This is a genomic window from Caniella muris, assembly GCF_943193035.1.
In the GTDB taxonomy this organism is placed as follows: domain Bacteria; phylum Actinomycetota; class Coriobacteriia; order Coriobacteriales; family Atopobiaceae; genus Granulimonas; species Granulimonas faecalis.
The window spans coordinates 116,917-232,259 of sequence record NZ_CALPCK010000001.1 but is presented as its reverse complement, the minus strand read 5'-3'; the positions used below and the strand labels follow the sequence as shown (position 1 = coordinate 232,259).

The following is a 115,343-nucleotide window of genomic DNA, read 5'->3' as shown; positions in this document are numbered from 1 at the left end:
CGGCTGCGCCCCGACGCCGTGCGCATGCAGGCGGAGGGCGCCGGTCAGCCCCGGCTCGGGGAGACGACCGCCGCCGTGGGGACGGACCCCGCCGTGGCCCAACGGGTCCTGGACGGCTTCCTCGCCGCCACGGCCCCCATGGCCTCCGGGCGCGGCCTGCCCCGCTACGTGCACTCCCCGCGGCACCTCGTGAGCCTCGTGGCGTCCATGGTGGACGAGCCCGACATGGCGGAGGCCCTGCACCGCTACCTCCGCGGCGGCTTCACCTGGGGGCCGGCCGTGGGCACCCACAACAGCGACCCGGCCATCGCCCGGGCTGAGGAGCTCGCCACGGCCGCCGCCGGCGAGTGCGAGCACGCGCGCCAGTTCATCCGGTTCTCGCGCCTGTCCACGGGGGAGTACCTGGCCGTCTACCGCCCCAAGGCGGACGTCGTGCCCCTCGTGGCCGGGCACTTCCGCCGCCGCATGGGCACCGAGCGGTTCTGCATCGTCGACCCGGCCCACGGCTCGGCCGTACTGCACGAGGCCGGCCGCCTCGCCCTCGTGCGCCTCGACGGCGAGGCGGCGCGCGAGGCGTGCCTCAGGCTGGACGACACCCACCGCGAGGAGGCCTACGTCCGCGCCCTCTGGAAGGGCTTCTACGACGCCGTGTCGCTGCCCGGCCGGGGCAGGGACCAGCGCGGCTACGACCTCCGCGTGCACCTCATGCCCAAGCGCCTCTGGCAGGGGCTGCCGGAGCTCGACCCGTCCGTCGACACCGCCTGGACGTTCGTCCCGGAGGCCTACCGGGACGGCGGCACAGAAAGGGAGGGCCTGCCCCCGTCGGACAGACCCTCCCCCACGCACAGGCTGCGGCCCGCTCAGCCCAGCAGCGGCCCGGCCACCAGGAACACGAGCCAGGCCACCACCCAGGCCACCGCCAGCTGGAACACCACCGCGAACAGGGCGTAGCGCGACGAGCCGCTCTCGCTCCTGATGGTGGCGATCGTGGCGATGCAGGGCACGTAGAGCAGGCAGAACGTCATGAACGCCAGGGCGTTGGCCGGGCCGAACCCGATGCCCAGCAGGGCGTCGTGGAGGGCCGCCGTGCCCACGGCCGTGCCGCTCACGCCGAACAGCACGGAGAGGCTGGAGACCACGACCTCCTTGGCGGAGATGCCGGCGAGGAGCGCCGCGGCGAGGCGCCAGTCGCCGGAGCCGAAGGGCGCCAGCGCGGGCGCGATGGCGCGGCCGACGACGGCGGCGAACGACCCGTCCACGTTCTCGCCCACGTAGCCCGTGGCCCCGAAGTTCAGGAGCACCCACATGATCACGGACGCCGCGAAGATGACGGTGCCTGCGCGCTCCAGGTAGTCGAGAACCTTGTCCTTCACGTACACCCACACGGTGTAGGCGTCCGGCATCTTGTACTCGGGGAGCTCGATGAGGAGCATGCCGCCCTCGTCGTCGGTGGCGTGGTCCACGACCTTGAGCACCAGCAGCACGAGGAGCGCCACGACGATGCCGAGCACGTACATGGAGAAGGCAGCGAGGCCGGCCCACTGCCCGAAGAACATGCCGCTCAGCAGCACGTAGATGGGGAGCCTCGCCGAGCAGCTCATGAACGGCGTGACGAGCATGACCCGGCGCCGGTCGCGCATGCTCTCAAGGGTGCGCGAGCTCATGATGGCCGGCACGGTGCAGCCGAAGCCCAGGATCATGGGGATGAACGCGCGGCCGGAGAGCCCGAGGGCGCCCATGATGCCGTCCATGACGTAGGCCACGCGGCTCATGTAGCCGGAGTCCTCGAGGAACGCCAGGGCGCAGAAGAGGATGAAGATGTTGGGCAGGAACGTGAGCACGGTGCCCACGCCGGAGATGGCGCCGTCGCACACGAGGCTCACCACCGCCTCGGAGGCGCCGAGGGCCGCGAGGCCGTCGGCCACCCAGCCGTTGAAGAGGTCGAGCCACGTCTGGAAGACGTCCTTCACGGCGTCGCCGAGGACGAACGTGAGCCCGAACACCGCGGCCATGATGAGGAGGAAGACGGGGATGGACCACACCCGGCTCGTCAGGACGCGGTCGGCGCGGTCCGTCGCCTCGGCGCGGCGCTCGCGGTTGAACACGCACTCGGCCACCACGCCGCTGATGAAGTCGTAGCGCTCGGCGATGAAGCGCTCCTCGAGGTCCTCGTCGAGCTCGGGGACGTCCATGGGGTAGTCGCGCCGCACGGCGACGTCGCCCTCCAGGAGCTTCGTCGCATACCAGCGGGGGTTCGCGACGTCGGGGTAGCGCCCCTCGAAGGCCGCCTGCACGGCGTCGATGCGCCACTCGAGGTCGCGGGAGTAGACCATGACGTTCTCGGCGTGCTTCTCGGCCATGCCGTCGTCCACGGGGTGGAAGTGCTGGATGGGGTCGTGGGCCACGCCGCGGTGGTGGTAGGCCGCGTGGAGGAGCGGCTGCAGGCCCTCGCGCCTGCGGGCGCTCACGGGGATGACGGGTGCGCCCAGGGTCTCCGAGAGGCGGTGGACGTCGATCTCCATGCCGCGCTTGGCCACGACATCCATCATGTTGAGGGCCACGACCACGGGCTTTCCGAGGGCGAGGAGCTGCAGGGTGAGGTAGAGGGAGCGCTCGAGGGACGAGGCGTCCACGACGTCGATGATGACGTCCGCGTCGCCGGAGAGCACGTAGTTGCGGGCGACCTCCTCCTCCATGGTGTAGCTCGTGAGGGAGTAGGTGCCCGGGAGGTCCACGAGACGCACCTCGTAGCCCTCGAACCGGGCCGAGCCCTCCTTGCCCTCCACGGTGACGCCGGGCCAGTTGGCGGTCTTGAGGTTGGAGCCCGTGTAGGCGTTGAAGAGCGTGGTCTTACCGCAGTTGGGGTTGCCCACGAAGGCGATGGTCATGCCCGGGTGGCCCACCTCGGGGCCGGGATCGGACTCCACCGGCTCGTAGGTGAAGTGCTCCTCGAAGGCGTTCATCGGCCCTCTCCCCCCTCGAAGCCGCTCTCCCCCGCGGAGACGGAGTCCATGCCGGGCGCGCCGATGGCGCAGCTCGCGGCGGTGGCCACGAAACGCCGCTCGGAGACGAGGCCGTCGGCGGGGGCGCCGGCCGCAGGCTCCACGAGGATGCCGCCGCTGATGGAGCGGCCCATGGCCCAGCGAGTCTCGCGCACCCGCACGATCACGGTGCCGCGGCTCTTGTTGTTGAGGACGGTCACCTGGGTGCCGCAGGTCATGCCCACGGACTCGAGCCGGCGCGCCGTGGCCTCGGGGAGGCCGTCGAAGGAGACGAGGCGGTAGGTGCGCCCGACCTCCGCCTGTGAAAGTGCGATGGGCGCCCCGTGGGCGCGCCCCTCATCCGTGGAAGTCACGTCTCAAAACCTCACTGTCGCCCTGTATGTCGCACTATCTGTGCCCGGAGCCGCAGAAAAGTATGCGGCGGGAAACAAAAACCGGGCGCCCCGCGGGGCGCCCGGTCGAAGGCGTCATGCCCGGAGCCCGTCCTAGAGCTCGATGGAGGAACCCTGGATAGGGAACGGCTTGGCGAAGTGGCACGCGCAGTGGTGGCCGGGCGCCACCTCGCGCATCTCGGGCTTCTCCCGGGAGCAGACCTCCTGGGCGATGGGGCAGCGCGTGTGGAAGCGGCAGCCGCTCGGCGGGTCGATGGGGCTGGGCGGGTCGCCGGCGAGGATGATGCGCTCGCGGCTGCGCTGCACGTCCGGGTCGGGCACGGGCACGGCCGACAGGAGCGCCTGGGTGTAGGGGTGGTACGGCTCGGCGTAGAGCGTGCGCCAGTCAGACCACTCCATGAGGTTGCCGAGGTACATGACGGCCACGCGGTCGGAGATGTGCTGCACCACCGAGAGGTCGTGGGCGATGAAGAGGTAGGCGGTGCCGTACTCCTTCTGGAGGTCGCCCAGCAGGTTGAGCACCTGGGCCTGGATGGAGACGTCCAGGGCCGAGACCGGCTCGTCGCAGATGATGAGCTTGGGGTGCAGGGCGAAGGCGCGGGCGATGCCCACGCGCTGGCGCTGGCCGCCGGAGAACTCGTGGGGGTAGCGGTTGATGTGCTCGGGGTTCAGGCCCACGATGTCGAGGAGCTGGCGGACGTAGTCGATGCGCTCCTCGTTGCTGTCCATCTCGTTGTGGATGGCCAGCGGCTCGCTCACGATCTCGCCGATGGTCATGCGGGGGTTCAGGGACGCGTAGGGGTCCTGGAAGATGTACTGCATGTCGTGGCGGACGGCCTTGAGCTGCTTCTTGTGCATCGAGGCGACGTCCTTGCCGTCGAAGATCACGCGGCCGTCCGTGGGGTGGGTGAGGCGCATGATGCAGCGGCCGGTGGTGGACTTGCCGCAGCCCGACTCGCCCACGAGGCCGAAGGTCTCGCCGGGGAAGATGTCGAAGCTCACGTCCTGCACGGCCGAGACCTTCTTGGCCATGCGGCTGGCGAAGACCCCGGAGTCGACGGGGAACTCCTTGGTCAGGTGCTGAACGGAGAGCAGGGGCTCCTTCTTGTCTGCCATGGCTTAGGCCTCGCTTCCGTCGACGTTCTTGGCCCCGTCAGCCACGTCGGCGCTGCGGGAGTTCTTGGGCGAGTTCTTGGCGACGAACTCGGGGTCGTTGCAGTAGTGGCACCGCGCGTAGTGGCCCGACGGCGTGGTGTACAGGGGCGGCCTCTCGGTGCGGCAGAGGTCGGTGGCGTAGGGGCACCGCGGCGAGAAGGAGCAGCCCTTGGGCACGTTCACCAGCGAGGGCGGGTTGCCCTTGATGGGCGTGAGCGGCTTCTTCTCGTCGGTCACCTGCTCGGGGATGGACCGCATGAGACCCCAGGTGTAGGGGTGGATCGGCGAGTAGAAGATCTCGTCGGCGGTGCCGAACTCCACGGGGCGGCCGGCGTACATGACCATGATCTTGTCGGCGATGTCCGCCACGACGCCGAGGTCGTGGGTGATCATGATGATGGCGTTGCCGTTCTGCTCCTGCATCTTCTGCATGAGCTCGATGATCTGGGCCTGGATGGTGACGTCCAGGGCCGTCGTGGGCTCGTCGGCGATGAGGATGTCGGGGTCGCAGGCCAGCGCCATGGCGATCATGGCGCGCTGGCGCATGCCGCCGGAGAACTGGTGCGGGTAGTCCTTCACGCGCTGCTCGGCGTTGGGGATGCCCACCATCTCGAGGAGCTCGGTGGCCCGGTCGAGGGCCTGCTTCTTGGAGTAGCCGCGGTGGATCCTCAGGCCCTCCCCCAGCTGGCGCCCGATGGTGTAGACGGGGTTGAGCGAGGTCATGGGGTCCTGGAAGATCATGGCGATGTCGTTGCCGCGGATGGACTGCATCTCCTGCTCGGTCATCTCGAGCAGGGAGCGCCCGCGGTAGCGCACGTCGCCGCCCTCGATGCGTCCCGGGGGCATGTCGATGAGGCCCATGATGGTCATGGCGGTCACCGACTTGCCGGAACCGGACTCGCCCACCACGCCGAGGGTCTCGCCGCGGTCGAGGGTGTAGGTCACGCCGTCGACGGCCTTGACCACGCCGTCCTGGGTGTGGAAGTACATCTTGAGGTCGTCCACCTCGAGAAGATGGGAGCCCTCGGGGATGGGGGCCGTCTTGAGGTCCTTGACGGACTCGTTCTGCTTCTTGGCCATGGGTCTTTACGCATCCTTCATCTTGACGTCGAGGGCATCGCGCAGGCCGTCGCCCAGCAGGGTGAAGGCGAGCACGGTGGACAGGATCGCGATACCGGGCATGAGCATGAGCCAGGGCTCGGTGGCGAGGTAGGTCTGCCCGTCCTGGATCATGGAGCCCCACGAGGGGTTGGGCGGGGTGACGCCCATGCCGAGGAAGCTCAGGGCGCTCTCGGTGAGGATGGCGCCGCCGATGTTCATCGTGGCGTAGACCACGATGGAGGCCACGGAGTTGGGGAAGATGTGGCGGGCGACGATACGCAGGTCGGAGGCGCCCATGGAGCGGGCCGCGTCGACGTAGTCGTTCTCCTTGACCGAGAGGATGGCGCTCCTGAACACGCGGGCGATGGAGGGCCACCCGAGGACGCCGATGGCGATGAAGACGTTCTGGATGCCCTGGCCGAGCACCGCCAGCATGGCGATGACGAAGAGCGTGTAGGGGAAGGCCAGGAAGATGTCGGCCAGACGCATGATGATGGTGTCCCAGATGCCGCCGTAGTAGGCGGCGAGGGCGCCCATGATGAGGCCGAGCACCGTGGAGATGGCCGTGGCCAGAAGACCCACCATCAGCGACACGCGGGCGCCGTAGATCACGCGGCAGAGCACGTCACGGCCGAGGGAGTCGGTGCCGAAGGGGTGCTCCGGCGACGGCGGGAGCCTCGCGAGGTCGGCCATCTGGGACGAGTCGATGGCGATGGGGGAACCGAGCGTCTGGGGGACCCAGAGGTCGGCCGTGATCGCCACGAGGGCGATGAAGACGATCCAGACGGCGCCGATGACGGCGAGCTTGTTCTTGCGCAGGCGCCCGAAGGCGTCGCCCCAAAGCGTGCGGGCGGAGTTGTCGTTGTCCACCTCGTCGACCACGGCGTTGTAGGCGCCGCGGAAGTCGCGGTGGTGCTCCGCCTCGGAGTCATCGTGGTCGAGGGAGACCCGCTCGCCGGCGGCCTGGGCGTTCTCCTCGTGGACCTCGTAGGCCCTGTCGGTCTCTTCTCTGAGCTCCTTGGCGGCCTCGCGGTCGAGGTCCGCCCCATGCTGCTTCTTCTCCATGGGTCTACCCCTCCCCTAGCCTTGGTCCTTGGGCGCGCCGTACCTGATCCTGGGATCGAGGAAGGCGTAGCTCACGTCGACGACGAGGTTGATCACCATCACCACGACGATGATGATCGTGACGCCGCCCATGACGATGGGCCAGTCGCGCTGGGTGATGGCACGGTAGATCTCATAGCCCACGCCGGGCCAATTGAACACCGTCTCGGTGAGGATGGCGCCGGAGAGCATGGCGCCGAAGTCGATACCGATGTAGGTGACCACGGGGATCAGGGCGTTCTTGAGGGCGTGGTGCAGGATGACCTGGCGCCGGGAGAGGCCCTTGGCCTTGGCGGTGCGGATGTAGTCCTGGTTCATGACCTCGAGGAGCTGGGAACGCATGATGCGGGCGGCGTAGGCCGTGGACACGGCCGCCAGGGTGATGCCGGGCAGGATGTAGTGCACCCAGCTCTCGAACTCGGAGTTGGGGCCGCCGGCACCGGAGATGGGCAGGTAGAAGCCCCCTCCCGTGGCGTTCTTGAGCACCACGCCGAAGAAGAGCTGCAGGAGCATGCCGAGCCAGAAGGCGGGCATGGCCACGAGGACGGCCGTGACCAGGGTCACGAGCACGTCCCAGAACGAGTAGCGTTTGATGGCCGATATGAGGCCGGCGCCGATGCCCACCACCGCCTCGATGATGATGCCCACCAAGGCGAGCTTCACGGTGTAGGGGTACTTGTCGGCGAAGATCTGGGTCACAGGGAGCTTGCGGCTGTAGGAGTTGCCGAGGTCGCCGTGGAGCAGGCCGTTGATGTAGTAGCCGTACTGCTTCCAGAGGGGCGTGGGGATGGTGTTTCCATCCGCGTCGTACAGGGGCTTGCCTTCGGAATCCGTCTCGATGAGATGGTTCGCGATGCGCAGCTGCAGCTCAGTCTCCGGGTTGAGAGCCTTGTCGCCGGCGATCAGCTTGATCGGGTCGCCGGGGACGATGTTTTCCATGGCGAACAGGATGATCGTGACGCCGATGAAAACCGGGATGAACTGCAGGAGACGTTTCAGGATGTACTTGACCATACTCGGTGTCTCCTGTGTCCTGGGCCGATACGAAGCCCTGCTTTTCCGGTTATTTTGGCTAAAACAGGGCCTTGGGCAAGTATAGCCGCCTAATGCAAATCTAAGCCCCTCCTATGCACCCTACTACCTACTGGAAACAGTTTCGAAGCAATCCACGGCGCGTTTTGCGCCCAGGGGACCCATCTGACCCGCACCTTGCCAACGAAACGAACAAAACAAGGCACCGGGCCTGAAAGACCCGGTGCCTCGTTATGCAATCAGTGCGGCGGTATATCCACCGGGGCGGCCGTCTGGCCTAGCCCTCCATCTCCGCGGCGCGGAGCTTGATCTTCTTGGAGGGGTCGACGTAGGCGCTCTTGACCTTGTCGGAACCCACGTAGGTGTGCTTGTAGAAGAAGATCGGGATCACCGGGAAGTCCTCGGAGATCGTCTTGTTGACGGCCTGGAGGGCGGCGATGCGCTCGTCGTCGTCGGTGGTCTGACGGGCCTTGTCGAGGGCCTCGTCGACGGCGGGGTTGGAATACAGGGAGCGGTTGTCGCCGTTGCCGGTGTAGAACAGCGGGTAGAGGAAGTTGTCCATGATGGGGTAGTCGGCGATCCAGCCGAGGCGGCCCATCTGGTAGTCGCCGTTCTGGTAACGGTCGAGGATGGCGGCCCACTCGCCCTGGTCGAGCTGGGCGTCGATGCCCACGGCGGCGAGGTCGGCCTGGATGGCCTCCATGATGTCGCCGTGGTTGCCGTCGCCGTTGAAGGAGAGCTGCACGCTCACGCCGCGGCTACCGTTGGCGTCGGCGGGATAGTACTGGTCGAGCATCTTGACGGCGGCGTCCTTGTCGTAGTGCGAGTACTCCCAGACGTCGTCCTCGTAGCCGGCGATTCCGGGCGGGACGATGTTGGCGGCCGGGGTGCGGGTGCCGGAGAAGACGGTGTCGCAGATGGCCTGGCGGTTGATGGCCAGGGAGATGGCCTTGCGCAGGTTGGGGTCCTTGAGCACCGGGTCGGTGTTGTTCACCGTGATGTAGTAGACGGAGGCCTCGTCGCCCAGGAGCATCTGCTTGCCCGGGGTGATGGTGTAGCCGTCCTCGGAGACGCCGTAGGTGTCCTGGGCGCTCTTGATCTGGGCGGTGGGGACGTCGCAGAAGTCGTAGTTACCGGCCTGGAACTCCTTGTAGGCGGTCTCCATGTCCTTCTGGATGTTGAACTGCACCGCGGCGATGGAGGGCTTGTCGCCCACGTAGTCCTCGAAGCGCTTGACGTTGATGTACTGGCCGTCCTCCCACTTGCCGTCCATCATGAAGGGGCCGTTGCCGATGGGGGCGCGGAAGAAGGTGTCGAAGTCCTCGAGGGCCACGGCGGGCACGGGGCCGAGGGCCGGGTGGCTGGCCACGTAGGGGAAGTCGGCGTAGGGCACCGCGAGCTTGACCACGAGGGTCTTCTCGTCGGGGCAGGTGACGCCGGTGAGCTCGTCGGTCTCGCCGGCCACGAGGGCGTCGTAACCGTCCACCATGGAGATGTGGTAGTTGACGGCCGAGGGGGACGACTCGTTGGTCTTGGGGTCGACCAGGCGGGTCCAGGCGCGCTTGAAGGACTCGGCGTCCACGGGGTCGCCGTTGTGGAACTTGGCGCCCTCCACGAGGGTGAAGGTGAACTCGGTGGCGTCGTCGTTGGCCTTCCAGGAGGCGGCGGCGCTGGGGACGAGCTCGCCCTTCTCGTAGTCGTAGTCGGTCAGGCTGTCGAAGATCTGATAGCAGACCTGCGTGCCCTCGGACTCCTGGCAGTTGTAGGGATCGATGGAGACGGGGTTGTTGATGTAGACCTTGGCGGTGGCACCGGTGCCCTCGGCCTCGGCAGTGGGGGCGTCGTCGGCCTTCTTGCAGGCCGCGAGCGCCAGAAGCGCGGACGCGGCAGCGGACCCCTTGAGGAACGTGCGGCGGCCGATCTTCACCTGCTCACTCATATGCTCTCTCCTTCTGTCTCTTGGCCATGCCCTCGGCACGGCCAGCAATCGCCGGAGGTTACGGACCTCCATGGAGCGTCTGCATGGGACAGAAGTATTTCTCAAAGTTTCCTGATATGCAAGGAAAACGGCGGATTGCCTTCATTGATTTTATGGATTGTAACGTTTCCGAAATCCAAGGCGGTGCGGACGGGTGTAAAGAGGGTGCCTTGTTTTCCCATGTAGGGACGGCGGTGGGCACCCAATGGCGCGACCGGGCCCCTCCCCTCCCCACGGGAAGGCCCCCGGCGCACCGGGTCGGGTGCGCCGGGGGCCTATGCAGGAACCACGGTCTTTTATGATGGCGCCGCCGTCTGCGTCAGGCCTGCAGCTCCCAGGTGGCGGCGGAGGACTGCTCGATGGGCGAGAGGTACGCGTGGGAGATGCGGCTGGAGCCCACCTTGGCGAACTTGTAGTAGAAGAGCGGGACCATGGGCACGTCGTCGCCGGCGATCTTGTTGGCCTCCTGCAGCAGCTGGTAGCGGCGGTCGTCGTCCTTGGTGGCACGGGCCTCCATGATCAGGTCGTCCACCTGCTGGTTTGAGTAGCCGGAGAGGTTGTCGGCGTTGCCGGTGTAGAGCAGCGAGTACAGGAAGTTGTCGATGGAGGGGTACTCGGCCACCCAGCCGTTGCGGCCCATCTGGAAGTCGCCGGACTGCAGCTTGGTGAGGTAGCTGGCCCACTCGAGGGTGCTCTGCTCCACGTCGATGCCCACCTGGTTGAGGTTGCCCTGCACGGCCTCCATGATCTCCTTGTGGGAGCCGTCGACGTTGTACATGAGGGTCACCTTGACCCCGCGGCTGCCGCTGGCGTCCTTGGGGTAGTACTGGTCGAGGATGGCCGTGGCCTGGTCGGGGTCGTACTTGCACCAGGCCCACTGCCCCTCCTCGTAGCCGCGGCACGGGGGCGGGCAGAGGTTGGTGGCCGGAAGGCGCGTGCCCTGGAGCACGGAGTCGCAGATGGTCTGACGGTCGATGGCCAGGGAGATGGCGCGGCGCAGGTTGACGTCGGCCATGGCGGGGTCCTTGAGGTTGAGCACAAGGTAGTACGTGGAGGGCTGGTCGCCGTCCAGGCACTGCTTGCCCGGGGTGATGGTGTAGCCGTCCTCGGAGACGCCGTACTGCTCGTGGGCGCCCTTCACCTGGGCCGTGGGGATGTCGCAGATGTCGACGTTGCCGGCCTGGAACTCGCGGTACCCCGTCTCGACGTCCTTCTGGATGTTGAACGTGAGCTGCCCGATCTTGGGCTTGTCGCCGTTCTTGTAATCCTCGTAGGTCTTGAGGTTGATGTACTGGCCGTCCTCCCACTGGCCGTCCATGGTGTAGGGGCCGTTGCCGATGGGCGCCCGGAAGAAGGTCTGGAAGTCGTCGAGGGCGGCCTTGGGCACGGGGGCCGTGGGCATGATGGACGTGATCATGGGGAAGTCCATGAAGGGCTCGGAGAGCTCCACCTGCAGGGTGTACTGGTCGGGGCAGGAGACGCCGGCGAGCTCGTCGGCCTTGCCGGAGACGACGTCCTCGTAGCCCTTGACCAGCTTGAGGTAGTAGCTCACGACCGACGGCGAGTCGCTCGTCTTGGGGCTGCAGAGACGGTTCCAGGCGCGCTTGAAGGCCTCGGCGTCCACGGTCTCGCCGTTGTGGAAGGTGTTGCCCTCCTTGACCTTGAAGGTCCACACGGTGCCGTCGTCGTTGCTGCTCCACGACTCGCCGGCGCAGGGCACGAGCTCCTGCTTGTCGAAGTCGTAGGTGCACATGGGGTCGAACAGCTGGCGGGCCACCATGCAGCCGGCCACGTCCTGCGCGTTGAAGGGGTCGATCGAGGGCGGGTTGGTGATGAAGTAGGAGAGCTTGCCGCCGCCCTCCCCCGCCGAGGCGCCGTCGCTCTTCTTGCAGCCGGAGAGCGCGACGAGGCCGGAGGCCAGCGCGCAGCCCGTGAGGAAGGTGCGTCTCGTCACGCCGCTCGTACCTGCGATGCCATTCATAGATCTCCCTTTGGTCCAGCGCGGGCGCCGTCGGCCCGCTCGGCCGGCTGGCGCCGGCGTGCAGTGGTCCGGGGGTTTATACGTCAAACGGCACGGGTTATACAGTCGTCGGCGGAAGGCACCGATGCTTCACGCATCCACATATACAAAAGGACCGCCGTCCCACGGAGGGGGCGGCGGTCCCGGAACGCGCGTGGCCGAAGGGCCTAGTAGCCCAGGCTCCCCTGGGGGAACGTGAGCATGAAGATCAGGAGGGTGGCCGCGAAGACGCAGCAGCTGATCACCGTGAGGCGGTCGAGGTTCTTCTCCCAGACGCCGGAGCCGGCGTTGGAGTTGTACATCGAGCTGGCGATCATGTCGGAGACGCCGGTCCCCTTGCCCGAGTGCATGAGCACGAGGACGATGGACGCGACGGCCGACAGGGCCCAGACGACGATGAGGGCGATGTTCAAGGGACCCACGGGGACTCCTCCTTGCACGACCCGGCCCCGCACGGGGCGGGGCCGGGCAGACGGTTTGAGATCACAGCCCATAAGGCTACCACAGCGTCGCGGGGGACGCCACGGTTCCCTACTCCTTCACGAGCACGCGGCCCGTCATCTCCTCGGGACGGTCGATGCCCATCATCGCGAGGATGGTGGGGGCGATGTCGGAGAGGCGGCCGTCCTCGACGCCGGACAGGCTGGCGTCGGGGTCGACGACGATCAGGGGCACGCGGTTGGTGGTGTGGGCCGTGAAGGGCTTGCGCTCGCCGGTGGAGGAGACGTCGTACATGTGGTCGGCGTTTCCGTGGTCGGCGGTGATGAGCGCGAATCCGCCCTTGGCCAGGATCTCGGGGACGATGCGGGAGAGGCCGTCGTCCACGGCCTCGCAGGCCGCGGTGGCGGCCTGGACGACGCCGGTGTGGCCCACCATGTCGCAGTTGGCGTAGTTGACCACGTAGAGGTCGGCGGCGTCCTCGCGGATGGACCTTGCGAGGCGCTCGGTGACCTCCGGCTCGCTCATCTCGGGCTTGAGGTCGTAGGTGGCGACCTTGGGGCTCGGGACGAGCACGCGGGTCTCCCCCTCCTTGGGCTCCTCCACGCCGCCGTTGAGGAAGAACGTCACATGGGCGTACTTCTCGGTCTCGGCGGTGTGGAGCTGCTTGAGGCCGTTGTCGGCGATGACGTCGGCCAGGACGTGGGCCGGCACCGTCTTGGGGAAGGCGACCTCGACGTCGAGCTCGGGGTCGTACTCGGTCATGGTGACGAAGCACGAGAGCGCGGGGGTGGAGCGACGCTCGAAGCCGTCGAAGGCGGCGTCGGTGAGCGCGCGGGTCATCTCGCGGGCGCGGTCCGGGCGGAAGTTGAAGAAGATGAACGCGTCGCCGTCGTGGGTGCCGAGGGCCGCGCCCTCGACCACCATGGGGTCGGCGAACTCGTCGCCGCGCGGGTCCTTCTCGTAGAACGCGCGCAGGCCCTCGGCGGCGCTGGCCACCTCGACGCCCTCGGCGCCGACGATGGCGTCGTAGGCGCGCTCGACGCGCTCCCAGCGGTTGTCGCGGTCCATGCCCCAGTAGCGGCCGGAGACCGTGGCGATCTTGACGTCGGCGCCGGTGGCCTCGGAGACCTTGGCGCAGAAGGCCTGGAGCGACTCCATGAAGCCGGCCCCGGACTGGGGGTCGACGTCGCGACCGTCGGTGAAGGCGTCGATGCGCACGCGCTGGACGCCGCGCTTGGCGGCCGTGGACACGACGGCCTCGGCGTGCTCCATGGAGGAGTGCACGCCGCCGTCGGAGACGAGGCCCATGACGTGCAGCACGGAGCCCCGCTCCTTCACGGCGTCCATGGCGTCGGCGAGCACCGGGTTCTCCTCGATGGAGCCGTCGCGCACCGCGTTGTTGATGCGCGAGAGCTCCTGGAAGACGATGCGGCCGGCACCGATGTTGAGGTGGCCCACCTCGGAGTTGCCCATCTGGCCGTCGGGCAGCCCCACGTCCTCGCCGGACGCACCCAGGGTGGTGTGGGGGTAGGTGGCGAGGAGCGACTGGATGTAGGGCAGCTTGGCTTGGCTCACGGCGTTCTCGGGGCCGGTGGGCGCGAGGCCGAAGCCGTCCATGATGACGAGGAGGGCGGGTTTCTTTCCCTTGTTGGAACTCATTACTCAGCAGCCCTCTCGACCATGGCGGCGAAGTCGGCCGCGACGAGCGAGGCACCGCCCACGAGGGCGCCGTCGACGTCCTCCTCGGCGAGGAAGCCGGCGACGTTGCCGGGCTTGGCGGAGCCGCCGTAGAGCACGCGGATCTGGGAGGCGATGTCGGCGCCGAAGATGTCGACGAGGGCGGCGCGGATGGCGCCGCAGACCTCCTGGGCGTCCTCGGGCGTGGCGGTCTTGCCGGTGCCGATGGCCCAGATGGGCTCGTAGGCCACGACGAGCTGGTCGCCGCTCTCGAGCTGGACGCCGTCGAAGTCGGCGCGGATCTGGCCCACGACGAAGTCGACCTGGTTGCCGGCCTCGCGGACCTCGAGGGACTCGCCGCAGCAGGAGATGGGCACGATGCCCGCGGCCAGCAGCGCCTTGACCTTGAGGTTGATGTCGCCGTCGGTCTCGCCGAAGTAGTCGCGGCGCTCGGAGTGGCCCACGATGCAGTGGGTGCAGCCGACGCTCTTGAGCATGTCGCAGGAGAGCTCGCCGGTGAAGGCGCCGGAGGCCTCCCAGTAGACGTTCTGGGCACCGAGGCCAAAGGGGGCGCGGTCGAACTCGATGACGCCGGAGACGCCCTTGAGGTCGGTGGCCGGCGGGCAGACGACGACCTCGACGCCGTGGGTGTCGTGGCCGAGCTCGTTGGCCAGGTCCTGGGCCAGCTGCACTCCCTCGGTGTAGTTCTTGTTCATCTTCCAGTTGCCCGCGATGAGGCGGGTGCGCGTGTTGTTAGGCATCGAGAAGGGCCTCCACTCCGGGAAGGGCCTTGCCCTCGACGAGCTCCATGGAGGCACCGCCGCCGGTGGAGATCCAGCTCATCTTGTCGGCAAGGTCGAACTTGTTGACAGCCGCGACGGAGTCACCGCCGCCGATGATCGAGGTGCAGTCCTCGTTGGCGGCCACGGCCTCGGCCACGGCCTTGGTGCCGTCGGAGAACTGGTCGAACTCGAAGACGCCCATGGGGCCGTTCCAGAAGACGGTCTTGGCGCCGGCGATGGCGTCGGCGTAGAGCTGGGCGGTCTCGGGGCCGATGTCCATGCCCATCATGTCGTCGGGGATGGCGTTGGACTTGACGACGACGCCCACGGCGTCGGGGCCGAAGTGGTCGGCGACCACGTTGTCCACGGGGAGGAGCAGCTTGACGCCGTTCTTCTCGGCCTTCTCCATCATCTCGCGGGCGCGGTCCACCCAGTCGGGCTCCTGAAGGGAGGTGCCCACGGTGTAGCCCTTGGCGAGGAAGAAGGTGTAGGCCATGCCGCCGCCGATGATCAGGGTGTCGACGGAGTCGAGCAGGTGGTCGAGCACGCCGATCTTGGAGGACACCTTGGAGCCGCCGACGATGGCGACGAAGGGGCGCTCGGGGGCCTCGAAGATGTTGGTGAGGGTGTCGACCTCCTTCTCGAGCAGGAAGCCGGCCACGGCGGGCAGCTTGGCGGCGGGGCCGACCACGGAGCCCTGGGCGCGGTGGGCGGTGCCGAAGGCGTCGAGCACGAAGATGTCGCCGAGGGCGGCGAGCTTCTCGGCGATCTCGGGGTCGTTCTTCTTCTCGCGCTTGTCGAAGCGGACGTTCTCGAGCACGACGACCTGGCCGGGCTCCATGGCGGCCACGGCGTCGGCGGCCTCCTGGCCGTAGGTGTCGGGCACGAAGGTCACGTCGAGGCCGGTGAGCTCGGCGAGCTTCTCGGCGGCGGGCTTGAGGGAGAGCTCGGGCTCCACGCCGTCGCCCTTGGGGCGGCCGAGGTGGCTCATGAGCACGACCTTGGCGCCGTGGTCGACGAGGTACTGGATGGTGGGGATGGCGGCCTTGATGCGGGTGTCGTCGGTGACGACGCCGTCGGCCAGCGGCACGTTGAAGTCGACGCGCATGAGGACGCGCTTGCCGTCGACGTCGACGTCCTTGACGGTCTTCTTGGTGAACGCCATGGGACTCCTCCTTATCGGTTTGCAATGGAAGGGGCGCGGACTGGGCTTCGGGCCTCGTCCGCGCCCCTGGCTGACGCTATGGGCGCCTCACGGCCGCGAGACGCTGGGAAGGTGACGCCTTAGGCGACGAACTTCTCGAAGTACTTGATGGTGCGGACCATCTGGGAGGTGTAGGAGTTCTCGTTGTCGTACCAAGAGACCACCTGCACGAGGTACTGGCCGTCGCCGAGATCCTGGACCATGGTCTGGGTGGCGTCGAAGAGGGAGCCGTAGGTCATGCCCACGATGTCGGTGGAGACGATCTGGTCCTCGTTGTAGCCGAAGGTCTCGGGGTCGGACGCGGCCTTCATGGCGGCGTTGATGGAGTCGACGGTGACCTCCTTGTCGGACTCGACCACGGCGAACAGGAGGGTGGTGGAGCCGGTGGGCACGGGCACGCGCTGGGCGGCACCGATGAGCTTGCCGTTGAGCTCGGGGATCACCAGGCCGATGGCCTTGGCGGCACCGGTGGAGTTGGGGACGATGTTGACGGCGCCGGCGCGGCTGCGGCGCTTGTCGCCCTTGCGCTGGGGGCCGTCGAGGATCATCTGGTCGCCGGTGTAGGCGTGGATGGTGGCCATGATGCCGCTCTTGATGGGGGCGTAGTCGTTCAGGGCCTTGGCCATCGGGGCGAGGCAGTTGGTGGTGCAGGAGGCGGCGGAGATGATGTCGTCGTCCGCGGTCAGGATGTCATGGTTGACGTTGTAGACGATGGTGGGGAGGTCGTTGCCCGCGGGAGCGGAGATGACGACCTTCTTGGCGCCGGCGTCGATGTGGGCCTGGGCCTTGGCCTTGGAGGTGTAGAAGCCGGTGCACTCGAGGACGACGTCGACGTCGAGCTCGCCCCACGGCAGGTTGTGGGCGTCGGCCTCCTTGTAGATCTTGATGGTCTTGCCGTCGACGGTGATGGAGTCCTCGCCGGCCTCGACCTTGTGGTCGCGGGCGTAGTTGCCCTGGGTCGAGTCGTACTTGAGCAGGTAGGCCAGCATGTCGGGGCTGGTGAGATCGTTGATCGCGACGATCTCGGAGCCCTCGTGGCCGAACATCTGACGGAAGGCCAGACGGCCGATGCGACCGAAACCGTTAATCGCAACCTTGACTGCCATGCGCTTCTCCTTTCGCGGCCCCTCCCGGACCGAGCCTCTCGGCCGGGTCGTGGGCCATGACTTGAACCACTGCGTGCATAGTAACCCGTTTGGGCCACGCCGGGCCCGAGAACCCACAAATGACTCTGAATCTGCAGTTAGGGCCCATGATTGTCTACGGGCGAGTGGACAACTTTGAATTACGGGCAGGGAGGCAGCAAGAATATTTGTTGTAGTTTATCCATCCTCGCCGGATCGGCCGGCCCCTCCCCCGCCGTCGCGCCACTCGGCGTCGAGGGCCTCGAGCCGGAGCACCCGGTGGTAGAGGGCCGACTTGGAGAGCGGCGGGTAGGCGCGGCGGCCGAGCTCCGCCAGGGGGAGGTCCGGGTACTCCCGGCGGAGGTCGCAGAAGGCCCGCAGGGCCGGGGGCAGCCCGTCGAGGCCAGGCCCGGCCTCCACGCGGTCTATGAGCGCGAGCTGCTCGGCGGCGGCCCCGGAGGCGCGGCGCGCGTTGGCCATCTCCGCGTTGACGGACCGGTTGACGTCGTTCTTGACGGACTTCATGCGCCGCACGTTGGAGACGGCCCGGGCCGTGCGCGCGGCGCCCACCACGAGGAGGAACCGGACGATGTCGTCGAAGCTCTTGATGTAGATGGCGAACGCGCCGCGGCGGCGGTTGAGCCGGGCCTGGACGCCGGCGTCGCGGCAGACGGAGACGAGGGCCTCGGCGAGGGCCTCGCCGGTGACGGCCATCTCGAGATGGAAGTCGCCGCGGGGGTCGGCGATGAAGCCGCCGGCCATGAAGGCGCCGCGGAGGAAGGCCGCGCGCCGCTCCGGCGTGGAGACCACCTGCCCGGGGACGCCCGAGGCGAGCCCGCGGCCGGGGACGAGCACCCCGAGCTCCACGAGGGCGTCCTCGAGGCCGGGCTGGTCGCGCATCTCGATGAGGTAGTTGCGGGTCTTGTGCAGGACGGAGCGGCGCACGGTGAGCTGCGTGTCGAGCTCGAACACCTTGTGGGAGAGGCGGATGACGGTGCGCGCCACGGCCCCCGTCTCGGTGGTCACGCGCACGGCGTAGGCGCCCGAGCCGTAGAAGGAGAGGGTGCCGCAGACCCGCACCAGGGCGGAGAGCTCCGAGACGTCTGCCTCGGGGCCGCCCTCGACGCGGGAGAGCTCGTCCTTGACCTCGGCGGTGAACGACATGGTCAGCCCCGCTGGGCGCGGTGGAGGTCGCGGTGGGACACCGTGACGCGGTAGCCCTCGGCCTCCAGGTGCGCGGCCGTCGCCTCGGCCAGGGCCACGGAGCGGTGCTGGCCGCCGGAGCACCCGACGCCGATGGAGAGCGAGCTCTTGCCCTCGGCGACGTAACCGGGCATGACGCAGTCGAGCAGCCGCTCCCACGCCCCCAGGAACGCCTTGGTCTGCGGGTGCCCGAGCACGAAGGAGCGCACCTGCTCGTCCTTGCCCGTGAGCCGGCGCATGGCCGGGTCCCAGTAGGGGTTGGGCAGGAAGCGGACGTCGATCATGAGGTCGGCCTCCTCGGGCATGCCGTACTTGAACCCGAAGGAGAAGACGTGGACCTCCATGAGCTGCTGGTCGGTGAGCTCGGAGAAGAGCCCCTGGAGGCGGCGGCGCAGCTCGATGGGGCGCAGGTTGGAGGTGTCGATGACGTAGTCCGCGCGGTGCAGCACGTCCTCGAGCTGGGTGCGTTCGCGGGCGATGGCGGCGAGGTTGCTCTCCCCCTCCTTGGCGATGGGGTTGCGGCGGCGCGAGAGCGCGTAGCGGCGGCGCAGCACCTCGTCGGAGCTGTCGAGGAAGATGAGGGCCGAGGAGAGCTCGTGGTCGGCGAGCTCGGCGAGGGAGTCCTGGAGCTCGTCGAAGAGCCCCTGGCTGCGGAGGTCGCAGACCACGGCCAGGTGGCGCCCCACGCCGGAGTCGATGCCCACGACGCGGGAGAGCGGCAGCAGCAGCGAGGGCGGCAGGTTGTCGATGACGTAGTAGCCCAGGTCCTCGAACGTGTGCATGGCCTCGGTGCGCCCGGCACCGCTCATGCCCGTGATGACGACGACGTCGGGGACGTCCTCGGTCCTCTCCATGTGAGCTCCTCTCGGCGGGTTCGGGTGCAAGTATGACAGGTGCCGGGCCGGCGCCGGGCCGTCAGGGGACACGGCCCCCTGCCGCGGGAGGGGCGGGGGGGGCGGTCACCCGTCGGCGGACCCCCTGCCCGCCGCGCGGGTGCGGTCGAGCTCCTCATCCCACGAGCGGAGGGTCCCGTAGACGTCCGCCGCCACCCGCGCGGGGATGCCGGGGACGGCCTCGATCTCCTCCAGGGTGGCCTTCCGCAGCCTCCTCATGGACCCGAAGGCCTTGAGCAGCGCCCTCTTTCGTCCCTCCCCCACCCCGGGGACCTCGTCGAGGACCGAGGCCGTCATGGCCTTGCCGCGGAGCTCGCGGTGGTAGGCGATGGCGAACCGGTGCGCCTCGTCGCGGACGCGCTTGACGAGGTAGAGCGACGGCGAGCCGCTGGGGAGCACCACGGGGGCGTCGTCCCAGGGCACGAAGAGCTCCTCGTCCGACTTGGCGAGGCCCGCCACCGGGATGTCGAGCCCGAGGGCCTCGAGCTGGCCCATGGCCGCCGTGAGCTGGGGCTTGCCGCCGTCGAGGATGAGGAGGTCCGGCTTGGACCCGAACCTGCCGTCGGCCATGCGCTCCGGCGCGTAGCGGCGCCCCAGGACCTCGGCCATGGACGCGAAGTCGTTGGCCTCCTCCAGGGGCGTGCGCACCTTGAAGCGGCGGTACTGCGACTTGTCGGGCCGGCCGTTGGTGAACACCACCATGGACGCCACCGTGTGGCGGCCGTGGATGGTGGAGATGTCGAAGCACTCGATGCGCAGGGGCGCCTCGGGGAGGGCCAGGGCGCTCTCGAGCTCGAGGAGGGCGCGGTTGGCGCGGTCGTCCTCGTAGCCCGTGCGCATCTTGTGGCGCATGAGGGCGTGGCGGGCGTTGGCCGACGCCATCTCCAGCAGCTGCGCCCGCTCGCCGCGCCGGGGCACATGGAGGTGCACCCGGTGGCCGCGTCGCTCCCCCAGCCACGACTCGAGGGCCTCGGAGTCGTCCGGCAGCGCAGGCACCTCGATGGCCGGCGGCACCTCGTCGGTGCGCCCGTAGTAACGCTTGAGGAAGCCCGAGAGCAGCTCCTCCTCGCCGACGTCCATGCCCTTGTCGAGGATGAGCTCCGCGCTCCTGACCATGCGGCCCTCGCGCACGACGAACACGCACACGCCGGCGATGGTCTCCTCGCGCCAGAGGCCCACGAGGTCGGCGTCCACCGGCTTGCGGAAGACGACCTTCTGGTCGTTGTCGAGGCGGCCCACGAGGTCGAGCCGGCGCTTGTAGCGGGCGGCCTTCTCGAAGTCCAGGTCGCGGGCGGCGGCGTCCATCTCGGCGCGGAGCGCCTCCTTGAGGGCGGTGCGGCGCCCCTCGAGGAACCCCTCCACGGTGCGCACGTTCTCGCGGTACTCCTCGGGCGAGACCGCGCCCACGCACACGCCGGGGCCGCGGCCCACGTGGTGGTCGAAGCAGGGGCGCCCCGACTCGGCGAGCTCCATGGGCAGGAGGTCGGCCCGCTCCGGGTGGGCGTCGGCGAGGCGCTTGACGCGCTTCCACTCGGCGCAGGTGCCGATGCAGAGGGGGCAGAGCTTGCGGACCGTGTCGATGGCCTCCCGGGCGGCGCGGGCATCGGTGTAGGGGCCGAAGTAGCGGGTGCGGGGGCGGTGCCTCTCCCGGGTGTACTTGATGGCCGGGTAGAGGTCGCCCTCGGTGACGGCGATGAAGGGGTAGCTCTTGTCGTCCATGAGGGCGACGTTGTAGGGCGGGTGGTACTGCTGGATCAGGTTGATCTCGAGGACCAGGGCCTCGTGCTCGGAGCCCACCACCAGGTAGTCGAAGGAGGCCACCTGGGGCATCATGAGCGCGATCATGGCACGCTCGTCGTCGCCGTTCACGTACTGCCGCATGCGGGCGCGCAGGTTCTTGGCCTTCCCCACGTAGAGCACGCGGCCCGAGGCGTCCTTCCACAGGTAGCAGCCCGGGTCCGTGGGGACCCGGGACACCTGCTCTTGGAGGGAGGGCGGGTTAGTCGGCATCGGCCTGCTTCCCGCCGGTCTTCCAGACGTACTTGTCGAACTTCCGGATCTGGTGGTAGTAGGTGACCGCCGACCAGAACCGGTGCGCCGGGGTGTCGGGGCGGTAGAAGAGCGGGAAGCTCGCGAGGCCGGAGCGGTAGCGCGCCAGCACGCGGTCCTTGAGCGCGCCGTCGGGCAGCGTCCTCTTGACGACGTACGGGGGCACGCAGGCATAGAGGAACGGGTCCCTCGCCTCCACGCGCTCGGGCACGAGGCCGCAGACGAAGTGCTCGACGATGGGGGCCACGAAGTTGACGCCGCCGAGGGTCACGTAGAAGGAGTTGCGGCCCGGGCGCGTGTTGACCTCGAAGAACCGGTAGGAGCCGTCGCGCTCGTCGTACTTGACGTCGAAGTTCGCGTAGCCCTCGTAGCCCACGTGGGCCAGGAACCGCCTGGCGTCCTCCACGGCCTTCTCGGGCCAGGCGTCGACGATGCACACCGGGTTGCCGATGGCCGAGGGGGCGTGGTCCTGGAGCACCACCTGGCCGGCGCACGAGACGCGGACGTCGCCGCCCGCGGTGCAGAACATGGTGATGGTGCGCAGGGCGTCGTCGCCGCCGGGGACGAAGTCCTGGACGACGAGCTCGCGGTCGTAGCAGGACGCCTTGAGGGCCTCGAAGATGCCGGCGAGCTCCTCGGGGGTCTCCACCTCGAAGATCTTCTTCTTGCCGGGGAACTCGGCGTAGTGGTAGCGGGCCGAGTTGGACGGCTTGGCGATGACGGGGTAGGTGAAGGCCTCGACGTCGATGGCGGCGTTCGGGTCGGAGCAGTCGAACGTCCAGGTGCGGGGGTAGTCGATGGAGAGCTCGTCGCAGATGGCGTAGAAGCGCTCCTTCTGGGTGATGTCGTCCAGCAGGTCGAAGTCGATGTAGGGCACGTGGAACCACGGGGAGAGCTCGTCCTTGTGCTGGGAGAGGATGCGGGCGTACCAGTCGCCGGACCCCAGCAGCAGGCCCACCTTGCCCTCGGCCGCAAGGGAGCGCCCGAGGTCCTGGAGGTAGCCCACGAGGACGTCCTCCCGGTCGATGCCGTCGACCACGCGGTAGTCGCAGAAGCGGCTCGTGGAGAGGTTCTTGACCTCGGCGGAGGCGAGCACGACGGAGGTGAGCCCGTAGGCCTCGTTCAGGCAGCGGACGTAGGAGTAGCCCAGGATGTCGCCGCCGAGGACCACGGGGGCGAGACGGCTGGGGACCTCCTCGGGGGCGAGGAGGGGTGCCGTGGGGGCGTTTTCCATGCGATGGCTCCAAAGGACGGGGCGCCGGGCGCCCGGTGGGTTGTCCGGAAGATGATACGACGGCGGGCCCCCGGGGGCCCGCCGTCGACGGTTACTCCATGGTGCTGCCGCGGGGGCAGGTGGCTAGAGGCCGATGGGGCCCGCGGAGGTATAGGCCTTGCGGCCCGAGAGGCTGTCGAGCACCACCCGGGTGCCGTTGGCGTGGATGATCTGGTCGTTGCCGATGTAGAGGCCCACGTGGTTGCCCGAGGCGGACCCGGAGACGCCGCCGATCCAGAACACGAGGTCGCCGGGCTGGAGGTTGGCCCGCGAGACGCTGCGGGACATGCCGCACTGGCCGGAGGCGGAGTGCGGGATGTTGATGCCGGCCGCGGCGTAGCAGTACTTGGTGAAGCCGGAGCAGTCGAGGGCGCTGCCGGGGCTGTAGGCGCCGTAGACGTAGGGCACGCCCAGCTGGGAGTAGGCGGCGTTGACGATGGCGGAGCGGGCGCTCGCGGACGAGGCGGACCCGCCCGAGGACCCGGAGCCGGCGGAGGAGGACCCGCCGCCCGACGGGGCGCTGGGGGCCGGGACGCTGGCGCGCTCGGCGGCCTCGCGGGCCGCGGCCTCGGCGGCGGCGCGCGCGGCCTCGGCCTCCCGGCGCTGGCGCTCGAGCTCGGCCTGGCGCTCCTCCTCGATCTTCTGCTTCACCTGCTCGTCGAGGTCGTCGACGTAGGCCTTCTGCTGGGCCTGGCGCTGCTCGAGCTCGGCCTTCTGGCTCTCCTGCTGGGCCTTGAGCTGCTCCTGCTGGGACTGCAGGTCCACGAGCTCCTGCTCCTGGCGCTCGAGCTCGGCCTTGGCGCTGTTCACCGCGGCGATGGCCTCGGAGTCGCTCTGGCTGATCTTGTCGGCGTAGTAGACGTTGTTGACGAAGTCCTCGAACGTGGCGGAGTTCACCAGCAGCGAGAGGAACGAGACGCCGCCCGTCTTGTAGTCGCTGGAGACGCGCTCGGCGAGCTGGGCGCGGTCGGCCTCGAGCTCCTTGGTGCGGGCGTCGATGTCGGCGCGCACCGAGGAGATCTTCTCCTCGGTCTGCTGGAGCTCGTAGATGGTGTCGTTGAGGGACTCGCCGGCGCTCGCGACCTGCGCACCGAGGTCGTCGAGGGTCTTCTTGGCCTCGTCGAGCTGGGTCTGGAGCTCGGCCGAGGTGACCGCCAGGGCCTGGGTGGGCGCCGCCACGGCAGGCGCGGCCAGGGCCACGGCGAGGGCGCAGGCGATGGTGGTAACGCGTCGCTTGAAGGTCATGGGCCTTCCCGTCCACCGGGCACGGGCCCGGTTATCGGTTATGGAAGCGCGGAGGGACGGAAACTGTCCCCCCGCTTCAGTCTTTACACAGCAAAGTATACAAACGCGCCGATGCAGAATCCACACCATACCCGTTCCGGGGACACATTATCCATCGCTACCGGCAGGCACGGGGAGGGGCCGCCGGGCGCCAGAGCGCACCGACGGCCCCTCCCACCTGCATGGGCGCCCCTACCTGACGGCGTCCACGTACCAGCTCGTGATGGAGGTCGGATGGGTGATGGCCGTGCCAACGACCACGCACCAGGCGCCGGCCTCGACGGCGTCGGCGGCGTCCTGCGGGCAGTGGACGCTCCCCTCGCAGACCACGGGGCGGCCCGGGAACTCGGCCACCGCCTGGCGGATGAGGTCCAGGTCGGGGCCCTGGCCGGCCGCCTGGTCGATGGCGGCGCCGGGATGCGAGAGCGTGGTGGAGCAGAGGTCGCACCCGGCGGCGAAGCCACGGCGCACGTCCTCGATGGAGGAGCAGTCCGCCATAACGAGGACCTCCTCCTTCTTGAGCTCGGCGACGGTCTCCTCGAAGGTGCGGCCGTCGGGGCGCGGGCGGTCGGTGGCGTCGAGGGCCACGATGTCGGCGCCGGCCATGGCGCAGGCCCGGGCGTGGCGCAGGGTGGGCGTGATGAAGACGCCGTCGTGGCCCTCCTTCCAGAGGCCGATGACCGGGACCTCCACGCGCCCCTTGATGGCGGAGATGTCGGAGAGGCCCTGGCAGCGGATGGCGCAGGCGCCGCCGAGCTCGCAGGCCCGAGAGATCTGGGCCATGGTCTCGGGGTGGCGCATGGGCTCGCCGGGGTAGGCCTGGACCGAGGCGACGAGGCCGCCGCGGAGCGAGTCGATGAGGTTTTGGGCTGTCATCGCACGATTGCCTTTCTCCCGCCGCAGGCGGGGATCGCGGCTAGGAGAGGTCGCCGTAGCCGTCCTTCACGAAGTGCTCGGCCGCGCCGATGAGCGGCGCGTCGTCGCCGAGGAGGCCCCGCTCGACGGGGAGGTCGCGGACCGGGGCCATGGCGCGGTCGGCGTAGCCGGAGGCGAGGGCGTCGTGCCAGACGGGGCCGCACTGGACCACGGAGCCCGACAGGATGATCGCCTCGGGGTCGATGAGGTTGGCGGACGAGGCGAGGACGCCGCCCAGGGCGCGGCCGCTGCGGGTCTCGGCCGCCACGGCGGCCTCGTCGCCCTCCTCGGCGGCCCGGGAGATGTAGGCGCCCCCCACGGGGTTGCCCTCCGGGTCGGTGTCGGTGCCGGAGAGGCGCACGTACTCCCCCACAATGGCCGGGCCGGCGGCCACGGACTCGAGGTGCCCCACGGCGCCGCAGGTGCACTCGATGCCGGCGGCCTCCTCGCAGGCCATGTGGCCCACGTTGCCGGCCATGTCGTGGGCCCCCAGGGACAGGACGCCCCCGTCCACGATGGCGCCGGAGATGCCGGTGCCCACGGCCACCACGAGCACGGACTCGTAGCCGCGGCCACCGCCCCAGCGGGCCTCGCCGAGGGCGTGGGCGTGGACGTCGTTCAGGACCCTGCAGGGCAGGCCGCAGGCCTCCTCGACGGCCGTGCCGAGCGGGGTGCCCGACCAGCCGGGCATCATCTCGTTGGCGTAGGTGATGTCGCCCGTGCGCGGGTCGACGACGCCGCCGGTGGAGATGCCGACCCCTGCCACGGGACGCGGCGAGCGGGCGACGGCGCCCTCGACGGCCGCGATCACGTCGGCCAGCACGGCCTTCCCCCCGCGCAGCGGGTTGGTGGGGACGCGCTCGACCGACTCGACGACCGGCACCCCCTCCCCCGTGAAGGTCACGAGGCCGCATGCGATCTTGGTACCGCCGATGTCGACGGCGACGACGGTGGTCGGCTCCATGGTCTCTCCCCTCTCTGCGGGCTAGAGCAGGTCGCAGGTAGCCAGGACCTGACGGATGGCCTCGACGTTCTCGCCCTCGAGCTCGGCGACGGGCTCGGGCATGTGGTTGCTGGAGAAGACGCCCATCTCGCGCAGGGCCGTCTTGAACGCGCCCACGCCGGCGCCGTAGCCGCCCACGCCCGTGGTCACCTGGGTGATCAGCATGAGGTCGGCGAGGTAGTCCTGCAGCTCGCGCACGCGGGCCCAGTCGCCGGCCTCGGCGGCGCGCCACATCTCCACGTAGGGCTCGGGGGCGATGTTGGCGAGGCCGGGCACGGAGCCGTCGGCGCCGCCGAGGTAGGCACCGTCGACCACGACCTCGTGGCCGGTCAGCAGCGTCAGCGGGTGGCCGATGCGGTCGTTCTCGCGGATGAGGAAGCGGAAGGAGACGTCGTCGCCCGAGGAGTCCTTGACGCCGGCGAGGGTGCCCTCGGCGCCGAGCTCGGCGAGCAGGCGCCAGTCGAGCTTCGTCTGCACGCAGACGGGGATGTCGTAGGCGAACAGAGGCACGTCGACGGCCTCGTGGATGGCGCGGAAGTGCCGGGCCACCACGCCGGGGCCCGGGATGGCGTAGAACGGGGCCGTGGCCACGATGGCGTCGACGCCGAGCTCGGCCATGGAGCGGGCGTGGGCGATGACGGCGTCGGTCTGCATGTCGATGCAGCCGGCGATCACGGGCACGCGGCCGTTGTTGATGCGCATGCCCTCGCGCACCACCTCGAGGCGCGTCTCCTCGTCGAAGAAGGCGACCTGCCCCGACGAGCCCAGGAAGAAGAGGCCGTCGATGCCGGCGTCGATCATGCGGTTGAGGTGCCGCTCGAAGGCCTCGTGGTCGATGGAGCCGTCGTCGAGCTGGGGGACGACGACGGGAGGGACGACGCCGCGGATCTTGAAGTCTGAGCTCATGGGAAACAGGGGTCCTTTCATGGTCTGGCTGTCTATGGAAGGGCCCGGCGGTGCGCCGGGCCCTCGGTGCCTATCGGCCTGCCTCAGGAAGCTTTCCCAAGATTGGGGTGGAGCAACGAGGGGGCCGCGCCGAGCAGGAGCTTGGTGTAGGGGTCCTGGGGGTGCTCGAAGATCTGCTTGGCGGGGCCGTGCTCCACCACGGTGCCGCCGTTCATGACGCAGATCTCGTCGGAGATGTAGCGCACGGTCTGGATGTCGTGGCTGATGAACACCATGGCCAGGCCGAGCTGCTCCTTGAGGTCGGTGAGCAGGTTGAGGATCTGGGCGCGCACGGAGACGTCCAGGGCGCTCGTGGGCTCGTCGGCGATGATGCAGTCGGGGCCGATGGACAGGGCGCGGGCGATGGCCACGCGCTGGCGCTGGCCGCCGGAGAGCTGGCCGGGCAGGGCGTCGAGGGCGCTCGACGGCAGGCCGACGAGGCCTATGAGCTCCTGGATGCGCTCCTCGCGCTCCTCGGGGGTGCCCACCTTGTGCACGAGCATCGGGTCGAGGAGCTGGTCGTGGACGCTCATGCGGGCGTTGAGGGCCGTGGCGGGGTCCTGGAAGACCACGGAGAGCACGGAGCCGATGTGCTTGCGGTCCTCCGCGGTGCGCTTGGTCACGTCCTTGCCCTTGAAGAAGACCTTGCCCGAGGTGGGCGGCTGGAGGCCGCACATGACGTTGGCCGTGGTGGACTTGCCGCAGCCGGACTCGCCCACGATGCCCAGGGTCTTGCCGGGCATGACGCGCATGGTGACGCCCTTGACGGCGTGCACGAGGTTGGGGTGGAGCAGGGAGCCGGTGCGGGTCTTGAAGGTGACCTTCACATCATCGAGGAAGATGATGGGCGTGACGCCGTCGACGGTGCCGTCGTTCACGGCGGGGTTCTGGGTCTCGCTCATGGCTTTATGCATCTCCCTTCGGGGTGCTGGGGGTGTTGACGACGGAGGTCAGGCCGGCGGCGGCGAGGTCCTTGTCGGGGAGCTCGGCCACGTAGTGCTCGGTGCCGGGGATCTTCTTGAGGACCGGGCGGACGTCGAGGCCCACCGTGGGGTGGCTCGAGCGCGGCGCGAAGCGGTCGCCGTCGTTGAAGTCCTTGGGGCTCGGGACCACGCCGGGCACCTGGTGGAGCCTGCCGGAGCCGCCCTCGATGGAGAGCACGGCGCCGAGGAGGCCGCGGGTGTACTCGTGGGTGGGGTGCATGAGCAGCTCGATGGTGGGCGCCTGCTCCACGACCTGGCCGGCGTACATGACGGTGATGTAGTTGGCCACCTCGGCCACGAGGGCGAGGTCGTGGGACACGAAGATCATGGCGAAGCCGAGCTTGGCCTGCAGGTCGTTGAGGAGCTTGATGACCTGCTTCTGGACGGTGACGTCGAGGGCCGTGGTGGGCTCGTCGGCGATGATCACCTTGGGGTCGCGGGTGAGGGCCATGGCGATGAGGACGCGCTGGCGCTGACCGCCGGAGAGCTCGTGGGGGTAGCTCTCGAGGGTACGGGCCGGGTCGAGGCCCACGAGCTCGAGGAGCTCCTCGGCGGAGCGGGTGCCGCCGCGGTCCGTGAGCTGCTTCATCTGGTTCTTGATGAGCATGGACGGGTTGAGGGCGGAGAGGGCGTCCTGGTAGATCATGGCGATGTCGTGGCCGCGAAGGGCGTTGCGCTCGGCGTCGTCCATCTCGAGCAGGTTCTTGCCCTGGTAGAGGATCTCGCCGGAGATCTGGGCGCGGGAGTCGATGAGACCCATGATCGTGAGGGCGGTGATGGACTTGCCGCAGCCGGACTCTCCCACGAGGCCCATGGTCTGGCCGGGGCGCACAGCGTAGTTCACGTGGTCGACCACGTTGACGTCGCCGTGGCGCGGGAACTTGATGCAGAGGTCCTTGACCTCGAGCACCGGCTGCACGTCGTAGTCGGGCTTGTGGCGGTCGTCGCGCCCGGCCTCGACGGCGGCGAGGGCTGTGAGGGACCTGTCGAGGGAGGCGGCCTGCTGCTTGTAGGCCTCGACCGGGTCGAACAGGAGGCGGTCCTGCTTGCGGGCGTGCTTGCCGTCGTCCTCGATGGGGGCGTTGGGCGCCGCCACCATGGCGTCGGTGATGCCCTCGGAGAAGATGTTGAGGCAGAGGACCGTGATCATGATGGCCAGGCCGGGGAAGAGCGCCTGCCACCAGCGGCCGGCCAGGACGCCGGAGCGGGCGTCGGACAGGATGTTGCCCCAGGTGGGCGTGGGCTCCTGGATGCCGGCGGAGATGAAGGACAGCGAGGCCTCGAGGATGATGGCGTCGGCCACGAGCACGATGACGTACACGAGGATGGGCGCGATGCAGTTGCGCATGACGTGCTTGACGAGGATCCAGGGGGCCTTGGCGCCCGAGACCACGACGGCGCGGACGTAGTCCTCACCGTACTCGGCCACCACGTTGGCGCGGACGATACGGGTCACCTGCGGGATGTAGATGAAGCCGATGGCCAGCACGATGGAGGGCACGGAATTGCCGAAGACCGACACGAAGACGGCGGCCAGGGCGATGCCGGGGAAGCTCATCACCACGTCCATGACGCGCATGATGACCTCGGAGATCCACTTGCGGCTCACGGCGGCCACGGAACCGATGATGCAGCCGCCAACGAGGGCGAGGAGGGTGGCTCCGAAGCCGATGGCCAGGGAGTAGCGGGCGCCGAACATCATGCGGGAGAGGATGTCGCGGCCCTTCTCGTCGGTGCCGAAGAGGAACTCGCCGTTGGGGGCCTGGCGGGCCTTGAAGATCTCGAAGGGGCTGTGGGGCGCCAGGAAGTTGGCGCAGATAGCCACGAGGGCCACGAGGACGAGCACCACGATGGAGATGCGGGAGCCGATGCTCATGGCGTGCCAGCGGCGGGAGATGCCGCTGCGGCGCTTGACGGTCTCAGCCACGTTACACGCTCCTGATTCGGGGGTTGATAAGGATGTAGAGCATGTCCACCACGATGTTGATCACGATGAACGCGAGGGCTACCACGAGGGTCACGCCCTGGACGAGCGTGGGGTAGTTGGACGTGACGCCGTCGAGGATGGCCATGCCCATGCCGGGCAGGTTGAAGATGACCTCGATGACCACGGCGCCGCCCATGAGGTAGCCGATGCGCAGGCCGAGGACGGTGACCGGCGTGATCATGGCGTTGCGAAGCACGTTCTTGACGATGACCTCGCCGCGGGGGACGCCGGCGCCCACGGCGGTGCGCACGTAGTCGCGGTCGAGCTCCTCAGCCATGGAGGTGCGGATGACGCGGGTGAGCTGGCCGGCGAGGGGCACCGCCAGGGCGATGGCCGGCAGGATCATGCGCATCCACCAGCCGCCGGTGAGGAACGCCGGCAGGGCGCCGGAGGCCGGGAAGATCTTGAGGTTGAAGGAGAACACCAGGATCAGCAGGACGGCGAGCCAGAAGGACGGCGTGGCGATGCAGGCGATCGACAGTATTCGGATGACCTGGTCCGGCCACTTGTCCCGGTACACGGCGGCAACCACACCGAGGATGAACGCGACGATGACGCCGATGATGAGGCCGAGGAAGGTGAGCTGCATGGTCACCGGGAAGGCCTTCATCACGCGGTCGGCCACGGAGGCGCTGTTGACGCCGTACTCGCCGAGGCTGCCCTGGAACATGCCCCCGAGGAAGTCGCCGTACTGCACGATCCACGGCTGGTCGAGGCCGTGCTTCTCGCGGTACATCTGGACGGCCTCCTGGGTGGCGCCCTCGCCGAGGGCACCGTAGGCCGGGTCAATCGGGGAGAACGACATGACGAAGAACACCAGGAAGGTGACGCCCAGGACCATGATGGGCAGGGCGATGAGCCTTCGTCCTATCAACCGGATGAGGTTGTTCACGTTGCGTCTCTCCTTTCACAATAGAAACGGGTTGCCTATGTGCACAAATGGGGCGCGGGAAGGCGATGGTGCGGTGCCTCCCCGCGCCCGTCCCGGATCGCTCCGGGGTTGGAACCTTGAAGGAGCTTACTTGGCCTTGCAGCCCACGAAGTCGATGCCCGTGCAGCCGATGGCCTGGAAGCCGTCGATCTTGTCAGCCCAGACGCCGGTGGGGGTGACGCGGTGGAGCAGCGGGTACAGGGGCACCTGCTCGGCCAGGAGGTCGAAGCACTGGTTCCAGGTGTCCTGCTGGGCGTCGCCGGTCTCGGTGACGGCCTTGGCCATGAGGGTCTGGAGCTCGGTGCACTTCTCCATGCCCTGCCAGCCGTAGCGGGACTGGGTCCAGATGCCGTCGCCGTAGAACCAGCTCATGAGCAGGTCGGGGTCGTTGCCGAAGACCGAGGGGTCGCCGGAGGCGAGCACCACGTCGTAGGGGCACACGCCGGAGGCGTCGGGCGTGGCCTGGTTGGCGTAGAGGTCGGAGCTCTTCTGGGAGTTGAGCTCGACCTCGAGGCCGGCGGCGATGAGGTCCTGCTGGATCTGGGCGGCGATCTCGGTGATCCAGGCGGTGTCGGTGGTCTGGAGGGTCAGCTTGGTGCCGGTGGCGCCGGCCTCCTCGAGGAGGCTCTTGGCCTTGTCGACGTCGTAGGTGTAGACCGTGGAGGCCTTGTGGTAGCCGGGGAAGTTCTCGGGCAGGTAGCAGGTGGCCGGCTGGGCGAGGCCGTCGAGGGCGTTCTCGATGAGCTTCTCGACGTCGACGGCGTAGAAGAAGGCCTGGCGCACGCGGACGTCGTCGAACGGCTTCTTCTTGAGGTTGAACATGAAGAAGGGCAGGTTGAAGCCCTGGACCTTGTCGACGGTGATGCCCTGGCCCTCGAAGTTGGAGATCTGGTCGGCCGGCACGGCCTCGCAGACCATGGTGGTGCCCTCGGTCATGGCCGTGACGCGCGGGTCGTTGTCGACGAGGACGGAGAACTCCACCGGGTTGCTGGCCGGCTTGGGGCCGTTGTAGTTCTCGTTGACGGAGAGCTTGATGGACTGCTCGGTGGACTCGTCGTACTTCCAGGGGCCGGTGCCCACGGGGAGCTTGGTGAGCTCGTCCTTGGACATGGAGGCCGGGCAGATCTTGATGATGCAGAGACGCTTCTTCATGATCTCGGGGTCGAAGGCGTTCTTGAGCTTGAAGGTGACGCCGGTGTCGCCGTCGGCCTCGACGGCGTCGATGAAGGTGAGCATGGGCTCGTAGATGTTGCCCTTGTACTCCTCGTCGATGCCCGCGGCGCGCTGCCAGGACTTGATGACGTCGTCGGGGGTGACGGCGGTGCCGTCGGAGAACTTGGCGCCCTCGCGGAACTGCACCTTGTACTCGGTGTCGGAGACCTTCTCGATGTCCTCGGAGGCGGCCAGGGCGGCGAAGGCCTCCATCTTGGCGTAGTCGAACTCGAAGAAGCCCTCGGCCACGCACCAGTTGGCGGCCATGCCGGTGGCGCTGGAGGTGGACAGCGGGTCGAGGTTGCCCTGGTTCTGGTAGGCGAGGCCCGCGGTCAGGGTGGCGTCGGCGCCGCCGGAGCCGGAGCCGGAGTCGGACGACGCGTCGTCGCCACCGCCGCCGCAGCCGGCAAGGCCGAGGCCCGCGGCGACCGCGGCGGTGCCGCCGAGGCCGAGGAAGGTGCGACGCGACATGCCCTTGTCAAACATTGCGTATCTCCTGTCTTCTCTGGCGGTATCCCGCCCTTTTTAAGCCGGTTTTCATGATAGGTCGGGTGCGATTCCGCGCTCTCACGGCTGATATTATTGTCGGCGAACGGCCTCGCACGGCCGGGAAGGCACGTCCAAGCCATAGGCGGAATAAAACATGCCTACTCGCCCACGGGGACCTGTCGGGCGCAGGAAACCGCACCGTATCGCCCGTTGGGAGGCTGTCCCCCGCTTTTGCGGTGAAATCTATCTACCGATGTAGATGCATAAGAAGTACGACCTGTCAATGCCGATTCCGGGACCGGGGGGAGCCATGCTCGCCGACCTTCATACGCACACAAGCCGATCCGACGGCACCTGCGACGCCGCCGCCATGGCGGCCGCGGCGCGGGCCGCGGGCGTCGACGTCCTGGCCGTGACCGACCACCTCACGCTGCCGGCGGCCATGGACCCGGCATGCGCGTGCTCCGTCGCCGAGGCCGACCTCCCCGCCCTCGCGGCCGAGGTCGCCGCGGCGGCGGAGGGCTCCCCGGTGGAGGTGCTCCTGGGCTTCGAGTGCGACTGGTACCCGGGGTGCGAGGAAAACGTTGCGCGCTGGTCCCGCGGCGCGGCGCTGCTCCTGGGCTCTGTGCACTGGATAGGCCCCCAGGAGGGCGGCGCCTGGGTCGACGACCCGGACGACCTGCACGTCTGGGAGGAGCTGGGCCCCGACGAGGTCTGGCGCCGCTACGCGGACGCCTGGTGCGCCGCGTGCGAGAGCCCGGCGGGGTTCGACGTCATGGCCCACCCGGACCTGCCGTTCCGCTTTGCGAACGAGGGGCTGGCCCCCACCATGGACCTCTCGGCGACCTTCTCGGCCATGGCCGAGTGCGCCCACGACACCGGGCGGCGCGTCGAGGTCTCCACGGCGGGCCTCCGCAAGGGTGTGGGCGCGTTCTACCCGTGCGGCGCGCTGCTCGACGAGTTCGTGCGCGCCGGGGTGCCGGTGACCTTTGGCAGCGACGCCCACCGGGCCGGGGACGTGGCCTGGGGCCTCGCCCGCGCCCACGCCTACGCCTGGGGGCACGGCGTGCGGGCCCAGGAGGTGCCGGGCAGGGACGGCTGGCGGAGCGTCCCGCTGTAGGGGCGCCGCGGGGTCGGCCCGGGGCCGGGTCCCGGGCGCCTCTGAGGCGGCTACCTGAAGCGCGCCGCCAACTCCCCCGCCAACTCCTCGAGCGAGACGCCCTGGCGCTCCAGGCAGACCATGAGGTGGTAGACGAGGTCGGCCGCCTCGTAGCGGACGTGGTCGTGGTCGCGGTCCTTGGACGCCAGCGCCACCTCCACCGCCTCCTCGCACACCTTCTTGAGCACGCGGTCCTCGGGGCCCTTGAGCAGGCGCACGGTGTAGGAGGCCTCCGGGTCGGCGTCCCAGCGGCCCGCGATGGTGGCGGCGAGCTCCTCGAGCACGGGGCCGACGGGCCTCGGCTCCACGTTGGCGGTCCTCTCCCCCATGGCTAGGCCTCCTCGAAGTCGACGGCGGCCGTGGGCGAGAGCTCCCGGAAGAAGCAGGAGCGGTTGCCGGTATGGCAGGCGGGGCCGGGCGAGTCCACCTCCACGAGGAGGGTGTCGCCGTCGCAATCCACCAGGATGCGCCGCACGGTCTGCACGTTGCCGCTCGTGGCCCCCTTGTTCCAGAGCTCCCGGCGGGAGCGCGACCAGAACCACGTGGTCCCGGTCTCGCGGGTGAGCTCGAGGGAGCGCTCGTTCATCCACGCCACCATGAGCACCTCTCCGGTGCCGGCCTGCTGCACGACGGCGGGCACGAGCCCGTTCCCGTCGAGGCGCACGGTGGCCTCGTCGATCTCCACGACGCCGTCGGCGCCGCCCTGGGCACGGTCCATGGGGTCTCCTCCCCTACGCGTGTTCGTTCCGAGAAGCATAGCGCCGCACGGCGCGCGGCCGCGGCCTAGAAGTCCAGCCGCACCGGGATGCCCTGACTCGCCATGTACTCCTTGACCTGCCTCACCGAGAAGGTCCCAAAGTGGAAGACGCTCGCCGCGAGCACGGCGTCGGCCTCCCCCTCGAGGACGCCCTCGGCGAAGTGCTCGAGGCTCCCCACGCCGCCCGAGGCGATGACGGGGATGGGCACGGCGCGGGCCACGGCGCGGGTGAGGGCGAGGTCGAAGCCCTCCTTGGTGCCGTCGCGGTCCATGGAGGTGAGCAGGATCTCGCCGGCGCCGCGGCGGGCGGCCTCCTCGCACCAGGCCACGGCGTCGATGCCCGTGGCGGTGCGCCCGCCGGCGGTGTAGACCTCCCAGCGGTTGGGGCCCGTGGCGCGGGCGTCCACGGCACACACCACGGCCTGGCTGCCGAAGGCCGCCGCGGCGGCCGAGATGAGCGACGGGTCGCGCACGGCGGCCGAGTTGACCGAGACCTTGTCGGCGCCCGCGGCCACCATGGCGCGCATGCCCGCGAGGTCGCGGAAGCCGCCGCCCACGGTGTAGGGGATGCCCAGGCGCCGGCTGGCGTCGGAGGCCATGCCCACGGTGGTGGCGCGGTCGTCGCTCGTGGCGCAGATGTCGAGGAACACGACCTCGTCGGCGCCCGCGGCGTCGTAGGCGGAGGCGAGCTCCACCGGGTCGCCGGCGTCGCGCAGGGACACGAAGTTCACGCCCTTGACCACCCGGCCGTCCTTGACGTCGAGGCACGGGATCACGCGTTTGGCGAGCATGGTCACTCCCCTCCCGCCGCGGCGAGCGCCTCGGCGAGGTCGAGGGTCCCCTCGTAGAGGGCCCGCCCGCAGACGACCCCCTCGACGACGCCGTCGCCGAGGGCCGCGAGCCTCCGGACGTCCTCCACGGTGGTCACGCCGCCCGAGGCCGTGACGGGGAACCCGCAGGCGGCCGCGACGGCGCGGTAGGCCTCCGGGTCAACGCCCGTCTGCATGCCGTCGCGGGAGACGTCGGTGTACACGAGGTGCGAGAAACCCATCCCGATCACGGAGGCCAGGAGGGCCTCCAGGGACACGGGGGCCTCGTCGCGCCAGCCGTCCACGCGCACGGCGCCGCCCTTGGCCGCGACGTCGGCCGCCACGGCGTCGCCGAAGCGCGCCGCGGCCTCGGCCGCGAAGCCCGGGTCGCGCACCAGCGGCGTGCCGATGGACACGCGGGAGACGCCGGCGTCCAGGAGGCGCTCGACGTCGGCGAGGCTGCGCACGCCGCCGCCGGCGTCCACGCGCACGGGGACCCGCTCGCAGACGGCGCGGATGGCGTCCATGTTGGCGGCGCAGGCCCCCTCGTCCTCGCCGAAGGCGCGGGAGAGGTCCACCATGTGGACCCACCCGGCGCCCGCGGCGGCGAAGGCCTCGGCCTGGGCCACGGGGTCGGAGGAGTACACGTCCATCTCGCTGCGGACGCCCTGGCGCAGGCGCACCACGTCGCCCGCGACGAGGTCGATGGCGGGGTAGACGATCATAGGGGCAGACCCCCCTTCACGAGGGCGACGAAGTTCTCGAGGATGGGACGGCCGGCGCCGGAGCTTTTCTCGGGGTGGAACTGGCAGCCGAAGACGTTGCCCTTCCAGACCACCGAGGGGAAGCTCCGCGCGTAGTGGGTCTTGGCGCACACCACGTCGGGGTCGCAGCCGCCGTCCAGGGCGTAGGAGTGGGTGAAGTACATGTGCGACCCCTCCCCCACGCCGGCGAGCAGGGGGCAGGCGCGGCCGAGGGGCGTGAGGTCGAGCTCGTCCCACCCCACGTGGGGCACCTTGAGGCGCGAGGACTCCAGGCGCGTGCACCCCCCGGGAAGGAAGCCCAGGCCCGGCCGCCAGCCCTCGCCGCCCTCGCGGCCGCGGGTGCAGAACAGCTGCATGCCGAGGCAGATGCCAAGGATGGGAACGCCGCGGGCGCGGGCGCGGACCACGGCCTCGGCCTGGCCGGAGGCCTCCATGTACCCCATGGCGTCGGCGAAGGCGCCCACGCCGGGGATGACGAGGCCGTCGGAGGCGGCGGCGAGGTCGGGGTCGTCGCTCACCACGACGTCGGCGCCGGCGCGGTCGAGGGCGCGGGCCACGCTCATGAGGTTGCCCTTGTGGTAGTCGAGCACGCAGACGGCCATCAGAGGGTCCCCTTGGTGGAGGGCACCCCGGTCACGCGGGGGTCGGGCTCGCAGGCGAAGCGCAGGGCCCGGCCGGCGGCCTTGAAGGCGGCCTCCACGATGTGGTGGCCGTTCTCGCCGGCGAGCTCGCGCATGTGGAGCGTGGCCCCGGCGTCGCGGGCCAGGCCGGCGAAGAACTCGTGGGCCAGCTGCGAGTCGAAGGTGCCTATGGAGGGCACGGGGACCGGGACGTCCCAGAAGAGCTCGCCTCGGCCCGAGAGGTCCACGCAGGCCAGGACCAGCGCCTCGTCCATGGGCACGACGCACTGGGAGAACCGGGCGACCCCGGCCTTGCCACCCAGGGCCTCGCGCAGGCACGCACCGATCACGATGCCGGTGTCCTCCACGGTGTGGTGGGCGTCCACGTCGAGGTCGCCCACGCAGCGCACCGTGAGGTCGAAGAGCCCGTGACGCCCGAAGGCGTCGAGCATGTGGTCGAAGAAGCCCACCCCGGTGCGGACGTCCACGACGCCGGTGCCGTCGAGGTCGAGGGTGACGGCGATGTCGGTCTCGCCGGTGGTGCGGGTGACGGTGGCTCGTCTCATGGTTCCCCCTAGGAGCTGGAAGGGACGGGTCTGAGGATCCGGCGCAGGGCGTCGAGGACGGCGTCGTCCTCCGCGGGCGTGCCCACGGTGACGCGCAGGCAGTCCTCGAGGCCCGGCGCGGAGGAGAGGTCGCGCACGAGGATGGAGAAGTCCCGGGCGAGGCGCTGCCGCACGGCGTGGGCGTCCGGCACGCGCACGAGCACGAAGTTGGCCTCGGAATCCCATACGCGCAGGCCGAGGGCGCGCAGGCCCCCCGTGAGGCGGGCGCGCTCGGCCACGACGTCGGCCACCGCGGCCAGGGCGAGGTCGCGCCCCTCCACTACGGCCGTGGCGGCGGCCTGGGACAGCACGTTCACGGTGTAGGGCTGGCGCACGGCGGCGAAGACGTCCACAAGCTCCGGGGAGGCCAGGAGGTAGCCCACGCGGGCGCCGGCCATGGCGAAGGCCTTGGACAGCGTGTGGAGCACGCAGAGGTTGGGGTGGCGGTCGAGCAGCGCCGCCGCGCTCCCCATGGACGGCGCGAACTCGCCGTAGGCCTCGTCCACCAGCACGACGCCGGGGCAGGCCTCGCAGAGGGCCTCCACGCGGTCCGGGGCCACGGTGTTGCCCGTGGGGTTGTTGGGGGTGGTCAGCACGGCGACGTCCGCCGTGCGGGCGGCGGCGAGGACCTCGTCCCAGGCGGGCTCGAACGTCTCGGGGTCGCGCGGCACGGCCACGACCGTGGAGCCCACGAGCCTTCCGTAGATGTCGTAGACCGAGAAGGTGGGCGGCATGTCCAGCACGGTGCGGCCGGGTCCCCCGAAGGCCAGCAGCAGGTCGAAGATCAGCTCGTCCCCGCCGTTGCCCACCACCACCTGGGAGCGGTCGACGCCGTGCCACGCCGCGAGGGCGTCGCGCAGGCCGTTGGCCATGGGGTCGGGGTAGCGGTTGAGGGGCGTCGCCGCCAGGGCCTCGCGCACGGCCCGCTCGAGCGCCGGGGGGCGCGGCCAGGTGCTCTCGTTGGCCGAGAGGTTGACCCGGCACTCCACGAACCCGGGATCGTAGGGCTCGAGGTCCGCCACCTCCGGGCGCACGAGGGCGCGGGCCCGCTCGGAGAGGCCCACGTCACTCACCGCCCGTCTCGAAGTCGAGCTCCGGCCGGCCGGGCTCCGAGAGGGGCTCGGGCCACGCGGCCGCGGCGGCGTCCTCGCAGAGCTCCTCCCACGGGGTCCCAAGGCCGCGCTCGCGCAGGCGGCGGCGCATGCCCACGGAGAGCGCGTGGGCCCAGAGACCCTCGGCCTGGGCCAGGGTCTGGGTGGCGTCGGCGTCGACCTCCATGCCGGCCGGCGAGTAGCAGACCACGCTCGAGGAGGTGGTGAAGTCGTCCACGGAGAGCGGGTTAGAGAAGGCGGCCGTGCCCCCGGTGGGCAGCGTGTGGTTGGGGCCCGCCACGTAGTCGCCCAGGGGCTCCGAGCTCCAGTGGCCGGCAAAGATGGCGCCGGCGCTGCGGATGGAGCCGAGGAGCGCGACGGCGTCGGCCACGCAGAGCTCCAGGTGCTCCGGGGCGATGCGGTTCACGGCGGCCACGGCCGCGTCCATCGTGTCGCAGAGCACGACGACGCCCTGGCCGTCGAGGGAGGCGCGGGTGACGTCCGCGCGGGGAGACTGGGCGCAGAGCAGGTCGAGGGCCCCCTCCACGGCGTCGGCCAGGGCGGCGGAGGTCGTGACGAGGTAGCTCGCGGCCAGGGGGTCGTGCTCGGCCTGGGCCATGAGGTCGGCGGCCACCACGGCGGGGTTGGCCGTGTCGTCGGCCAGCACGCACACCTCCGACGGGCCCGCGATCATGTCGATGCCCACGTCGCCCGAGACGCGGCGCTTGGCGGCGGCGACGAAGGCGTTGCCGGGGCCGCAGACCTTGTCGACGCGGGGGATGGTCTTGGTGCCGTAGGCGAGGGCGGCCACGGCCTGGGCGCCGCCCACGGCGTAGACCTCGTCGACGCCCGCCACGGCCGCGGCCGCCAGGGTGTAGGCGGAGAGCGAGCCGTCGCGCTGGGGCGGGGTGACCATGACCACCCTCCCCACGCCTGCCACCTTGGCGGGGACGGCGTTCATGAGCACGGTGGAGGGGTACTGGGCGCGGCCGCCGGGCACGTATATGCCCACGGAGGCCAGAGGCGACACCTTGACACCCAGGAGGGTCCCGTCGGGCTTGGTCGTGAACCACGACTGGCGCACCTCGCGGCGGTGGAAGTCCTCGATCTGGCCGTGGGCCCTCTCGAGGGCGGCGAGGAACCGCGGGTCCACCTGGGAGAGGGAGGCGGCCACGACGTCGTCGGGCACGCGGAAGGAGCGCGGGGCCGCACCGTCGAACTCGAGGCAGAAGCCGCGCACGGCCTCGTCGCCGCCGTCCCGCACCGCGTCGACGATGGCCTCGGCGGCCGCCACAGCGTCGGCGGGCAGCGCCCCGGAGCGGTGGAGGTCGTCGTTCGTGAGGGTGGCGCCACCCTCGAGCGTGATCCTTCTCATGGGGGTCAGCCTTTCTCGACGGCGTCCCGGAGCCTCGCCCCGAGCGCCCTGATCCTTGCGTCGCTGCGGAAGGCCGCCGGCCCCGCGAAGAAGCGGGCCGAGCAGTCCATGACGTCGTCGGCCACCACCACGAGGTCGTTCTCGCGCAGGGTGGTGCCGGTGGCGGTGATGTCCACGATGCGGTCGGCCATGCCCACGATGGGCCCGAGCTCGATGTTGCCGTGGAGCGCGAGGATGTCCACGGGGCAGCCGATGGAGTCGAAGTACGCCTGGGTGACGCGGGGGTACTTGGTGGCCACCCGGTAGGAGCCGCGGCGGGCGAAGGCGGCGTCGGCGGCCCCCGCGGAGCCCGCGGGCTCGGCCACGACGAAGCGGCAGGCGCCGAAGCGCAGGTCCTCCAGCTGCACGAGGTCGAGGTCGGCCTCGAACAGGGAGTCGGTGCCGCACACGCCGCAGTCGGCGCCTCCCCAGGCCACGAAGGCGGGGGCGTCGGTGGCGCGCACGATCACGTACTCCACATCGCCGGCGGTCACGACGAGGCGGCGGCCGGGCTCGCGTAGGTCGTCCACGGGCAGGCCCACGGCCTCGAGGAGGTCCACGCAGGGCCCGAAGAGCGATCCCTTGGGCACGGCGATGCGAAGCGGGCGGTCGTCTCCCCCGCCGTCGCGGACGTCGAGGGCGCCCTGGAGGCGCTCGAGGGACAGGGCGAATCCGCAGGCGCCCACAGCCGGCACGTCCAGGTTGGCCAGCACGGCGTCGTAGCGGCCGCCGGAGGCCACGCTCGAGGAGAACCCGGGGGCGAAGGCCTTGAACACGAGGCCCGTGTAGTAGTCGAACGAGTTGACGATGGAGAAGTCGAAGGCCAGGGGCACCGGCCCGGATGCCACGGCCCCGGCCAGGGCGCGGAGCTCCGCCGTGCCGCGGTCGGCCTCGGCCACGCCGGCGGCGGCGAGCAGGGCGTCCACGGCGTCGAGCGCCTCGACCCCGCCCATGGAGCGCGGCAGCCCGCGGAGCGCCGCCGCGGCGGCGTCGGGAACGTCCAAAGAGGCCACGAAGGCGTCGAGGCCCACGAGGTCGGAGGAGTGCACGAGGGCCAGGATCCTGTCGGCCTCGGCGCGGGAGACGTCGGCGGCGCCGATGGCCGCGGCGAGGGGGCGCACCGAGCCGCACACGACTGTGCAGCCCGAGAGGCCCACGGCCCCGAGGGTCTCCATGAGGATGCCCACGACCTCCGCCTCGGCCTCGCCGTCGGGGGCGCCCACGAGCTCCACGCCCAGCTGGGTGAACTGGCGCGCCTCGCCGGAGAGGCTGCGCTGCTCGCGCACCACGGGGGCGGCGTAGCGCAGGCGCGCCGGGAGGTCGCCCTCCCCCATCCGCCCGGCCACGAGCCGGGCGATGGGCAGCGTGAGGTCGGGGCGCAGCATGAGGAGCCGGTCGTCGGCGTCGATGAGCTGGAACGGCACGCCGCGGATGCGGCCGGCCCGCTCGAGGACCTCGCGGCTCTCGAGCAGGGGCGTCTCCACGGGAAGATAGCCGTGGTCGGAGAAGACGCGCCTCACGGCGTCGGCCAGGGCCTCGCGGGCCAGGGCCTCCTCGGGCAGGATGTCGCGGAAACCGCGCGGGGTGCCGTGGATCATCGGCGCCTCCTCATGAACGGGGTCACGGGTGCTTTAGCAGAGTAAAGCACTTTACCCTAGTAAAGTCAACGGGGAGGGGCGGCGGCCCCTCCCCGCACCGGGCGGGAAACGGCCTCAGCCACCCAGGTAGGCCTTGCGCACGCGGTCGTCGTGGGCGAGGTCGGCTGCGTCACCGGCCATGGACACCTTGCCGGTCTCGAGCACGTAGGCGCGGTCGGCGATGGAGAGGGCCTTGGCGGCGTTCTGCTCCACCAGAAGGACGGTGGTCCCCGCCTCGTGGAGGTCCTTGACGATGTCGAAGATCTCGTCCACAAGGATGGGGGCCAGGCCCATGGACGGCTCGTCGAGCATGAGCAGGGAGGGCCGGCTCATCATGGCCCTGCCCATGGCGAGCATCTGCTGCTCGCCGCCGGACAGGGTGCCCGCGCTCTGCCCCTCGCGCTCCTTGAGGCGCGGGAAGCGGTCGAAGACCGTGGTGATGGTCTCCCGGGCCTCGGCGTCGCTGCGGGTGAAGGCCCCCATCTCGAGGTTCTCGCGCACCGACATGTTGAGGAACACGCGCCTGCCCTCGGGGCAGAGGGCCATGCCGCGGCCCACGGTGTGATGGGCCGGGATGCGGGAGAGCTCCTCGCCCTTGAACTCGATGGTGCCGGAGCGCGGGGTGAGCAGGCCCGCGACGGTGTTGAGCGTGGTGGTCTTGCCCGCGCCGTTGGCGCCGATGAGCGTGACGATCTCGCCCTCCTCGACCTCGAAGGAGACGTCCTTGATGGCGTGGATGTTGCCGTAGTACACGTTGAGGTCGGTGACCTTGAGCAGCGCCATGGCCCTACGCCTCCTTCGCGGACGTGCCGAGGTACGCCTCGATGACCTGGGGGTCGCCCTGGATCTGGTCGGGGGTGCCCTTGGCGATGATGCGGCCGAAGTTGAGCACGGCGATGCCCTCGCAGATGCCCATGACCAGGTCCATGTCGTGCTCGATGAGCAGGACGGCGATCTGGAACCGGTCGCGGATCTTTGCGATGTTCTCCATGAGCTCGGCGGTCTCGCTGGGGTTCATGCCGGCGGCGGGCTCGTCGAGGAGCAGCAGCTTGGGCCCCGTGGCGAGGGCGCGCACGATCTCCAGGCGGCGCTGGGCGCCGTAGGGCAGGTTGCCGGCCTGCACGTGGGCGAGGTCGGCCATGCCGAAGACGTCGAGCAGCTCGAGGGAGCGGTCGTGGAACTCCTTCTCGCTCACCCAGTAGCGCGGCAGGCGGAAGATGCCGCTCCACATGCCGCACCGGATGGCGTTGTGGAGGCCGATGGTGACGTTCTCCTCCACCGTGAGGCTCGAGAACAGGCGGATGTTCTGGAACGTGCGGGCGATGCCCATCTGGCTCACCCGGGCCGTGCTCATGCCGGCGGTGTCGTGGCCGTCGAGCAGGATGGTCCCCCGGGTGGGCTGGTAGACCTTGGTGAGCAGGTTGAAGACCGTGGTCTTGCCGGCGCCGTTGGGGCCGATGAGGCCGGCGATCTCTGTCTTGCCCACGATGAGGTTGAAGTCCTCCACGGCGTGGAGGCCGCCGAAGTCGATGCCCAGGTGGCGGCACTCGAGCACCGGCGTGGCGTGGACGTCGCGCTCGGGAACGATGCCATCGGAGGGCAGCGGCACCATGCGGGTGCCCCTCCTGGGGGCGGGGGGCGCCTTGACGGGCGCGTCGTCGCCCTTGGCCCGGGCGGCCTGGACCCGGTACGAGCCCTGGGCGGCGCGCGCCTCGAGGTCCTTGTTGGATCGCTTGTCGGTGTCAGCCACGGCTGTCGCCTCCCGTCGAGACCATGTCGGGGTCCTCGAGGGCCTCCTTGTCGGAGAGCCAGGGGACCTTGCGTTTGACGGCGTCCATGAAGCGCTGGACGGCGCCGATGTTGGGCAGCACCATCACGCAGATGAGCACGACGGCGTAGATGAGCATGCGGTAGTCGGCCATGAAGCGCAGGAACTCGGGCAGGATCGTGAGGATGGCCGCCGCGACGATGGAGCCGCGGACGTTGCCGATGCCGCCGAGGACCACGTACACCAGGATGAGGATGGACGTGTTGTAGTCGAAGCGGCCGGCCACCACGCTCGAGAAGTTCATGGCGTAGAGCGTGCCCGCCATGCCGGCCAGGGCGGCCGCCACGACGAAGGCCATGAGGCGGTACTTGGTCACGTTGATGCCCACGGACTCGGCGGCGATGCGGTTGTCGCGCACGGCCATGATGGCGCGGCCGGAGCGGCTGCGCACGAGGTTGAGCACCACGAACAGCGTGACGAGGACCAGGATGAAGCCGGCCACGAACGTGGAGAGCTTGTCGATGCCCACGGCGCCCTGGGGGCCGTTGATGATGACGACGCCGTGGTCCATGCCGAGGTCGGCCACGGACGTGAGCGACACGTGCAGGCCGGCGGCGTCGCGGCCCACGTAGAGGTTGTTCACGATGTTCTTGATGATCTCGCCGAAGGCCAGGGTCACGATGGCCAGGTAGTCGCCGGAGAGCCGCATGACGGGCACGCCCACGACGAAACCGGCGAGGGCGCCGAAGCAGCCGCCGGTGGCCACGGAGACCAGGAGCCGCAGGGCGTCGTTGGGGATGACGTCGCCCAGCAGCGAGGCCATGACGACGCCGGTGAAGGCGCCCACGCTCATGAAGCCCGCGTGGCCGAGGGAGAGCTCGCCGGAGATGCCCACCACGAGGTTGAGCGACACGGCGGCGCAGATGTAGACGCAGATGGGGACGAGCTGGCCCTGGAGGGCGCTCGTGATGGAGCCCGTGGCGATCATGCCCTGGATGACGAGGAAGGCTATGACCACGAGGGCGTAGGTGCCGAAGGCCCCGCGCACGGCCTCGGAGAGCCGGGCGCCGAAGGTGGGGGCCTGGGCGGTTGCGGGTGCGTTGTTTGCCATGGCCGCCTCCTAGACCTTCTCGGGAACGTACTTGCCGAGCAGGCCGGAGGGCTTGATCAGCAGGACGATGATGAGCACCGCGAAGACCACGGCGTCGGACAGCTGGGTGGAGATGTAGGCCTTGGCGAAGGTCTCGATGATGCCGAGGAGCAGGCCGCCGAGCACGGCACCAGGGATGGAGCCGATGCCGCCGAAGACGGCCGCCGTGAAGGCCTTGATGCCGGGCATGGCGCCCGTGGTGGGTTGGAGCACCGGGTAGGAGCTGCAGAGCAGCACGCCGGCCACCGCGGCCAGGCCGGAGCCGATGGCGAAGGTGGTGGAGATGGTGCTGTCCACGTTGATGCCCATGAGGCGGGCGGCGCCCGGGTCCTCGGAGCACGCCCTCATGGCCTTGCCCATCTTGGTCTTGGTGGTGAAGAGCCCCAGGGCCACCATGATGACGACGGAGCACACGATGGTGACGATGGTCTCCGCCGAGACGGTGAGCTGCCCGTCGAAGAGCACGACCTGCGGCCACCCGGCCACCACGGAGGTGAAGACGCGGGGGTTGGAGCCCCAGATGAGCAGCGCGAGGTTCTGGAGCAGGTACGACACGCCGATGGCGGTGATGAGCACCGTGAGGCTCGGCGACTGCCGCAGCGGCTTGTAGGCCACGCGCTCGATGGCCATGCCCAGCAGCGTGCAGGCCAGCACGGCGAAGAGCACGGCGACGAGCGGGTTGAGGCCGAGGGTGTTGAGCATGATGAAGGCCACGTAGCCGCCCACCATGATGACGTCGCCATGGGCGAAGTTGAGCATCTTGGCGATGCCGTAGACCATGGTGTAGCCGAGGGCGATGATCGCGTAGACGCTGCCCAGGCTGACGCCGTTGATCAGGTTGGTCAGGAACTCCAAGGGTCCTCCCCTCCCGGTCGAGATTGACAGGCTCCCCGTGTCACAGGGCGGGGGTCACCTGAATATAGGTGACCCCCGCCCGTCACGGCACCCTTGTTACGCGGCACTTACATTGGGGCGCAGCAGGGACTACTCCATGCCCACGTACTGGCCGCCCTGGATGACCATGCCCTTGGGCTCCTTGGAGACCTCGCCGGTGTCGGACCAGGCCATGGTGTCGCCGGTGAGGCCGCTGAAGGTGAAGTCACCGGAGGTGAAGACCTCGACGAGCTTGTCGCAGACGTCGGAGGCGCTCATGTCGGGGGTGCACCCGCCCTTCTCGAGGGCGGCCTGGAGGGCGTAGACGCAGTCGTAGGCGTCGGCGGCGAACTGGTTGGGCACCTCGCCGGTCTTGTCCTTGTAGGCGGCGACGAATGCCTTGGTCCTGTCGTCGTCGGCGTCGGCGTTGAAGGGGGTGAGCAGCATGACGCCCTCGGCCAGGGAGGTGTCGAAGCCCTCCATGGCCAGGATGCCGTCCATGCCGTCGACGCCGAAGAACTTGGGGGCGTAGCCCATGTCGTTGGCCTGCTTGAGGATGATGGAAGCGGGGGTGTAGTAAACGGGGAGGAAGAGGATGTCGGCGCCGGCGTTCTTGCAGTTGTTGAGCTGCGTGGAGAAGTCGGTGGCGCTGTCGGCGGTGAAGGCCTCGTTGGCCACCACCTCGAGGTTCACCTGCTTGGCCTCGGTGAGGAACTTCTGGTCAATGCCGGTGGAGTAGGCGTCGGAGCTGTCGTAGATGATGCCCACTTTGGTGCCGAGCTTCTGCTCGGAGATGTACTTGGCCGACGCGGTGCCCTGGTTGGGGTCGGTGAAGCACATCTGGAAGACGTTAGGGCGGCGGGCCGTGGTGGTGTTGCCCTGGGCGTCGGGCTGGCCGCCGATGACGTCGGTGGAGGAGGCCGACGGGGTGAGCACGAAGATGTTGTCGTTGCTGGCCTCCTCGGCCACGGCGATGCAGGGGGCCGTGGTGGTGGTGCCCACGAGCATCTGCATGCCCCAGTCCTTGAGGGTGTTGAAGGCGTTGACGGACTTCTCGGCGTTGTGCTCGTCGTCCTCGAACTTGAGGTCGAACTTGAACTGGGAGTCGGTGCCGTCGATCTCGGCCACGGCGATCTCGGCGGCGTTCTTGCAGGCGTTGCCGTAGATGGCGGCGCCGCCGGTGAGCGGGCCGATACCGCCCATCATGAACTTGCCGCCGTCGGAGCCGGCGCCCGAGCCGCTGCCGTCGCCCGACCCGCCGGAGGCGGAGTTGCCGCACCCGGTGAGGGCCACCGCGCCGGCGGCACCGGCCACACCCATGGCCTGGACGAACCCACGACGCGAGACGTTGGAGAACTTCATGGTTATCCCCCTTGCGTAGTGCGAGAGCCGACGGCGTCGAGAACCACGTCGCATCGGCGAACGCGCTGATACCTTGGACAGATGGTAGCGAACGGCCCATGAGCGGTCGGCTCGTTAGCAGAATGCAAAACCAGCTGAAACAAGGTTTTCACTTTGGAGGCCGCGGCGGCCTAGGCGGCCCTGCGCGAGGCCACCCTGCCCACCATGGACCGGAGGAAGGACGCCTCGGGGAGGCGCAGCGCCATGGCGCCGCCGAAGGTGACCGCGAGGGCCGGCAGGCCCGCCGCCACGCAGACCAGGAGGCCCTTGGCGAGGCCCGGGCCGCCGAGGCCGACGGGGCCGGTGAGCGCCCACACCAGGAGGGCCCCCGCGGCACCGCCGGCGAGGCCCAGGGCCAGGGAGCGCACGGCACAAGCGAGGATGCCCTTGAAGCCGATGGGGCCGAGCTCGCGGCGCAGCTGGACGAAGGTGACCACGTCGACGGCGACGAAGAAGAAGAGCGACGAGAGGCCGGGCACCATGTAGCCCCAGACCGGGGTGAGGGCGAGGCAGAAGACCACCTGGACCACACCGGCCACGACGTTGGCCACGGCGAACAGGCGCATGCGGCGCCAGGAGGAGCACACCTTCTGCAGGTAGGTGCAGACCCCGTAGAACGGCAGCGAGAGGGCCAGGGCCGAGAGGTAGCCGGCGATCATGGACGTTTCCTCGGCCGTGAACGAGCCGGCGTTGAGGAGCTGGGAGAGCTGGGGCGAGAACACCACGAGCAGGACGGCCATGGGCACGAGGAAGAACAGGATGCGCGAGCACCCCGAGGAGATGCCGGAGACGAAGCCGGGGATGTCCCGGGCGGCATAGGCGTGGGAGAGCTCGGTGAACATGGCCGTGGTGACCGGCACCGCCAGGATGGCGTAGGGCAGCGTGTACCAGAGCCTGGCGTAGTAGGCCACGGCGGCGCCGGACGACGTGGCGGAGAGCACGCAGCTCGTCTGCACCGAGACGGTGGCGAAGCTCACCACCATGACCACGAGGGAGGGCACGCCGATGGAGAGGGTCTCCCGGAGGGCGGGGTCGTGCAGGTCGACGGAGAGGCGCAGGCGTATGCCGTGGCGCCTCAGGCTGGGCATCTGCATGAGCACCTGCACCGCCACGCCGAGGGGGTTGCCCACGGCCAGGGCCAGCACGGCGGCCGTGGGGTCGGTGCCCACGAGCAGGGCGTAGGCGGCGAAGCTCGCGGTGCAGATGATGTTGTTGAAGACCGGGGCCGCCGTGGACCAGAAGTAGTCGCGCTCGGCGTTGAGGACGCCCGAGAACACCGAGGAGAGGCCGTAGAGCACCACCTCCACCACGAAGAAGCGGAAGAAGTAGGTGGCGAGCCCGTGGTCGAAGTCCTCGGTGGCGCCGAAGGACTGGGTGAGCACCACCTGGGACGCGAACACGAAGCCCAGCAGGGCCACCGCCCCCATGACCACGAGCACGATGGTCACGAGGTTAGAGGTGTAGGCGCTCGCCCGCTCGCGGCCCCCCTCCTCCTTGACCGAGAGGTAGACCGGCAGGAAGGCGGTGACGAGCATGCCGCCCATGACGAGCTCGTAGAGCTGGTTGGGCAGGTTGTTGGCCACGGTGTAGCAGCTGGCGAGCATGGCGCCGCCGATGGCGGCGCCCTGGCCCCAGGTGCGGAGGAACCCCGTGATGCGGCTGAGGATGACGAGCAGGCTCATCATGGCGGCGCTGCGGCCCACGGAGGCCTCGACGTCGGCGGGCGCCGCGGCGCGGGCCTCCCCCGCCCCGGCGGCCAGCGGGTCGTCGTCGAAGGAGGCCACCGGCAGCACCTCCCCCGGCTCCACCCCCACGAGGGGCGGCTCGTCGGCCAGGACGTCGGCGTCCCGGGTGAGGTCCACGGAACCGGTGTCGCCGGGGCCCAGCCCGTGGCGGCGGCAGGCCCTGCCGTGGAGGCCGCCCTCCTCGAGGGCCTCCATGAAGGCGGCCGTGGTGTCGGGGGCGGGCGCCGTGCGCCGCAGGTGGCCCGGCGCCTTGGGGCGGTGGGGCCGGGGCAGGAAGGGCGAGGCCGCCGGCGCCGAGGGCGCCGCGGGGATGAAGGCGTCGGCCTCGAGGGGGTCGGGGACGTCGGAGGCGATGCGGCGCGAGCGGTCGGCCCGCTCGGCGCGGGGGTCGGGCGTGGGGGCGGTCGCCTGGGTCTTGCGCGAGGCCTCCAGGGCGGCGACGAACATCATGGTCGAGCCCGGATCGGTCCCGGGGCCCGGGTCGGCGCGCCTCTCTGGCCGCGGGCCGGGGGCCGCCATGTGCCTCGGGCGACGTTCCGCCATCTCAGTTCCCCTCACGCGTGATGTCGGCCAGGTGCGCCCCCGTGAAGGCCACGAGGTCGGCGGGGTCGAGCACGAGCTGCAGCCCCAGGCGGCCGCCCGACACCGCGACGGAGTCGAAGAGCGTGGCCGCCTCATCGATGATAGTGGGGAACGGCCTCCTCATGCCCACAGGGGAGCACCCTCCACGAACATAGCCCGTGAGACGCTCGATGGAGGCCACCGGCACGAGCTCGAGGCGCTTGACGCCCGCGGCCGCCGCGGCCTTCTTGAGGTCCACCTCGCACGACACCGGCACGCAGCAGACCACGTGGCCGCCGGACGGCTCCTCGCAGACCAGCGTCTTGAAGCAGGCGTCGGGGTCCTCCCCCAGCGCCGCGGCCACGGAGTCGCCCAGGTGCCTGCCGGGGACTCCGTCGCCGTGCTCGTACTCGCGGGCCTCGTAGGCGATGCCCGCGGAGTCCAGCTCGCGCATGGCGTTGGTCTTGGTCGGCCCCTTGTCGCGCCGTGCCATGGTGGCGCCCCCCTCCCCGAGATCACACAAGGCACTCCGGAGGGTACCCCTAACGGGACGCCTCCAACGAGGCGGCCTCCCCCGCCTCGAAGAGGCGGGTGCGCTCGAGCACGGGGGCGAGGAAGCGCCCGGTGACGCTCGCCGGGTTCTGCGCGACCTCCTCGGGGGCGCCCTGGGCCACCACCGTGCCGCCGCCGTCGCCGCCGTCGGGGCCGAGGTCGATGATGCGGTCGGCCACCTTGATGACGTCGAGGTTGTGCTCGATCACGAGCACCGTGTTGCCGGCGTCCACGAGGCGCTGCAGGACGTCGAGGAGCTGGCGGACGTCCTCGAACGAGAGGCCCGTGGTGGGCTCGTCGAGGATGTAGAACGTCTTGCCGGTCTGGCGGCGGTGGAGCTCCTTGGCGAGCTTGACGCGCTGGGCCTCGCCGCCTGACAGCGTGGTGGCGGGCTGCCCCAGGCGCACGTAGCCCAGGCCCACGTCGTAGAGGGTCTGGAGCTTGTTGCGGACCTGCGGGATGGCGCCGAAGAACGCCAGGGCCTCGGTCACCGACATGTCGAGTACGTCGCTGATGGTCTTGTCGTGGTAGGTGACCTCGAGGGTCTCTCGGTTGTAGCGCTTGCCGTGGCAGACCTCGCAGGGCACGTAGACGTCGGGCAGGAAGTTCATCTCGATCTTGATCTGACCGTCGCCCTTGCACGCCTCGCAGCGGCCGCCCGGCACGTTGAAGGAGAAGCGCCCCGGCGAGTAGCCGCGCAGGCGGCTCTCCGGCGTGGAGGCGAAGAGGGCCCTGAGGTCGTCCCAGAGGCCGATGTAGGTGGCCGGGTTGGAGCGGGGCGTGCGGCCGATGGGGGCCTGGTCGATGTCGATGACCTTGTCGATGGCCTCCACGCCCTCGAGGGTGCCGTACTCCCCCACGGGGCGCTGGGACCGGTGCACGGCGTTGGTGAGGGCCGGGGCGAGGGTGTCGGTGACCAGGGACGACTTGCCCGAGCCGGAGACGCCCGTGACCACGGTGAGCGTGCCGAACTCCACGGAGCAGGTGACGTCCTTGAGGTTGTTGTGGCGGGCGCCCGTGATGGTGAGGGCTCCCCGGCCCGGGTCGCGGCGGGCCTCGGGCAGCGCGATGACGCGGCGGCCCGACAGGTAGGCCCCCGTGAGGGAGTCGGGGCAGGCCATGACCTCGGCCGGTGTGCCGGCGCACACGACCTCGCCGCCGAGCTCCCCGGCGCCGGGGCCCATGTCCACCACGTAGTCGGCCGCGCGGATGGTGTCCTCGTCGTGCTCCACCACGATGACGGTGTTGCCCTGGTCGCGCAGGCGCTCGAGGGTGTGGATGAGGCGGTCGTTGTCGCGCTGGTGGAGGCCGATGGAGGGCTCGTCGAGGATGTAGAGCACGCCCATGAGGCCGGCGCCGATCTGGGTCGCCAGCCGGATGCGCTGGGCCTCGCCGCCCGACAGCGTGGCGCTGGCCCGGGCCAGGGTGAGGTAGTCGAGTCCCACGTCCACCAGGAACCGCAGGCGCTCCACGATCTCGCGCACCACGCGGCCGCCGATGAACTCCTGGCGCTCGTCGAGCTCGAGGCCCTGGAAGAACTCCAGGGAGTCGCGGCAGCTCATGGAGCAGACGTCCCAGATGGACTTCCCGCCCACGGTCACGGCGAGGAACTCGGGCTTGAGCCGGGCGCCGCCGCAGGTGGAGCAGGGCTCCTCGCGGATGTACCTCTCGAGCCGCGCCTTCACCTTCTCGTTGGAGGAGTCGGTGTACTTCTCGAAGAGCACCGACCGCACGCCGGAGAACGTGGTGAGCCAGTGGGTGTCGCGGCCGTCGCGGGTGTGGTAGTCCACCCGCACCTTGGTGGACCCGAGGCCGTCGAGCAGCGCCCGGCGCACCTTGGCCGGGAGGTCCTTCCACGGGGTGGCTGGGTCCACGCCGAAGTGGGCCACCACGGCGCGGAAGATCTGGGGGTAGTAGTTGGAGCGCCCGAAGAAGCTCCCGAAGACCCCGTCGTCCACGGCGGCGTCGGGGTTCTCCACCAGGGCCTCGGCGTCCACCACCCGGCGCATGCCCAGGCCGTCGCAGTCGGGGCAGGCGCCGTAGGGGGCGTTGAACGAGAAGTCCCGGGGCTGGAGGTCGTCGATAGAGTGGCCGTGGACCGGGCACGAGAGGGCCAGGGAGTACTGGAACAGCTCCCCCTGGGCGTCGGGGCCGGCCTCCCGGGGGGCGAGCACGTAGACGCCCACCTTGTCGGAGGCGATGCGGCAGGCCTGCTCCACGGCCTCGGCGATGCGGCTGCGCGAGGAGGGCCTCACCACCACGCGGTCGACCACCACCTCGATGGTGTGCTTGTACTTCTTGTCGAGCCTGATGCCCTCCTCGAGCTCCATGACCTCGCCGTCCACGCGCACCCGGGAGAAGCCCTCCTTGAGCAGGTCGGCGAAGAGCTTGGCGAACTCGCCTTTGCGGCCGAGGACCACGGGGGCCAGGACGAAGGCCCGGCGGCCGTCTGCCGCCTCGATGACCTTGTCCACCACCTGGTCGGTGGTCTGCCGCTCGATGACGCGCCCGCACTCCGGGCAGTGGGCCGTGCCCACCCGGGCGAACAGGAGCCTGAGGTAGTCGTAGATCTCGGTCACCGTGCCCACGGTGGACCGGGGGTTCTTGGAGGTGGTCTTCTGGTCGATGGAGACGGCCGGCGACAGGCCGTCGATGGAGTCGAGGTCGGGCTTGTCCATCTGGCCGAGGAACATGCGGGCGTAGCTGGACAGGCTCTCAACGTAGCGACGCTGGCCCTCGGCGTAGATCGTGTCGAAGGCCAGGGAGCTCTTCCCCGAGCCGGAGAGGCCGGTGATGACCACGAGCTCGTTGCGCGGGATGGTGACGTCGATGTCTCTCAGGTTGTGCTCCCGCGCACCGCGGATGACGATCGCGTTGGATGCCACTGGGCGGACCTCCCCCTCACGTGCAGCTGTTCGATGACGGCGCCATGGCGCTCAATCGAACAATTGTACGTTTCAGACCTCGAGGAGGGTGCGGGGAGAGACCTCTTTAGCATCCCTCCACATCTGGGAGGCGTCCTCGTCGGTGATGCCGGCGATGACCCGGTTGAGGCTGTCGAGGAAGGCGGTGTCGTCGTGGCGCACGGCGATGCGCAGGGACCCCTCGTCGGCCCGGGGGCACTGGGCAGGGGGGATGGGGGCAACCACGAGCTCCGGGAAGACCCCGGCGCACTGCTCGAAGCCCCGGCGGTCGACCACGGTGGCGTCGATCTCGCCGGAGGCGACCTTGAGGCAGGGGTAGGTGCGGGACCCGTAGGGGGAGACGTGGACCGCGCCGGGGACCTGGGCGATGGCCCGGTCGAGGTCGGTGTCGGAGCGGGCGGCCATGCGGGCCCCCTCGAGGGCCTCCAGGGAGGTGGCCCCGGCGAAGCGGGAGTCGGCCCGGCACACCACGGCGAGGTCCACCGCGGCGTAGGGGTCGGAGAAGGCGATGCCGGTGTCGCGGGACCCGTTGAACACCGAGGAGACGGCCACGTCGATGTAGCCGCGCTTGAGGTAGTCGGCGAGGTCGGCGTGGTCGACGTCGACCATGCGCGGGCGGCAGCCGAGCCCCTCGGAGACACGACTGAGGAAGAAGGCGTCGAAGCCGCTGACGTTGTAGTCGCGGTTCTCCAGGGGGAGGGACCGGTCCACGGAGGGGTCCACCAGCATCTCGTAGGCGGGGTGGGCGCAGTCGATGCCCACGCGGTAGGCCGCCTGGGCGACCGCCGGGGGCTCGAGGAAGCCCTCGATGCCGGAGCACCCGGCCAGGGAGGCCGTGCCGACGAGGGCGGCGGCGCCGGCGATGCAGGAGCGCAGGAAGGCGCGGCGCCCCATGGGCCGCTCGAGAAGGGGCGCCCCGCCGAGGGGCCGACCGGTCTGTGTCATCGAGCCCCCTCTTCCAAGCGCCGCCGGGACAGACGCTTAATTTATCCTTAAAAGCAGCCTAAACCTCTTTGAAATCGAAGTCAACGTCACTGGTTGCCTTTTTCCCTCTGAAAGCACGGACGTTGACATCTTCAGGTACTGCGCGATCGGTCCGCAACGGCCGGGCGGAGCGGCGGGAACGCGGCGCGGCCGTCCGCATTTTGTCATACTTTCAACCGATGGCCCCTGAAGCGGGGCCCTACAAGAAAGGAAGACCCATGCTTCTCGAGAACAAGGTCTGCGTCGTCACCGGGGGCACCCGCGGCATCGGCCTCGCCTGCGTGAGGGCGTTCCTCGCCGAGGGGGCCAAGGTGGCCCTCTGGGGCTCGCGCCCGGAGACCGTCGACGCCGCCCTCGCCACCCTCCGCGCCGAGGACGGGGACGCCCCCGTCATGGGCATGGCCCCCGACCTCACCGACGCCGCGGCCGTGGCGTCGGCCCTCGACGAGGTGGTGGCCGAGTGGGGCCGGCTCGACGTCATGGTCAACAACGCCGGCATCTCCCAGTCCACCCCCCTGCTCGACTACACCCCCGAGGAGTTCCAGAAGGCCATGGACCTCAACGTGACCGCCGTGTTCAACGGGTGCCAGGCGGCGGCCCGCATCATGGTGCCCCAGGGCGGCGGCTCCATCGTCAACACGAGCTCCATGGTCTCCCTCTACGGCCAGAGATCGGGCGTGGGCTACCCCACCTCGAAGTTCGCCGTCAACGGCCTCACCAAGTCCCTCGCCCGGGAGCTCGCCCCCGCCGGGGTCCGCGTGAACGCCGTGGCGCCCGGGGTCACGGCCACCGACATGGTGGCCGCCCTGCCCGACGAGGTGGTGGCCCGCATCTCCCAGGGCATCGCCATGGGGCGCCCCGGCACGCCGGAGGAGGTGGCGGACGTCTTCTGCTTCCTGGCGAGCGACAAGGCCTCCTACGTCACCGGGACCGTGGTCTCCGTGGACGGCGGCGCCCTGTTCTAACCCTGCCCCGAGAGGGCGGCGGCGCCACTCCCGGGCCCGGTACCCCCTTCCGGGGTGCCGGGCCTTCTTTTTCTCGGGCCCGCCGGACCGCGGCCGGGAGGGGCGGCGCGCCCGGACGGAAGTAGAATGGGCCGAGTGAACACACCGCGACAGTGAAGGAGGGCCCATGGCCTGCTCCAAGAAGGACGGTTCCACAGACAGGGACGGCGGCGCGCCCCAGAGGTTCGAGCAGCACCCCCTCTCCGAGGTGGCGTGCGTGGTGGGCGTGGTCTCCGGAAAGGGGGGCGTGGGCAAGTCCCTCGTCTCCTGCAGCCTCGCCGTGGAGCTCGCCCGCAGGGGCCTCAAGGTGGGGATCCTCGACGCCGACATCACCGGCCCCTCGGTCCCCCGCATGCTCGGCCTGGGCGGGCAGCACGCCACCACCATCGGCGACCTCTTCCTGCCGGCCGTGGGGCCCCTCGGCATCAAGGTCATGAGCGCCAACATGCTCCTGGCCCACGAGAACGACCCCGTGCTCTGGCGCGGCCCGGTGCTGGCCGGGGCCATCCGCCAGTTCTGGAGCCAGACCTCCTGGGGCCCCATCGACGTGCTCGTGGTGGACATGCCCCCGGGGACCGGCGACGTGGCCCTCACGGTCTACCAGGCCCTCCCCGTGGACGGCACCGTCATCGTCACCACGCCCCAGGACCTCGTGTCCATGATCGTGGGCAAGGCCGTCAAGATGGCCGCCAAGATGGGCGTGGGCGTCCTCGGCCTCGTGGAGAACATGGGCTACGCCACCTGCCCCCACTGCGGCGAGCGCATCGACGTGTTCGGCCCCTCCCACCTGGAGCGGGACAGCGAGCTCGCCGGCGTGGCCGCCCTCGACCGCCTGCCCCAGGACCCGGCCCTGGCGGCGGCCTGCGACGCCGGCGACCTCGCCCGGTGCCTGCCCGCCGACTTCCTGCCGAAGACCGTGGCCCGCGTGCTCTCCCTGGGGGACGACCCGGCCCCCGTGCCCGACATCGCCGCCATGGACGCCCGCTACGAGGCGGCCTACGGCGCGGTGCCCCAGCCGGCCGCCGGGGAGACCGTGGACATGACCCCCGAGGAGGTCTGAGGTGGCCCGCGCCGGCTCCCCCAAGGGGCGCCGCCTCCACGCCCGGGCCGTGGCCCGCAGGGAGGCCGCCTCCCAGGCCGTCCCCGACTCCTGCGGCGTCTGCGTGGTGGGGGCCGGCGCCTCCGGCCTCTGCGCCGCCCTCGCGGCCGCGCGCGAGGGGGCCGGCGCGGCGTCGGTCGTCTGCCTCGAGGCCGGGCCGCGGGCCGGCGCCCCCATCCTCGCCACGGGCAACGGGCGGTGCAACCTCTCCAACGCGGACCTTTCCCCCGACCGCTACAACGACCCCGCCCTCGCGAGGGCCGCCATGGGCCCCACCCCCGAGAGCGACGTCCTCGACCTCTTCGGCGGCCTGGGCCTCGCCTGGGACGACGAGGAGGGCCGCATCTACCCGCGCAGCCGCGCGGCCGGCTCCGTCAGGTCGGTCCTGCTGCAGGCCGTGGCGGCCTCCGGCGCCGTCGTGGGGACCATGCGCCCCGTCACCGCCGTGGAGGTCGCGGACGGCGGGTTCCGCGTGGGGTACGAGGAGCGCTTCCGCGAGGACGGCGGCGCCGCCGGCTGGCGCCGGCGGACGCTCTTTTGCCGGCGCCTCGTCTGGGCCGCCGGCGGCGGCTCCCAGGACGCCCTGCGGCCCCTCGGCGTGGACGTGACGCCCACTTCCCCCGTCCTCTGCCCCGTGGCCGTGGCGCCCTCGTTCGCCGACGCCCTGGACGGCCGCCGTGCTCGCGGCGCCGTGCGGCTCCTGCGCGGCGGGTCGCCCGTCTGGGAGGGACGCGGCGAGGTGCTGTTCCGCAGCGGCGCGCTCTCGGGCATCGTGTCCCTCGACCTCTCGCGCCAGGCCCTGCCCGGGGACGCCGTGGAGGTGGACCTCGCCCCCGAGACCTCCCTGGACGACGTCGCCTCGCTCGTGGGCCCGCGCTTCAGGCCCCACGGCGCCGACGGCCTGATCGACCCCGCCGTGGCCGAGGTGCTCGCCCGCGAGGCGTCCGGCTCCGACGACCCGGCCGGGGCCATGGCATCCCTCGTGAAGGCGCTGCCCTTCTCGGTGACGGGCCTCGCCCACCCCGAGACCGCCCAGGTCACCCGCGGCGGCGTGGCCGCCTCGGCCGTGGACGGCGCCACCCTGGCCGTGCCCTCCGTGCCCGGCCTCTCCGTCTGCGGCGAGGCCCTGGACGTGGACGGCCCTTGCGGCGGGTACAACCTCGCCTTCGCGTGGCTCTCCGGCCTGAGGGCCGGCCGATGCGCCCTCTCAAGCCTGCTGCTCCCCTGAATCCGCTCCCCTGAAAACATGGGAACAAGGGGAGAAACGACCACCCTGCCCAGGAAGGCCCCATGATCGAAGTCCCCAACATCTCCGTCCCGCTGCGCGACCTCGAGCGTGCCGGGGACGAGATGGCCGCGGTCCGGAAGGCTGCCCAGAAGCGGCTCCACATCGCACCCGACGCCATTGCCTCCCTCGAGATCCGCCGCCGCTCCATCGACGCCCGCCGCGGCAGGCCCATCACCGTGGTCTACACGGTGCGCTGCTTCATGCGCGGCGGCACCAACTCCGAGCGGGCGCTCCTGTCCTCCATCGGGCGCCGCGGCCGCGGACCCAAGGTGGAGGTCGTGGAGCCCGACCGCAACCCGGTGCCGCTGGTCTCCGGCGCCCCCCTCTCGGACGGCGAGCGCCCCGTGGTGGTGGGCGCCGGCTGCGCAGGCCTCTTCTGCGCCTGGGCCCTCGCCCGCCAGGGCCTCTGCCCCGTGCTTGTGGAGCGCGGCGACGACGCCGCGCGCCGCACCGCCCTCATCGACCGGTTCGACCGCACGGGCGAGCTCGACTGCGAGTCCAACATACAGTTCGGCCTCGGCGGCGCCGGGACCTTCTCCGACGGCAAGCTCACCACGGGCACGAGGAGCCCCTACCACCGCGCCATCCTCGAGGCCCTCGTGGCCGGCGGCGCGAGCCCCCGCATCCTGTTCGAGGCCAAGCCCCACGTGGGCAGCGACGTGCTCCCCCGCGTGGTGACCCACATCGCCCAGGAGGTCGAGCGCCTGGGCGGCGAGGTGCGCCACCGCTGCCGCCTCACGGGCCTCCGGGTGGAGGGCTCCGGCACCGGTCGCAGGGTCACCGGCGTGGAGCTCGCCTGGCGACAGGGGCGGCCCGACCCCTCGCCAGACGCGCCCGTGGGGGCGCCGGGGCCGGAGCGCACCGAGACCCTCGCCGCCTCATGCGTGGTGCTCGCCTGCGGCCACTCGGCCCGCGACGTCTTCGAGCTGCTGCGGGACCTCGACGTGGCCATGGAGCGCAAGACGTTCTCCATGGGGGCGCGCATCGAGCACCTGCAGGCCGACGTCGACCGCTGCCAGTACGGCCCGGCCGCTGGCAGCCCCCTGCTCGGGGCCGCCCCCTACAAGCTCGTGTCGCACGTGCGCGGCGCGGCCCCCGCCTACTCGTTCTGCATGTGCCCCGGCGGCTACGTGGTCGCCGCCGCGAGCGAGGCCCACGGCGTGGTCACCAACGGCATGAGCCTGGCCGCGCGCGACGGGGCCAACGCCAACTCCGGCATCCTCGTGAACGTCAACCCGGGCGACCTCCCCGGCGACGACGTGCTGGCGGGCGTGGCCCTCCAGCGCCGCTGCGAGCAGGCGGCCTACGCCGCCGGCGGCGGGGCGTTCCGGGCGCCGGCGCAGCTCGTGGGCGACTTCCTGGCCGGCACCCCCTCCTCCGGGCCGGGCCACGTGGCACCCACGTACCCCCGCGGCGTCACCTGGGGGTCGCTCGACGGCCTCCTGCCCGAGACGGTGCTCGACGCCATGAGGGCGGGCATCCCCGCCATGGCCGGCAAGCTGCGGTGCTTCGCCGACCCGGAGGCCGTGCTCACCGGCGTGGAGACGCGCTCCTCGTCGCCGGTGCGCGTGGTGCGCGACAAGGGCTACGAGAGCGTCTCGGTGGCCGGTCTCTTCCCCGTGGGCGAGGGCGCCGGCTATGCAGGTGGCATAATGAGCGCGGCGGCCGACGGCGTGGGCTGCGCCATGGCCGTCGCGGGGCGCATCCTGAACGCCTGACGGGCCCGGCCCCGCAACGGCGGCGCCCGGCGGGCGCGGACAACCCTACACAGAGACGACGGCCGGCGCCGGTGACCCCGGCGCCGGCGGCATGGGAGGAACGAGCATGGCGGCAAAGATCATCGTGGCGTGCGGCTCCGGCGTGGCGACGTCCCAGACCGTGGCGAGCAAGGTGCGCCACCTCCTGGACGCCCGCGGCGTCGAGGCCGACGTGCAGGCGGTCGAGATCAAGAACCTGCGCCAGGCGCTGCGCGGCGCCGACGCCTACATCTCGGTGGTCAAGACCGACGAGAGCTTCCCCACCCCGGTCTTCAACGGCGTGGCCTTCCTCACCGGCATCGGCCAGGAGGAGGAGCTCGAGGAGCTCGTCAAGGCCATCTCCCGCTAGGGCCCTACCCTAGCGCCGGGGGTTCCTCCGGCCCCCGAGGCGCTTGCGCGACGCGTGGGCCGATCCCTTGCGGGCGCCGGAGCGCAGCCTCGCGATGACGGCGTCCTCGGAGGTCCCCTCCAGGGCGGCGCGCAGCTCCACCACCTGGTCGCGCAGGGCCGCGGCCCGCTCGAAGTCCGTGGCGTCGCTCGCCGCGCGCATCTCCTCCTCCAGGGAGGCCAGCACCGCCTCGGCCTCCTCCCGCGGGAGCTCCGCCAGCTCGGCGGCCACCTGGGCGGCCTTGCTCTCCCCCGGGGCCGTGCCCGGCGTGTAGAACTCGCCGTGGCCCAGCTCGTCGCCGTCGCTGCCGTGGCGGCGGCTGCGCCTGCCCACGGAGGCGTCGGCCTCCTCGATGAAGCCCGAGATGTCGTTCACGGCCTTGCGCACCGTCTTGGGCACGATGCCGTGCTCCTCGTTGTAGGCCTTCTGGAGGGTGCGGCGGCGGTTGGTCTCGTCGATGGCCTCGCGCATGGAGTCGGTGACGGTGTCGGCGTACATGATCACCTGGCCGTCGGCGTTGCGCGCGGCGCGGCCCATGGTCTGGATGAGGGAGCGCCGGTTGCGGAGGAACCCCTCCTTGTCGGCGTCGAGGATGGCCACGAGCGACACCTCGGGGATGTCCAGGCCCTCGCGGAGCAGGTTGATGCCCACAAGCACGTCGATCTTGCCCTGGCGGAGGTCGCGCACGATGTCCACGCGGTCGAGCGTGGCGGTGTCGGAGTGCATGTAGTTGACGCGGATGCCCTGGTCGAGCAGGTGGTCGGTGAGGTCCTCGGCCATGCGCTTGGTGAGCGTGGTCACGAGCACGCGCTCGTGGCGCGCCACGCGGTCGCGGATCTCGGACGTGAGGTCGTCGATCTGGCCGCGCACGGGGCGCACGTCGATGGAGGGGTCGAGCAGGCCCGTGGGACGGATGATCATCTCCACGTCCTGCTGGCTCACGGAGCACTCGTAGTCGCCGGGCGTCGCCGAGACGTAGATGAACTGCGGGATGCGGGCCTCGAACTCGTCGAAGCGCAGGGGCCGGTTGTCGAGGGCCGACGGCAGGCGGAAGCCGTGCTCCACGAGGGTCACCTTGCGGGAGCGGTCGCCCTCGTGCATGCCGCGCACCTGCGGCACCGTGACGTGGCTCTCGTCGACGATGCACACCATGTCGCTCGGGAAGTAGTCGATGAGGGTATAGGGCGGCTCGCCGGGCTTGCGGCCGTCCAGGTGGCGCGAGTAGTTCTCGATGCCGTTGCAGAACCCCATGGTCTCGAGCATCTCGAGGTCGTAGGCCGTGCGTTCCGAGAGGCGCTGGGCCTCGAGGAGCTTGTCGGCGGCCTTGAGCTCGCCCACGCGGGCGATGAGCTCGTCGTTGATGGTCTTGAGGGCGTGGTTGACCTTGGGGCGCTCCGTGACGTAGTGGGAGGCCGGCCAGATGGGCACCGCGTCGAAGTCGCGGATGACCTCGCCGGTGAGCTCGTCCACCTCGGCGATGCGCTCCACCTCGTCGCCGAAGAACTCCACCTTGAGGGGGTGCTCGGCGTAGGGCGGGAAGACGTCCACGGAGTCGCCGCGCACGCGGAACATGCCGCGCTGGAGGTCGAGGTCGTTGCGGTCGTACTGCACGGCCAGGAGGTTGCGGATGAAGTCGTCGCGCTCCAGGGGCACCTCCTTGTCCACGTTGGGGGCGAGGCCGGCGTAGTCGTCGGGGGAGCCGATGCCGTAGATGCAGGAGACCGACGCCACCACGATGACGTCGCGGCGCGACAGGAGGTTGGCCGTGGCCTGGTGGCGGAGCTTCTCCACCTCCTCGTTGATGGAGGCGTCCTTCTCTATGTAGGTGTCGCTCTGGGGCACGTAGGCCTCGGGCTGGTAGTAGTCGTAGTACGAGACGAAGTACACGACGGCGTTGTCGGGGAACATCTCGCGCATCTCGGCGGCCACCTGGGCGGCGAGCGTCTTGTTGGGCTCGAGGATGAGGGCCGGGCGGTTGATCTTCTCGATGGTCTTGGCCACGGTGTAGGTCTTGCCGGAGCCGGTCACGCCCATGAGCGTCTGGTAGCGCAGGCCCTCCTCGACGCCGCGGGCGAGCCTCTCGATAGCCTGGGGCTGGTCGCCCGCGGGCTCGTAGGGCATCTGCACGGAGAAGTCGGGGCTGCCGCCCTCCCGCCCGAAGCGGACGAGCCCGGCGCCCACGCGGCCGCGGCCGGTGTCTCCCTGGTCCATGTGGCTGCCTCCCTTATCGCGTGACGGCGTCGTCGACGAGGCCGTCGGGGTAGAGTGCGCGGTACTGCTCGTAGGCCTCCGTGACCTTCTCGAGGTAGAGGCGGGTCTCGGGGAACTCGATGGCGTCCCTGAAGTCCGAGTCGCCCCCGCCCCAGGCGCTCGCCGCGCCGGGGCCGGCGTTGTAGGCCGCCACGGCCCTGTCGGTGGAGCCGGCGGAGTCGAGCAGCGTGGCGAGGTAGGCCGTGCCGTACTCGATGTTGGTGGCCGGGTCGGAGAGGTCGTCGGGGTCGTAGACGCTCCCATCGACGATGCCGCGGTCCGCGAGCTCCCGGGCCGTGGCCGGCATGAGCTGCATGAGCCCCTCGGCACCCGCGCCGCTCCGGGCCGTGGAGACCCAGTTGGACTCGCTCTTGATCACCGCGGCCACAAGGGACGGATCCACCCCGTGGCGCTCGGCGGAGTCCTGCACAGCCTGGGCGTAGTGCACCGGGTAGAGCCAGTGCCGGATCGCCGCGCCTGGCAGGAGCCCCAGGGCCACGGAGAGCGCCCCCATGAGCACCATGAGCAGGATGGGAACGGTGCGGAACCAGCGCCAGAACCGCAGGCGGCGACGCCCGAGGGGCCCCTTGGAAGCGGACGCCTTGGACGCGGCTCCCCCGGACGGGGCACGGCGGCGCCTGCCGCGGGACGGCCCCTCCCAGGTGCCGTCGTCCCAGGCGGCGCCCTGACGGTCGAGGAGCTCGCGGGCGGCCCGGGCGCGCTGGAGGTCGGCCGGCGGCGCGGGCGGCGCAGCGGCGCGGGCGGCGGCCGGACGGGCCTCGGTGGGGCCGGCCGTGCCTAAGGACCGCTCGAGGGCGGCCGCCCGGGAGTAGACCGTCGGGTCCACGGCGGGGGCGCCGCCGGCAGCCGGGGCCTGGACGCGGGTGGCGCCGGGGTCGGCCACGACCACGGTGTCCGGCGCGGCCGCGAGGCGCGTCGCGCCGAGGTCGTCCGCGGACGGGGCCATGACCGTGGCGTCGGGGTCCACGGCCGCGGTGGCCTGGGCGGAGGAAAGCACGGTGGCGCCGGGGTCGGCCGGCGCGGGGACGGCGCCGTCGGCGACGCCGTCCAGGCCCTCGTCGCCGGGGCCCGCGTAGGGGTTGTCCCGCCGGGGCGTCCAGCCCTCAGCTGCAGCCATGGTCCCTTCCTCCCTCCAAGCCGTTGGCGACCCACCACTCCCGGGCGCGGCGCTCGAGCGTCGCCAGGTCGCCGTCGTTGTCGATGACCGCCGTGGCCCGGGCCTCGAGGTAGGCGTCGGTGGGCTGGCCCTTCACCCGGGCGTCGAAGTCCCCGCCGTCCATGCCGCGCCCCTCGGCGAGCGCGCGGCGACGGTCCTTGCCCGTACGTACCCACACCACGTCGTCGGCCAGGGGGAGGAGGTCCTCCACACGGTCGAGCAGCGGCACCTCCACCACGCAGGTGGCGGGGCGCGACGAGGCGCACGAGACGGCCGTGAGCCGGTCGGCCAGCCGCTCGCGGATGTAGGGCAGCTCCACGGCTTCGAGCCGGGCCGCCCCCTCGGGCGTCGCGAAGGCGGCCCGGGCGAGGGCGGCGCGGTCCACCGACCAGGAGCCGTCGCAGGACACCCAGCGGCCACCCTCCTCATCGAACAGCGCGCCGCCCAGGGCCACCTCGGGGCCGAAGGCGTCCACGAGCTCCTCGACGCAGGCGTCGTCGGAGGCCAACACCTCTCGCGACACGTCGTCGAGGTCGATGCGCTCGGCGCCCAGGGACTCGAGCACGCGGCCCACGCACGACTTGCCCGACGCGGTGCCGCCCACCAGGAACACGGTCCTCATGGTCTCCCCCGCCCTCAGGAACGGCCCTCGAAGGTGGTGCCGCAGCGGCGGCAGCGCACCCGCACCTTGCCCTTGCCGCGCGGCACGCGCAGCCGCTGGCCGCACTGGGGGCAGGTGAGCACCTTGTGGCTGCGGCGCTCGCGCAGGGTGCCCACAGGCGACGAGACCCAGGGGCGCAGGGGCCCGAGGCGGCCCATGAAGCGCTCGTTCTCCCGGGCCCGTGCGGCCACGTCGCGCGACAGCATGCGCCACCAGCCGTAGACGATGAGCGCGAGGGCCACGACGGACAGCCACCACGCCGGCACGAACAGGTAGACGACGATGAGGGCGAGGGCGACCCACGTGCACACCCGCGTCACATCGTCGGGGCCGTTGCGCCCCTGCATGAACTCCTGGACCCGCCTGTCGAAGTCTCCCTTGGCCATGGGGCCGCCTCCCGTCGATGGCGGGCGGCCCGGGACCGCCCGCGTCGTATGCGCAGTCCCCTATCCTACCCCGCGGCCGTCGCGCCCGCGACGCGTCCCGGGCACCCTCACAGAGGCTTCGGGTCCCCTGCACGGGACGGCGCCCCCGGCCGACGGGGGCCGGGGGCGCCGGGGGCGTCCGAAGCCGGGCCTAGCAGTGCATCACGAAGGAGGCGGCCAGCTGCTGCACCTTCACCATGGCGTCCACGTGGGTGAGCTCGCGGCCGTGGGTGTTGCGCGTGAGCGGGCCGAAGGCCGCGGCCGCCACGTCGTTGGCCGTGAGGAAGGCCCCCATGGCGTCGGTGGAGTAGAGCTTGGCGTTCTGGAGCTCCGGCGCCGTCCCGAACGCGCGGCGGCCGGCCTCCACCACGGCGTTGGTGAGGTCCCAGTCGTAAGGCCCGTGGTAGTCGTCGGCGATGACGGCGACGTCGTGCTCGGTGCCGGGGTATTCGGGCCCCATGAGGGCGATGTCGAGGGCCACGTAGGCCTCGATGTCGTCGGGCAGGTAGGCGCCGCCCCAGCCCACCTCCTCGTAGAACGGGAAGGCAAGAAGGATGTCGCAGTTGGGCGTGCTCCCCGTGTCGCCGAACCACTTGAGCAGGCCGAGGAGCGAGGCCACGCAGGCCTTGTCGTCGACGAAGCGCGAGAGTACGAAGCCGTTGTCGTGGATCTCGAGTTCGGGCTCGAAGGCCACCACGGCGCCGGGGGTCACGCCGAGGGCGCGGGCGTCCGCGGCGCAGGCGACGTCCTCGAGCAGGTGGATGCGCATGGTGTCCTCGTCGCGCTCCCGGCCCTTCTTGGCGTCGGCCCACACGTGGGGCGAGTGGTGGTCGAACTCCACCACGGCGTCGATCTTGGTGCCGTCGCGGCAGATGACGCGGCAGCTCGCGCCCTCGAGGGAGCTGAAGTTGACGCCGCCCAGGTGCCGCCCCCGCAGGGTGCCGTCCTCCTCGACGGAGCAGACGGCCAGGGCGATGGTGTCCAGGTGCGCGCCCAGGCAGACCGTGCGCGAGCGGTCGCGGCCCGGGACGCGCACGTAGACGGTGTGCTTGCGGTCGCGGAAGGCGTGGTGGCCGAGCTCGGCGACCAGGGAGGTCATGAGCGGCTCCATCTCGCGGTAGTAGCCCACGGGGCTGTCGCAGCCGATGAGCCTCGCGAAGGTCTCGAGCAGGTAGTCCTTGTCCACCGTGAATTCCATTGGTCCCCCAGTAAGGTCTCTTCTCTCTTCCCCGTCACGTGCGCCCGGCCGCGCCCTCACCCGCCGGGCAGGGAGCCGAGGCGGCGCCCGAGGTGCTCGAGGACGTCCACCATGACCTCCATCTCGCGGACGGGCACGAACTCGCGGCGGCTGTGGGCGAGGTGGTAGCCGGCCGACAGGTTGGGGCACGGCAGCCCCCGGAAGGTGAGCTGCGCGCCGTCGGTGCCGCCGCGCATGGGAACCGCGGAGGGCTCCACGCCGGCGTCGCGGAACGCGCCGAAGGCGGCCTCCACGAGCTCGGGGTGCCGGCCGACCTCCTCCCCCATGTTGCGGTAGGTGTCCCTGAACGACACGGAGAGCGTCCCGGCCCCCATGGCGCGGTTCACGTGGTCGCAGGCGGCCGCCATGACGTCGCGACGCCGCTCGAACCCCGCACGGTCGTGGTCGCGCACGATATAGCGGGCGTGCGCGCGCTCGCACTCCCCCTCCATGGAGACGAGGTGGTAGAACCCCTCGCGCCCCTCGGTGTGCTCCGGGCGCTCGGCGGCGGGCAGCAGCCCGTGGAAGGCGGCGAGGGCCTCGCAGGCGTTCACGAGCACCCCCTTGGCCCACCCGGTGTGCACGGCGCGCCCGCGGGCCTCCACGAGAGCGTCGCAGGCGTTGAAGGTCTCGAGGGTGACCTCGCCCAGGGGGCCGGTGTCGATCGTGAAGGCCCAGGCGGCACCCCAGGCGTCGAGGTCGAGGAGGGCCGCGCCGTGGCCGATCTCCTCGTCGGGAACGAAGGCCACGGCCAGGGGCGGGTGCGGGATGGCGGGGTCCGCCGCCAGGCGCTCGAGGTAGGCCATGATCTCGGCTATGCCGGCCTTGTCGTCCCCGCCGAGGAGCGACGTGCCGTCCGTCACCACGACGTCGGTGCCCGCGAGGCCGAGCAGCACGGGCTCCTCCTCGGGGGTCACGGCCACCGTCTCGCCGTCCACCTCGCCCATGACGAGGGGGCCGCCGCCGTAGCGCACCACCCGCGGGCGCACCGGGTCGCCGGCCGCTTGCCACGCGGTGTCCAGGTGCGCGCAGAGGCCTAGGCGGGGCAGCCCCTCGCGGCCCGGCGAGGCGGGCCAGCGGGCCGTCACGTAGGCGTGGGCGTCCACGGAGACGTCCTCGGCGCCGAGCTCCTCGAGCTCGCGGCCGAGGAGGGCCGCCATGGCGTGCTGGGAGGGCGTCGACGGCACCGCCCCGGCACCGTCCGGGCTGGACTGGGACGCGACGGTGCAGTAGCGCACGAGCCGTTCTGCGATGTCTCCCAAGGACGCTCCTCTCACCCCTGTCGTGGCACCGGTAATTTTAGCGCCCATTCAGCTATCTGCCGACGAGAACATGGGGCGAATCGCAGCCCCCCGGGAGGGGCCCGGTCTGGTGCCCTCGAGGCGACGCGGCCCCCGTGTATGAGACCCCCATTGTTTTGGTAGGTTTACAGACGACCGACGCGCCCGCCCGAGGGCGCCCGATGCCGGCGAAGCCGGCCTCCGGAAGGAGAAACGATGCCCCTCTCCCACAACCCGATCTCGCGCCGCGGCTTCGTGCGCCTCGGCGCCGCCGCCTCCATCGCCGGTGCCGCCGCCACCCTCGCGGGCTGCGGCGGCGCGGGCAACGACGGCGGCAAGGTGCTGCGCTACGGCTGCGCCAACCCCAAGGCCTCCCTCGACCTGCAGACCAACACCTCCAACGAGATTGGCGTGGCCGAGTCCATCTGCGAGCCGCTCATCAGGTTCAACGAGAACCTCGACATGGAGCCCGTGCTGCTCACGAAGATGCCCGACATCTCCGCCGACGGGCTCACCTACACCTTCGAGCTCAAGGAGAAGCTGCCCACCCACGACGGCGGCAACCTCACGGCCGACGACGTGAAGTACACCTTCACCCGCATGTTCCTCCCCGAGACCAAGAACCCCTCCACCAACGTCTACGACACCATCGTGGGCGCCAAGGACGTCATGGAGGGCAAGACCACCGAGCTCGCCGGCCTCACCGTGCAGGACGACCGCCACTTCACCATGCAGCTCTCCGAGGTCACGGCCGTCTTCCTCCCCATGCTCACCGAGTTCTACGCCCTCATCTACCCCCGGAAGGCCTGCGAGGCCGCCGGCGACAAGTGGGGCACCGGCACGGACTTCGTGGGCACCGGCCCCTTCAAGCTCACGGCCGAGAGCGCCACGGGCCTCACCCTCGAGACCTTCGCCGACTACCACGACGGCCCCGCCAAGATCGACGGCATCGACGTCGTGTACGTGGACGACCCCAACACCCTGGTCATGAACTTCAAGGCGGGGCAGCTGGACCTCGTGAACCTCGCCCCCACCCTCTACGACCAGTACGTCGACGACGAGGCCGTGGCCGGCTCCATCGTCGACTACACGCCGGCCTCCACGCGCTTCGTGAACCTCAACCTCCACGAGGACGCCTTCAAGGACGCCCGCGTGCGCCAGGCCCTGTCGCTGGCCATCGACCGCGACGAGCTCTGCGAGACCGTGCTCCACGGCGCCTCGGCCCCCTGCACGCAGTTCTGCGCCCCGGGCGAGGAGGGCCACGACGACACCCTCGAGACCCTCCCCCACGACGCGGACAAGGCCAAGCAGCTCCTCGCCGAGGCCGGCGCCACCGGGCTCTCCTTCGACTTCCCGGTGCGCTCCCGCGACGAGCAGGTGGCCACAGCGCTCCAGGAGTACTGGCGCGCCGTGGGCGTGACCGCGAACATCAACGTCATCGATGACGCCATGTGGATCGACCAGCGCGCCGCCGGCTCGCTCCCCTGCACCCTCATCACCTGGACGACGCTCTGCTGGGTGGGCGCCGAGCACATGCGCTCGTTCTTCTACGCCTCCAAGGCCTCCCAGAGGAGCTCCTTCTACGACTCCCCCACCTTCGACGAGCTCGTGGACAAGGCCGAGGCCACCATGGACGAGGGCCAGCGCACCGACCTCACGCTGCAGGCCGACAACCAGCTCGTGAACGTGGACTTCGGCACAATCCCCGTGGACTGGCCCCAGACCCCCTACCTCAAGGACGCGGACTTCTCGGGCGTCTACCGGGTGTACGACTTCAAGTTCACCAACATGCTCGCCTAGCCCGTCCCAACACCCGGACACTTTTGTCCCAGCAACCGGGCACTTCTGTCCCACATGGAAAGGGGCGGCCCCTCGTCCTGAGGGGCCGCCCCTTCCCTGTCTTCGGGCCGTGTTCGCGCTACCTGGCCGCCGGGTTCAGGCCGGCCGGCTCGCGCTCCTCGGCCGTGAGGCCCTCGTCGTAGAGGTGGCACGCCACCACGTGGCCGGGCCTGGGCTCCAGCTCCGCCGGGACCCTGCCCTCGCACACCCGCATGCACGAGGTGCAGCGCGTGTGGAAGCAGCAGCCCTGGGGCGGGTGCGTGGGGCTCGGGACGTCGCCCTGCAGGATCCGCTTGTCCTGTATGCGGTCGCCCGCGATGGTGGGCACCACGTCGAGGAGCGCCCGGGTGTAGGGGTGCAGCGGGTCGTCGAACAGCGCCTCCTTGGAGGCCTTCTCCATCATGTGACCCAGGTACATGACCATGACCGTGTCGGCGATGTGCTTGACCACGGAGAGGTCGTGGCTGATGAAGATGTAGGCGAGGCCCAGGCGCTCCTGGAGGTCCTCCAGGAGGTTGATGACCTTGGCCTGCACCGAGACGTCCAGGGCACTCACGGGCTCGTCGCACACCACGATCTCGGGCTCGAGGACGATGGCGCGGGCGATGCCGATGCGCTGGCGCTGGCCGCCGGAGAACTCGTGTGGGTAGCGGGTGCGGTACGAGAGGTCGAGGCCCACGGCCTCCATGATCTCGTCCACACGGGCGTCGCGCTCGGCCTTCGTCTTGTAGGTCCTCGCGATGTCGATGGGCTCGGCGATGATGTCGGCCACCGTCATGCGCGGGTTGAGCGAGCTGTAGGGGTCCTGGAAGATGAGCTTGAGCTTCTTGCGGGCCTCGGTGAGCTCGGCGCCGGAGAGCTTCGTGAACTCCACCTCGTCGAGCCTGACGGACCCGGACGTGGGGTCCGTGAGCCTGAGCACGCACTTGCCGCAGGTGGACTTGCCACAGCCGGACTCGCCCACGATGGCGAAGGTCTCGCCCCGGTGCACGTCGAACGAGACGCCCTCGAGGGCGTGCACCACCGTGTCGGAGGTCCCGAAGAAGCCCTTCTTGATGGGGTAGCGCTTGACGAGGTCGCGGACCTCGAGGATGCGGTCCCCCTCGGTGAAGGCGGTCATCGCCCCTCCTCCCAGCGGTCGGTGTACTTCCAGCAGGCCACGCGGTGGCCCTCGTCGCCGTCCACCGGCGTGAAGCCGGGGACCTCGCGGCGGCAGATGTCGCGGGCGTAGGGGCACCGCGGGTTGAACAGGCAGCCCGAGGGCAGCTCGTTGAGCATGGGCACGTTGCCCGGAATGGCGTAGAGGCGCTCGCCGGAGGCGTCCATCGAGGGGATGGAGTCGATAAGGCCCTGGGCGTAGGGGTGCGCCGGGTGGGCGAACAGCTCGGAGGCCCGGGTGTACTCCACCTGGCGGCCGGCGTACATGACGAGCACCCAGTCGGCCATCTCGGAGACGACACCCATGTCGTGGGTGATGAGCATGACGGCCGTGCCGGTCTCCTGGCGCATGCGGTCGATGAGCTGGAGCACCTGGGCCTGGATGGTGACGTCAAGGGCCGTGGTGGGCTCGTCGCAGATGAGCATGGCGGGCTCGCAGGCCAGGGCCATGGCGATCATGATGCGCTGGCGCATGCCTCCCGAGAGCTCGAACGGGTAGCTCTTGAAGACCTTCTCGGGGGCGGGGATGCCCACGAAGCGGATCATGTCGAGGGCCTTGGCGTCGGCCTCGGCCCTGGCCATGTCGGGGTTGTGCACGAGGAGCCCCTCGGCGATCTGCTTGCCGCAGAGCATGACCGGGTTGAGCGACGTCATGGGCTCCTGGAAGATCATCGAGATCTCGTTGCCGCGGTAGTCGCGCATCCGGTCGTCGGGGAGCTGCACGAGGTCGGTGCCCTCGAACAGGATGCGGCCGGCCACGATCTTCGCCGGGGGCTTGGGGATGAGGTCCATGATGGACAGCGCCGTCATGGACTTGCCGCAGCCGGACTCACCCACCACGGCCAGGGTCTCGCCCCGGCGCATGGAGAAGGAGAGGTCCTGGATGCACTTGAGCTCGCCGGCGTCGGTGAACAGCGTCACGCAGAGGCCGTCGACCTCGAGCAGCGGCCCTCCCGGGCCGCCCTGCCTGTCTTGGGTGTCCGATGCCATGGGACCTCCCTCCTTAGGAGCGCATCTTGGGGTCGAGGGCGTCGCGCATGGCGTCGCCCAGAAGGTTGAACGCCATGACCGTGACGATGATGGCGATGCCCGGGATGACCGAGAAGTACGTGGAAGACTGGATGTAGGGCTGCGAGGCGCTGATCATCTGGCCCCAGCTGGACATGGGCGGTTGGACGCCCAGGCCGAGGAACGAGAGGGACGCCTCGCTCATGATGGCGCTCGGGATGCCGAGCGTGGCCATGACGATGATGGTGGACACGCAGTTGGGCAGCAGGTGCCGCAGGATGATGCGCATGGGCTTGCCGCCCGAGAGCGTGCAGGCCTGGATGTACTCGGCGCCCTTGAGGCGCTTGACGTCGCCGCGCACGAGGCGCGCCATGGAGGTCCAGCCGAGGAGTCCCAGGGCCACGTAAAGGTTGGCGAGGCCCGGCCCCATGACGAACATGACCACGATGGCGAACAGTAGGAACGGGAAGCTGCTGAACACCTGGATGACGAAGGAGATCACGGCGTCGACCTTGCCGCCGAAGTACCCCGCGGCCACGCCGGCGAAGAAGCCGATGACCAGGGCGATGGCCTGGGACACCACGCCCACCGAGAGCGACACCCGGCAGCCGTAGAGCACGCGGGAGAAGATGTCGCGGCCGTAGTTGTCGGTGCCGAACCAGTGCTCGGCCGAGGGGGGCTGCAGCATGGCGCGCAGGTTCTGGGCGTCGGGGTCGTAGGGGGCGAGCACCGGCGCGAGCACGGCGACGGCCACGAGGAACAGCACCACGGCGAGGCACACCATGCCCAGGCGGTTCCTGCGGAAGATCTGCCACGAGACGGCCCAGTAGCTCTGGGCCGCCTTCCTCTTGCCGGCCGCCTGGGCGGCGAGGTTCTGGCGGCTGATCTCGCTCGCGAGCTCCTCGGCCCTCTCCCGGCGGCTCCGGGGGCCCTCCCCCGCACCGGGGTCGGCGCCGGGGAGCATCTCGGGGTAGGTCTCCACGTTCACGGGGTCGGTCTCGGAGTCGTAGGCCGAGAAGGAGTCGCCGGGGACGTCCACGCCCTCGTTCTCGAGGGTGGCGCGGTCCACGGCCTCCTGAAGCTTCCTGGGGTCCTTGACGCTCATCAGTTGGCCCCTTCCTCTCCCAGACGGATCCGCGGGTCGACCACGGCGTAGAGCACGTCGACGACGAAGTAGACGACCACGCAGATCAGGGCGATGTACATGACGCCTCCCTGGATGAGCGGGAGGTCGCGGGCGTTGATGGCGTCGAGCATCATCTTGCCCATGCCCGGCATCGAGAAGATGCTCTCGATGAGGATGGAGCCGGTGAAGATGTCGCCGAGCTGGGTGCCCGCGATGGTGATGATGGGGATGAGGGCGTTGCGCAGGGCGTGGCGCACGACGATGACCCAGTAGCGGAGGCCCTTGGCCTCGGCCGTGCGCATGTAGTCCTGGGAGAGCACCTCGAGCATGGACGTGCGGGTGACGCGCGCGATGGAGGCGGCGTAGCGCACGCCCAGGGCGATGGTGGGCAGGACGAAGTACGCCGGCGTCTTGATGCCCGAGAGCGGCAGCCAGTGCAGCGTGAGGGCGAAGACGATCTGCAGGATGATGGCCACCCAGAAGACCGGCGCCGAGATGCCGAATATGGCTAGGCTCATGAGGGTCTGGTCCACCCACGTCCCGCGTTTGGCCGCGGCCACGACGCCCACCACGACCCCCAGCACGAGGGCGAACACGTAGGCGGAGGCGGCGAGGGCGGCGGTCACCGAGAAGGCCTGGCCCATGAGCTGGGCGACGTCCTTGCGCTGGGTGTAGGACTGGCCGAAGTCGCCGGTGACCATGCCGGCGAGCCAGTCGACGTACTGCTCGGCCACGGGCTTGTCGAGGCCCATGTTGTGACGCACGGTCTCGATGGTGGCCTCGTCGGCCATGTCGCCCATCATGATGCGCACCGGGTCTCCGGGCACGATGTTGAGCATGAAGAACGTTATGGCCGAGATGCAGAGGATGATGCCCACCGCCTGCAACAGCCGCTTCACGAGGAAGTCCCTCATCTCGCTCCTCTCCCACGTATAAGGGCGGGCCGGCCGCCGAACCCTCGCGGCGACCGACCCGGCACGGTCGTGCGTGCTGTAAAAGTCTAACCCATCGCCTCGGTGTCGATGTCGATGTCGCGGAAGTGGTAGATGAGGTTGCCGATCTTGGCGTTCTTGACCCAGGGCTGGGCGCAGAACATGATCTGCGGGTAGAACAGCGGCAGGCAGGCGTAGTCCTGGCGGCTCATGATGTCGTCGGCCTGGCGGTAGAGCTCGGCGCGACGGTCCTCGTCGGCGGAGCGACGGGCCTCGTCCATGAGCTTGTCGAACTCGGGGTTGTTGTAGAAGCTGCCCTTGCCCTTGGCGTTCTCGGAGTAGAAGTAGGTGTACATCTGGTTGTCGGCGTCGGCGTAGAGCGGGTACCACGCGAGGGCGGTGACCTCGTACTCGCCGGCGGCCCAGTCGGTGGCCCAGACGCCGCTGTCCACGGTCTGGACCTCCATGTTAACGCCCACGGCCTTGAGGTAGTCCTGCACGGCCACCATGACGGTCTCGTACTGGTTGGTGCGCACGGTGCACTTGAGGGAGAGGTTCTCGGCCCCGGCCTCGGCCAGGAGCTGCTTGGCCTTCTCGGGGTCGTACTCGAAGACCTCGGCCTCGGGGTCGAAGCCCGGGACGCCCTGGTTGAGGAAGCCGGAGGCGGGCACGCCCGCGCCGGAGAACACGGTGTCGACGATGGCCTGGCGGTCGATGGCGAGCGAGAGGGCCTGGCGCACGCGGACGTCCTGGAGAGCGGGCGTGTTGAGGTTGAGGTTCACGAACCAGGTGCCCAGCGGCGTGTTGTAGGAGATGAGCTCGCCCACCTCGGGGTCGTCCTTGTACTGCTTGAGCAGGTCGTTGGACAGGTCGCACATGTCGATGTCGCCGTTCTTGAAGCTCATGAGCTTGGTGTTGGCGTCGTCGATGAAGGTGACCGTGAGGCCGTCGAGGGCCACGGGGTCGCCGTGGTAGTCCTCGAAGCGCTCGTAGCGCATGAAGGTGGAGTCGTCGTTCTCCACGAGCTTGAAGGGGCCGGAGCCCACGTAGTTGAGCTCGTAGCCCCACTTGTCGCCGGCCTCGGTGCAGGGGCCCTCGGGGAACACGTTGGCGTAGTTGATGCCGAGGTTCTTGACGAAGGAGGCCATGGGGTACTGCAGGGTGAAGGTGAAGTGGGTGTCGTCCTCCACGGTGAGGCCGGCGAGGTCGGTGGTCTTGCCCTCCATGACGTCCTGGGCGCCCACGATCATGTCGTACATGTAGGTGGAGAGGCCCGCGGTCTCGGGCAGGAACATGCGTGTGAAGGAGAACTTGACGTCGTTGGCCGTGAGGGTCGAGCCGTCATGGCACTTGATGCCCTCCTTGAGGGTGCAGTGGTACGTGACGCCGTCGTCCTCCACGGTGGGGATCTCGGTGAGCAGGCAGGGCACGAGCTCGTTGTCCTCCGTGAAGCGCAGGAGGCTCTCGACCACGGGGTCGGAGACCGACGACATGCCGGAGTTGGTGCTCTTCTGCATGTCCATGCCCTGCTTGGCGTTGCTCTGGGCCCAGCGCAGGACCTTCTCGGTATTGGCCTCGGCGGTGGGCGCCCCGCCGCAGCCGGCGAGGGTCGTGGCGGCACCGGCAAGGGCGGCGAGACCGGAGCCCTTGACGAAGGTACGGCGCGAGATTCGGTTGAACACCATGGGGTCCCCCTCTGTTCGTGTGAGGGCAGGCGTCGCCCCGGCACGACGGTGCCCTGGGCGCGCCTGCGCGTATGGGAGAACTATGCTGCATTCAGCCTGAATTAATATGCCGGCACTCCACCGCGTTACAGAGCATTTACAGCCCTTACGGCGCGATCACCACCGATAACCCGAGGTCAGGTCACTGATATGGACGGTGCGTCAGGCACGGACCTGCCGGAGGGCGCCGACACAGGCCGTCACGACGGCCTCGAGGCCCCTTGCCGAGAGCGCCGTGTCCATGGACGGCAGGGGCTCGGCGAGAATGCCGCGCGTCGCCTGGGCGGGGGTTCCGGGCACATGGACGAAGCCGGCCATGGCGGGCGCCGCCGCACCGGGGGCGAGAGGCCCGCGCTGCCGGAGGAGGAGCGCGTACATGACCGAGTTGCAGACGTAGAGCCCCGCCGAGCAGGAGAGGTGCGCCGGGACACCGGCGGCCTGGGCCGCCCGCACGCAGTCGGCCACGGGGACCGTGGCGCAGAGCGACCCGGGGGCGCCGGGCACGAGCGGGCGCTCCTCCGGCGCGGTCCCGCCGTTGTCAGGGTGGTCGGAGGGCGTCGAGGCCAGGTTGAGGGCCACGCGCTCCACGGCGAGCCCGGCGGCTCCGCGGTGCTCGCCACAGGCCAGCACGACGTCGGGGCGCACGGAGTCCACGGCCGCAAGGGCGGCCTCGGCCGCGGCGCCGAAGACGCACGGCAGCACGGCCCGCTCCACGGCGGCGCCGGCCACGGTGGCGGGGAGCGCCTCCACCGCCAGCCGCGACGCGTTCTCCTCCTGACCCCCGAACGGCTCGAACGCAGTCACCAGCACCCTCATGGCCCTCCCCTTCCGTCGCCTCCATGGTCCAGCATACCGCGACACAAAGGAAGCGCGCCCCCGGCCGGACGGCGGGGGCGCGCTGCAAAGGCTCGGTGCTGGGCTCGAGGGGCGACGGGTTAGTCCTCGTCGACCTCCACGACCTCGGCCTCGACCTCCTCGTCCTCGGGCTTGTCGAGCGGGGCGACCTCGACCTCGAAGCCGAGGGTCTCGGCGGCGGCCTTCATGGACAGGGAGATGCGGCGACGGTCGAGGTCGATCTCCATGACCTTGACCTGCACGGTCTCGTTGACGTTGGTGACCTGCGAGGGGGTGTCGACGTGCTGGCGCGCCATCTCGGAGATGTGCACCAGGCCCTCGATGCCGTCGCCGAGGTCGACGAAGGCGCCGAAGGGCACGAGCTTGGTCACGCGGCCCTCGACGATGGCGCCCACGGGGTACTTCTTGACGAGGGTGCGCCAGGGGTCCTCGGTGGTCTGCTTGAGGCCGAGGGAGATGCGCTCGCGGTTGAGGTCGACGTCGAGAACCTGCACCTCGACCTCCTGGCCGACCTTGACGACCTCGGAGGGGTGGTTGACGTGGTTCCAGGAGAGCTCGGAGATGTGGATGAGGCCGTCGATGCCGCCGAGGTCGACGAAGGCGCCGAAGTCGACGATGGAGGACACGACGCCCTTGAGGCGCATGCCGGCCTGGAGCTTGGAGAGGATCTCGGAGCGCTCGGCCTTGCGGGCCTCCTCGAGCACGACGCGGCGGGACAGGACCACGTTGTTGCGGTTGCGGTCCATCTCGATGACGCGGGCCTCGATGCGGGTGCCGAGGTAGGCGTTGAGGTCCTTGACGCGACGGAGGTCGACGAGGGAGGCGGGCAGGAAGCCGCGGAGGCCGATGTCCAGGATCAGGCCGCCCTTGACGACCTCGATGACCTCGCCCTCGACGTTCTGGCCGTTGTTGAAGTCCTCCTCCACGCGGTTCCAGGCACGCTCGTACTCGGCGCGCTTCTTGGAGAGGATGAGACGGCCGTCCTTGTCCTCCTTCTGAAGGACCAGGGCCTCGATGGTCTCGCCCATGGCGACGATGTCCTCGGGGTTGGCGTCCTTGCGGATGGAGAGCTCGCGGACGGGGATGACGCCCTCGGACTTGAAGCCGATGTCGAGCAGGACCTCGTCGCGCTCGATCTTGACGACGGTGCCCGTCACAAGGTCGCCCTCGTCGAAGTCGGTGATGGTGCCGTCGATGAGGTTGTTCATCTCCTCATCGCTGACGTCGTCGAACGAGAAGACGGACGAGTTCTGAATCTCACTCAAAGGTGGACCCCTTTCAAAAACACGGGGCCCCGATGGTCATGGGCTTCGCCTGCAGAGCGACCGGTTGGATAAACCCTTGCTCGACGTCTGAAATCGCATGCTCGGGGGCCGACAGATACTGTGTGCGGGCGTCCGACCCACACGTTGGATAGGTTACCGTGACACGGCTCACCTTTTCAAGGCCCATACCAACAATCCTGTGGTGAATTCACGGTGCGCAGGCCCGCCGCGGGCCCCGCGGCCACGCCCCGGCGCCGCGGCCCCTCCCCCCGTTCTATGATTGCAGGGCACTCGAACCGATTTCGGAGGGAGGGCCCATGGCCACCATCCAGCAGGTCGCGGCCCTCGCGGGCGTCTCGACGGGCACGGTGTCGCGCTACCTCAACGGCGCGAGGGTCAAGGACGCCACCAAGGAGCGCATCGACGCGGCCGTGGCCGAGCTCGGCTACCACCGCAACCTGCTGGCGGGCAGCCTCCGGAGCCGCAAGAGCCGGTCCGTGGGCCTCCTCGTCAACAACATGCTGAACCACTTCGCCACGAGCGCCATCGCCGCCATCGAGCGGGAGATGGAGCTGGGCAACTACATCATCCTCCTGGCGGGCTTCCGCAACGACCCGGCCGTCTTCGAGCAGAAGCTCGGGCTGCTCCTCGACCGGCAGGTGGACGGCATCGTGCTGTTCGAGGGCGACGCCGCCTGGTCGCCGGGCAAGCTCGTGGAGCGCTCCGGCATCCCGGTCATCTCGGTCTCGTCGCCCTACGACTCCCCCTGCGTCGACTCCGTGGTGGCCGACAGCCGCACCAGCGCGCGCAGGGTGGCCCGCGAGATGCTGCGGGCCGGTCACGAGCGCCTGGGCGTCATCGCCGGCCCGCAGCACGAGCACGTGTCGTCCGAGCGCCTCGAGGGCGTCCGCGAGGCCGTGGCCGAGGCCGGGCTGCCGGAGGAGAACCTCACCGTGTACCTGGGCGACTACTCGCGCGAGAGCGGGTACGCGGGCCTGGTGGACCTCGTGGAGGGGCACGGCCTCGACACCGTGTTCTGCTGCAACTACGGCATGGGCCAGGGGGCGCTCCAGGCCGTGGCCGAGCGCGGGCTCGTGATCGGCGAGGACCTCAACTACGCGAGCTACGACTACTTCGACCTGGCGTCGCTGTTCTACCCCCGCATCACCACCATCTGCCCGCCCACGGGCGCCATCGGGACCTACGCGGCCTCGCACCTGCTCGAGCTTATCGAGGCCGGCGAGACCGCCTGCGGCAGGGTGGAGACGTTCCCCGACATGATCTCGTGGCAGCCCTCCTTCACAGGCATCGACCCCGCGCTGCTCGGCGGGGTCGAGGAGGCCTAGGGCGGGTGGCCGCGGCTGTCTTCATTTTTTCAATAGGCTAAGTGACAGATGGGTCAGGCCCCGCTGTCACGCAGTCGCGCCCGGGTGGGGCCCTAGGCCCTGATGCCGGCGCGCTCGGCCAGGCGGATGAGGCGCTCGGAGAGGATCTTGAAGTCCTCGCCGCTCATGAGCTGGTCCTCCGCGTGGACGAGCAGGATGTCCACCGGCACGGCCCCGCCCTGGGCCGCCTGGGTCACCAGGGCCGTGTGCACGCCGTGGGCCGCGGTGAAGAAGGCGTCGCCCTCCCCGGCCTTGGCGCGGGCCTCGTCGAAGGAGCCGTCGCAGGCGAGGTCCACGGCCTCCACGTAGCAGCTCCGGGCCATGCCCACCTGCGAGATGATCTCGAAGCAGGACAGGTGCAGGCTCTCGTTCTCTTCCATGGGTTCTCTCCCCTTCTCTCTGGGACGGTGTCTTCGCCGGCCCGCACGCGCCCAGGGCCGTTCGCGCCGGGCCCGTTCGTGGGCCGCGGGCGGGCGTCACTCCCCGGCATCGGCCAGCCGGGCCTCCACGACGTCGAGCATGGCCTCCATGCGCCTCTTGGCGCGGCGGGCGTAGAGCCGCTGCATGATGCGGCCGTTGAGCGAGCCCAAGGTCGTGGGCGCCACAAAGGACTCCTCGTAGGAGAGGGTCGACCCGCCGTCGGCCGGCCCCACCTCGTAGCGCACGGTGTTGACGCCGTCGGAGCTCGTGAAGGAGGCCTCGTACAGGCGCGGCGCCTCGAAGGCCTCCACGCGCACGGTGACGGTGCGCGCGGCGCCCAGCTTGGTGCGCATGGCCTTGGTGTAGCTCGTGCCCCTGCGGATCCCCTTGGGGCCCACCTTGCGGCCGGATTGCTCCATGTCGGCCGCCACGGAGCGCTCGATGAGGTCGAAGACGCGCTCGGGGGCCGCGTCGAGCCGCCGCTCCACCCTCACGACGCCCTCCCGGAGCGGGCGCGGGTGCGGGCGCGGCGGGCGCCGCGGGCCATGGAGCCGGCGCCCGCGGCGGCGACGGCCAGGCCGCCCGCCAGAAGCGGGGCGTCGACGGTGCCTTGGGGCGCCACGGCGGCGGAGGCCAGCACGAAGAGCATGCCTACGACCACGACGAACGCGGACCACGAACGCTGACCCATAGGGTCTCCTCTCGGGACGGGGCGGGCGCGCAGGGCGCCCGCCCCTCGGGGGCTTGTCGGACGGCGGTGCTGCCGGTGGGGTTACTGGTCGAACTTGCCGTCGGCCGCTGCCTCGGTGGCTTGCTCGCGGTTGGCGAGGATGACGAAGGGCGTCCAGATCGCGAAGGAGATCGCGAGGTTGAGCAGGGCCACCAGGCCGGCCAGGACGTTGCCGCCCGTGGCGAAGAAGGCGTAGAGGCCCACGGGCATGATCCAGGGCACCTGGATGAAGACCGGCGGGATCAGGCCGGAGGCGGTGAAGAGCAGCGCCACGACGGTGGCCACCACGGGGACGAGCAGCCAGGGGATCAGGTAGAGCGGGTTGAGCACGATGGGCATGCCGAACACGACGGGCTCGTTGATGTTGAAGACGCCCATGGGGGCCGAGAGCTTGGCGATGGTGCGGGAGTCCTCGCGGCGGGAGAACAGGAACACGGCGATGAGCAGGCCGAGGGTGATGCCGGAGCCGCCCATCATGGTGTAGGCGTCGAAGGAGCCGCGGGTCCAGATGTAGGGCATCTGGGAGACGTCGTGGGTGGTGTTCCAGACCTGGAGGTTCTCGAGCAGGGCCGGGGTGTAGATGCCCTCGGTGACGGGCGCCATGACGTTGGAGCCGTGGATGCCGAAGAACCAGAACAGCTGCATGAGGAAGTTGGTGAGGATGACGGCGAAGAAGCTCTGGCTCATGCCCAGCAGCGGCTTCTGGATGAGCTCGCTGATGAGGGCGTTGGGGTACTCGCCGGTGAGCGACACGCAGACCTGGGTGACGATGGCGCAGACGTAGATGGCCACGCAGCCGGGGATGATGGCGGTGAAGGCGTTGGACACCGCGGGCGGCACGCCGTCGGGGAGCTTGATGGTGATCTTCTTCAGCGTGAGCTTCACGTAGACCATGGTGGCGAGCATGCCGAAGATCAGGCACGTGAACAGGCCGGTGGCGCTGGTGAGCTCGGTGGAGATCATGCCGCCCCCGGTGACCGCCAGGCTCACGGCGCCATCGACCTCGGTCACGGCGAGGCCGGCCGCCTGCAGGGCGGGCACGGCGTCGGCCGCGACGTCGGGCAGCACGTAGGAGAACGCGGGCGCCAGGTTCATGGTGCACACGACGGCGGACAGGGCGATGACGCCGCCCGCCACGGCGTTGACCTCGTAGGACCGGGACAGGCAGTAGCCGAGCGCGAAGGTGAAGCAGAGGCCGAGGATGGCGAGGGAACCGTTCCAGACCAGGCCGTTGACGGCGATGAGCTGGGCGCAGGCCTCGGTGAAGGCGTTGCCCTCGCCCCACCACATGTTCGGCAGGTCGCGGAAGAAGACGTTGAGCAGGACGGCGATGGAGCCCACCATGGTCACGGGCATGATGGAGATGAAGCCGTCGCGGATGGCCACGAGGTGGCGCTGGTTGCCGATGCGGGTGGCGATGGGCATGAACCTGGTCTCCATCCAGTCCATGAAGCCCTTCATGGGTGATGCCATGGGTCTAACCTCCTAGGTCTGACTGCTATCCGATGAGGGCGAGCGCCTGGTCGAGGGCCGCCGCGCCGTTCATGGCGCCGTACACGCGCATGTCGATGACGTCGACGGGGGTGTCGCCGGCGATGCCGCGCATCTTGTCGAGCATGAAGCGCACCTGCGGGCCGAGGAGCATGACGTCGGCCTCGCCGACGTTCTCGGCGGCCTTGGCGTCGGCGACGGCCCAGATACGGGCCTCGACGCCGCGCTTCTCTGCCTCCTGCTCCATCTTCTTCACGAGCATGCTCGTGGACATGCCGGCGGAGCACACGAGGAGGATGTTGGTCATGGCGGGTCCTTTCATGGTCGTGGGCCGAGGCCCTGGTCTCTCATCGGCCGGCCGCGGCAGGCCGCCGGTTCACGCTGGGGCGCGCCCTCCCCTACCGGGAGAACTGCGGGAGGTACTCCGCGTGGGCGCGGAGGAGCTCGTCGACGACGGCGACGGCCGTCGACTCCGTGGGGCAGAGCGGGTTCTGGGCGAGGGCGGCCACGGCGAGGTCGCGGTCGCCGGTGACGGCGGCCTCCACGACGAGGCGCTCGAAGCCCTTGATCATGTGGACGGGACCGGCGATACGCGGGTTGAGGCGCCCGGTGGCCAGGGGCTCGGCCCCGTCGGCCGTGATGCGGCAGGCCACCTCCACGGCGCTGTCGTAGGGCAGGTCGGCGATGCAGCCGCGGTTGCGGACGTCCACGTACTGGATGTCGCCGGCGTCGCTGTGGATGGAGGCGAGCAGGTCGCAGGCGGCGTCGCTGTAGCGGGCCCCGCCGCGCTGGGCGAGCTCGGGGGGCTTCACGTCGAGGCGCACGTCGCGGTAGGTCGCAAAGAGCGTCTCCTCGAGGCGGCCCACCACCTCGCCGCGGACGTTGCCGGTCCGAAACTCGTCCAGCTCCTCGGCGAGCTGCTCGGCGGTGTGGAAGTAGTAGTCGTGGTAGGGGCACGGGATGGCGCGGATGCCACGGATGAACTCGGGCGAGTAGGGCTTGGCCGCGAAGTTGTTCATGGCCAGCGTCTCGTCGTCGGCGATGGTGGCGTAGCGCTCCACGGCCTCGTCCATGACGGAGCGGCCGTCCACGAGGACGTCGGTGGCGAAGACGAAGTGGTTGACGCCCTGGAGCCTGAGCTCGAGGCGGTCCTCGTCCACGCCCATGATGGCGGCTATGCCGGCGTGCATGTTCACCGGCACGTTGCAGAGGCCGATGGCGCGCCGGAAGTCCGTCTGGGTGAGGACGGCCTCCTCGATCATGCCGGACGGGTTGGAGAAGTTGACCATCCAGGCGTCGGGGCAGAGCTCCTGGATGTCGCGGACGAACTCCAGGATCACGGGGATGGTGCGGAAGGCCTTGAACATGCCACCGGCGCCGTTGGTCTCCTGGCCCATGATGCCGTGGGAGAGCGGGATTCGCTCGTCAAGGATGCGGGCCGGGAGGCGCCCCACGCGGATCTGGGTGGTGACGAAGTCCGCCCCCTCGAGGGCGCGGCGGCGGTCGAGGGTGGTGGTGACCCTCATGGGCACGCCGGCGTGCTCCACCATGCGGCGGGCCAGGGCGCCCACGGTCTCGAGCTTCTCCTCGCCCTCGGGGACGTCCACGAGCACGAGCTCGGAGACGGGCAGGCGGTCGTGCCGGAGGATGAGCCCCTCCACGAGCTCGGGGGTGTAGCTGGAGCCTCCCCCGATGGTGACGACCTTGACGCCGTTGCCGCTGGTTGCCATGGCTACGCCTCCTCGACGAACGTGAACGGGACCCAGGAGTCGAGGCAGTCCAGGAGGCGGGCCTCCGGGCCCTCGACGGTGGCGACGACGTTGCGGGTGCCGTCGTTGGGGATGGGGCGGCGCACGACCTGGAGCTCGCCCTTGTAGCGGCCGCCGCGCTCGTTGACCACCACGACGTCGCCGGGCTCGAGGTCGCGGGTGTCGTGGGCCGGGAAGTCGCGGTCGGCGAAGACGACGCGCGAGGCGGTGCTGCGGAACAGGTAGGGGGAAAGGTCGCCGCGGACGCGGTGGGCGAAGGCGAGCACGTCGCGCTCGGCGTCGCCCACGGCGGGGACCGGGGTCACGGCCATGGCCACGGTGCCGGGCCGGGCGGCCGCGAGGGCGGCGAGCTCGTCGTCCGTGGCGAAGCAGTTGGAGACGAGCATGTCGTCCACGAGCCCGAGGGCGTACAGGTGGCGCGCCTGGAACGAGACGGGGAGGCCGCGGTGCATCTCGAGGGTGGGAAGGCCGTCCGCGCCGGGCCAGGGGCCGAAGGCGCCGGGGGCCGAGCTGGAGACGAAGGCGGCGAGCCTCACGCCGGCGTCCTTGGCACGGGCGCTCTCGCGGACGAGGAAGTCGAGGCCGAGGCCGGTGTAGCGCTGCGGGAAGAAGTTGTGGCAGGCCTGGAGCCGGCCCTTGTCGGCGCCGCAGGCGAGGGCGGCCTCGAGGGAGCCGTCGGCGGTGGAGGCGTTGAGCTCGACGACGAGGCCGTGGGGGTTGGCGGTCATGGCCGCGACGTCCGGGCCGCCGAAGCCCTCGTCGAGCCGGATGCCGTCGGCGCCGGCCTCGGCGAAGAACGAGAGGTCGTCGGGCCTGGCGCCCACGCGGGAAAAGACGGCCGGGGCGACGTCGAGGACGACCTCCATGCCGTGGTCGTGGCACACCCGGGAGAGGGCCGAGAACTCCCCCGCCAGCGACGCGCGGTCGCCCTCGGCGGAGAGCAGGCAGCTGAAGACGCGGGTGCACCCGTGGGCCGCGGCCCGCTCCACGTAGGCGGCGTTGCGCTCGAAGGGTGCGTGCTCGGGATAGAGCGATATTCCGATGGCCATGGGCCCTCCCCCCATACGGGCCGGGACCCGGCACCGTCGTTTTTGAATCGGTTCAAATGGCACGCCATGAATGTACAACAGGGGGACACCCCAGATTTGAACCGGTTCAATTAAGACGGCGAGCGGTGGGTAATCGGGGACGAGCGGCATGGACCCGGGCCGGCGGGTGCCGGCAGGGTGCCATCGGCGCGGTGCGGCGGGCGGGGTGGCTGGCATCGGCAGCAGGCGGGCCCTCCCCTCTCCGCACCCCCCTCTCCGCACCTCCACTCGGCACCTGAACGCGGTTGAGGGCGACTCCCCCGGCGGGTCGGCGTCTAAATCCGCCCCCAACCGTGTTCAGGGACGCCGAAACCGCCCCTACCCGCGTTCAGGTGCGGAGAAGGTGCCGAGAAGGTCGCCCCTATTCGCGTTCAGGTGCAAAAGAGGGTGCGGAAGAGGGGTGTCGAGAGAGGTGCGAGAAAGGGCGCCGGGGGCGTCAGGCCTCGAAGCCCTCGTCGTCCGCCAGGCCAGAGCCCGTGGCCGCCGAGACCGCCAGCTGGTCGCACCGCTCGTTGAGCTCGTGGCCGGCATGGCCCTTCACCCAGACGTAGCGCACGCTGTGCGGCCTCTCGGCGGCGATGAGCCGCTCCCACAGGTCCACGTTCTTCACGGGCTTCTTGGAGGCCGTCTTCCAGCCGTTGCGCTGCCAGCCGCGGATCCACCCCTTCTCATGGGCGTTCACGAGGTACTGGGAGTCGCTGTGGAGCTCCACCTCGCAGGGGCGCTTGAGCGCCTCGAGGGCGGCGGCCGCGGCCATCATCTCCATGCGGTTGTTCGTCGTGCGCCGGAAGCCCCGGGAGAGCTCCAGCCGGTGCTCCACGCCCGCGGCGTCCACAAAGAGCAGCACGGCCCCATAACCGCCGGGGCCCGGGTTGCCACGGCTCGACCCGTCCGTGTAGACCGTCACCCTGTCCATCACTCGCCGTCCCCCTCCTCGTCGAGGAACGCGCCGGTCTGGCGGTCCCACAGCATCTCGTAGGCGCCGCCGGCCCCTACAAGCTCCCCGTGCGTGCCGTCCTCCACGATCTTCCCGTCCTGCAGCACCACGATGCGGTCCAGGCTCGCCACGGTGGACAGGCGATGCGCGACGACGATGCTCGTGCGCCCCTCCATGAGCGTGGCCAAGGCCTCCTGGATGAGCCGCTCGCTCTCGGAGTCCAGGGCGCTCGTAGCCTCGTCGAGCACGAGGATGGGCGCGTCGGTGAGGATGGCGCGGGCGATGGCCACGCGCTGGCGCTGGCCGCCCGACAGTTTGACGCCGCGCTCCCCCACCATGGTGTCCATGCCCTGGGGCAGGCGGTCGATGAACTCGAGGGCGTTGGCGCGCTCGGCCGCGGCGCGCACCTCCTCGTCGGTGGCGTCGGGGCGCCCGTAGGCGATGTTGTCGCGGATGCTGCGGTGGAACAGCAGCGGCTCCTGCGGCACGTAGGAGATGGAGCGGCGCAGGCTCGCCTGGGCGGCCGCCGAGACGTCCTGGCCGTCGATGAGGATGCGTCCGCCCTGGAGGTCGGCCAGACGCAGGAGCAGCGTGGTGAGCGTCGTCTTGCCCGAGCCGCTGCGGCCCACGAGGCCCACCCGCTGGCCGGCGGGCACGTGGAGGGTGAAGTCCGAGAAGACGCGGTCCTCGTCGTCGGCGTCCGGATAGTGGAACGTGACGTCCTCGAAGTCGATGGCCCCTTCGGTCACCTCGAGGGCCGGCGCGCCGGGGGCGTCGGCCACGAGCAGCGGCTCGCCCAGGGCCACCGTGAGGTCGTAGGCGTCGCCGAAGGCGCGGTTGAGCGTGGAGAAGGTGGACGACAGGCGGTTGAACTGCATGGTGAGGCTGTAGGTGTAGTTGAACATCATTACGAGCACGCCCGGCGTGACGCCGAACCACGCGTTGCCGCCCGCCACGAACACCGTGCACGCGGCCATGATGAGCACGATGATGGAGCTCGTGGCGGCGCCGCAGCGGATGTTGGCGCGCATGCGGCGGGAGTCGGCGGCGCGCACCTCGCGGCTGGCGTCGTCGAAGCGCCCGCGCTCGTAGTCCTCGCGGCCGCTCGTCTTGACGGCCATGATGTTGGTGACGGCGTCGGCCAGCTGGCCCGAGAGCCGGTTGCCCGCCGCCGCGGCCTCGGCGTTTGCCGGCAGGATGCGGCTGTAGAGCCGGTAGACCACGCACACGTAGAGCACGAGGAACAGGGAGAGCACGCACACGTACACCGGGACCTCCGCCGCCAGCAGGCCGACGGTGAACACCACGGCCGAGCAGATGGGGATGACTGCGTACTGCAAGCAGTCCATGAGGGTGGTGTAGGCGCCGCAGAAGCGCTGCACCTGGGAGACGAGCGACCCGCCGAACCGGTTGGCGTAGAACGTCATGGACTGGTTGGAGAGCGTGTCGAAGGCCTGGGTGGTGAGGTCGTAGGTGGCCAGGATCTCGACCTTGGCGGTGAAGTAGTCCTGCAGCTTGGAGCAGGCCTGGCCCACGGCGTTCACGGCCACCAGGGCGGCCATGACCGGCCCGAACACCGGCAGGACGTCGGCGGCGGCCGTTCGCCCCTCGCTCACGCGGTCGATCACGAGGCCCATGAGGTACGGGTTCATGTAGGAGAGGAAGAACACGAACCCCAGGCTCGAGAGCACCGCGCCCACGAACCAGGGCAGGTGCCTGGCGGTGACGGCCCAGTAGTGGCGGAGGGTCTGCCGGGTGACGTCGGACGAGACCTTCAGGTTGGGTGACGCGGCGCGCACGGGCGCTCCTTTCGGTCGAGGGCCGAGAAGGCCCCACCTGCCGGGACGGCGGGCGGGGCCTGGCCCTGCAGGGATGCGGGTGGTGCGGGAGGGTCCGGGGCCTAGGCCTCCGGGCACTCCAGGAACGCCTTGTAGCCGCGGTAGGCCTCGAAGACGTCGGCCTTGGAGACGACCTCCCAGAGGGAGTGCATGGACAGCACGGCCACGCCGGAGTCGATGACGTCCATGCCGTAGTGGGCCATGAAGTAGGCGATGGTGCCGCCGCCGCCCGCGTTCACGCGGCCGAGCTCGCAGGTCTGGAACGCCACGTCGGCGCCGTCCATGATGGCGCGCACCTGGGCCACGTACTCGGCGTCGGCGTCGTTGGAGCCGCTCTTGCCGCGGGACCCCGTGTACTTGTTGAAGCAGAGGCCGCGCCCGAGGAACGCGGAGTTCTTCTCCTCGAAGCGGTCGGCGTAGGCCGGGTCGAAACCCGCGGAGACGTCGCTCGAGAGCATGCGGGAGTTGGCCAGGGCGCGGTGCAAGCGCAGCGACCCTCCCTCGCCGGCGAGCTCCATGAGCTCGGCGACGGCGTTCTCGAAGTAGAGGGCGTCCATGCCGGTGGCGCCCACGGAGCCGATCTCCTCCTTGTCCACGAGCAGGCAGGCGGAGGTGCGGCGCGGCGCCTCGACGTCGAGCATGGCGCGGAGGGACGTGTAGGCGCACACGCGGTCGTCGTGGCCGTAGCCCAGGATCATGGAGCGGTCGAAGCCCATGTCGCGGGCGGGACCGGCCGGGACGACCTCGAGCTCGGCGGACAGGAGGTCCTCCTCCTCGATGCCGTAGCGGTCGCCGAGGATCTGGAGCAGCAGGCCCTTGACGGCCTCGCCCTTGGCGTCGTCATCGTCGCCGGAGCCGTCCACGAGGGGCCGGCCGCCCACGATGACGTCGAGCTTCTCGTGCTCCACGGCCTCGGCCATGGGCTTCTTCATCTGCTCCTGGGCGAGGTGGATGAGGATGTCGGAGATGCAGAACACCGGGTCGGCGGGGTCCTCGCCCACGACCACGGGCACCACGGAGCCGTCCTTCTTGGCCACGACGCCGTGGATGGCCAGCGGGGTGGCCACCCAGAGGTTGGCCTTGAGGCCGCCGTAGTAGTGGGTGTCGAGGAAGGCAAGGTCGGCCTTCTCGTACACGGGGTTCTGCTTGACGTCCAGGCGCGGGGAGTCCACGTGGGCGCCCAGGATGTCCATACCGGCCTCGATGGGCTCGGTGCCCACGCAGAACAGCGTGAGGGCCTTGCCGCGGGTGTTCACGTAGAGGCGGTCGCCCGGCTTGACGGCGCGGCCGGCGGCCACGGCATCGGCGAGGTCCGTGTAGCCGGCGGCCTCGGCCAGACGCACGGCGGCGGCCACGCACTCGCGCTCGGTCTTGTTCTCCGAGATGAAGGTGCGGTAGTCGGCGGCGAGGGACTCGAGGTCGGCGAGCTGCCCGTCGTCATAGCGGTTCCAGGCGCAGGGACGTTCCATGGTGGGTGCCTTTCTCTCTGTGCTCGACGTTCGGTGGCAGGGGCGGCCCCTCCCCCGTCCTGCGGGAGGGGCCGCCCCGGGTACGATGCGGTGTGGGTGGCTAACCCGCCAGGTGGCGGGCCGTCTCGGCCGAGATGCGGCGGGGCTGCTCGAGGCCGTCGACGGACTCCTTGGTGACCTCAACGCGCACGACGTCGGGCTCGGAGGGGATGTCGAACATGGTGTCCTGGAGGGTGGCCTCGCAGATGGCCCTGAGGCCGCGGGCGCCGGTGCCGCGCTCGAGGGACTTGGCGGCGATCTCGGTCAGGGCGTCGGGCTCGAAGTCGAGCTGGACCCCCTCGATCTCGAACATCCGTCGGTACTGCTTCACCAGGGCGTTCTTGGGCTCGGTGAGGATGTCCACGAGGTCGGACTCCGTGAGCTCCTTGGTGTTGGTGACCACGGGGATGCGGCCGATGAACTCGGGGATGAGGCCGAACTTGTGCAGGTCCTGGGGGCTCACCTGGGCCATGAGCTCGTCCTCGGACTCCTCCACGCGGGTGCCCAGGTCGGAGCCGAAGCCGATGCCCTTCTTGCCGATGCGGTCGGCCACGATCTTGTCGAGGCCCACGAAGGCACCGCCGCAGATGAACAGGATGTTGGTGGTGTCGATCTGGATGAGCTCCTGCTGGGGGTGCTTGCGGCCGCCCTGGGGAGGCACCGAGGCCACCGTGCCCTCGAGGATCTTGAGCAGGGCCTGCTGCACGCCCTCGCCCGAGACGTCGCGGGTGATGGAGAAGTTCTCGGCCTTGCGGGCGATCTTGTCGATCTCGTCCACGTAGACGATGCCCACCTGGGCGCGCTCGACGTCGCCGTCAGCGGCGTTGATGAGCTTGAGCAGGATGTTCTCCACGTCCTCGCCCACGTAGCCGGCCTCGGTGAGGGTGGTGGCGTCGGCGATGGCGAAGGGCACCTCGAGGAACCGCGCGAGGGTCTGGGCGAGGAGCGTCTTGCCGGTGCCGGTGGGCCCCAGAAGCAGGATGTTGCTCTTGGCGAGCTCCACCTCGTCCTCGCCGTCGTCGGCCGCGGCCGCCGCGCCGAAGGACAGGCGGTCGTCCGCCGGGGCGGCGTCGGGGGCGCCCGTCATGATGCGGCGGTAGTGGTTGTACACGGCCACCGCCATGGCGCGCTTGGCGTCCTCCTGCCCCATGACGTACTGGGACAGCTCGTCGTAGATCTCGTGCGGGGTGGGCAGCTCGTCGATGAGCATGCCGGCCGGGGACTCCGGGCCGTCGAGCTGCTCGGCCTCGTTGATGATGTCGGAGCAGGTCTCCACGCACTCGTCGCAGATGTAGACGCCGTCGGGCCCCTGGATGAGCTTGTCCACCTGGTCGCGGCTCTTGCCGCAGAACGAGCAGTGCAGCTCGCCGTCGCCGTTGCCCTTCTCGAAGTCGCTCATAGGCTAGTCCTCGCTCGCGTCTGCGCGGCTGGTGATGACCTTGTCGACGAGCCCGTACTCGAGGGCCTCCTGGGCGCGCATGTAGTTGTCGCGCTCGGTGTCGGCCTCGATGCGGTCGAAGGGCTGGCCCGTGGCGTCGGAGAGCATCTGGTTGAGGTGCTTGCGCAGGTAGCTGGTCTCCTCGGCCACGATGCGGATGTCGGTCTGCTGGCCCTGGACGCCGCTGGAGGGCTGGTGGATGAGCACCATGGAGTTGGGCAGCGCGAAGCGCTTGCCCTTGGCGCCGGAGGCCAGGATCATGGCGCCCATGGAGGCGGCCATGCCCACGCAGATGGTGGAGACGTCCGGCTTGATGTAGTTCATGGTGTCGATGATGCCCAGGCCGGAGTAGATGTCGCCACCCGGCGAGTTGATGTAGAGGGCGATGTCCTTGTCCGGGTCCTGGCTCTCGAGGTGCAGGAGCTGGGCGATCACCAGGTTGGCGGAGTTGGGGTCCACCTGCTCGCCGAGGAACACGATGCGGTCGTTGAGCAAGCGGCTGTAGATGTCGTAGGAGCGCTCCCCGCGGGGGGTCTGCTCGATGACGTAGGGGATGTTCGGGATGTTGGTGGGCCTGTGGGTCATGTCGCACCTTTCCTCCCGATAAGGCGGTCGGGCGCCCCGGACCGGGGCCCCCGACCGCCATGACCGGGACTGTCTTAGTTGTTGGCGCGCTTCTCGGCGATCTCGTCGACCTCGGTCACCTGGGCGTTGTCGAGCAGCCAGGAGACGGCCTTGGAGCGACGGATGGTCTGGCGCACGGCGGGCATCTGGCCCGACTCGGTGAACTCCTTCATGGCCTTCTTCACGGCCTTGTCGGAGTCGTAGACATCGGAGAACTCGGCCTTGACGTCGTCGTCGGTGACCTCGATGGCGAGGTGCTTGGCCAGGGCGTCGAGGGCGATGGACTGACGGGCGTGCTCGGTGGCCTGGAGCTGGAGGTCGGCCAGGAGCTGGTCGATGGTGATGTGGCGCATCTGGAGGAAGGAGTCCACCGTCTGGCCCTGGGCCTGGAGGTCGGAGACGAACTGGCGGGCGATCTCGTCGTGGACCTGCTTGACGTAGTCCTCGGGCACGGTCTCCATCTCGAGGCGCTTCTCGAGCTCGGTGACGGCGCGCTCCTCCTTGAGGGCGGGCAGGTTGCGGTCCTTGTCGCCCTTGATCTCGATGGACACGGCGTCGCGCAGGGCGTCGAGGCCGTCGAAACCGAAGACGTCCTTGGCGAAGTCGTCGGTGAGCTCGGGCACGACCTTGACCTTGATGTCGTTGACCTTGACCTTGATCTTGACGGTCTGGGCGTCGTCGCCCTCGCCCTGGGTGAACTCGACCTCCTTCTCGTCACCCGGCTTCATGCCCACGAGGGCCTCCTCGAGGGCCTCGGGGAGCATGCCGGCCCCGGTGGCGAGCATGCGGTTCTCGCCGGCGAGGCGCTCGCCGTTCTCGATGTCCTCGACGTCCACGTTCACGAAGTCGCCCGAGACCACGGCGTGGTCGCCGTCGGCGTCCTCGAAGCGGGCCTGGTAGCCCATGAGGACGTCGAGCTGCTGGTCGATCTCGGCGGTGGTGGCGTCCGCCGGGGGCATGGAGATGGCGACGGGGTCGTAGGAGCTGAGCTCGGCCTCGGGGATGAGGTTGACGGTGACCTTCACCGCGTAGTCCTGCTTCTCCTGGGCGGGCTCGAGGTCCTCGCCGAAGTCCACGTCGCCCACGGGCACGACGTCGAGCTCGTTGAGCACGAGGGGCTCGGCGGCGGAGAGCAGCGCGTTGGTGGCGTCGGCCATCACGGCCTCGCGGCCCACGGCGGCGTCAATGACGGGGCGCGGGGCGCGGCCCTTGCGGAAGCCCTGGAAGTTGTAGCGCTTGGCAATGTCCTTATAGGCCTTGGCGACGGCCTTGTTCACGTCGTCGGCGGGGATGGTGACATCTGCGGAAAGCTTGGAATCGACGGGATCCCCTGCGGTGACGGTGATGTTCAACGTTCCTCCTGAAAAGTCTTTGCCGCGCCATGCGGCTACCCGGGTGCCAGAATGCACCTAGCTTCACGGAGGTACATTGTGCGCCAAGTGGACGCCAACGTCAAAAAAGGGGGCGGCCGCTCCACAAAGGCCCCGGCCGCGGCGGGCCCCCGGTGCGCGCCGGGGGCCGGTTGCGCGCAATGGTGCGGGCGAGAGGGCTCGAACCTCCATGGACAGGGTCCACTGGAACCTAAATCCAGCGCGTATGCCAGTTCCGCCACGCCCGCATGGAACGGCATTCTATCAGACGGGCCCCGGCCGCCGCGAAGGCGACCGGGGCCCGTGGGGAGCGCGAGGTCCGACGGCGCTACCTACGGCGCCGGGCTACCCAGGCGGTGAGGGCCGCAGCGGCGACGGCGGCGGGCCCTGCGGCGCCCACGAGCGACGGCACGTCGCCGGTGGCCGGGACCGCCCCACGGGCGCCCCCGGTGGTCGGCAGGGTGGCGGACCCCTCGGTGCCGGAGCCCACGGTGACGGTGAAGCGCACGGTCACGGTGCTGCCGTCAGGGCGCTGGTAGACGGCCACCACCTCGTAGGTGCCGGGGACCGCGGGGTCGATGGCGTCCACCTCGGACCCGTTCAGGAGGATGCGGATGGTGGGGCGCACGCCGTCGGGGAGCCGGCTGCCGTAGCGGTCGGCCAGGATGGCCTCGATGTCGTCCTTGGTCACAGGCCCCGAACCGAGGTCGATGGAGGGGTTGCCCTCGATGACCGTGGAGCCCTGGGGGCCCGGGCGCTCGGGCTCGGGCACCACGATGGTGGTGCGGAAGACCGTCTCGTTGCCGTCGGGGTCGGTGTAGGTGACCTCCACCACATAGGTGCCGGGCACCGACGGGTCCACGGCGTCCACGGTCTCGCCGTCACGGGTGATGGTCACGGTGCGCTCGGCGTCCTCGGGCACCTTGTCGCCGTGCTCGCGCTCCACGAGGTCGACGAAAACGTCGGGGCCGAAGGGCCCGGGGCCCTCGGGCAGCGTGCCGGTCTCGTCGGAGACCACCTCGTGCCTGGGCGCCGGCTTCTCAACGGTGTAGGTGAGGTTCACCACGGTGGGGGGCTGGGTGGGGTCGGACGGCTGGTAGGTGGCCACCACGGTGTAGGTGCCCGGGGTGGTGGGGTCGATGGAGGGGACGGTCTCGCCGTCCTTGACGATGAGGATCGAGGGGGTGGTGCCCCCGGGCAGCGTGCCGGGGAAGGTGCGGTCGAGGAGGTCGGAGAGGGTGCCCGGGCCCACGGGCTCGGCGTCCTTGTCGGCCACGCGGTTGTAGGTGCCCTCCAGGATGGCGGCCCCCTGCTTCTCCAGCTCCTCCTTGATCTTCTGCTGCTCGTCGGGGTCGGAGGGGTCGGCCGACACGATCACCTTGGCCTCGCGGACCTCCACGGTGTAGTTGGCGAGGGCGCGCTGGGCCTGCTCCGGGGTCCAGGATGCGAGGCGCGTGGCGGCGCCGCCGCGGTAGAGCGGGGCGAAGCTGAAGGTGCCCTTCCCCTCGAAGGCCGCCTGGGAGACCACCGCCCCCTCGGCGGTGTCGGCGTCGGTGTCGGCGGGATCGTCGGCGGCGTCGGCAGAATCGTCGCTGTCGGCGGCGCCGGAGGCGCCCACGACCGTGGCGGCCACGTCACCGGCTGCGGCGACGGCCGTCTCCACCGGCACGGGGGCCGGGGCGAGGACCTCCTCGTCCAGGGCATCCCCGTCGAGAACCTCGCCGTCGAGAGGCGCCGTCTGGTCGGAGGCCGCATCGTCTGCCGCAGGGCCCTCGGGAGCCGCCTCCTCCGGGGCCCCATCGGCCGCGGGGTCCTGGGCGGCGGCCGCCTCGGGGGCGGCGCCCAGGTTGGAGAAGTAGACCTTCAGGGTGTAGACGCCGGCCGCGGGGTCGTCCGGGTCGAGCTCGAGGCCGTCGGAGTCGCGGCGGCAGGTGTAGGTGGCGTCTCCCAGGATGGAGTCGAGGGACGACCCCAGGCGGTTGGCGTCCACCGGGGCGAGCATGTTCTCGGTCCAGGGGAGGTCGGCGCTGTCATGGACGTCCTCGTTGCTGCTGTAGGCCACCGGGCGCTTGAGGCCGTCCACGAGGGGCTCGCCCGCCTTGCCCACCACCACCGAGGACCGCGGGGTCACCACGAGGCGGCGCGGCACGATGACCGCCGGCACGGACACGGTGCCGTCGGCGAGGCCCTTGATGGTGTAGTCGCCGGCCCAGGTGCCGGTGAGCTCCACACCGGTGAGCTCGATGGTGCGCGTGGCACCCACGGCGGCCGAGTCGAACTCTCCCCCGTCGCAGGTCACCGAGACGCCGGAGCCGGGCAGCACGAAGCCGGCGACGTTGACCTTGGAGGTGTCGTAGTCGGTGGTGCCGTCGTAGACCTTCTTGTAGATGAAGGGGACGTCGGCGGGGTTGGTGGCGTCGTCGGTGTCGGAGACCGAGGGGTCGGGGTCAAAGGGCTCGTCCACCACGAGGTCGGACAGGTCGATCTCCTTGGGGTCGATGGTGAACTCGGTCTCCACGGGCTCGAAGATGCCCTCGGCGCCGTCGGGGGGCGCCACCTCCACCTTGTAGTCGCCCGCATGGATGGGCTCGCCGGTCTCGGGGTCGAGCTTGGAGGGGGGCACCGGCACCCAGGCGTCGGGGTCGGAGGGGTCCTTCTCGGGGTCGCGCTCGTAGTAGGTGCGGTCCACCGGCCTGTCCTCGAGCTCGCCGGTCTCCGGGTTGTAGACCGGGACGGTGTCGCCCTCCTCGAACTCCAGGGGCTTGCCCACCTCGGGGTCGGCGGGGGTGACGCTCATGGGCAGCGGCTTGATCTGGAAGGAGGCCTCCTTGGTGACGTAGGGGGTCTTATCGCCGTCGGGCTGCACCGCGTAGACGGCGTGGGTGAGCACCTTGTAGCGGCCCACGGCGTAGGGGTTGCCGTCGCGGTCGAGCTCGGTGGGGAGCGCGGGGCGGTAGCCGTCGGAGCCGGCGGCGTCGGAGTCGGGGTCGTAGACCGCGTAGGTATGGGTGACCTCGGCCGGGGCGGCGGTCCCGGAGGCCACGTCGGTGGTGGTGATATTGGTGTCGCCGTTGACGTTGTCGCGGATGTCGACGGGGCTGCCGTAGAAGATGTCGTAGGCCTCGGTGGTGATGGTCTTGCCGGAGGGGTCGACGTCGATGTCCACCTTCACGAAGACGTCCACGTCCACGTCGCCGTCACCGTCGCCGTCGCCCACGCCGCTGTCGTCGTCGCCCTCCATGCCGCCGTACTCGATGACGTAGGCGGTGCAGGAGGCGTTGGTGTTGGAGAAGTCGTTCCAGCGGCCCTGCTGGGAGGTGTAGAAGTGCATGCACTGCTCGCCGTTGGCGTTGTTGGGCTCGCCGGAGGCCCAGTTGGTGTAGATGGTGGGGCTGTAGTTGTTGGAGGGGTCGGGCACGGGGTCGGGGGCGGCGTGGGGCGTGGTCAGGCCGTAGGTGACGAGCTTGCCGGCCTCGGGGCCGCAGACCCAGAAGTAATAGGCGTTGCCCGGCATGGTGCTCGCGGGGATGTTGATGCCGTGCTCGGCGTAGAAGTCCTTGTAGGTGTCTTTCACCGGGCCCGTATAGGCATCGAGGCAGGTGGAGCCCATCCAGCAGTTCTCGCCGATCATGGTGTAGACGTAGTCGTGCTCCTGCTGGCTCGTGATGGTGACGAGGTAGCCCTGCATGCCCATGTACTTCTTGGCGGAGGCGGCCTTGAAGGCGGCCTCCCACGAGGCGCCCGACGCCTTCACCGTCTCGTAGTAGTGCCCGTTGGCGGAGTTGTAGTCGTAGAGGCTCTGCACCGGGTCGAAGTTGGCGATCATGCGCAGGCTCTTGGTGGTGACCGAGTCGCCCAGGGTGATGGTGAGGTGCTCGCGCAGGTAGCGACTCCACTCCTCGGCGGAGGCACCGGCATCGTTGTTGGCCGACTGGTTGCCGCGCTTGTTGGTGGCGAGCGTCACGAAGCCGTTGGCCTCGTCGGCCGTGAGGGTGATGGCGTCCTTGTCCGTGATGGCCGAGGTGAACTGCACCGTGATCGACTTGATGTCGCGGGTGGGGTCGCTGTTGGTCACGGTGAGGTGCGGGAAGGTGTAGGTGGTGGAGCCCGGCGAGACCGGGGTGGCCGCACCGGCCACGATGGTGAGGGTGGGCTGGGAGTCGGCGCCCGCCCGCACCGCGGCCTCCGCCGCCCAGGCGCGGCTCACGGGCTGAAGGACCATGGAGACGGCCATGAGGGCCGATACGAGAAACGAGAGCCAGCGACGACGGGTGCTGTCCATGGCGATGCGCCTTCCTTTCCACCGGAGGGGCCGTCGGTCCCAAAAAGCGACTATCGCCATCACGGTACTCTGAACTCAGTCTGAATTCAACGGAAAGGAACGGACCGTATAGGGACAAAAAAGCGCCCCGGATGACCGGGGCGCCAGAAGGTCCCTTGGATGCGGGGCGCCTACACGACACCCTGGGCGTACATGGCCTCGGCCACCTTGAGGAAGCCGGCGCAGTTGGCGCCCACCACGAGGTTGCCGGGGGCGCCGGCCTCCTCGGCCGCCGCCGAGGCGGTGGCGTAGATGTTCTCCATGATGCCCTTGAGGCGGGAGTCCACCTCCTCGAAGGTCCAGGAGAGGCGCTCGGAGTTCTGGCTCATCTCGAGGCCCGAGACCGCCACGCCGCCGGCGTTGGCCGCCTTGCCGGGGCAGAAGGCCACGCCGTTGGCGATGAGGTACTGGGTGGCGTCGAGGGTGGTGGGCATGTTGGCCCCCTCCCCCACCACCTTGCAGCCGTTGGCCACGAGGGCCTTGGCGTCGTCGATGAGGAGCTCGTTCTGGGTGGCGCAGGGCAGCGCGACGTCGCACGGCACGGACCACACGCCGCGACCCTCGTGGTAGGTGGCGCCGGGACGGGCCTCCACGTAGGCGGTGAGGCGCTCGCGGCGGCGCTCCTTGACGTCCTTGAGGAGCTCCACGTCGATGCCGTCGGGGTCGTGGACCCAGCCGGAGGAGTCGGAGCAGGTGACCACGGAGGCGCCGAGGGCCTGGGCCTTCTCGATGGCGTAGATGGCCACGTTGCCGGCGCCGGAGACCACCACGGTCTTGCCATCGAGGGAGTCGCCCTTGTCGGCAAGCAGGGTGTCGACGAAGTAGACGAGGCCGTAGCCGGTGGCCTGGGTGCGGCAGAGGGAGCCGCCGAAGGAGAGGCCCTTGCCGGTGAGCACGCCGGAGAACTGGTCACGGATGCGCTTGTACTGGCCGAAGAGGTAGCCGATCTCGCGGCCGCCCACGCCGATGTCGCCGGCGGGCACGTCGGTGTCGGGGCCGATGTGGCGCTGGAGCTCGGTCATGAACGACTGGCAGAAGGCCATGACCTCGCGGTCGGACTTGCCCTTGGGGTCGAAGTCGGAGCCGCCCTTGCCGCCGCCCATGGGCAGGCCGGTGAGGGCGTTCTTGAAGATCTGCTCGAAGCCCAGGAACTTGAGGATGCCGAGGTTCACAGACGGGTGGAAGCGCAGGCCGCCCTTGTAGGGGCCGATGGCGCTGTTGTACTCCACGCGGAAGCCGCGGTTGACCTGGACCTTGCCCTCGTCGTCGACCCAGGGGACGCGGAACATGACCACGCGCTCGGGCTCCACGATGCGCTCGAGCAAGCCGGTGGCCTCGTACTCGGGGTGGGCGGAGACGGCGGGCTCGATGGACTCCAGGACCTCGGTGGCGGCCTGGACGAACTCGGGCTGGTCGGCGTAGCGGGTCTTGAGCTCGCCGATGACACGCTCTGTATAAGACATGGGGCTCCTCTCGAAGCAAGGCTTGGGGCCTGGGAAACGCTTATCTGAGCATAGGGAGGGGCCAAATGGGCCTGCGGCAGCGCCCGGCTTCCGGTAACAGGATGGATACGGCGGCCGGGCGCCGACGGCCGCGCTATACTCATGGACCTGACGGGGCGTGGCGCAGCTTGGTAGCGCATCTGCTTTGGGAGCAGAGGGTCGCTGGTTCGAATCCAGTCGCCCCGACCAGAAGACGCGCGGGCGTCGGGTCCATGGCCCGGCGCCCGCTCTGCCCTTCATGGGCCCACGCGGCCCGCCGTAGGCTATACTGCTTTTGTTTGCGGGCGTAGTTCATCGGTAGAACCTCAGCCTTCCAAGCTGATGAGGCGGGTTCGACTCCCGTCGCCCGCTCCATACGACAGACGTGGGGCGTCCCGGCAGCGGGGCGCCCTTTCTCGTGGCCCTGTCCCAACACCCGGACACTTTTGTCCCAATGGTCGGGCACTTTTGTCCCAACTGTGGGGGACGGGGCACCCGCCTCCCCCGACGGCTGCCGCGTCCTTCGCATGCCATCAACGGCGCAATAGAGCAAGTGACAGATGGGTCGGGCACCGCTGTCACATGACACGCACAGCGGCACCCGCGCAAGGCATGCCTGCCCGCCTTTTCCGGGTGCCCGGGCAAACCCGCCCGGCACGGGCGGCGCAGACGGGTAGCATGGGGCGTGCGCCACCGGCGCGACCCTCGGCCCACCGACCCGGAGCAACCATGACCCAGAGCAGACTCGGACGCACCCTCGTCATCGCCAACCCCGCCGCCCACAGCGGCAAGGGGGCCGGCGCCGCGGACTTCGTGGAGCGGTTCCTCCAGAGCTACGACAACGCCACCTCCGGCTTCAAGGTGGTGCGCACCGAGAAGCCCGGCGACGCCCGCAGGCACGCGTCCAAGGCGTCCGGCTACGACACGGTCATCGCCCTCGGCGGCGACGGCGTGGTCCACGACGTCGTCAACGGCCTCATGGCGGTGCCCAAGCCCAAGCGCCCGCGCCTGGGCGTCATACCCATGGGCTCCGGCAACGATTACGGCCGCACCCTGCACATGGCCCTCAACGACCCCATGGCGAGCCTCGGCCAGGTGACCAACGGCACCGCCGTGGCGCTGGACCTGGGCGTGGTCAACGGGGAGTACTTCTGCGAGACCTGCTCCTTTGGCCTGGACGCCGCCATCGCCCTTGACACCATGGACACGCGCGCCAGGAACGGCCTCAGCGGAACGCGCCTCTTCGCCAAGAGCGGCTACCGCATCCTCTCCGAGCACAGCGACGGCTGGCACTACGAGATGCGTGTGGACGGCGGGCCGCGCACGGAGGGCCGGGAGATCATCTTCGCCTGCCAGGTGGGCCCCACCTACGGCGGCGGGTTCAAGGTGTGCCCGGAGGCCTCCCCCGTCGACGGCAGGCTGGACCTCTGCCGCAACGTGCGCATCCCGGGCAGGGCCGCGACGCTCGCGCTGTTCACCGGCGCGCGCTTTGGCATGCACGCCGGCTCGGACGCGGTGGAGATCGCGCCGTTCTCCCGCCTCCGCGTGGAGTTTGACGAGGAACCCCCGGCCCAGGTGGACGGCGAGCCGCTGCACGGCAAGGTCTTCGACGTGCGCTGCGAGCCCGGCGCGCTCGAGGTGCTGGTCCCCAACTCCTTTGAGTGGCACCCCGACCCGGTGACGGTGGACAAGCCCAGCGTGACCGAAGGGCTGCTCGGCTCCAAGCTGGCCGGCAAGCTGCGGGGCGAGTAGGGCGGACGGCTCTCGCCGGCGGGGCTGGCGGGACTCGGCGGCGGGACTCGTCGGTGGTTCTCGTCGGCGGGTGCCGGTGTCTGAAATCGTGATTCCAGGCCGGTTCCGAGACCTCCTGGCTCGCCGTCCTCGTCGAGAGCGGCATGAAATCGCGATTCCATGCCAAAAAGGCCGGCCCCGGGACCAAAGGCACCGTCTGCAACCGCGATTTCCGGACGGCCGGACGGACGAGCGGGGACGACACCACAGGCGGATGAGCGGCGACAAGCGCCGCCGGCAACCCGGCGCCGCCAGCCGCCCCGGGCCCGACGCCGCCCCTCCCCCGCTGCCGCTATGATGGGGGCCAGGGAGAAAAGGGAGGGACACACCATGGGAGAACGTCAGTCGGCCATCGACATCATCTGCGGCGCCTACGACCGCCTCCCCGGCACCGAGGCCAAGGTGGCCGACTTCGTGGTGCGCAACGTGAGCCGCGTGCCGTTCCTCTCCGTGCGCGAGATAGCCGAGAGCAGCGGCACCTCCGCGGCCACGGTCTCGCGCTTTGTGAGACACATCGGGTTCGACAGCTTCTCCGACCTCCGCATGACCATCGCCGCGGAGGAGGGCGAGGGCGCGGACGGGTCCAGGACGCCGGCCGCCGCGTCGGTCTCCACCGCGGACGTGTCGGGGTCGCTCGAGCTCATCCTCGAGACCAAGGTCTCGGAGCTCCGCGCCACGGCCCGCGGGCTCGACCCCGCCGTCGTCTCCCGGGTGGTCGACCTCGTCCAGAACGCGGACTCCGTGGTGTTCGCCGCGGTGGGCAACTCCATCCCCGTCTGCGCCAACCTGGCGTTCAAGCTCGGGCAGATCGGCGTCCGCTGCCAGTGCCCCGCCACCACCGAGTCCATGATCCTGGCCTCGCTCTCCCTCCGACCCACCGACGTGCTCGTGCTCGTCTCGTCGTCCGGGTACTCGCGGCGCCTCGAGACCATCCTCGACAACGCGGAGGACAGCTCCACCCCCGTGGTGCTCGTCACCTCCAACCCCGCCGCGCCCTTCGCCCCGCGCGCCGACTGCGTGCTCCACACGGTGTCGCGCGACCACGCCCTCTCGAGCAGCCAGTTCTCGTCGCACATCTCGGCGGACTTCGTGGTGGAGGCGCTCTTCCTCCTCGTCATGGCCGGCCGCAGCCAGGCGCTCGAGCACGCCCGCATGGAGCACAAGTCGCTGGGCCGCGACAAGATGTCGACGCCCACGATGAGCTGATTTCCCCTCTTTATCACTAACTGAATACAATCCAACGCTCACCGGTTGAAACCTACCGCTGGCGGTCCTCAGGCCCGTTCTGAGACGTTGTTTCATTCTCTTCTGCATAATGAAACACAGTTTCAGCAAGCACACAGGGCCGCCCGGCCCCAAGGACCGTTGGAGGGAGAACCATGAAGATCGTCGGAATCTGTGCCTGTTGCAGCGGGATCGCCCACACCTACATGGCGAGGGAGGCGCTCCTGAACGCGGCGGACGACCTCGGCGTGGACATCCACATCGAGACCCAGGGCACCATCGGCGTGGAGAACGAGCTCACGCCCGAGCAGATCGCCGAGGCCGACGCCGTGCTTCTGGCCGTGGACGTGCACATCGAGGGCCGCGAGCGCTTCGAGGGCAAGCGCGTCATGGAGATCCCCACCGACATCGCCATCAAGGCGCCCCGCCAGGTGCTCAAGAAGATCCAGGCGGAGCTCTAGGAGACCGCCCCGACCCTTACCTTCCCGTACGAGAAAGGCCCACCATGGCTTCAAAGAAGATAAAGGTCCAGTTCAAGCAACCGGTCCTCACCGCCATCAGCTACCTTTTGCCCCTCATCGTCGCCTCCGGCCTCCTCATCGCCATCGGCAACCTCTGCGGCGGCAGCAACGTGGAGAGCCTCGAGGGCATGACCGTGCCCGACGCCCTCACCACCGTCGGCGTCTTCGGCATGGGGCTCATCCCCGCGTTCATCTCGGGCTACATCGCCTACACCCTGGCCGACCGCCCCGGCCTCGCCCCCGGCTTCCTCATGGGCATGATCGCCTCGTTCCTGGGAACCGGCTTTTTGGGCGGCCTCATCGGCGGCTTCATCGCGGGCTACATCGCCCTGGCGCTGGTGACCTACCTCAAGGTCCCCAAGTGGGCCCAGGCGCTCATGCCCATGATGATCGTGCCCACGATCACCGCCATCCTCGGCGCCCTGATCATGCTCTTCGTCATCGGCGAGCCGGTCATGGCCCTCACCCAGGCCCTCAACGACTTCATCGTCGGCCTCGACCAGTCCGCCAAGCTCGCCTACGGCTTCATCATCGGCTTCATCGGCTGCATCGACTACGGCGGGGCCATCTCCAAGGTCCCCAACCTCATCTGCGACGGCCTGCTGGCCGACGGCATCATGGAGCCCGAGGGCATCAAGGTGCTCGCCGCCATGGTCCCGCCCTTCGGCGTCACCCTCGCGTGGCTCTTCTCCAAGTGGTTCCACAAGCCCATCTTCAACAACGAGGAGGTCGAGAACATCAAGGTGGCCTTCCCCATGGGCCTCTGCATGATCTCGGAGGGCGTCATCCCCATCGCCATGAACGACCTGGTGCGCACCGTCGCCGCCACGTCCATCGGCTGCGGTGTGTGCGGCGCCATCAGCTTCTTCTTTGGCAACGCGAGCCCCGTGCCCTCCGGCGGCGTCTTCGTGATCCCCGCCATGAGCCAGCCCCTCGTAGCCGTGCTGGCGCTGCTCGCCGGCACCCTGGTCACCGGCACCATCCTCTTCCTCCTCAAGAAGCGCATCGACCCCGACACCGTCGACCACGAGGGCAACTTCGAGGAGGAGGAGCTCGACCTCTCCGAGTTCAAGCTCTCGTAGCGCACACCGCGCACCACCCGTCAGGAACCGACCCGTACCGCAAGACCCGTTAGGAGAAACCCTATGCTCGTCAACATGAACCAGATGCTCTCCGTGGCCAAGGACAACCACTTTGCCGTGGGCGCCTTCAACATCAGCGAGTCCAACCTCGTGCGCTGCGTGGTGGAGGCCGCCGAGGCCAACGACGCCCCCGCCATCATCGCCGTGCACCCCACGGAGCTCGACTACTGCAAGGACGACTTCTTCAAGTACGTCATCGCCCGCATCGCCAACAGCCCCGTGCCCTTTGTCCTGCACATGGACCACGGCGACTCCGTGGAGAGCTGCATGCGCGCCATCCACGACGGCTTCTCCTCCGTCATGATCGACGGCTCGTCCCTGCCCTTTGAGGAGAACGTGGCCAAGACGGCCGAGGTCGTGCGCTACAGCCACATGGTGGACGTGTCGGTGGAGGGCGAGCTCGGCACCATCGGCGACACCGGCACCTCCATCGAGGGCGGCATGACCGAGGTCATCTACACCGACCCCGCCAAGGCCAAGCGGTTTGTGGAGGAGACCGGCATCGACAGCCTCGCGGTGGCCATCGGCACCTGCCACGGCCTCTATCCCAAGGGCGTGACCCCCAAGCTGCGCATGGACGTGCTCGAGGAGATCACCCACGTGGTGGACGTGCCCCTGGTGCTGCACGGCGGCTCGGGCAACCCCGACTCCGAGATCGCCGAGGCCGTGCGCCTGGGCATCTCCAAGGTGAACATCTCCAGCGACTACAAGAGCGCCTTCTTTGCGAAGGCCCGCGAGGTGCTGGGCCGCGAGGGCTCCGGCTGGGACCCCAACAACCTGTTCCCGGAGTGCATTGACGCGGCCAAGGAGGTCCTCACCCAGAAAATGGAGCTCCTGGACAGCTGCGGCAAGGCCGCCGTGTACCGCGCCCAGTGCACGCCCCAGTGGAGGCAGGCGCTGGTGTAGGAGCCGCACGACATCCCGCCTGGACGGACGGGCCCCGCGTGCCGAGAACACGGCGCGTGGGGCCTTTTGCGTGGGGCGGGGCGAGGGGCGCGGAGCAGGGACAGCGCGGGGTGGGTCGGGCGCGGGGGCGTCGGGGGCGTCCGAGATCGCGATTCCAGGCCGGTTTTGGGGACCCTCGGACCTGCTCCCTTGTCGAGAACGGCCCGGAATCGAGATTTCAGGCCGGAAAGTACGGTCCCGCGGCCAAAGGCGCCGTCCGAAACCCCGATTTCCAACCGGGTGCCACGGCGGTGCGGCCCGAGAACGGCCCCACGACCAGAAATGCCGTCCGCGATCGCAGGAGCACCATGCCGAAACGTGCTTTGGCATGGGACTGGGAGGGGCTCGAAGGCAGGACCCATGCCAAAGCTGGCTGTGACATGGGCGTGGAGGAGGGCGAGAACCAGAAACCCATGCCAAAGCCGGCTGTGGCATGGGTTCCGAGGGGTTCGATGGGGGCCGAGAGGAGCAAACCCATGCCGGAAGGCGCTTTGGCATGGTCGGGCCGGGATAGCGAGCGGGTCGAGGCGGCAAGCGGGTCGAACGCTGGCCGCGGCGGGTCCATGCGGCAAGCCGGCCGAACGCCAGCCGCAACCCAACGGCCGCAGCCCGCAGCCCGGCGGCCGCCCCCTCCCCTACACCAGCGCGCCCGCGCCGTTGAAGCGGTACAGCCTGCCGCCGATGACGTGGCTGCCGGTGAGCGCCGCGCCGCTGGGACGGCCTAGGTAGTAGCGCCTCCCGCCGTCGGTGAGCCAGCCGTAGCCCAGCGATCCCCTGGGCCCCCACGGGCTGCCGGCGCGTCTCAGGAAGTAGCGCCTGCCGCCCTCGTTCAGCCAGCCCGACCCAATGGAACCCTTTGGCCCATAGGGACTGCTCGCACGGCGCAGGAAGTAGCGCTGCCCGCCCTCGTCGAGCCACCCGGTGCCGATGGAGCCCTTGGGCCCGTAGGGGCTGTTGGCCCGCCGCAGGAAGTAGCGCTGTCCTCCGTCGTCAAGCCACCCGGTGCCTATGGACCCCTTGGGCCCCCACTGGTTGTCGCTGCGACGCAGGAAGTACGTCTGGCCGCCCACCGTGAGCCACCCCGTGGCCACCGACCCCGCCGGCCCGTACGGGTTGCCGGCCCCGCGGAGCCAGTAGGTCTGCCCTCCGGTGGTGAGCCAGCCGGAGCCCCAGGCGCTGCCGGTGGACCAGCGCCGCACGCCGTCGACGGTGACCCATCCCGCCTTGCCGACCACGATGGAGAAGGTCGCTCGCACGGTGCCGTTGTATTGCCCGCGGCCCGTGACCGTCACGGTGGCCGTGCCCACCGACACGTTGTCGGCATAGCTCACCGTGTAGCCCGTCGCCGGCACCACGGCGCCGCCCGCCCGCACCGTGACGGCCGGCGTGTGGGCGCCCCCGTTCCACGTGCGCGCGCCGCCCTGGACCGCCACCGCGGTCAGCGCCGTCGCCGTGGGCTTGGGCGGGTCCTGCGGCTTGGAGGGCTCGGAGGGCACCTGCGGCCTCTCGGCGGCGGTGCCCACGTCGCGCCAGCGGAGGGCCGCCGCTCCCCCGCCCACGGTCCCGGCGTACACGCGGGTACCGGCGGCGGCCGCGCCCACCTCGGTGGAGGAGCCCACCACCCGGGCGCCCACCTGCTCCCAGGAGCCCAGGTGCGACGCCGACGCCCTCCACACCGTCACGGCGTTGCCCGACTGCGCGGAGAGCGCCAGGTAGAGCGACCCGCCGCTCGCCGTCAGCGATCCCTCCAGGGCCGCCGGGACCGCGGCGGGCAGGGCCGTGTACGCGGGCGTGCCCGACGCCCCCACGGCCACGATGCCGCCGGAGCCGTCCTGCCCCTTCACGTACAGGTAGCCGGTGCCGCCCACAAAGGCCGGGCTCAGGCCGTTGACGGCGCCGGACCTGCTCCACACCCGGCCCCACGTGGAGCCGGAGAGCCGCCACACGCCCGTGCTGGACGCCGAGAAGTCAGAGACCGCCACGGCCGGCGTGCCGCCGACGTCCACCAGGGCGAGCGCCGCCACGTAGCCGCAGGGGATCTTGCCGCCCACGGCCGAGAGGCGCGTGCCGTCGAGCCGGTACACCTGCACGCCGCCGTCCTCCACCAGCACGTACACCGTGCCGCCCACCACGGAGACCGCTCCCCCGTTGCCGGACGCGCCCACCGAGGCCACGGCGGACCACGGGCCGGCGCCGGTCTGCCCGTAGAGCGTGAAGCGGTTGGGGGACCCGTAGGAGGCCGCGAGCACATAGCGGTCGGAGCCGTACGCCGCCGTGTCCTTGAGGTCGCAGCCGGTGGCCACGGAGCCGAGCGCACCCCAGCGCGAGCCGTCGAAGACCGCGGCCGACACCTTGGCGCCGCCGCCAACGCCCACCTGCACGGCCTGGAGCACCGAGGAGTCCGCCGCCGCGACCCTGCTCGCCGCGACGCCGGAGGAGGGCAGCGGCGACGCACCGGAGGCATCGGTGGCGCGGGTCCAGAGACCGGCCTCGGACGCGGTGGGCGCGGTCACGGAGAAGGTCACGGAGTCGTCGGTCTGCCCGGTCACCTGCACCTGGATGCCCGAGTTCTGGCCGTCGGACAGCGTGATGGCGCCGTCGGCGAGCCCGGCGGAGAGGTCGTCGGAGCCCAGGCCCTCGCGACCGCCCAGGCTCAGGTAGCAGTGGCGCACGTCGCCCACGCCGTCGCCGCGGGGGCCGCCCGTCTCGCCGTCGCGGAACAGGTACACGTAGTCCGCCTGCCCCTTGTTGCCCTCGGCCTTGGCACCGGGGTTCACGCGGTACACAAGCAGCCCCGACCCGCCGATGGTGGACGGCGACCCCTCCATGGAGGTGTCCAGGGCCGAGAGGTCGGCTATGTCGGTGTTGGCGCGGCGGTACTCCAGGACGAAGTACTCGCTGTCGGACAGCGGGGAGCGCACGGCCACGGCCTGACGCTGGCCGGACGATGCGGCGTGCAGAGTGTAGGTGCCCGCGCCCACGGTCTCGACGGTGGTCCAGCCGCAGTCCTGCCGCGTGACCGCCAGCGGCCACATGAGGCGGGAGCCGCCGTGCTGGGCCATGATGTCCCACACGCCCACGGCGACGTCGCGCCCCTGGGAGACGCCCTCGCCGCCGCCGCGGTAGAGGTCGCGGGCTCCAAAGACATGGAGCGTCTCGTGGGCCACGGTACCCACGCCCAGCAGGTGCGAGGTGTCCACGAGCGTGTAGCCGAAGGCGCGCACGGACGAGGCGCCGAGCCCCATGGGCGTGCCGAGGGTGGCATGGCGCGGCCAGCACGGGTCGCCCACGGCGGGGGCCGTGCTACCGGTCTCGGGGACGACGAGGACGTTGTCGGCCATGCCGTCGCCGTCGCCGTCCAGCGACGAGGCATCGAAGGAGGGGTAGGCGGCGTTGAACGAGGAGACGGCCGCCGCGGCCACGGACTCCGAGGCGCCGTAGGACCCGCGGGGGCCCGGCAGCGTGAGGTAGGCCACGCGGCCGGTGGCGTCGTCGTGCTGCGGCGTCACGGACGCCAGGCGGCACCGCCCGAGCGAGACGGCCCTGACGTAGCTGTAGAGCGACTGCGAGGAGGTCTTGGACGTCACCTCGCCGTTGAGGTCGCGGAGCACACTCTCCCACCGCGTGCGGTAGGCGTCGCCGTAGGGGTACGGGGCGTTGAGGCCGGTCTCGCCGTCGCCGGTGGCGTCGTCTGCAAAGCGCACGACGAGGACCAGCTGGCGGTGGTTGGCGTCGGCAGGGGGCGGCGTGGCCTGGGCGAGGGCCGGTGAGGGCGCCGCAGCGAGCGTCAGGAGGGCGACGAGGGCGGCGGCGAGAACGGCAGCGCGCCGGGCGCGGGCGGCGGGACGGTCCATGGTCTCTCCTGTGTAGAGGGCAGTTTTTTCCATTCAGATACTACCGTAGGAAAACCCTCAGAAAGGCAGGTGGGACACGGCGTGAACCGTTGCGGAGCCGTTGGCAGGAGCGCGCCCGCACAAAAAAGGGGCCGCCCCGCTCGGGACGACCCCTGTCACATCGCTCTTTGCGCCGCTCAGTCAAAGCTGCGGGCCGCGGGTGTGCGCTGCACCGTCAGCGGCTGCGTGGCCTGGGGAGACGTGGTCACCGTGTACGTGATCGTGGTGGTCTCCTGCGGGCCGTCGTTGAGCTGGCAGTTCCAGACGTCGAACCCGTAGACCGAGCCCTCCGTGGCGGTGAAGACGCCGCCCTCGCCATGCACGTCCGAGATGGAACCGCCGGCCGGGGCAAAGAGGAAGAGCCCCGTGACCATGTCACCCCTGCTCCGTTTGAGGCTCGTGTTGGCGCCGGTCACGTAGTCCGGCGCGGTCTCGGCCTCCTCGGGGGTCATGGTGTTGGTCACCGTGGTGGTCACCTGGTACGACGTGGTGCCGTCGGCGTTCTTCACCGGGTCGCCCACGACGGTGCTCATGTTCAGGTACCAGTCGATCTTGGACCAGGTGTAGTCCGTGGTGTAGGTGCCCAGCACCGGCGAGACCGGGTCCTGGGACAGCTTGCCGCTCACGCCCAGGGCCTCGATGGCGGCCTGCTGGGCCTCGTCGGCCATCCAGAGCTGGAGGTCGCGGGTCTCGGCGCCCTTCACGAGCGCCTCGCCGAGCTTGGCCATGTCAACGTCGCCCAGGCCGGACAGCACCGCCTTGAAGGACGAGCTGGCCACCGCGGCAAAGAACGGGTCTTGGGCCTCCACCGGGAAGTTCCAATAGGTGTCGTGCATGAGCACGGTGGCGGCGTTGGAGCCGTCCACGTGGATGCCCTCGACGTCCACGGACTGGCCGGTCACGGCGAGGAGCGACTGCAGGAACACCGGGTCCACAGCGATGACGCCGTCGACCGCCTGACCGTTCCAGCGGAGCCACGCCTGGGCCGCCATGGACGCGGCACGGGGGAACTGCGGCGTGGCCAGGGTGACAGCGGGGTTCTCCTTGGCGCCGCCCATGTTGAGGGCGGAGACCTCCTCGTCGGTCACGTCCACGCCGGTGTCGCCGTCACGGCGCCCCGAGAATGCTTGGAAGTTGTCGTCAAGCTCGATCCTGCCGTCCGTGACGTGCATGACGCCCCAGGCGCCGGGGAAACCGCCGCCGGCGTTGGTCTCGACGTTGTTGAGGGCCAGCACCAGGTACGTCTTGGTCTGGCCGTCCGCACCCAGCATGCCGGGGACCACGGGCAGCACGTTGCCGGCCTCCCCCACCAGGCGGTTGGCGTTGTCCACCATGGGACGGGCCTTGTCCAGCAGCGTGTTGAGCTGGCCGATGTGGAAGGGCTCCATGGAGTCGAGCGTGGAGGCCATGGTGCCCAGGGGCTGCTGCATCACGCCCAGGGCCTGGATGAGCTGCTGGAGCGTGGGGATGTCCACGGTACCGCCGTTGCCCACGAGGTTCTTGAGGTTGACGCCGGCGAGGGCGTCGCCCAGGGGCACGATGCCGTTGGTGGCCAGGTCGTCCAGGGAGGAGCAGAGCTCACGGGCCTGCCGGACGTCCGTTCCCAGCACCGGCACAAACTGCGCGGCGGCCCAGATGGGACCCTCGGTGGTGCGGTGCATGGCCTGGGCGCTGCCGGCGATGGAGGCGGCGGAGCGCTTTACGGCGTCGGAGTCGCCCGAGGTGGCGGCCTTGGAGAACTCGTCCACCTGGCTCATGAGGGAGGAGGCGTCGTCGCGCAGCCCGCGGGCGTCGTTGACGAGGACAGCGCCGCAGATGCCGCAGACCACCACGAGCGCGACCACCACCACGAGCGCGATCTTGGGCCAGGCACGTTTGCGACGGCGGCGGCGCTTGACGCGTACGACCTCGCTCCCGCGGTCCGTGGACGACGGGACATCGTGGTCCTCCACCGGGATGGCGAAGTCGCTGGGAAGCGCCGGCCACTCGGAGGACTCCTGCGCAGGGGCCGGCGCGGGCCCGCGACGGGACGTGCGGCCCTCCCCCGCCTGCCGGGGCTCGGGATCGGGCCGTTGCTGTGGCCGCTGCGGCCGGGACGGCTGCGGCTGCGGCGCAGGCTGCCCGCCCTGCTGGGACGTGGAGAGATAGGGGTTCTGTCGCTCGGGCCCACGGTTGTCCCGGCCCCCGGCGGACGGTTGCCCGCCGGGCTGCCTGAAGTGCTTTGCCACGAAGATCCTCCTCGGTCTTTTTGGCGGCTATGCAGTTGGGTCAGCGGTTGTGGGCCCGCCTGGAAGGGCCGCCACCGGCGGCCCAGGTGCCATCAGTTTACAGCGGTGGGGGTGCCGGGCGGGCAACGAGGGGCGGTTTCATCCGGACGTCAGAGATAGCGGGAAAGTTGCGAGGATCCCTCCGCCCCCTCTGCGCCTTCCCCCATCCCCCGTTCCCCTACCATGGTGTCAGAAGGAGGCGCCGTGGTTCCCATCGAGCAGGTCTACAGGCAGATCGCCGAGCTGGCCGAGGCGGCTGGCGTGGGCAGAGTCACGCTGTTTGGCTCCCGCGCCCGCGGGACCAACCTGCCAAAGAGCGACATCGACCTTGCCGTTGAGGGGTGCCCCGACTTCCCCGGGTTTGAGGAGACGCTGCAGGAAGACCTGTGGTCGCTCCTCCAGGTGGACGTGGTGAACCTCGATGGGCCGGTGTCCCAGGAGCTCCGAGACGCCGTGGCCCGGGACGGGCGGGTGCTGTATGAAGAAGCTTGACAACTACCTCGGGGCACCACCCAAGCGGATGACCGATAGCGTTAGCCCTTTGACTCTAAGGAGCCCCATGGCCGAGACCCTCACCTACCGCCCCGACGACTTTGACGGCGCCAAGGCCGTGCGCATCCGCGTGTTCATGGAGGAGCAGGGCTTTCAGAACGAGTTTGACGGCGTGGACCAAGACCCGCGCACCCTGGAGGTGGCCGTGCGGGACGCCGACGACAACCCCGTAGGCTGTGCTCGCGTGTTCCCCTCGGAACTGGAGCCGGGCGTTGGTACCGAGGAGGGCCGCTGGGTCTTTGGCCGCCTGGCCGTGGTGCCCGAGCACCGGCACGGCGGCCTGGGATCCAAGATCCTCGCCTACAGCGAGGAGGAGGCCAGGATGCACGGAGCGAGGGAGCTGCACCTGCACGCCCAGCTGGCCGTCATCCCCTTCTACGGACGCGCGGGCTACGAGCCGTACGGGCCCGTAGAGCTGGACGAGCACGTGGAGCACCGCTGGATGCGGAAGCGGCTGGGGTAACGAGGGCGGATGCGCGCAACCGATAAGCGCATCCGCCCAATTTACTCGGACTCCGAGGAAACGGCTCCTTCAGCAGGCAGCTCACCACAGAGGAAAGTTCCACACGGCTGCACAGCTGGTGTCCGATATAGCTTTGGAGCCTCGATGGCGCATCCCAACGCCGAAGCAATCTTGGCCATGGTCTTTGCAGCGAGATTCTGCTTACCGGATAGCTGGCGGCTAAGAGTTGGCTGAGCCACCCCCATGCGCTGCGCAACCTCGGTCACGGTAAGGCCCTGGCGCTCCATCTCCAAAATGACCTGGGCACAAAAGTCATCACACATCTCAAGGTACAGAGTCTCGTCATCCGGCTCCACATAGGCGCCGAACGCCCTTTCCATGTCTTCTCTGGTCAACATGCGCCCGTTCCTTCTGAACAATCATCTGGCCTGTCATTCATTTGAGGCGAATCAGAGCGCATCCCAAGATCCTGCCGAACGGCACATCAGATGGCTGAGATGGCAGCATGCTCCTGGAAAGCTCTCGTGCCCCTTCTTATTCCAGCCGCTAGGACAAAGGCCGCAATGGGCTCTTCCCAAAATAGCTCCTAAAGAAAAGTGCCGGGAAAAGTCCCCGGCACTTGGAAGCCGTCCCATTGGGACTGCCAATCACTGATTGTCGCAAGCAGACGTCCAGTCCAAAATGAGCGATACGGACTACAGTGAGCTCAAGGGATTCATTTATCTTATCATTATTAATGACTTTTGACAGCAGGAGCAAGACCTACGACGTCGCCATTTCCTGGTCCTTGTGCTCTACTAGCATCTTCATGGGACACACCTTCACGCACCTTAGGCAGTGGATACATCTTTCCTCAGCCACAGAAGCCGTTAGATATCCATATCGGTCTTGATTCATCGAAACGACCCCTACAGGACAGATTTCTCGACAAGCAGCACACCCACAACAGGCACCAGCAGCCGCCACGGGAGTCACGTTAATCATCGGCCGCCTCCTTTCACCAGCTTCTTAAGAGAAAGATAGGCATCACCAGGCAATAAATCTTTAACTATTCTCTTCAAGGACATGGGCGGCTTTAGATACCGGTCGAACATAGGAGACAGATCCCCCGCCTTTATGCATTGCTCCATATGGGACAGAAACGCTTGACGTCCTGCCGGCACCGCTGTCGGAGCTTTGAGATTGTGATTCTCTCTAACGGCAGAGCTGAGATCGGTCTCCACAAACTCACACCCACCGGATGCCTCATCACGGAAGAAACGCTCCCCTTTTTCGGTATTGGCGAGCAGGAGAGAGACGCCTCGAGAGTCAAAGAACTTTGGGTCAACCGATTCGATGCCCCAATAGTCTCCGATAGTGAAATCTGTCGTCCGCTCCGCACGTGCATACGGGCAGCGGTAACAGCTCGGACGATAACTCTCGCCACGCAGAAACGCACCGTAATACGGGTCAGAATCTCCAGGGGAGCAGACCTCTCGGCGCCTTCCGTCCTTGTAGTAGTAGTAGTAATAATAATAGAGGCCCCACCCGTTACGTTTCGAGCGAAAGCGATAGCCGTGAACGCCACCATCTGCGCCCGTCTTATGGTCGAGCCACTTCCGATAGGCATCGTAAAGCATGGGGCTCGGAACCCCATGGCAAACCAAGTCGCATACGATCAGGCTCTCATAATCCGCAGGGTTTCTTAGCACCCCTTTTGTCTCCAAGAAAGCAACCATCGAAGAGCATTGGCACGGCGTACCCACGAACAGTGTCCGCACTCCAGACGAAACAAGGTTCATGACATCAGTAAATGCAGGCGAAAGATCGCTCTGGACGTATGCACTCCCCTGGAGAAGAGCGAGATCGCTCTGGCTTCTGACTACACAGTGAGCAACCGTTCCGTCATCTCTCATGTAGGCGCCGCAAACCGCCCCGCCGGCCGCAAGCACCGGACGAGCAAGCACCGGGAATGCTCCACCAGATGCAGACCGCTCTAAGGATGAATCATCTTTGTCCCTCAGAGCGACAACGAGCCTTGGTGTTTGGAATTCGGGCATCGCTACTCCCTTCCAAGTCGTTTCATGGCCCCTCCAAGCAGAAGCGAGACCTTATCTCGGTACATAAGAAAAACGACCACAAGAATGACGGGCGCGGCAATGGCATTGATGCACGTCTGCCCCGTGAGATAAGCCGCAGACGAAACGACAAGCAGGACAGCCGAAAGAAGCAGGCTGCGCCAATCGACACGCATTCCAATAGAGTGGCCTAAGATCCGGAAACGCAGCAGAATGTTCAGCACGAAGGCAAACAGCACTGACAGGTTTGCCCCCAGACAACCGAGCGAAATCGTGAGAGGATAGACCAGAATCAAATTCAAGATGCAGGACACAACCATAGAAACGCCAATTGTCTTAGTGTCCTTAATTACATAAAATATATTTCCGACAAAGGTCGAAATCGCACTCACCACCGCTACCCATAAGAATGAGGGGACGATTGCATACGCCTCGTCATAGCCTGAACCAACCAAAATAGGAAAAGCCAAGGAAATAAGTGGCAGGAGAACAGCCGTACATGACATAAGAAAGCCTGTGTACTGAGTGACTGCCTTCGAATAAAAGGAGGCAGGACGAACCTCCTTGGTGAAAGCGATATCTTGCCAAGCAAGCGTGAAACATGTTGTAGCAAGGGCAACAGTTGATCCAAACTTTGACCCTATAGCGAAAACGCCATTAGCAGCAAGCGATAACGCCGTAGCCACGACAACTCGACTGAGGCTGTTAAGCAGCCAATAGGCTACCGAGTTCACGCCTAGCGGCGCAGAATAGATTAGAAGCTCCTTCACTTGCGATGCAGAAGGAAGCACCAAGTGTTCCCAAATACGCATTCTCACGGCCAAGTAAAGACATTGTGAAACAAAGCCTGCAGCATAGGCTAGATATAGCGCCTCATACCCCATGGCGAAGCCCAAGATTAAAGCGAGATTGAGACCAACATTAACCAAGGTGCAGAGGACTCCAGATACGGCGAAGTCAACATTGTCGCCCCTACCACGTGCGATGCACGAGAACATGGACTGGATGTTGGTCGCAATTCCATAAATGATAATAAGACCTAATGCAGGAATATCAAAGAAGCAGGAGGAAAGAAGGCAGATGAAAACAAAGAGGCCCGTGGAAACCCCGAACAGAATCCAACCAGCTGTCACCACTTTCCACGGCGCGTCCCCATCCAGGTCATCGCGCATCAAACGCATGACACTTGACCAGACGTCACAGTACAAGAATGAGGTCACAAGGGTACAAACCGTAACACTTAAATCGTAATAGCCGTAGGCTGAAGTCGGAAGCGTGTTGGTATAAAGAGGAATCAGCAGAAGCGTAATCACCTTGCTGAGCGTATTGCCCACAAAGAAGATTCCCGTAGACTTTGCAAAAGCAAGAAACGTCGACTCGCTCTTTTCTAAAGCCTTCTCATTCATTTCGCACCAATTGCCTCTTCGAGAAAAGCCATGCTGCTATTGCGCTGCTTCCGAAGAGCCTCTTCAACGCGGTCGAAATCAATGTCGTCCTGGAAAAGAGATGGATCACTATAGTCGACCAGCAGCCGGTGCTCTGTGCCAGTCAGTGCCAATATGCTCCTGATCCTGGTGCTGAACCGCTCGGGAGCTATCGCAGTGAACGGAATGCCGAAGTTCAACGCATAGGCAGTAGCGTGAAATGAATCAGTTATCACATAGGAAGCGTTAAGGAACAACCCGACAAAATCCGTCACAGGGGGCGCAATAAGGGTTTTTCCGCCTTTCATGATGTCATAGATGCCATATGAGATCTTCACCAAAGGCATGTTGTATGTCTTGGCCACTAGCCTGCAGTACTCCTCGAACTCAGGGCTCTTGTTCAACTGGTAGACAAGGATGTAAGGTCCCTGCACCCCCCTAGGCATCGTGGCAATCTCAGACCATGCTGCCTTGTCAAGCATAAGAGTCGGATCGAGAACAAGCTCGGTTTCGGCAAACCCAAGGTCCTGGAGAATTGCTACACCAGACATCTCTCGCATAGAGATTGCATCATATTTGCTGAGCGCAGAAACCATGAGAGGACGCTCCCAGTCGTCAATTGACTCTCGGCCAATACTGGCAGCAAAAGAAATGCGCTTCTTTCCCTCGGGAGCAAAGGTCAAGTAAAACGGCGTCTCAAAGCCGCAGTTCCAAACGCTATTCCACACCTGATCGCTACCCGTAACATATAGGTCCGCCTGAGGAGGATTTTGCTCCAGCTCCTCAGCAGAACGGTACATCCGCTTTGAAAGGTTGAGATAACGGCATCTGAAATCCTCAAACGAACGGCGCTGATAGTTGACAATCGCCCTCATAGGAGCCGAGGCCACAGTCTTCAAAAAAGGCAGACGCTCGAACAGGTGTCGATATCTGCTAAGCCTACGGCCATTGAATGCCTTTTCAACAGCATTCTCGGGAAGATTATCCTTCCGATAGTAATCAACGATTTCCACCTCATAGCCCAGTGCCTCGAAAAGAGTTTGAGTGGCATAAGTCTGGAGGCATGAACCATAGTTACTGACAGTGTGCAACGTAATAATTGCTGCTTTAGGCATGATTTCCTCGCTGATTCAGATACAACCGCTTGTAAATAGGCCGCAAGAAGACAAAGGCTATCGCCTGCATCTTCTTTTTGATTGGAATATCCGGATTGGAAAGTACGGAAGGCAAAAGCGTCCGAGGCTCGCTCTCGACACAAGAAACGACATTCGGTGGCATAGAGCGGCTTCGCAATGCAAAAGCATTAAAGACAGATACTTGAGAAAAGAAACAAGATGTCTCTGCAGCATAAACAAGCTCGGGCAATTCTCGAGAAAACGTATCCAGCTGTTCGTGAGACGCCTCAATAGGGAAGGTATTTACGGTCGACCCACGAGAAATGCTTCCGGCCCGATGCCGATAGGTATACAAGGGAGTGTCTTGGTAGTACGTGCGCTTTGCCTTCATAAGGATGCGGTAGCAAACGAATTGGTCCTCAGAGTTCTTTGAAACAGGAAACCTAATTCCAGAAAAGAGCTCTGCCTTAAATAGTTTCCCACACATGGACATGTCGAATGATTGATACGAGTTCAGAGCACGCAAGGACTCTTTGACCGTTAAGACACGATTGCTAAACTTCGGACGCACATAGGGACGTAGGACACCACCATCGTCAATTTGTCGCCCGCAAATTGACAGGTCAAGATCGTAGTCTCTCAAACTGGAGAGCATTGTGGACAGATAGTCGGGAGAGACATAGTCATCTGAGTCGACAAAAGCAATGTAATCGCCACGGGCGTGATCAACACCGGTATTCCTCGCAGCTGCAAGGCCCTGGTTCTGCTGGTCAATGATACGAATCCGACCATCCATAGAAGCATAGTCAGCAAGAATGCCCCTGGATCCATCCGTTGAGCCATCATTAATTGCGACAATCTCGAAGTCATCCTCCGACTGTACGAGAAGACTATCCAGGCATTGCGCCAAATAACCTTCCACGTTATAAACAGGAAGAAGGACACTGATTAACGGATGATTACACATCATGACACCCTAAAGAATACTGACTGGTATGGAACAACGCCGTTACCATTCCACAGACCAATAGTTATGTAGATATATATAATATATAACAGGACAATCGAAAGCTCAGTAAGGAATCTTATGCCTTTATTGTCTATGCAATTCAGCGCATCGGGTATTAAGAGTACTGACGGCAAAACGAACAACCACCGAACCCTTTGCGCCAGAGGGATAGCCCCCGTAATCAACGCAATGGCAGTGCACAGCAGTTGACATATTAGAAACAAGTTATATCTACTAGAGTATCCTTTTTTAGTCATCCAAGGGACAACTGCCGAGAAAAGCAGAATGATGACGTTCATCAGTGCATTAATGGGGCCAGTTTCGCCTGTATCGAATATCGACCCAATGTATCCTGCATATGACGTTTGCCCAATGACCCAAATCATGAACTCTGATATTGGCCCCCTCAACAAAAGTACCAGGAGGGGCACTAGGCAGCATATAGCTAGGGTGACGCGAATTCTCAGAAGCCAGTACATGATGCAAAATATTAGTGAACTCGCGTGGAAGAGGCTCGCTACGACAACACATAGAAGGAAAGGGACAACCTTCCTGTCCTCTATATAACGCAGCGAAAAGAACAGGATAGAGACTGCCGTCATCTGCCGCATGGCATTCATAAAGATAAAGATGTACGACATCCCAAAAAGCAGGAACACACTCATGGGAACACAGGAGGATTCCCTGAGAATGGTTGAGTACGTGCAGAAAAAGAAAATTAGAGAGCATACGAGAAATACCGGAGTGGGGTCATTGGAAAAACGAGAGACAATCCAGTTGAGTGCGTAGTAGCCAACCTCCATGCCATGAGGACTGAAGCCCGATCTCACCTGGTCAAAATATGGGACATATGTATAGAAGTAATCCTGCCCGATACCGTACCGAAAACCAGTTAGCGCGATAAACACAAGTGCAGAAGCGATCACGCCCCATTTTGCATAGGAAACTTTAGGAGTATCCGGCGATGACGTCACTCCGATCTGAGGCGCCGTCTGGAGTCGACTGGCAAATAGAAATACAATTGATAACGCGAGGCTAATCCAGTAAGGAAGCAAAAGCTGATACCCCCTCTAC

At 68.9% G+C, this 115,343-nt stretch carries 97 protein-coding genes and 3 tRNA genes (2 of these 100 only partly in view); 18 read left to right on the top strand and 82 right to left on the bottom strand.

Annotated features, from left to right (window positions below):
* Window positions 1-951: the 3' portion of a TIGR03915 family putative DNA repair protein gene (locus NFR49_RS00980; RefSeq protein ID WP_251157842.1), read on the top strand. 189 nt of this gene lie to the left of the window's left edge; only the last 951 of its 1,140 coding nucleotides appear in the window; its start codon lies beyond the left edge, outside the window; its stop codon occupies window positions 949-951.
* On the opposite strand, the gene feoB is transcribed toward NFR49_RS00980, so the two are convergent.
* The 25 genes from feoB to NFR49_RS00855 all read right to left on the bottom strand — a co-directional run bounded on the left by feoB (window position 861) and on the right by NFR49_RS00855 (window position 32,176).
* Complete coding sequence (gene feoB / locus NFR49_RS00975) at window positions 861-2,963, bottom strand: ferrous iron transport protein B (RefSeq protein WP_251157841.1); 2,103 nt, start codon at window positions 2,961-2,963, stop codon at window positions 861-863. The two genes, NFR49_RS00980 and feoB, sit on opposite strands and share 91 nt — an antisense overlap.
* Window positions 2,960-3,355, bottom strand: a complete 396-nt coding sequence (locus NFR49_RS00970; RefSeq protein WP_251157840.1) for a FeoA family protein — start codon at window positions 3,353-3,355, stop codon at window positions 2,960-2,962. The genes feoB and NFR49_RS00970 overlap by 4 nt, the downstream gene beginning before the upstream one ends.
* A 132-nt stretch (window positions 3,356-3,487) precedes the next feature.
* Window positions 3,488-4,510, bottom strand: coding sequence for an ABC transporter ATP-binding protein (locus NFR49_RS00965; RefSeq protein WP_251157839.1), 1,023 nt, complete (start codon window positions 4,508-4,510; stop codon window positions 3,488-3,490).
* A gap of 3 nt (window positions 4,511-4,513) precedes the next feature.
* Window positions 4,514-5,629, bottom strand: coding sequence for an ABC transporter ATP-binding protein (locus NFR49_RS00960; protein ID WP_251157838.1), 1,116 nt, complete (start codon window positions 5,627-5,629; stop codon window positions 4,514-4,516).
* A gap of 6 nt (window positions 5,630-5,635) precedes the next feature.
* Window positions 5,636-6,715, bottom strand: coding sequence for an ABC transporter permease (locus NFR49_RS00955; protein ID WP_251157837.1), 1,080 nt, complete (start codon window positions 6,713-6,715; stop codon window positions 5,636-5,638).
* Window positions 6,716-6,730: 15 nt separating this feature from the next.
* Window positions 6,731-7,768, bottom strand: coding sequence for an ABC transporter permease (locus NFR49_RS00950; protein ID WP_251157836.1), 1,038 nt, complete (start codon window positions 7,766-7,768; stop codon window positions 6,731-6,733).
* Window positions 7,769-8,063: 295 nt separating this feature from the next.
* Entirely contained in the window at window positions 8,064-9,725 is a 1,662-nt protein-coding gene (locus NFR49_RS00945) for a peptide ABC transporter substrate-binding protein (RefSeq protein ID WP_251157835.1), read from the bottom strand.
* Window positions 9,726-10,083: 358 nt separating this feature from the next.
* Window positions 10,084-11,745: a peptide ABC transporter substrate-binding protein gene (locus tag NFR49_RS00940; RefSeq protein ID WP_251157834.1), complete on the bottom strand. Its 1,662-nt coding sequence runs from the start codon at window positions 11,743-11,745 to the stop codon at window positions 10,084-10,086.
* A 206-nt stretch (window positions 11,746-11,951) separates the two neighbouring features.
* A complete protein-coding gene (secG, locus tag NFR49_RS00935; RefSeq protein ID WP_251157833.1) occupies window positions 11,952-12,206 on the bottom strand; it encodes a preprotein translocase subunit SecG in 255 nt (84 codons plus the stop codon).
* 109 nt (window positions 12,207-12,315) lie between these two features.
* A complete protein-coding gene (gene gpmI / locus NFR49_RS00930; RefSeq protein ID WP_251157832.1) occupies window positions 12,316-13,884 on the bottom strand; it encodes a 2,3-bisphosphoglycerate-independent phosphoglycerate mutase in 1,569 nt (522 codons plus the stop codon).
* Window positions 13,884-14,663: a triose-phosphate isomerase gene (tpiA, locus tag NFR49_RS00925; RefSeq protein ID WP_251157831.1), complete on the bottom strand. Its 780-nt coding sequence runs from the start codon at window positions 14,661-14,663 to the stop codon at window positions 13,884-13,886. Before tpiA ends, gpmI begins: the two co-directional genes overlap by 1 nt.
* Window positions 14,656-15,849, bottom strand: coding sequence for a phosphoglycerate kinase (locus NFR49_RS00920; protein ID WP_251157830.1), 1,194 nt, complete (start codon window positions 15,847-15,849; stop codon window positions 14,656-14,658). Before NFR49_RS00920 ends, tpiA begins: the two co-directional genes overlap by 8 nt.
* Window positions 15,850-15,968: 119 nt before the next feature.
* Window positions 15,969-16,994 (bottom strand): type I glyceraldehyde-3-phosphate dehydrogenase, encoded by a 1,026-nt coding sequence (gene gap, locus NFR49_RS00915; protein WP_251157829.1) that lies wholly within the window; start codon window positions 16,992-16,994, stop codon window positions 15,969-15,971.
* Between the two features lie 216 nt (window positions 16,995-17,210).
* Window positions 17,211-18,176, bottom strand: a complete 966-nt coding sequence (gene whiA, locus NFR49_RS00910; protein WP_251157828.1) for a DNA-binding protein WhiA — start codon at window positions 18,174-18,176, stop codon at window positions 17,211-17,213.
* A 2-nt stretch (window positions 18,177-18,178) separates the two neighbouring features.
* On the bottom strand, window positions 18,179-19,069 hold the full coding sequence (gene rapZ / locus NFR49_RS00905; RefSeq protein WP_251157827.1) for an RNase adapter RapZ: 891 nt from the start codon (window positions 19,067-19,069) through the stop codon (window positions 18,179-18,181).
* A gap of 105 nt (window positions 19,070-19,174) precedes the next feature.
* Window positions 19,175-21,118 carry an excinuclease ABC subunit UvrC gene (uvrC, locus tag NFR49_RS00900; protein WP_251157826.1) on the bottom strand — a complete coding sequence of 648 codons (1,944 nt, stop codon included), beginning with the start codon at window positions 21,116-21,118 and terminating at the stop codon, window positions 19,175-19,177.
* Window positions 21,108-22,391: a carboxylate--amine ligase gene (locus NFR49_RS00895; protein ID WP_251157825.1), complete on the bottom strand. Its 1,284-nt coding sequence runs from the start codon at window positions 22,389-22,391 to the stop codon at window positions 21,108-21,110. Before NFR49_RS00895 ends, uvrC begins: the two co-directional genes overlap by 11 nt.
* Window positions 22,392-22,514: 123 nt before the next feature.
* Window positions 22,515-23,675, bottom strand: coding sequence for a C40 family peptidase (locus tag NFR49_RS00890; RefSeq protein ID WP_251157824.1), 1,161 nt, complete (start codon window positions 23,673-23,675; stop codon window positions 22,515-22,517).
* 231 nt (window positions 23,676-23,906) lie between these two features.
* The gene (locus tag NFR49_RS00885) at window positions 23,907-24,590 is read right to left on the bottom strand and encodes an N-acetylmannosamine-6-phosphate 2-epimerase (RefSeq protein WP_251157823.1); all 684 of its coding nucleotides are present in this window, start codon (window positions 24,588-24,590) and stop codon (window positions 23,907-23,909) included.
* 40 nt (window positions 24,591-24,630) lie between these two features.
* Window positions 24,631-25,593: an ROK family protein gene (locus tag NFR49_RS00880; RefSeq protein WP_251157822.1), complete on the bottom strand. Its 963-nt coding sequence runs from the start codon at window positions 25,591-25,593 to the stop codon at window positions 24,631-24,633.
* Between the two features lie 21 nt (window positions 25,594-25,614).
* On the bottom strand, window positions 25,615-26,538 hold the full coding sequence (locus NFR49_RS00875; protein ID WP_251157821.1) for a dihydrodipicolinate synthase family protein: 924 nt from the start codon (window positions 26,536-26,538) through the stop codon (window positions 25,615-25,617).
* 83 nt (window positions 26,539-26,621) lie between these two features.
* Window positions 26,622-27,479 (bottom strand): ABC transporter ATP-binding protein, encoded by an 858-nt coding sequence (locus NFR49_RS00870; protein WP_251157820.1) that lies wholly within the window; start codon window positions 27,477-27,479, stop codon window positions 26,622-26,624.
* A 4-nt stretch (window positions 27,480-27,483) separates the two neighbouring features.
* Window positions 27,484-29,436: a dipeptide/oligopeptide/nickel ABC transporter permease/ATP-binding protein gene (locus NFR49_RS00865; protein ID WP_251158907.1), complete on the bottom strand. Its 1,953-nt coding sequence runs from the start codon at window positions 29,434-29,436 to the stop codon at window positions 27,484-27,486.
* 52 nt (window positions 29,437-29,488) lie between these two features.
* Entirely contained in the window at window positions 29,489-30,439 is a 951-nt protein-coding gene (locus NFR49_RS00860) for an ABC transporter permease (protein WP_251157819.1), read from the bottom strand.
* A 126-nt stretch (window positions 30,440-30,565) separates the two neighbouring features.
* Window positions 30,566-32,176 (bottom strand): ABC transporter substrate-binding protein, encoded by a 1,611-nt coding sequence (locus tag NFR49_RS00855; RefSeq protein ID WP_251157818.1) that lies wholly within the window; start codon window positions 32,174-32,176, stop codon window positions 30,566-30,568.
* A 313-nt stretch (window positions 32,177-32,489) separates the two neighbouring features.
* Between NFR49_RS00855 and NFR49_RS00850 the strand changes: the two genes are divergently transcribed.
* Entirely contained in the window at window positions 32,490-33,299 is an 810-nt protein-coding gene (locus tag NFR49_RS00850; protein WP_251157817.1) for a PHP domain-containing protein, read from the top strand.
* A gap of 50 nt (window positions 33,300-33,349) precedes the next feature.
* On the opposite strand, the gene hisE is transcribed toward NFR49_RS00850, so the two are convergent.
* From hisE to NFR49_RS00760, 18 genes are all read right to left on the bottom strand, one after another.
* Window positions 33,350-33,667: a phosphoribosyl-ATP diphosphatase gene (hisE, locus tag NFR49_RS00845; protein WP_251157816.1), complete on the bottom strand. Its 318-nt coding sequence runs from the start codon at window positions 33,665-33,667 to the stop codon at window positions 33,350-33,352.
* A 2-nt stretch (window positions 33,668-33,669) separates the two neighbouring features.
* Window positions 33,670-34,056 carry a phosphoribosyl-AMP cyclohydrolase gene (gene hisI / locus NFR49_RS00840; protein ID WP_251157815.1) on the bottom strand — a complete coding sequence of 129 codons (387 nt, stop codon included), beginning with the start codon at window positions 34,054-34,056 and terminating at the stop codon, window positions 33,670-33,672.
* 65 nt (window positions 34,057-34,121) lie between these two features.
* Window positions 34,122-34,886 carry an imidazole glycerol phosphate synthase subunit HisF gene (hisF, locus tag NFR49_RS00835; protein WP_251157814.1) on the bottom strand — a complete coding sequence of 255 codons (765 nt, stop codon included), beginning with the start codon at window positions 34,884-34,886 and terminating at the stop codon, window positions 34,122-34,124.
* Window positions 34,887-34,888: 2 nt separating this feature from the next.
* Window positions 34,889-35,629, bottom strand: a complete 741-nt coding sequence (locus NFR49_RS00830; RefSeq protein ID WP_251157813.1) for a 1-(5-phosphoribosyl)-5-[(5-phosphoribosylamino)methylideneamino]imidazole-4-carboxamide isomerase — start codon at window positions 35,627-35,629, stop codon at window positions 34,889-34,891.
* The gene (hisH, locus tag NFR49_RS00825; RefSeq protein ID WP_251157812.1) at window positions 35,626-36,270 is read right to left on the bottom strand and encodes an imidazole glycerol phosphate synthase subunit HisH; all 645 of its coding nucleotides are present in this window, start codon (window positions 36,268-36,270) and stop codon (window positions 35,626-35,628) included. Before hisH ends, NFR49_RS00830 begins: the two co-directional genes overlap by 4 nt.
* A complete protein-coding gene (gene hisB, locus NFR49_RS00820) occupies window positions 36,270-36,854 on the bottom strand; it encodes an imidazoleglycerol-phosphate dehydratase HisB (RefSeq protein WP_251157811.1) in 585 nt (194 codons plus the stop codon). Before hisB ends, hisH begins: the two co-directional genes overlap by 1 nt.
* A gap of 8 nt (window positions 36,855-36,862) precedes the next feature.
* Window positions 36,863-37,966 carry a histidinol-phosphate transaminase gene (gene hisC / locus NFR49_RS00815; RefSeq protein WP_251157810.1) on the bottom strand — a complete coding sequence of 368 codons (1,104 nt, stop codon included), beginning with the start codon at window positions 37,964-37,966 and terminating at the stop codon, window positions 36,863-36,865.
* Window positions 37,959-39,359 carry a histidinol dehydrogenase gene (hisD, locus tag NFR49_RS00810; protein WP_251157809.1) on the bottom strand — a complete coding sequence of 467 codons (1,401 nt, stop codon included), beginning with the start codon at window positions 39,357-39,359 and terminating at the stop codon, window positions 37,959-37,961. Before hisD ends, hisC begins: the two co-directional genes overlap by 8 nt.
* Before the next feature lie 5 nt (window positions 39,360-39,364).
* The gene (gene hisG, locus NFR49_RS00805) at window positions 39,365-40,996 is read right to left on the bottom strand and encodes an ATP phosphoribosyltransferase (protein ID WP_251157808.1); all 1,632 of its coding nucleotides are present in this window, start codon (window positions 40,994-40,996) and stop codon (window positions 39,365-39,367) included.
* A 114-nt stretch (window positions 40,997-41,110) separates the two neighbouring features.
* A complete protein-coding gene (locus NFR49_RS00800; RefSeq protein WP_251157807.1) occupies window positions 41,111-41,818 on the bottom strand; it encodes an ABC transporter ATP-binding protein in 708 nt (235 codons plus the stop codon).
* A gap of 4 nt (window positions 41,819-41,822) precedes the next feature.
* Entirely contained in the window at window positions 41,823-42,647 is an 825-nt protein-coding gene (locus tag NFR49_RS00795; protein ID WP_251158906.1) for an ABC transporter ATP-binding protein, read from the bottom strand.
* Between the two features lie 130 nt (window positions 42,648-42,777).
* The gene (locus NFR49_RS00790; RefSeq protein WP_251157806.1) at window positions 42,778-43,914 is read right to left on the bottom strand and encodes a branched-chain amino acid ABC transporter permease; all 1,137 of its coding nucleotides are present in this window, start codon (window positions 43,912-43,914) and stop codon (window positions 42,778-42,780) included.
* A gap of 9 nt (window positions 43,915-43,923) precedes the next feature.
* A complete protein-coding gene (locus NFR49_RS00785) occupies window positions 43,924-44,808 on the bottom strand; it encodes a branched-chain amino acid ABC transporter permease (RefSeq protein ID WP_251157805.1) in 885 nt (294 codons plus the stop codon).
* Between the two features lie 129 nt (window positions 44,809-44,937).
* The gene (locus NFR49_RS00780) at window positions 44,938-46,188 is read right to left on the bottom strand and encodes an ABC transporter substrate-binding protein (RefSeq protein ID WP_251157804.1); all 1,251 of its coding nucleotides are present in this window, start codon (window positions 46,186-46,188) and stop codon (window positions 44,938-44,940) included.
* A gap of 170 nt (window positions 46,189-46,358) precedes the next feature.
* Window positions 46,359-48,515: a murein biosynthesis integral membrane protein MurJ gene (gene murJ, locus NFR49_RS00775; RefSeq protein WP_251157803.1), complete on the bottom strand. Its 2,157-nt coding sequence runs from the start codon at window positions 48,513-48,515 to the stop codon at window positions 46,359-46,361.
* Between the two features lies 1 nt (window position 48,516).
* Complete coding sequence (gene ybaK / locus NFR49_RS00770; protein ID WP_251157802.1) at window positions 48,517-49,026, bottom strand: Cys-tRNA(Pro) deacylase; 510 nt, start codon at window positions 49,024-49,026, stop codon at window positions 48,517-48,519.
* A gap of 49 nt (window positions 49,027-49,075) precedes the next feature.
* Window positions 49,076-51,970 (bottom strand): excinuclease ABC subunit UvrA, encoded by a 2,895-nt coding sequence (uvrA, locus tag NFR49_RS00765; RefSeq protein WP_251157801.1) that lies wholly within the window; start codon window positions 51,968-51,970, stop codon window positions 49,076-49,078.
* Between the two features lie 72 nt (window positions 51,971-52,042).
* On the bottom strand, window positions 52,043-52,954 hold the full coding sequence (locus NFR49_RS00760; RefSeq protein WP_251157800.1) for a transporter substrate-binding domain-containing protein: 912 nt from the start codon (window positions 52,952-52,954) through the stop codon (window positions 52,043-52,045).
* A gap of 257 nt (window positions 52,955-53,211) precedes the next feature.
* Between NFR49_RS00760 and NFR49_RS00755 the strand changes: the two genes are divergently transcribed.
* The 5 genes from NFR49_RS00755 (at window position 53,212) to NFR49_RS00735 (ending at window position 58,490) form a co-directional block, all read left to right on the top strand.
* Window positions 53,212-53,958 carry an SDR family NAD(P)-dependent oxidoreductase gene (locus NFR49_RS00755; protein ID WP_251157799.1) on the top strand — a complete coding sequence of 249 codons (747 nt, stop codon included), beginning with the start codon at window positions 53,212-53,214 and terminating at the stop codon, window positions 53,956-53,958.
* A gap of 166 nt (window positions 53,959-54,124) precedes the next feature.
* Entirely contained in the window at window positions 54,125-55,057 is a 933-nt protein-coding gene (locus NFR49_RS00750; protein ID WP_251157798.1) for an Mrp/NBP35 family ATP-binding protein, read from the top strand.
* A 1-nt stretch (window position 55,058) separates the two neighbouring features.
* Complete coding sequence (locus NFR49_RS00745; protein ID WP_275557123.1) at window positions 55,059-56,324, top strand: aminoacetone oxidase family FAD-binding enzyme; 1,266 nt, start codon at window positions 55,059-55,061, stop codon at window positions 56,322-56,324.
* A gap of 62 nt (window positions 56,325-56,386) precedes the next feature.
* A complete protein-coding gene (locus tag NFR49_RS00740) occupies window positions 56,387-58,102 on the top strand; it encodes an NAD(P)/FAD-dependent oxidoreductase (protein WP_251157797.1) in 1,716 nt (571 codons plus the stop codon).
* 106 nt (window positions 58,103-58,208) lie between these two features.
* Window positions 58,209-58,490 carry a PTS sugar transporter subunit IIB gene (locus NFR49_RS00735; protein ID WP_135977653.1) on the top strand — a complete coding sequence of 94 codons (282 nt, stop codon included), beginning with the start codon at window positions 58,209-58,211 and terminating at the stop codon, window positions 58,488-58,490.
* 9 nt (window positions 58,491-58,499) lie between these two features.
* On the opposite strand, the gene uvrB is transcribed toward NFR49_RS00735, so the two are convergent.
* The 6 genes from uvrB to pepT all read right to left on the bottom strand — a co-directional run bounded on the left by uvrB (window position 58,500) and on the right by pepT (window position 65,541).
* The gene (gene uvrB, locus NFR49_RS00730; RefSeq protein WP_275557122.1) at window positions 58,500-60,740 is read right to left on the bottom strand and encodes an excinuclease ABC subunit UvrB; all 2,241 of its coding nucleotides are present in this window, start codon (window positions 60,738-60,740) and stop codon (window positions 58,500-58,502) included.
* A gap of 13 nt (window positions 60,741-60,753) precedes the next feature.
* Complete coding sequence (locus NFR49_RS00725) at window positions 60,754-61,917, bottom strand: lytic transglycosylase domain-containing protein (RefSeq protein WP_251157796.1); 1,164 nt, start codon at window positions 61,915-61,917, stop codon at window positions 60,754-60,756.
* Window positions 61,904-62,578, bottom strand: a complete 675-nt coding sequence (locus NFR49_RS00720) for a dephospho-CoA kinase (protein ID WP_251157795.1) — start codon at window positions 62,576-62,578, stop codon at window positions 61,904-61,906. Before NFR49_RS00720 ends, NFR49_RS00725 begins: the two co-directional genes overlap by 14 nt.
* Before the next feature lie 14 nt (window positions 62,579-62,592).
* On the bottom strand, window positions 62,593-63,003 hold the full coding sequence (locus tag NFR49_RS00715; RefSeq protein WP_251157794.1) for a zinc-ribbon domain-containing protein: 411 nt from the start codon (window positions 63,001-63,003) through the stop codon (window positions 62,593-62,595).
* 190 nt (window positions 63,004-63,193) lie between these two features.
* Window positions 63,194-64,240, bottom strand: a complete 1,047-nt coding sequence (locus NFR49_RS00710) for a zinc-binding metallopeptidase family protein (protein ID WP_251157793.1) — start codon at window positions 64,238-64,240, stop codon at window positions 63,194-63,196.
* A gap of 56 nt (window positions 64,241-64,296) precedes the next feature.
* The gene (pepT, locus tag NFR49_RS00705; RefSeq protein WP_251157792.1) at window positions 64,297-65,541 is read right to left on the bottom strand and encodes a peptidase T; all 1,245 of its coding nucleotides are present in this window, start codon (window positions 65,539-65,541) and stop codon (window positions 64,297-64,299) included.
* Window positions 65,542-65,775: 234 nt separating this feature from the next.
* Here pepT and NFR49_RS00700 point away from each other — a divergent pair, with 234 nt between their 5' ends.
* Complete coding sequence (locus tag NFR49_RS00700; RefSeq protein WP_251157791.1) at window positions 65,776-67,359, top strand: ABC transporter substrate-binding protein; 1,584 nt, start codon at window positions 65,776-65,778, stop codon at window positions 67,357-67,359.
* Between the two features lie 118 nt (window positions 67,360-67,477).
* Here the strand turns inward: NFR49_RS00700 and NFR49_RS00695 are convergent, their stop codons facing one another.
* The 7 genes from NFR49_RS00695 to rpsA all read right to left on the bottom strand — a co-directional run bounded on the left by NFR49_RS00695 (window position 67,478) and on the right by rpsA (window position 75,466).
* On the bottom strand, window positions 67,478-68,518 hold the full coding sequence (locus tag NFR49_RS00695; RefSeq protein WP_251157790.1) for an ABC transporter ATP-binding protein: 1,041 nt from the start codon (window positions 68,516-68,518) through the stop codon (window positions 67,478-67,480).
* Window positions 68,515-69,546 (bottom strand): ABC transporter ATP-binding protein, encoded by a 1,032-nt coding sequence (locus NFR49_RS00690; protein ID WP_251157789.1) that lies wholly within the window; start codon window positions 69,544-69,546, stop codon window positions 68,515-68,517. The genes NFR49_RS00695 and NFR49_RS00690 overlap by 4 nt, the downstream gene beginning before the upstream one ends.
* Window positions 69,547-69,559: 13 nt before the next feature.
* Window positions 69,560-70,669, bottom strand: a complete 1,110-nt coding sequence (locus NFR49_RS00685) for an ABC transporter permease (RefSeq protein ID WP_251157788.1) — start codon at window positions 70,667-70,669, stop codon at window positions 69,560-69,562.
* A complete protein-coding gene (locus tag NFR49_RS00680) occupies window positions 70,669-71,604 on the bottom strand; it encodes an ABC transporter permease (RefSeq protein ID WP_251157787.1) in 936 nt (311 codons plus the stop codon). The genes NFR49_RS00685 and NFR49_RS00680 overlap by 1 nt, the downstream gene beginning before the upstream one ends.
* Before the next feature lie 86 nt (window positions 71,605-71,690).
* The gene (locus NFR49_RS00675; protein WP_251157786.1) at window positions 71,691-73,307 is read right to left on the bottom strand and encodes an ABC transporter substrate-binding protein; all 1,617 of its coding nucleotides are present in this window, start codon (window positions 73,305-73,307) and stop codon (window positions 71,691-71,693) included.
* A 201-nt stretch (window positions 73,308-73,508) separates the two neighbouring features.
* Entirely contained in the window at window positions 73,509-74,162 is a 654-nt protein-coding gene (locus tag NFR49_RS00670; RefSeq protein ID WP_251157785.1) for a pyroglutamyl-peptidase I, read from the bottom strand.
* Between the two features lie 119 nt (window positions 74,163-74,281).
* Window positions 74,282-75,466, bottom strand: coding sequence for a 30S ribosomal protein S1 (gene rpsA, locus NFR49_RS00665; protein WP_135977667.1), 1,185 nt, complete (start codon window positions 75,464-75,466; stop codon window positions 74,282-74,284).
* 317 nt (window positions 75,467-75,783) lie between these two features.
* On the opposite strand from rpsA, the gene NFR49_RS00660 reads away from it, so the two are divergent.
* Entirely contained in the window at window positions 75,784-76,812 is a 1,029-nt protein-coding gene (locus tag NFR49_RS00660) for a LacI family DNA-binding transcriptional regulator (protein WP_251157784.1), read from the top strand.
* Window positions 76,813-76,904: 92 nt separating this feature from the next.
* Here the strand turns inward: NFR49_RS00660 and NFR49_RS00655 are convergent, their stop codons facing one another.
* The 16 genes from NFR49_RS00655 to gdhA form a co-directional block, all read right to left on the bottom strand.
* Window positions 76,905-77,231, bottom strand: a complete 327-nt coding sequence (locus NFR49_RS00655) for a PTS sugar transporter subunit IIA (protein WP_251157783.1) — start codon at window positions 77,229-77,231, stop codon at window positions 76,905-76,907.
* 96 nt (window positions 77,232-77,327) lie between these two features.
* A complete protein-coding gene (locus NFR49_RS00650) occupies window positions 77,328-77,765 on the bottom strand; it encodes a DUF3284 domain-containing protein (RefSeq protein WP_251157782.1) in 438 nt (145 codons plus the stop codon).
* On the bottom strand, window positions 77,762-77,962 hold the full coding sequence (locus NFR49_RS00645; RefSeq protein ID WP_251157781.1) for a hypothetical protein: 201 nt from the start codon (window positions 77,960-77,962) through the stop codon (window positions 77,762-77,764). The genes NFR49_RS00650 and NFR49_RS00645 overlap by 4 nt, the downstream gene beginning before the upstream one ends.
* Window positions 77,963-78,043: 81 nt before the next feature.
* Window positions 78,044-79,474, bottom strand: a complete 1,431-nt coding sequence (locus NFR49_RS00640; RefSeq protein ID WP_251157780.1) for a PTS sugar transporter subunit IIC — start codon at window positions 79,472-79,474, stop codon at window positions 78,044-78,046.
* 25 nt (window positions 79,475-79,499) lie between these two features.
* The gene (locus NFR49_RS00635) at window positions 79,500-79,799 is read right to left on the bottom strand and encodes a PTS sugar transporter subunit IIB (RefSeq protein ID WP_251157779.1); all 300 of its coding nucleotides are present in this window, start codon (window positions 79,797-79,799) and stop codon (window positions 79,500-79,502) included.
* Window positions 79,800-79,890: 91 nt separating this feature from the next.
* Window positions 79,891-81,222 carry a 6-phospho-beta-glucosidase gene (locus NFR49_RS00630; RefSeq protein WP_251157778.1) on the bottom strand — a complete coding sequence of 444 codons (1,332 nt, stop codon included), beginning with the start codon at window positions 81,220-81,222 and terminating at the stop codon, window positions 79,891-79,893.
* 2 nt (window positions 81,223-81,224) lie between these two features.
* Window positions 81,225-82,310, bottom strand: a complete 1,086-nt coding sequence (locus NFR49_RS00625) for a DUF871 domain-containing protein (RefSeq protein ID WP_251157777.1) — start codon at window positions 82,308-82,310, stop codon at window positions 81,225-81,227.
* Window positions 82,311-82,785: 475 nt separating this feature from the next.
* Window positions 82,786-83,265, bottom strand: coding sequence for a ribonuclease HI (rnhA, locus tag NFR49_RS00620; RefSeq protein WP_251158903.1), 480 nt, complete (start codon window positions 83,263-83,265; stop codon window positions 82,786-82,788).
* On the bottom strand, window positions 83,265-85,085 hold the full coding sequence (locus tag NFR49_RS00615; RefSeq protein WP_251157776.1) for an ABC transporter ATP-binding protein: 1,821 nt from the start codon (window positions 85,083-85,085) through the stop codon (window positions 83,265-83,267). Before NFR49_RS00615 ends, rnhA begins: the two co-directional genes overlap by 1 nt.
* 101 nt (window positions 85,086-85,186) lie before the next feature.
* On the bottom strand, window positions 85,187-86,593 hold the full coding sequence (locus tag NFR49_RS00610; RefSeq protein ID WP_251157775.1) for an aminopeptidase: 1,407 nt from the start codon (window positions 86,591-86,593) through the stop codon (window positions 85,187-85,189).
* A 100-nt stretch (window positions 86,594-86,693) separates the two neighbouring features.
* On the bottom strand, window positions 86,694-88,031 hold the full coding sequence (gene clpX, locus NFR49_RS00605; RefSeq protein ID WP_251157774.1) for an ATP-dependent Clp protease ATP-binding subunit ClpX: 1,338 nt from the start codon (window positions 88,029-88,031) through the stop codon (window positions 86,694-86,696).
* Window positions 88,032-88,034: 3 nt separating this feature from the next.
* Entirely contained in the window at window positions 88,035-88,655 is a 621-nt protein-coding gene (locus NFR49_RS00600; RefSeq protein ID WP_251157773.1) for an ATP-dependent Clp protease proteolytic subunit, read from the bottom strand.
* A gap of 74 nt (window positions 88,656-88,729) precedes the next feature.
* A complete protein-coding gene (gene tig / locus NFR49_RS00595; RefSeq protein WP_251157772.1) occupies window positions 88,730-90,046 on the bottom strand; it encodes a trigger factor in 1,317 nt (438 codons plus the stop codon).
* Between the two features lie 180 nt (window positions 90,047-90,226).
* Window positions 90,227-90,312: transfer RNA gene (locus NFR49_RS00590), tRNA-Leu, on the bottom strand.
* A gap of 80 nt (window positions 90,313-90,392) precedes the next feature.
* Window positions 90,393-94,346 carry a YDG domain-containing protein gene (locus tag NFR49_RS00585; protein WP_251157771.1) on the bottom strand — a complete coding sequence of 1,318 codons (3,954 nt, stop codon included), beginning with the start codon at window positions 94,344-94,346 and terminating at the stop codon, window positions 90,393-90,395.
* A gap of 170 nt (window positions 94,347-94,516) precedes the next feature.
* Window positions 94,517-95,848, bottom strand: coding sequence for an NADP-specific glutamate dehydrogenase (gdhA, locus tag NFR49_RS00580; RefSeq protein ID WP_251157770.1), 1,332 nt, complete (start codon window positions 95,846-95,848; stop codon window positions 94,517-94,519).
* A gap of 151 nt (window positions 95,849-95,999) precedes the next feature.
* Here gdhA and NFR49_RS00575 point away from each other — a divergent pair.
* The 7 genes from NFR49_RS00575 to NFR49_RS00545 all read left to right on the top strand — a co-directional run bounded on the left by NFR49_RS00575 (window position 96,000) and on the right by NFR49_RS00545 (window position 101,450).
* A tRNA-Pro gene (locus NFR49_RS00575) sits at window positions 96,000-96,076 on the top strand.
* A 91-nt stretch (window positions 96,077-96,167) separates the two neighbouring features.
* Window positions 96,168-96,241: transfer RNA gene (locus tag NFR49_RS00570), tRNA-Gly, on the top strand.
* A gap of 354 nt (window positions 96,242-96,595) precedes the next feature.
* Complete coding sequence (locus NFR49_RS00565; RefSeq protein ID WP_251157769.1) at window positions 96,596-97,618, top strand: diacylglycerol/lipid kinase family protein; 1,023 nt, start codon at window positions 96,596-96,598, stop codon at window positions 97,616-97,618.
* 369 nt (window positions 97,619-97,987) lie between these two features.
* Complete coding sequence (locus tag NFR49_RS00560) at window positions 97,988-98,863, top strand: MurR/RpiR family transcriptional regulator (RefSeq protein WP_251157768.1); 876 nt, start codon at window positions 97,988-97,990, stop codon at window positions 98,861-98,863.
* A 173-nt stretch (window positions 98,864-99,036) separates the two neighbouring features.
* Window positions 99,037-99,342 carry a PTS fructose transporter subunit IIB gene (locus tag NFR49_RS00555; RefSeq protein ID WP_135977680.1) on the top strand — a complete coding sequence of 102 codons (306 nt, stop codon included), beginning with the start codon at window positions 99,037-99,039 and terminating at the stop codon, window positions 99,340-99,342.
* A 44-nt stretch (window positions 99,343-99,386) separates the two neighbouring features.
* Window positions 99,387-100,484 (top strand): PTS fructose transporter subunit IIC, encoded by a 1,098-nt coding sequence (locus tag NFR49_RS00550; protein ID WP_251157767.1) that lies wholly within the window; start codon window positions 99,387-99,389, stop codon window positions 100,482-100,484.
* Window positions 100,485-100,547: 63 nt separating this feature from the next.
* Window positions 100,548-101,450 carry a ketose-bisphosphate aldolase gene (locus tag NFR49_RS00545; protein ID WP_251157766.1) on the top strand — a complete coding sequence of 301 codons (903 nt, stop codon included), beginning with the start codon at window positions 100,548-100,550 and terminating at the stop codon, window positions 101,448-101,450.
* 674 nt (window positions 101,451-102,124) lie between these two features.
* On the opposite strand, the gene NFR49_RS00540 is transcribed toward NFR49_RS00545, so the two are convergent.
* Both NFR49_RS00540 and NFR49_RS00535 read right to left on the bottom strand, forming a co-directional pair.
* Entirely contained in the window at window positions 102,125-105,343 is a 3,219-nt protein-coding gene (locus tag NFR49_RS00540) for a hypothetical protein (RefSeq protein WP_251157765.1), read from the bottom strand.
* Window positions 105,344-105,519: 176 nt separating this feature from the next.
* A complete protein-coding gene (locus NFR49_RS00535) occupies window positions 105,520-107,610 on the bottom strand; it encodes a DUF4012 domain-containing protein (protein ID WP_251157764.1) in 2,091 nt (696 codons plus the stop codon).
* Window positions 107,611-107,853: 243 nt separating this feature from the next.
* Between NFR49_RS00535 and NFR49_RS00530 the strand changes: the two genes are divergently transcribed.
* Window positions 107,854-108,141: a nucleotidyltransferase family protein gene (locus NFR49_RS00530; protein ID WP_251157763.1), complete on the top strand. Its 288-nt coding sequence runs from the start codon at window positions 107,854-107,856 to the stop codon at window positions 108,139-108,141.
* A gap of 67 nt (window positions 108,142-108,208) precedes the next feature.
* Window positions 108,209-108,664 (top strand): GNAT family N-acetyltransferase, encoded by a 456-nt coding sequence (locus NFR49_RS00525; RefSeq protein WP_251157762.1) that lies wholly within the window; start codon window positions 108,209-108,211, stop codon window positions 108,662-108,664.
* A gap of 41 nt (window positions 108,665-108,705) precedes the next feature.
* Here the strand turns inward: NFR49_RS00525 and NFR49_RS00520 are convergent, their stop codons facing one another.
* From NFR49_RS00520 to NFR49_RS00495, 8 genes are all read right to left on the bottom strand, one after another.
* A complete protein-coding gene (locus NFR49_RS00520; protein ID WP_251157761.1) occupies window positions 108,706-109,062 on the bottom strand; it encodes a helix-turn-helix domain-containing protein in 357 nt (118 codons plus the stop codon).
* A 364-nt stretch (window positions 109,063-109,426) separates the two neighbouring features.
* Entirely contained in the window at window positions 109,427-109,648 is a 222-nt protein-coding gene (locus NFR49_RS10210) for a 4Fe-4S dicluster domain-containing protein (protein ID WP_420840253.1), read from the bottom strand.
* Window positions 109,645-110,703, bottom strand: coding sequence for a Coenzyme F420 hydrogenase/dehydrogenase, beta subunit C-terminal domain (locus NFR49_RS00515; RefSeq protein ID WP_251157760.1), 1,059 nt, complete (start codon window positions 110,701-110,703; stop codon window positions 109,645-109,647). The genes NFR49_RS10210 and NFR49_RS00515 overlap by 4 nt, the downstream gene beginning before the upstream one ends.
* Window positions 110,704-110,705: 2 nt before the next feature.
* Window positions 110,706-112,127 (bottom strand): lipopolysaccharide biosynthesis protein, encoded by a 1,422-nt coding sequence (locus NFR49_RS00510; RefSeq protein ID WP_251157759.1) that lies wholly within the window; start codon window positions 112,125-112,127, stop codon window positions 110,706-110,708.
* On the bottom strand, window positions 112,124-113,260 hold the full coding sequence (locus NFR49_RS00505) for a polysaccharide pyruvyl transferase family protein (protein ID WP_251157758.1): 1,137 nt from the start codon (window positions 113,258-113,260) through the stop codon (window positions 112,124-112,126). The genes NFR49_RS00510 and NFR49_RS00505 overlap by 4 nt, the downstream gene beginning before the upstream one ends.
* Complete coding sequence (locus NFR49_RS00500) at window positions 113,253-114,230, bottom strand: glycosyltransferase family 2 protein (protein WP_251157757.1); 978 nt, start codon at window positions 114,228-114,230, stop codon at window positions 113,253-113,255. The genes NFR49_RS00505 and NFR49_RS00500 overlap by 8 nt, the downstream gene beginning before the upstream one ends.
* Window positions 114,227-115,195 carry an EpsG family protein gene (locus NFR49_RS10205; RefSeq protein WP_420840252.1) on the bottom strand — a complete coding sequence of 323 codons (969 nt, stop codon included), beginning with the start codon at window positions 115,193-115,195 and terminating at the stop codon, window positions 114,227-114,229. The genes NFR49_RS00500 and NFR49_RS10205 overlap by 4 nt, the downstream gene beginning before the upstream one ends.
* A 109-nt stretch (window positions 115,196-115,304) precedes the next feature.
* Window positions 115,305-115,343: the final stretch of a glycosyltransferase family 1 protein gene (locus NFR49_RS00495; protein WP_251157756.1), read on the bottom strand. 1,083 nt of this gene lie beyond the right edge of the window; 39 of the gene's 1,122 nt are visible here — the last part of the coding sequence; its start codon lies off the right edge, out of view — the gene reads right to left on this strand; its stop codon occupies window positions 115,305-115,307.

Coding starts and splice junctions, on each gene's coding strand:
- NFR49_RS00690 (WP_251157789.1), bottom strand. CDS start 69,546: ATGGCATCGGACACCCAAGACAGGCAGGGCGGCCCGGGAGGGCCGCTG.
- NFR49_RS00655 (WP_251157783.1), bottom strand. CDS start 77,231: ATGGAAGAGAACGAGAGCCTGCACCTGTCCTGCTTCGAGATCATCTCG.
- clpX (WP_251157774.1), bottom strand. CDS start 88,031: ATGAGCGACTTCGAGAAGGGCAACGGCGACGGCGAGCTGCACTGCTCG.
- NFR49_RS00635 (WP_251157779.1), bottom strand. CDS start 79,799: ATGACCAACATCCTCCTCGTGTGCTCCGCCGGCATGTCCACGAGCATG.
- hisF (WP_251157814.1), bottom strand. CDS start 34,886: ATGCTCGCCAAACGCGTGATCCCGTGCCTCGACGTCAAGGACGGCCGG.
- NFR49_RS00965 (WP_251157839.1), bottom strand. CDS start 4,510: ATGGCAGACAAGAAGGAGCCCCTGCTCTCCGTTCAGCACCTGACCAAG.
- NFR49_RS00735 (WP_135977653.1), top strand. CDS start 58,209: ATGGCGGCAAAGATCATCGTGGCGTGCGGCTCCGGCGTGGCGACGTCC.
- NFR49_RS00695 (WP_251157790.1), bottom strand. CDS start 68,518: ATGACCGCCTTCACCGAGGGGGACCGCATCCTCGAGGTCCGCGACCTC.
- NFR49_RS00555 (WP_135977680.1), top strand. CDS start 99,037: ATGAAGATCGTCGGAATCTGTGCCTGTTGCAGCGGGATCGCCCACACC.
- NFR49_RS00525 (WP_251157762.1), top strand. CDS start 108,209: ATGGCCGAGACCCTCACCTACCGCCCCGACGACTTTGACGGCGCCAAG.
- NFR49_RS00720 (WP_251157795.1), bottom strand. CDS start 62,578: ATGAGGACCGTGTTCCTGGTGGGCGGCACCGCGTCGGGCAAGTCGTGC.
- NFR49_RS00670 (WP_251157785.1), bottom strand. CDS start 74,162: ATGAGGGTGCTGGTGACTGCGTTCGAGCCGTTCGGGGGTCAGGAGGAG.
- hisB (WP_251157811.1), bottom strand. CDS start 36,854: ATGAGACGAGCCACCGTCACCCGCACCACCGGCGAGACCGACATCGCC.
- gap (WP_251157829.1), bottom strand. CDS start 16,994: ATGGCAGTCAAGGTTGCGATTAACGGTTTCGGTCGCATCGGCCGTCTG.
- hisD (WP_251157809.1), bottom strand. CDS start 39,359: ATGAGAAGGATCACGCTCGAGGGTGGCGCCACCCTCACGAACGACGAC.
- NFR49_RS00885 (WP_251157823.1), bottom strand. CDS start 24,590: ATGACAGCCCAAAACCTCATCGACTCGCTCCGCGGCGGCCTCGTCGCC.
- hisG (WP_251157808.1), bottom strand. CDS start 40,996: ATGATCCACGGCACCCCGCGCGGTTTCCGCGACATCCTGCCCGAGGAG.
- NFR49_RS00780 (WP_251157804.1), bottom strand. CDS start 46,188: ATGAAGTTCTCCAACGTCTCGCGTCGTGGGTTCGTCCAGGCCATGGGT.
- NFR49_RS00685 (WP_251157788.1), bottom strand. CDS start 70,669: ATGAGCGTCAAGGACCCCAGGAAGCTTCAGGAGGCCGTGGACCGCGCC.
- NFR49_RS00500 (WP_251157757.1), bottom strand. CDS start 114,230: ATGATGTGTAATCATCCGTTAATCAGTGTCCTTCTTCCTGTTTATAAC.
- NFR49_RS00725 (WP_251157796.1), bottom strand. CDS start 61,917: ATGGCTGCAGCTGAGGGCTGGACGCCCCGGCGGGACAACCCCTACGCG.
- NFR49_RS00740 (WP_251157797.1), top strand. CDS start 56,387: ATGATCGAAGTCCCCAACATCTCCGTCCCGCTGCGCGACCTCGAGCGT.
- NFR49_RS00610 (WP_251157775.1), bottom strand. CDS start 86,593: ATGGAACGTCCCTGCGCCTGGAACCGCTATGACGACGGGCAGCTCGCC.
- NFR49_RS00515 (WP_251157760.1), bottom strand. CDS start 110,703: ATGCCCGAATTCCAAACACCAAGGCTCGTTGTCGCTCTGAGGGACAAA.
- NFR49_RS00855 (WP_251157818.1), bottom strand. CDS start 32,176: ATGTTTGACAAGGGCATGTCGCGTCGCACCTTCCTCGGCCTCGGCGGC.
- NFR49_RS00750 (WP_251157798.1), top strand. CDS start 54,125: ATGGCCTGCTCCAAGAAGGACGGTTCCACAGACAGGGACGGCGGCGCG.
- NFR49_RS00640 (WP_251157780.1), bottom strand. CDS start 79,474: ATGGCATCACCCATGAAGGGCTTCATGGACTGGATGGAGACCAGGTTC.
- NFR49_RS00625 (WP_251157777.1), bottom strand. CDS start 82,310: ATGGCCATCGGAATATCGCTCTATCCCGAGCACGCACCCTTCGAGCGC.
- uvrC (WP_251157826.1), bottom strand. CDS start 21,118: ATGCCGACTAACCCGCCCTCCCTCCAAGAGCAGGTGTCCCGGGTCCCC.
- NFR49_RS00790 (WP_251157806.1), bottom strand. CDS start 43,914: ATGGCAAACAACGCACCCGCAACCGCCCAGGCCCCCACCTTCGGCGCC.
- NFR49_RS00865 (WP_251158907.1), bottom strand. CDS start 29,436: ATGAGCATCGGCTCCCGCATCTCCATCGTGGTGCTCGTCCTCGTGGCC.
- NFR49_RS00875 (WP_251157821.1), bottom strand. CDS start 26,538: ATGAGCTCAGACTTCAAGATCCGCGGCGTCGTCCCTCCCGTCGTCGTC.
- NFR49_RS00505 (WP_251157758.1), bottom strand. CDS start 113,260: ATGCCTAAAGCAGCAATTATTACGTTGCACACTGTCAGTAACTATGGT.
- hisE (WP_251157816.1), bottom strand. CDS start 33,667: ATGGGGGAGAGGACCGCCAACGTGGAGCCGAGGCCCGTCGGCCCCGTG.
- NFR49_RS00585 (WP_251157771.1), bottom strand. CDS start 94,346: ATGGACAGCACCCGTCGTCGCTGGCTCTCGTTTCTCGTATCGGCCCTC.
- NFR49_RS00960 (WP_251157838.1), bottom strand. CDS start 5,629: ATGGCCAAGAAGCAGAACGAGTCCGTCAAGGACCTCAAGACGGCCCCC.
- NFR49_RS00940 (WP_251157834.1), bottom strand. CDS start 11,745: ATGAATGGCATCGCAGGTACGAGCGGCGTGACGAGACGCACCTTCCTC.
- NFR49_RS00565 (WP_251157769.1), top strand. CDS start 96,596: ATGACCCAGAGCAGACTCGGACGCACCCTCGTCATCGCCAACCCCGCC.
- NFR49_RS00800 (WP_251157807.1), bottom strand. CDS start 41,818: ATGGCGCTGCTCAAGGTCACCGACCTCAACGTGTACTACGGCAACATC.
- NFR49_RS00755 (WP_251157799.1), top strand. CDS start 53,212: ATGCTTCTCGAGAACAAGGTCTGCGTCGTCACCGGGGGCACCCGCGGC.
- NFR49_RS00560 (WP_251157768.1), top strand. CDS start 97,988: ATGGGAGAACGTCAGTCGGCCATCGACATCATCTGCGGCGCCTACGAC.
- rapZ (WP_251157827.1), bottom strand. CDS start 19,069: ATGGAGAGGACCGAGGACGTCCCCGACGTCGTCGTCATCACGGGCATG.
- NFR49_RS00700 (WP_251157791.1), top strand. CDS start 65,776: ATGCCCCTCTCCCACAACCCGATCTCGCGCCGCGGCTTCGTGCGCCTC.
- gpmI (WP_251157832.1), bottom strand. CDS start 13,884: ATGAGTTCCAACAAGGGAAAGAAACCCGCCCTCCTCGTCATCATGGAC.
- NFR49_RS00710 (WP_251157793.1), bottom strand. CDS start 64,240: ATGGAATTCACGGTGGACAAGGACTACCTGCTCGAGACCTTCGCGAGG.
- ybaK (WP_251157802.1), bottom strand. CDS start 49,026: ATGGCACGGCGCGACAAGGGGCCGACCAAGACCAACGCCATGCGCGAG.
- NFR49_RS00880 (WP_251157822.1), bottom strand. CDS start 25,593: ATGGAGCCGACCACCGTCGTCGCCGTCGACATCGGCGGTACCAAGATC.
- NFR49_RS00895 (WP_251157825.1), bottom strand. CDS start 22,391: ATGGAAAACGCCCCCACGGCACCCCTCCTCGCCCCCGAGGAGGTCCCC.
- hisH (WP_251157812.1), bottom strand. CDS start 36,270: ATGGCCGTCTGCGTGCTCGACTACCACAAGGGCAACCTCATGAGCGTG.
- NFR49_RS00920 (WP_251157830.1), bottom strand. CDS start 15,849: ATGGCGTTCACCAAGAAGACCGTCAAGGACGTCGACGTCGACGGCAAG.
- NFR49_RS00550 (WP_251157767.1), top strand. CDS start 99,387: ATGGCTTCAAAGAAGATAAAGGTCCAGTTCAAGCAACCGGTCCTCACC.
- NFR49_RS00660 (WP_251157784.1), top strand. CDS start 75,784: ATGGCCACCATCCAGCAGGTCGCGGCCCTCGCGGGCGTCTCGACGGGC.
- hisI (WP_251157815.1), bottom strand. CDS start 34,056: ATGGACCGTGCCCAGGGCGGCGCCGACGGCGTCGTGGAGATCGACGAG.
- NFR49_RS00540 (WP_251157765.1), bottom strand. CDS start 105,343: ATGGACCGTCCCGCCGCCCGCGCCCGGCGCGCTGCCGTTCTCGCCGCC.
- NFR49_RS00715 (WP_251157794.1), bottom strand. CDS start 63,003: ATGGCCAAGGGAGACTTCGACAGGCGGGTCCAGGAGTTCATGCAGGGG.
- NFR49_RS00945 (WP_251157835.1), bottom strand. CDS start 9,725: ATGAGTGAGCAGGTGAAGATCGGCCGCCGCACGTTCCTCAAGGGGTCC.
- NFR49_RS00680 (WP_251157787.1), bottom strand. CDS start 71,604: ATGAGGGACTTCCTCGTGAAGCGGCTGTTGCAGGCGGTGGGCATCATC.
- NFR49_RS00510 (WP_251157759.1), bottom strand. CDS start 112,127: ATGAATGAGAAGGCTTTAGAAAAGAGCGAGTCGACGTTTCTTGCTTTT.
- NFR49_RS00955 (WP_251157837.1), bottom strand. CDS start 6,715: ATGGAGAAGAAGCAGCATGGGGCGGACCTCGACCGCGAGGCCGCCAAG.
- NFR49_RS00520 (WP_251157761.1), bottom strand. CDS start 109,062: ATGTTGACCAGAGAAGACATGGAAAGGGCGTTCGGCGCCTATGTGGAG.
- NFR49_RS00950 (WP_251157836.1), bottom strand. CDS start 7,768: ATGGTCAAGTACATCCTGAAACGTCTCCTGCAGTTCATCCCGGTTTTC.
- NFR49_RS00645 (WP_251157781.1), bottom strand. CDS start 77,962: ATGGGTCAGCGTTCGTGGTCCGCGTTCGTCGTGGTCGTAGGCATGCTC.
- NFR49_RS00795 (WP_251158906.1), bottom strand. CDS start 42,647: ATGGTGCCGCTGCCCTCCGATGGCATCGTTCCCGAGCGCGACGTCCAC.
- NFR49_RS10210 (WP_420840253.1), bottom strand. CDS start 109,648: ATGATTAACGTGACTCCCGTGGCGGCTGCTGGTGCCTGTTGTGGGTGT.
- rnhA (WP_251158903.1), bottom strand. CDS start 83,265: ATGGACAGGGTGACGGTCTACACGGACGGGTCGAGCCGTGGCAACCCG.
- NFR49_RS00830 (WP_251157813.1), bottom strand. CDS start 35,629: ATGATCGTCTACCCCGCCATCGACCTCGTCGCGGGCGACGTGGTGCGC.
- NFR49_RS00760 (WP_251157800.1), bottom strand. CDS start 52,954: ATGACACAGACCGGTCGGCCCCTCGGCGGGGCGCCCCTTCTCGAGCGG.
- whiA (WP_251157828.1), bottom strand. CDS start 18,176: ATGTCGTTCACCGCCGAGGTCAAGGACGAGCTCTCCCGCGTCGAGGGC.
- NFR49_RS00870 (WP_251157820.1), bottom strand. CDS start 27,479: ATGAGCGAGACCCAGAACCCCGCCGTGAACGACGGCACCGTCGACGGC.
- tpiA (WP_251157831.1), bottom strand. CDS start 14,663: ATGCCTAACAACACGCGCACCCGCCTCATCGCGGGCAACTGGAAGATG.
- feoB (WP_251157841.1), bottom strand. CDS start 2,963: ATGAACGCCTTCGAGGAGCACTTCACCTACGAGCCGGTGGAGTCCGAT.
- NFR49_RS00630 (WP_251157778.1), bottom strand. CDS start 81,222: ATGGCAACCAGCGGCAACGGCGTCAAGGTCGTCACCATCGGGGGAGGC.
- NFR49_RS00545 (WP_251157766.1), top strand. CDS start 100,548: ATGCTCGTCAACATGAACCAGATGCTCTCCGTGGCCAAGGACAACCAC.
- murJ (WP_251157803.1), bottom strand. CDS start 48,515: ATGGCGGAACGTCGCCCGAGGCACATGGCGGCCCCCGGCCCGCGGCCA.
- NFR49_RS00850 (WP_251157817.1), top strand. CDS start 32,490: ATGCTCGCCGACCTTCATACGCACACAAGCCGATCCGACGGCACCTGC.
- gdhA (WP_251157770.1), bottom strand. CDS start 95,848: ATGTCTTATACAGAGCGTGTCATCGGCGAGCTCAAGACCCGCTACGCC.
- NFR49_RS00600 (WP_251157773.1), bottom strand. CDS start 88,655: ATGACCCACAGGCCCACCAACATCCCGAACATCCCCTACGTCATCGAG.
- uvrB (WP_275557122.1), bottom strand. CDS start 60,740: ATGGACCAGGGAGACACCGGCCGCGGCCGCGTGGGCGCCGGGCTCGTC.
- NFR49_RS00675 (WP_251157786.1), bottom strand. CDS start 73,307: ATGGTGTTCAACCGAATCTCGCGCCGTACCTTCGTCAAGGGCTCCGGT.
- NFR49_RS00890 (WP_251157824.1), bottom strand. CDS start 23,675: ATGACCTTCAAGCGACGCGTTACCACCATCGCCTGCGCCCTCGCCGTG.